The sequence below is a fragment of the Acidovorax sp. GW835-FHT14B10 genome, from assembly GCF_058793725.1.
On sequence record NZ_JBXAGC010000004.1, the window covers coordinates 1 to 112512 of the forward strand.

Genomic DNA, 112512 nt, shown 5'->3' on the forward strand with positions numbered 1-112512 from the left:
AGGAGACGTTACTCAAGGGGTCAAAGTTGGGTGAAAAAACTCAGTCCAGAGGGGTCAGATTTACGTGGAAATCAACACCCTTGGGGCGATAGCCATGGTCAGCCTCAAAGCTCTCTCTGGCTTTGTCGTTACGGTCTCTGAATTCTTCCTGTAGCTTCTTGACTTCGCGCCGCTCGTCAAGCGGTCGCGACAAATCACGCGCCATCTCGATGTGCACTGAAGATAGGTTGCCGTGCTTCTTGATGATCGCGTTCACCACCTTGCGTGCCTGGTTGAGCGCACGCAGTACCACCGGGTTACGGGGGACGTCGATGTCATCGCGGAACACCATGGAGCCGGTGCTGCTGCGCTCATCTTTGTAAAACGACGGCAGGTAACGCTTTGCGCCCGTGCCCAGCACGACGCGCTGGCTGTGGTGTCCGTAAGCTGGGATTTGCGCCACCGCTTCGTCGTAACGCAGGCCGCGCTCCATGTGCGGAACGATCTGGCGCAGGGCCTTGAGTGAGAGTGCGTGAAACTTGTCAAACCGCAAGCCCAGCAAGACTGGTATGACCGCCTGCGCTTGCGGCAGCTCCAAGGCTGCAAGCTCACGCTCCACTTCGGCATCGTCCTTGTACACGCTGAGTACCCAGCCGATGCTGTCGAGCCACTGCGGTTGCCCATCCAGGGCGGCCACGCTGATCTGCTGCCATGCAGCTTGCAAACCGGCTTTGATCAGGGCCTTGCGCAGGTCATGCCAAGCGGGCAATCTCACCAGGGGTTGGTCTTCGGGGTCCTTGGTTTTGCCTGTTTCCTTTTGGGCCTCGCTGGGGTAGGCCAGTCCACCAAAGCGGGCGCTATCGGGAATATGGCCTGCCTTCACCAGCGCGGCTTTGAGCGTTTTGTACTTTAACTGATCGGTTTGGTACGGCAGCAGCAGCGCCAATATGCGCTCGTTCTGGGTCAGAGGGCGCGATGCTCCATCTACCACTACGCGGAGATTGTTCAACCGTGTCAGCCACACATGGCGCTCCGCCGTAAAGCTGGCCTTCGGTGCGCGGAACTCGCTCTTTTCGAACGTGCATTGGCCCAACATTTTGAGCAGATCTGACCCTGCTAATGCAGGTTTTTGATTCCAGAACAGGCCACTTTTGCGATCGCCATCGCCGCGTATGCGCTGTTCAAACTCTGCATTGGCCCAGGGGTTTCCCAAACGGCGCTGCTGTTCGAACAGCAAGGAAAATTCCTGGTCGAGCAGAACCCGCGAAAGCGCCTTGTCATATTCCCCGCGTTTATTGCGCTGCGCGTGCGGAAATTCAGCCAGCACCATCTCTGCAGCAGTGCGGTAATCTTTGGCTGCCATTTTTGCGGCGGTGTCGGCTAGGCCCTTTTTCACGCGGCCGCCCTCGCCTTTGGCATCCCCTTCGGCTAGCACCTCCTCGGCTTTGCTGGCCCAGTGAAACCCTCGGTGCTTGCACAGGTGGTAGATCACACGCGCCCACTCCTGTGCCGATAGTTGGCGGTCCAGACCTTCTACTCGCAGCTGCCAAGTCGAAACAGTGGCGGGTGGTTGGTGTTTGAAAAAGGCGGCACTGTCGATCAAGCCTCGTTGTTTGAGCAGCCGCCCCAACTTGGTCAAGCGCCAGCTTCTACGATAGAGCCGTCGTCGCATGAGACGGGCTTGGCGCCGGTTCAGGTTCAGAGATTCACCCTCTTTGGCCGTTTCTGCCTTGTCGAAACACCGCACTCCTATGTCCACGATGTGTCTTTCACTCAGTACGGCCCACCCCACCGATGCAATGCCGATGTCCAGCCCCAGGGTCAAAAAATCAGGAGGCAATGGTGCGTTGTTTGTTGTTGGATTCATGGAATCTCCCTGCTACACTCGCACCGTTTGTAGTTATCCGGGGTGAGAGCCGTTGCTGCAATAAGGAGGGGTCGAAAGGCCCCGTCCGTACCCAAAAGCCTGACAGGGCAACCTGCCAGGCTTTTTCATTGTCTGGGCTTTGCGATTTTTGTCAAAAAATGTATCGCTACGGTGGGAGATACCATTGCTTGACGACCTCACACAAAAGACTGCCGGGCAATAAAAAAGCGCCGCAAGCGGCGCTTCTGAAATCCGTGCTGCCAGTTCACAGCGCAAAAATCTTCCCCGGATTCAGGATGTTCTTCGGGTCCAGCGCGCGCTTGATGGCGCGCATCATGTCCACCGCGCCCGCGCCGGTTTCGTCGACCAGAAAGCCCATCTTGTGCAGGCCCACGCCGTGCTCGCCGGTGCAGGTGCCGCCCATGCCCAGCGCCCGTGCCACGAGCTGGTGGTTCAGGGCTTCGGCGGTGATGCGTTCTGCGGGGATGTTCGGGTCGAGCAGGTAGCCGAAGTGGAAGTTGCCGTCGCCCACATGGCCGACGAGAAAATAGGGGATGCCGCTGGCTTCGGCCTCGTCCACCGATTCGAGCAGGCAGTCGGCCAGGCGGCTGATGGGCACGCAGGTGTCGGTGCTGATGGCGCGGCAGCCGGGGCGGCTTTGCACGGCGGCGAAGTAGGCGTTGTGGCGCGCGGTCCACAGGCGGGTGCGTTCTTCGGGCGTGCTGGCCCATTCAAAGGCGTTGCCGCCGAACTCGCTGGCGATGGTTTGCACGGTCTCGGCCTGTTCCTTCACGCTGGCGGGCGAGCCGTGGAATTCCATCAGCAGCATGGGCTCTTCGCGCAGGCCGAGCTTGCTGTGCGCGTTGACCATGCGCACGCTGTGGCGGTCGATCAGCTCGACCCGCGCGATGGGCACGCCGAGCTGGATGGTCTGGATGGTGGTGCGCACGGCGGCCTCGATGCTCGGGAACGAGCAGATGGCCGCGCTGACCGCCTCGGGCAGCGGGTACAGGCGCACCGTCACCTCGGTGATCACGCCCAGCGTGCCTTCGCTGCCCACCATCAGGCGCGTGAGGTCGTAGCCGGCGCTGCTCTTCTTGGCGCGCGTGCCGGTGCGGATGATGTCGCCGCTGGCCGTGACGACTTCGAGCGCCAGCACGTTCTCGCGCATGGTGCCGTAGCGCACGGCGTTGGTGCCGCTGGCGCGCGTGGCGGCCATGCCGCCGATGCTGGCGTCGGCACCGGGGTCGATGGGGAAGAACAGGCCGGTGTCCTTGATGGCCTCGTTCAATGCCTTGCGCGTGATGCCGGGCTGCACCGTCACAGTGAGGTCTTCGGCATTGATGCTGAGCACCCGGTTCATGCGGTTGACGTCGATGCTGATGCCGCCTTGCACGGCCAGCAGGTGGCCTTCGAGCGACGAGCCGGCGCCGTAGGGAATCACCGGCACTTCGTACTGGCTGGCCAGCGCCACGGCATCGGCCACGTCCTGCGTGCTCTCGGCAAACACCACGGCCGAGGGCGGCGGGGCCTGCAGCGAGCCTTCGTCGCGGCCATGCTGTTCGCGCACGGCCTGCGCTAGCGAGCACTGCGCACCAAAGCGGTTTTGCAGCGCATCGATCAGGGCCTGCGGCACCTCGCGCAGATGGATGGCGGGCAGCAGGTGGGAGGCGGTGGCAGGGGCGTTCATGGCGGTCTCCGGGCAGCGCAAAAGAATACCACCGGGCACCTGCCAATGCGCCGCGATGGGGCGGTAAGCCTCACCACGGCGCTGCGCTTTCAAGGGGCGTGGCGGCTATCGCGCGCCAGCGTTGGATGGATCAGGGCTTGGCACCCTTGTCGAATTCCGCGTGCGACAGGCTGCCGTCACGGTCGGTGTCGAGCTGTTTGAAGCGGTTGCCAATCGCCGGCAGTGCAGCGGCTTCCTCGGGGCTGAGCTTGCCGTCGGCATTGGCATCGGCGCGGTCAAAGGCAGCTGCGGCGGAAGGGCCCATTCCAGCGGGCGCGGCGGGTTTGGGAGAAGACGCGGCGGGTCCGAGCGATGGGCCCCCCTGTGCTTGGGGCGCCGTGGCCGGTGCGGTCTGGGCCTGCAGGGCAGCGGCACCGCCCAGCGAGAGTGCGGCGAACAACAGTACGCTGCGGGCGTCAAAGGCAGAGGTGCGGCGTTGAATGGCTTTCATGGGATGAAGAGCTCCGTCAAAGTTGAACAGGGTTTCATTGCACCGCAGCCCGCAGTGCAGGGCCAGCAGTTTTGCCTGCTGTTGCCCCCGCCAACATTTGCCTGCCTGGTGTAACGGACAATGTGTGCCGCAGTACAAGGAGCACACATGGGCAACCGACTCACACAGATCGCCACCCGCACGGGCGACGATGGCACCACCGGCCTGGGCGACAACACACGCGTGTCCAAGGACAGCCCGCGCCCCCACGCCATGGGCGATGTGGACGAACTCAATTCGCACCTGGGCCTGCTGCTGTGCGAGCCCCTGCCGCAGGATGTGCGCGAACTGCTGATCGACGTGCAGCACCAGCTGTTCAACCTGGGCGGCGAGCTGTCGATTCCGGGGTTCGAACTGCTCAAGGACGAGGCCGTGCTGCAGCTCGATGAGGCGCTGGCGCACTACAACGCGGCGCTGCCGCGCCTGCAGGAGTTCATCCTGCCAGCCGGCACGCGCGCTGCGGCCCAGGCCCATGTGTGCCGCACCGTGGCGCGCCGCGCCGAGCGCTCCGTGGTGGCGCTGGGCATGCTGGAAGCCGTGCGCGAAACCCCGCGCCACTACCTCAACCGGCTCTCCGACCTGCTGTTCGTGCTGTCGCGCGTGCTCAACCGCATGGACGGCGGGGACGACGTGTACTGGAAGAGCGAGCGCCTGGCGCGAGGTGCGGACAACGACAGCGACTAATGCTATTTAAAATATAGCTATTCGCGCTTTGTGGATAAGCGCAGGATCGTTTTTTCGTATAACGTTTGCGTCGTAACTGGCGCCCTGAAACTGGTGCCGCACCCCACCAGAACCACCGCGCAAGGGCCGCCCCGCCGCGCTGGTGGTGTCCCCCTTCCCGACGCGCGCAGCGGGTCGAGAGAAGGGGGAAGGCGCGCAGCGCCACAGGGGGATGAACCTTACTTCGGCGCCAGGATGGCCATGGTGATGCGGGACACGCAGGTCAGCTCGCCCGCGTCGTTGGTCATGTCGATCTGCCACACCTGCGTGGTGCGGCCAATGTGCACGGGGCGGGCCGTGCCCGTGACCCAGCCGCTGGATACGGCTCGGATGTGGTTGGCATTGATGTCCAGCCCCACGCCGCGGTGGCCTTCTGGGCAGGCGTAGAAGGCGCCGATGGAACCCAGGGTTTCGGCCAGCACCACGCTGACACCGCCGTGCAGGATACCGAAGGGCTGGCGGGTGCGCTCGTCCACCGGCACGCGTCCGCGCAGGAAATCGTCGCCTACCTCGGTGATTTCTATGCCCAAATGGGTGGCGGCGGTGCGGGCATTGGTCTCGTTGAGCAGAGACAGCGAAATGGGTTTCTTCCAGACGGACATGGGGCTCCTTAGGGCAGGCAGTGCCAGCGTGGTCGGCATTATCTGTGCGCCGCGGCGGTGGCGGGTGTCGCCACCGCGCCGCCCGGTCAGGCCGGGTGCATGTTGCCGGTTTTCACGAAACGCTCATGCCAGGACAGTGCTTCGCCCAGGATGTGCGGCGTGTGCTGTGGTCCCTGCTGGCGCGCGCGGTCGAAGTAGTCCTGCAGCTGCGGACGGAAATCGGGGTGCGCGCAGCGGTCGATGATGACCTGGGCGCGCTGGCGCGGTGCCAGGCCGCGCAGGTCGGCCAGGCCCTGTTCGGTGACGATGATTTGCGTGTCGTGCTCGGTGTGGTCCACATGCGAGACCATGGGCACGATGCAGCTGATGGCGCCGTTCTTGGCCACCGAGGGCGTGACGAAGAACGACAGGTAGCCGTTGCGCGCAAAGTCGCCCGAACCGCCGATGCCGTTCATCATGCCCGTGCCCATCAGGTGGGTGGAGTTGATGTTGCCGTAGATGTCGGCCTCGATCATCGAGTTCATGGCGATGATGCCCAGGCGGCGCACCAGCTCGGGGTGGTTCGAGATTTCCTGGGGGCGCAGGATGATGCGCTCGCGGTAGAAGTCGATGTTCCTCTCGAAATCCTCGTAGGCGCTGCGGCTCAGCGATATCGCCGTGGCGGAGGCCTTGCCCATCTTGCCTGCCCGCAGCAGGTCCAGCATGCCGTCCTGCAGCACTTCGGTGAAGCCCAGCAGGTTCTCGAAAGGCCCGTGCAGCAGGCCGGCCAGCACCGCGTTGGCCACGTTGCCCACGCCCGACTGGATGGGCAGCATTTCCTTGGGCAGGCGGCCCATCTTCATCTCGTGCGCGAGAAAGTCGATGATGTAGCTGGCAATCTTGTTGGAGTTCTCGTCCGGTGTGGCAAACACGTTGTCGCGGTCGCCCTGGTGCGTTTCCACCACCGCAATCACCTTGGCCGGGTCCACCTGCAGATACGGCTGGCCGATGCGGTCGTCCGCATGGGTCATGTTGATGGGCACGCGGCGCGGCGGAATGGCCGTGCCGTAGTAGATGTCGTGCATGCCTTCCATCCGGGCCGAAGTCTTGGTGTTGACCTCCAGGATCACCTGGTCGGCAACCTCCAGCCAGGTCTTGTTGTTGCCCACGGCTGTGGAGGGGATCAGCAGGCCGTCGGCCGTGACGCCCAGCACTTCGATCACGGCAACATGCATGGGGCCGAGAAATCCGAACCATGCGTGCTGTGCGACGTGCGACAGGTGCATGTCGATGAAGTCGATCTCGCCCGCGTTGATCTTGGCGCGGCAGATGGGATCGGTGTTGAAGGGCAGGCGCTGGCCCAGGGCATCGGCTGCGGCCAGGGCACCATCGAGTTCGGGGGCGGTCGAGGCGCCTGTCCAGACGTTGATCTTGTAGGGTTTGCCGGCGGCATGCTCGGCCTTGGCCCGGGTGGCCATGGCCTGGGGAACGGCCTTGGGGTAGCCCGCGCCGGTGAAACCGCTCATGCCGACGTTGGCGCCGCTGGGAATGAGCGCCGCCGCCGCTTCGGCCGACATGACGCGTTGAAGGAAGGCAGGGTGGCGTACCCGATCGGCCAGGGACATGGGGGAAACTCCGCAACGGTGGATGGGCGCCGGCGCACCGGGTGCGCCGGGTCAACCTGCGGATTTTAGCCGGGCCGGGTGAAGTGCTAAGGGTTTACCCGCATCAGCGACCGGCGCTCATTCGCCTTTGCGGTTGAGCAGCGCGTACAGCAAGATGGCGCCAAAGGTGGCGGTGCCGATGCCGCCCAGCGCGAACTGGCCGAACTTGAGCGTGAAGTCGCCCGTGCCCAGGATGAGCGTGATGGCGGCCACGATGAGGTTCTTGTTCTGCGAAAAATCGACCTTGTTGTCCACCCAGATCTTGGCACCCGCCACGGCGATCAGGCCGAACACCACGATGGACACGCCCCCCATCACCGGCAACGGAATCGCCTGGATCACGGCGCCGAACTTGGGGCTGAAGCCCAGCACGATGGCGATCAGCGCCGCCACCAGGAACACGGCGGTGGAATAGATCTTGGTGGCGGCCATCACGCCGATGTTTTCTGCGTAGGTGGTCACCCCGGTGCCGCCGGCCGCGCCGCTGACCATGGTGGCGATGCCGTCGCCGATGAAGGCGCGGCCCATGTACTGGTCGAGGTTCTTGCCCGTCATGGCCGTGACGGCCTTGATGTGGCCCAGGTTCTCGGCCACCAGGATGATGACCACCGGCGCGATCAGCAGCATGGCCGGCGCGCTGAACACCGGGGCCGCAAAGTTGGGCATGCCGATCCAGGGCGCGGCCAGCACGGCCGACAGATCGAGTGGCTTGCCCAGGCCCAGGCCGTTGGTCAGCGCGGCGTAGATGATGCTGGCCACGACCAGGCCCACCAGGATCAGCAGGCGCTGCACCATGCCGCGCGTGAGCACCGCCACCAGGCCGACGCTGACGAAGGTGACCACCTGCATCCAGCTGTCGAAGTTGCTGGCGGCCATGTTCTTGATGGGAATGCCGGCCAGGTTCAGGCCGATCACCGCCACCACCGAGCCTGTCACCACGGGCGGCATGAAGCGCTCGATCCAGCCCGTGCCCACGATCTGCACAATGGCCCCTATCGCGGTGTAGAGCAGGCCGCAGGCGATGATGCCGCCCAGCGCCAGGCCGATGTTGGCGTTGGGCCCCTTGCCGGCATAGGACGTGGCGGCAATCACCACGCCGATGAAGGCGAAGCTCGAACCCAGGTAGCTGGGCACCTTGCCGCCGGTGACGAGGAAGAAGATCAGCGTGCCGATGCCGCTCATCAAAATGGCCAGGTTGGGGTCGAACCCCATGAGGATGGGCGCCAGTACCGTCGCGCCGAACATCGCAATGACGTGCTGCACGCCCATGGCGCCCGTTTGCGGCCAGGGCAGGCGCTCATCGGGTGCGATCACGCCGCCTTGTTGCAGCGCGTCGGCGCTTTTCTCCCTCCAGGTCATGAAGCCCATGGATTTTTCTCCGTTGTGAACTGATGTCGCGCATCGTAGGGGATTTGGGCGTGGTGCAAGCGCTGCGGGCGCGGTTTTCCGCGTGTCGCGCCAGCGACTGGGCACGCGGTAAAACCCCGTGGCGCCGTGCGGCCCGGGCGCGCTACGCTTGCCGCCATGCATCCCCCCTGCCTGCCCCAGATACGCCTGTACCAGAACTGGCTGCGCGAACAGCGCGGCCTGCAGTTTGCCGATTACAACGCCTTGTGGCGCTGGTCCACCACCGACCTGGATGCGTTCTGGCAAAGCATCTGGGACTACTTCGATCTCCAGTCGCCGACACCGCACACCGCCGTGCTGGCCAAAAACACCATGCCGGGCGCACAGTGGTTCCCCGGCGCGCAGGTCAACTACGCCCGCCAGGTGCTGCGCCATGCCGATGCGGCCCACGCTGCCGGCCAGCCGGCCATCATCAGCCGCAACGAAAAAGGCCAGCACCGCGAACTGTCCTGGCCCGCGCTGCGCCGCCAGGTGGCGTCGCTGGCGCTGCACCTGAAGGCCCAGGGCGTGCAGCCCGGCGACCGCGTGGCCGCCTACCTGCCCAACGTGCCCGAGGCCATGGTGGCCTTTCTGGCCACGGTGAGCATTGGTGGCCTGTGGAGCATCTGCGCGCCCGACATGGGCACGCATGCCGTGCTCGACCGCTTCCGGCAGATCGAGCCCAAGGTGCTGATTGCGGTGGACGGCGTGACCTACGGCGGCCGCGACCTCGACCGCCTGGCCGTGCTGGCCGAGTTGCGCGCGGCCCTGCCCAGTGTGCGGCACACGCTGCTGCTGGGCAACCTGAATGCCACGGTTTCAGTCGCTGATTGTGCAGACTGGAGAGGTGCTACCGCCAGAAATGATGCGGAAACAGCGGATTTCGAACCACTGTGGTTGCCGTTCGACCACCCGCTGTGGGTGGTCTATTCGAGCGGTACCACGGGCTTGCCCAAGCCCATCGTGCACGGCCACGGCGGCATGCTGCTGGTGGCGCTGCAGCTCGGCGCGTTGCACAACGATGTGGGCTGCAGCTATGCACCCAACAGCCTGGGCGAACGCTACCACTGGTACAGCTCCACCGGCTGGGTGATGTGGAATGCGCAGATGGCAGGCCTGCTCTCGGGCACCACCTGCGTCATCTTTGACGGCAACCCCGGTGGCAGCAAGGAGCAACCCGACTGGGGCCGGCTCTGGCGCTTTGCGGCCGAGACCGGCATCACCTACTTTGGCGCGGGCGCGGCCTTCTATGCCAACTGCATGAAGGCGGGGCTGAACCTCAGGGATTGTGGCGACCTGACCCGCATCCGCGCGCTGGGCACCACCGGCTCGCCGCTCTCGCCCGAGGTGCAGGAATGGGGCACGGCGCAGTTCAGAGGCATCAGGCGCCTGGCGGTCGAGACGCCCGCCACCGCCGGGCTGTCCACGCCTGCGCAGCCCGACGTCTGGTGGAACAACATCTCGGGCGGCACCGATTTCTGTGGCGCCTTCATCGGCGGCAACAGAGAGATGCCCCAGGTGCCTGGCGAAATGCAGTGCCGCATGCTGGGCGCGGCGGTGGAGTCCTGGAACGCAGAAGGCGTGCCGGTGATGGACGAGGTGGGCGAGCTGGTGTGCACACAGCCGATTCCGTCGATGCCTTTGTACCTGTGGGGCGACAAGGACGGTTCGCGCTACCTGTCGAGCTACTTCGACATGTACCCCGCCGGCCACGGCCGCCAGCCCGGCGGCGGCGACGGGCCGGCCAGCATGGGCGCGGTGTGGCGCCATGGCGACTGGCTCAAGATCGGCAGCAACGGCGGCTGCGTGATCTATGGCCGCAGCGACGCCACCATCAACCGCCACGGCTTGCGCATGGGCACGAGCGAGATCTACAGCGCGGTCGAGGCCCTGCCCGAAGTGCTCGACAGCCTGGTGGTGGACCTGGAATACCTGGGCCGCGACAGCTACATGCCGCTGTTCGTGGTGCTGCGGCCGGGTAGCACGCTCGATGACGCCCTGCGCGACCGCATCAACGCTGCCATCCGCAGCAGCTTGAGCCCGCGTTTTGTGCCCGACGCCATCGTTGCCGTGGCCGAGGTGCCGCGCACCCTGAGCGGCAAGAAGCAGGAGCTGCCCATCAAGAAACTGCTGCTGGGCCAGCCCATCGAGAAGGTGGTCAACAAGGACGCCATGGCGAATCCGGGCTGCCTGGCCTGGTACGTGGACTTTGCCGCCCGCCAGGCGACCGAGAGTGCTGCATGAACAATCGCTGCAAGCGCTTTATGGATAAGCGCTACGGCCTGTTTTGATCCATGTTCTGCGCGAGGCGCGGCACGGTGGAAAAGCCCATCGCATGCTCGGTGAAGCGCTCTACCAGCCGGCTGGTCTCGCCCGCGCGCCGCGCCAGCGCAATGCCCACCCGAAAGCCTGCCGGGGTGTCGGTGAGCGCCAGGCACTTCACGCCCGGCGGCACCACCAGGCGGGCCACGCCCGCCACCAGGCCCACGCCCAGGCCCGCGGCCACCAGGCTCATGATGGTCTGCACCTGCATGGCCTCTTGTGCCACGCGCGGTGAAAAGCCCGAGAGCTGGCAGCGCAGCAGCGCCAGGGCCGAGAGGCCGGGCACCTTGTCCTGCGGGTACATGATGAAGGGCTCCCCGGCCGCGTCCGACAGCGCGATGGCGTCGCGCTGTGCCAGCCGGCCGTTCGCGGACACGGCCAGCACGAAATCGTCGCGGTCCATGGGCAAGAGCGCGAACGGCTCGGGATGCAGCACCGGGTAGCGCACAAACCCCACATCAAAGCGGCGTGCCAGCAGCCCATCGAGGATTTCGGCCGAGGTGCCCTCGGACAGCTCCAGCTCCAGCTGCGGGTAGCGCGCCCGCAACGAGGGGATCAGCTCGGGCAGCAGGGCATAGGTGGCCGAGCCGATGATGCCCAGGCGCAGCACCCCGCCCAGGCCCTCGCGCGCGTCGGCCACGGCCTGCCGGCAGCGCTCTGCGTGGAACAGCGCCAGGCGCGCGTCGGGCAGCATGGCCTGGCCTTCGGGCGTCAGGCGCACCCCCGTGCTGTGGCGCTCAAAGAGTCGGCTGCCCAGTTCTTCCTCCAGCTTGCGCACCGACACCGACAGCGGCGGCTGGGCCATGTGCAGCAGCTCCGCAGCCCGGTGGAAGTTGCCGGTTTCCGCCAGGGTGATGAATTGCCGCAGCTGACGCAGGTTCATGTGATACGTAATAAATATCGGTTTGTGAATTTTTAATATTAGACAGCATGGACGCCGGTTCCTACAGTGCCGTGCAGGGCCCGCAACAGGAACGGGCCCCCACAACATAGTCGACGAAGGAGACACCGTGACGCAATCCCGTAGAACAATCGCCAGCGCCCTGCTGGCCATCGCCGCTGCTGCCCTGGCCCCCGCCGTGCAAGCCCAGGCATTCCCCTCCAAGACCATCAAGTTCGTCGTGCCCTTTGGCCCCGGCAGCGGCACCGACACCTCGGCACGTTATTTCGCGCGCAAGCTGGGTGATCTCACGGGCCAGCCCGTGGTGGTGGAAAACAAGCCCGGCGCCAACGGCTTCATTGCCGTCAAGCAGGTGCTCTCCGCACCGGCCGATGGCTATACCGTGTTCATCGGCAGCAACTCCACCCTGGCCGTGAACGCCGCGCTGTTCAAGGAGCTGCCCTACGACCCGGTGAACGACTTCTCGCCGCTCACCATGATGATGCGCTCGCCCGCCATGATCGCCACCATGCCCAAGGCGCCCTACAGCGACCTCCGGGGCCTGATCGCCCATGCCAAGGCCAGCCCCGGCAAGGTGAACTTCGGTGCCGGCTCGGCCGGCTACCAGCTGATGGGCGAACTGCTCAACGACAAGGCCCAGATCAGCACCGTGCATGTGCCCTTCAAGGGCGCCGGCGAAACCATGACGGCCGTGGCCTCCGGTACTGTGGACTACACCTTCGCCGAAGTGACTGCCGTGCAGGAACTGGCCAAGGGCGGCCGCGTGAAGGTGCTGGCCGTGGCCTCCGACAAGCGCGTGGCCGCCGCGCCAGAGGTGCCCACCGCCGCGGAAGCGGGGCTGCCGGGCTTGGAGGCCTACACCTGGGTGGGCGCCATGGTCAGCGCCAAGACCCCTGCCGCCGAAACCGCCAAACTGGCCGAGCTGTTCACCGCCATCTCCAGGATGGACGAAACCCGGGCTTTCTATGAGCGCATCGGCGCCGCCGCCATGACCGGCGGCCCCGCGCAGATGCACGAGTTCCAGAAGAACGAGATCGCCCTGTGGAAGCGCATCGTGACCCAGGCCAAGGTGCCGCTGCAATGAACGAACGCCCCGCCGTGCAGCCGGGTGCGCTGCAGCATGTGAAGGTGCTCGATCTGTCGCGCGTGCTGGCCGGCCCCTGGGCCGCGCAGACGCTGGGCGACCTGGGCGCCGAGGTGATCAAGGTCGAGCGCCCCGGCACTGGCGACGACACGCGCGCCTGGGGCCCGCCCTATGTGACGGACCCGGCGGGCCAGCCCACGGGCGAATCGGCCTACTACATGTGCACCAACCGCAACAAGCAGTCGGTGACGGTGGACTTCACGCGGCCCGAGGGCCAGCAGATCGTGCGCCAGCTCGCCGCGCAGTGCGACGTGCTGATCGAGAATTTCAAGACCGGGGGCCTGGCGCAGTACGGGCTCGACTACGCGGCCTTGAGTGCGCTCAACCCGCGCCTGGTGTACTGCTCGGTCACCGGTTTCGGGCAGGACGGCCCGTATGCGCACCGCGCGGGCTACGACTTTCTGATCCAGGGCATGGGCGGGCTCATGAGCGTCACCGGCCAGCCCGACGGCGCGTCCGGTGGCGGCCCCATGAAGGTGGGCGTGGCGCTCACCGACATCCTCACCGGCCTGTATGCCAGCACCGCCATCCTGGCGGCGCTGCAGGCGCGCGCGCACACGGGCCGGGGCCAGCACATCGACCTGGCACTGCTGGATGTGGGCGTGGCCTGCCTGGCCAACCAGGGCATGAACTACCTGTATGGCGAGCAGGTGCCGCAGCGCATGGGCAATGCGCACCCCAACACCGTGCCCTACCAGGACTTCCCCACGGCCGACGGTCACATGATCCTGGCCATCGGCAACGATGGCCAATTTGCGCGGTTTTGCCAGGCCATCGGCCAGCCGGGCTGGGCCGAGGACGAGCGCTTCATGCGCAACGCCGCGCGCCTGGCGAACCGCACCGAGCTGGTGGAGCGCATCCGCGCCGTCACGGCCACGCGCAGCACGCGCGACTGGATCACGCTGCTGGAGCAGCATGCCGTGCCCTGCGGCCCCATCCACACCGTGCGCGATGTGTTCGACGACCCGCAAGTGAAGGCGCGCGGCCTGCAGATCGCCATGCCGCACCCGCAGGCCGGCACAGTGCCACTGGTGGCCAGCCCCATCCGCCTGTCGGACACGCCCGTCACCTACCGCCACACGCCCCCGCAACTGGGCCAGCACACCGACGCGGTGCTGACCCGCCACCTGGGCCTGTCGCCCACGCAATTGCAGACCTACAAAGACCACGGAGTTTTGGGATGAGCACTCTGGATTCACTGGCGCTCACGCGCATTCCCGCCGAAGACGAGGCGCTGCGCGTCGAGGTGCGCACTTTCCTGCAGCATGCCATTCAGGATTTGCCCGCACACATCCGCGCGCGCTCCTGGGGCGGCTACAGCAGCGAACTGAGCCGGCAGCTCGGGCAAAAGGGCTGGCTGGGCATCACGCTGCCCACGCAATATGGCGGCGGCGGGCGCAGCGCGTTCACACGCTACGTGCTGGTCGAGGAGTTCCTGGCCTGCGGCGCGCCCGTGGGCTCGCACTGGATCGCCGACCGCCAGAGCGCGCCGTTGATCCTGAAATACGGCACCGAGGCGCAAAAGCAGTTCTACATCCCGCGCGTGTGCCGCGGCGAGGCGTTTTTCTGCATCGGCATGAGTGAGCCCAACGCGGGCTCGGACCTGGCCAGCGTGAAGACGCGCGCTGTGCCGAACGAACAGGGCTTCCTGCTCAACGGCCAGAAGATCTGGACCACCAACGCCCACCACTGCCAGTACATGATTGCGCTGGTCCGCACCTCGGGCACCACCGAAGACCGCCATAAGGGCCTGTCGCAGGTCATCGTCGATCTGTCGCTGCCGGGCGTCACCGTGCGCCCGATTGAAGACCTCTCGGGCGACAGCCACTTCTGCGAGGTGTTCTTCGACAACGTGCAGCTGGGCGCCGACGCCCTCATCGGCGCCGAAGGCCAGGGCTGGGCGCAGGTCACGGCCGAGCTGGCGTTCGAGCGCAGCGGGCCCGAGCGCCTGTTTTCCTCCATCGTGCTGTTCGACCAGTGGCTCGACTATGTGCGCACGCCCCAGGGCCGCTGCGAATCGGCGCGCCAGCTGGCGGGCAAGGTGCTCACGCAGCTCGCGCCGCTGCGCGCCATGTCGGTGTCGGTGCAGGAAAAGCTCACCCAGGGCGCGAGCCCCATCGTCGAGGCCGCGCTGGTGAAAGAGCTGGGCACCACGCTGGAGCAGATGATTCCGGCGGCCATTGCCGACGACCTGTTCGCCCGCGAGGCGGAGGATGTGCCGGTGGAGCTGCTGATGACACTCAAGTACGTCACCGAGGCCTCGCCCTCGTACTCGCTGCGCGGCGGCACACGCGACATCCTGCGCGGAATGATCGCGCGCGGTCTCGGTTTGCGTTGATGGGGAGAAACACATGACCACGAACAACAACGACATGTTTGCCGACGCCGCCCGCGATGTGCTGGCGGACCAGTGCACGCCGCAGGTGGTGCGCGCCATCGAAGCCGGTGGGCGCGGCGCGGCCGCCACCACGGCCCTGTGGGAACAGCTGGAGTCCACCGGTCTGGCCGATGCGCTGCTGAGCGAAGACGACGGCGGCGCCGGCCTGGGCCTGGCCCAGGTGTTCGGTGTGCTGGAGCAGTGCGGCGCGCACGCGCTGCCCTTGCCGCTGGGCGAGACCCTGGTGGCACGCGCTCTGCTGGCGCAGGCCGGTGTGGCCCGCCCCGCAGGCAGCATCGCACTGGCGCGCGGCGAGCGCCTGAGCGACGGGGGCGTGCGCTGCGCGCTGGTGCGCACTGGCCAGGTGGCGCAATCGGTGCTGGTGCAGGCGGGTGGCGAATGGCGCCTGCTGGGCACCGAAGGGGCGCAAGCGGCGCCCCAGGCGCTGGCGCTGGACGCGGCCTTGGCATGGTCGGCCACGCAAGTGCAGGCCGCACCTGGGGTGGCGGTGGATGCCGCACTCGACGTGCGCACCCTGCAGGCCGCCGTGGTGGCCGCGCAGATGGCCGGCGCACTGAAGGCCGTGTTCGATCGCACGCTGCAGTACGCCAACGAGCGCCAGCAGTTTGGCCGCCCCATCGGCAAGTTCCAGGCCATCCAGCACCAGCTGGCGGTGATGAGCGAGCATGTGTTTGCCGCGCGCATGGCCGCGCAGCTGGGCTGCAGCGCCGGGCATGGCGGTAGGGGCGTCCTGCCCGACCGCCTGCGCGTCGCCACGGCCAAGGCGCGTTGCAGCGAGGCGGCGCTGGTGGTGTCGGAGCTGGCGCACGCCATCCACGGCGCGATCGGCTTCACCGAGGAATACGACCTGCAGCTGTTCACCCGCCGCCTGCATGCCTGGCGCCAGACAGCGGGCAGCGAGGCCTACTGGCACGGCGTGGCGGGCGAGGCCCTGCTGGCGCACCGCGGCATGACCCTGGACATCGTGCGGCGCATCACCGACGTGGAAACGGCGACTTGAAGGCGCTTTGAAAACAAGAGCTGCTAGCGCTCCACCACAAATGGATTCAAGGTCTTTTTGCATTGAAGTCACGCAATGGCCAGCGCTGGCGGCGCCTATTTTGACAACGGAGACACCATGACCTTTCTGACCATCGAACGCGACGGCGGCATCCTCACCGCCACCATGAACCAGCCCGAGACGCGCAATGCGCTCACCGGCAACACGGCGGTGGCCGAGTTCGTGCAGCTGTGCGACACCGTGCGCAAGGACGCCAGCGTGAAGGTGCTGATCCTTACCGGCGCCGGGCCCATCTTCAGCTCGGGCGGCAACGTCAAGGACATGCAGCGCTTTTTTGACGACGCGCTCACGCCCGACCTCATCCGTGAGGAATACCGCCAGGGCATCCAGCAGATTCCCAATGCGCTGGTCCAGCTCGATGTGCCGGTGATCTGCGCCGTCAATGGCCCGGCCATCGGCGCGGGGCTGGACCTGACCTGCATGTGCGACATCCGCATTGCCAGCGAAAGCGCCACCTTCGCCGAGAGCTTCGTGCGCGTGGGCATCGTGCCCGGCGACGGCGGTGCCTGGCTGCTGCCGCGCGCGGTGGGCATGGCCAAGGCCTCCGAGATGGCGTTCACCGGCGAGGCCATCAGCGCGCAAGAGGCGCTGGCCTGCGGTCTGGTGAGCCGCGTGGTGCCGGCCGACCAGCTGTTGCCCACCGCCCGCGCGCTGGCCGCCAAGATCGCGGCCAACCCCGGTGCCGTGATGCGCATGACCAAGCGCCTGCTGCGCGAAGGGCAGAGCGCCTCGCTGGCTTCGCTGCTGGAAATCTCGGCGGGCTACCAGGCCATCGCGCACAAGACGGCCGACCACCGCGAAGCGGTGACCGCCTTCATCGAAAAACGCGCGCCGAAGTTCCAGTAAGCGCCACGGAGGTCCCACGATGAAGCCGCTGCAGGGTCTGCGCATCCTGGATCTGTCCAGTGTGATTTTTGGCCCCCTGGCCAGCCAGATCCTGGCCGACTATGGGGCGGAGGTGATCAAGGTCGAGCCGCCGGAGGGCGACTCGACCCGCCACACCGGCCCCACCAATGAGCCGGGCATGGCCGCCATGTTCCTCGGCTCCAACCGCAGCAAGAAAAGCGTGGCGCTGGACCTCAAGCAGGCCGGCGCCCAGGAAGCGCTGGCCGCCCTGATCGCCACCGCCGATGTGCTGATGCACAGCATGCGGCCGCAAAAGCTGGCCGCCCTGGGCCTGGCGCCCGAAGCGCTGCGCCAGCGCTTTCCGCGCCTGGTGTACGCCAGCCTGGTCGGCTTTCTGCCCGGCCCCTACGCCGGCAAGCCGGCGTATGACGACGTGATCCAGGGCATGTCGGGGCTGGCGGACCTGATGGAACGCCAGGGTGGCGAGATGCGCTACCTGCCCACGATTGCCGCCGACAAAACCTGCGCCCATGTGGCGGCGCATGCCATCCTGGCGGCGCTGTGGCAGCGCGAGCGCACGGGCGAGGGCGCGTTGGTGGAAATCCCCATGTTCGAGTCCATGGTGGGCTTCAACCTGGTCGAGCACTACTACGGCCAGCACTTCGAGCCGCCGCTGTCGGCCCCCGGTTATCCGCGCGTGCTGGCGCCCTGGCGCAGGCCCTACCGCACGGCCGACGGGGCGGTGGCCATGATGCCGTACACCAATCTGCACTGGCAGCGCTTCTTCACGGAAGTGGGGGTCCCCGAGATGGCGCGCGATGCGCGCTTCATCGACATCGCCAGCCGCACGCGCCACATCGCCGAGCTGCTGGAAATCGCCTCGGGCTTCACCGAGCGCCACACCACGGCCCACTGGATCGCCGCCTGCGAACGGCTGGAAATCCCGGCCGCGCCCGTGGCCCGGCTGCAGGACCTGCCGCAGGACCCGCACCTGGTGGCCACCGCATTCTTTGAAACGGTGGCCGACCCGGCCCTGGGGGAATTGCGCTTTCCTGGTGTGCCGGTGCGCTTTGACGGGCAGCGCCCCGCCATCACCATGCCGCCGCGGCTGGGCGAACACACCCGGGAGCTGCTGGCCCAGGCCGGGCTCGGCGCCGCGCAGATCGAGGCCCTGCTGGGCGCGCGCGCAGCCATCGCACCCGCTAATTGACAAGGACCACCGACATGCCATCTCAGAACACGCCCGTCCCCCACCACACCCCAGCGGCGCCCGCGGGCGTGGACCGCAGCCTGCCCCGCCTCGGCCAGGGCTTCGTGTGGCAGGACCTGCGGGTGGGCCAGCGCTTTCGCACCTTCCGCCGCACGGTCACCGAGACCGACCTGGTCAGCTTCATCGGCGTGACCGGCATGCTGGAGGCGATCTTCATCGAAGACGGCTACGAAGGCGGCGCCATGGCCGGGCGGCCCGTGCCGGGGGCGCTGACCTATGCGCTCATCGAGGGCTTCATCCTGCAGACCATGATCCAGGGCACGGGCCTGGCCATGCTGGAGCTGCACCAGAAGATCCTCGCGCCCGTCTTGGTGGGCGACACCATCGAGGCGGTGGTGGAGGTGACCGACATCCGTCCCACGTCCCGAAGCGGTCGCGCCGTGGTGACCTCGCGCATCGATGTTTTCAATCACCAGGGCGTGATGGTCATGACCTACACCGCGACCCGTCTGCTGGCCGGACGCGCCTGAGAGCCGATTTCCCTTCCCACAACAACCCAGGAGACAAGCACCATGACAACCATCGATTCGACCACCCCCGTCCTGCGGCCGCAAAAGAGGCGCCGTTGGAGTCTGGCTTTGCTCGGCTGCGCCGCTGGCGTGGCGGCCCTGGCTCCCATGGGCCTCGCCCAGGCGCAAAGCTACCCCAGCAAGCCCATCACCCTGGTGGTGCCCTTCCCGCCGGGCGGCCCCACCGACCAGGTGGCGCGCGTGCTGGCGCAGAAGCTGGGCGAGCAGATGGGGCAGCCGGTGGTGGTGGACAACAAGCCCGGGGCCAACGGCAACATTGGTGGCGCCCTGGTCAGCAAGGCGGCGGCCGACGGCTACACCGTGCTCTACAACACCTCGTCCATCACCCTGAGCCCGGCCCTGTACAAGAAGCTGACCTACGACGTGCAGAAAGACCTGGCGCCCGTGGCGCTCACCGCCGTGGTGCCCCTGGCGCTGGTGGTGCACCCCAGCGTCCCCGCCAACACCGTGCGCGAATTCGTCGAGTACGCCAAGGCCAATCCGGACAAGCTCTCCTACGGCTCGGCGGGCAATGGCAACGTGACCCATCTGGCGGCTTACCAGTTCACCAAGCACCAGGGCATCAACGCGGCGCATATAGCGTACCGCGGCAGCGCCCCGGCAGACGTGGACCTGGTGGCGGGCCAGATCCAGTTCATGACCGACACCATCAACTCGGTGATGCCCTTCGTGAACGACAAGCGGCTGAAGCTGCTGGCGGTCACCACCGCCAAGCGCATGTCTTTGTACCCCGCCGTGCCCACGCTGGCGGAAACCGTCATGCCCGGCTTTGAAGCGGGGGCCTGGCAGGGTGTGATGGTGCCCGCCAAGACGCCAGACGCCGTGGTGCAGCGCCTGAGCACCGAGATCAACAAGGCGCTGCAAAGCGACGATGTGCGCACCAAGCTGGCGGTGCAGGGTGCGGAGCCGCTGGGCTCGACCCCGGAGGAGTACCGCAGTTACATCGGCAAGGAACTGCAGCGCTGGGCCGGCGTGGTGAAGTCCACGGGCATCACGCTCGACTGAGGCGGCTTTGCCCTGACGTCCGCGGCGCGGGGCATTCCGCACCGCGCCCGTGCGATATGGCTTCGGGGCTACCATGGGCGCGTTTTTTCCTGAACGCACCTCCATGCCTGGCCACTTCCTCCCCGCACCCCTGCTGTCCACAGCGGCGCGGGCGTGTGCGCCCGTGGACCAGTCGCCCACCCTGCGCGCGCTCTACGGGTTCCAGGCCCGCAGCTGATACCGCGCCGGCCCCGCGTGCAAGGGGCTGGCGCAAGCCCCTGGCGCGGCGCCGCGCGCGCACCGCCCCACGGGCCCCGGCACATCCCAACCCTCCCCTTTGTCTGTAAGGCACCGCTGCGCCGCTTGGCACAGCGGTGCCATGGCCATGGCGGCCACACCGCTGGAGTTCGTGACGATGGACCTCGTGCTGCCCACTTTCCCCTCTGTTTTGTCCGGGCCTTGGCCCGACCTGCGCGCCTGGTGGCGCCGCGCCATGGAGCTGCGCATCGACGTCGACCCGCCCGCCGAAGGCGCCCTGGAGCAGGAACTCGACACCCTGCACCGGCGCCTGTACACGCCGGGCGACCGGCTCTGCGGCCTGCCCATGGACCCGCTGCCGGACCCGCGCTTCGCCATGCACCGCCGCGAGGCCGACGGCGAGTGGTATGTCTATGTGGAAGACCGGCTGGAGCGCCGTCTGGCGGGCTACACCGTGTTCAACCGCCTGATCGAGGTGGACCGCCACACCGACCCGCATGTGCGCGCGCCCCACTCCAAGTACGCCCCGGCCTACCAGCGCCGGGGCCTGGCCACGGCGGTGTACGGCTGGGCGCTGGGTGCCGGCACCTGCCTGGTGTCGGGCGCGCGCCAGTCCAGCGGGGCGCATGCACTGTGGCGCTCGCTCATGCGCCGCCACGCCTGGGGCTACGTGGATCTGCGCAACAAGCGGCTGGTGTACCTGGGCCGCGCGGTGAGCGCGCCCCGGCGCGAGGCCTTGCCGGTGCGCATGCTGCTGCTGGGTGCCGGCTGGACGCTGCCGGCGTTTGCCGCCGCCGTGCGCATGGCGCAGGAAGGCGATGGCCAGGAGCCACGCCAGCGCGAGGTGACCGCCGCCTGAGCATGGGGAGGGGCGACGGCACCCGCAGGGCGCCTGCATAATGGACTTTCCGCGCCGTGCCGCACCCCGGAGCCCTGCCCATGCCGACCCCGCCCGCGCCCAAACGCTTCTCCATGATCCGCGAGTTCCATCTGGCGGACTGGTTCACGCTGGGCAACGCAGTCTGCGGCGTGGGGGCCCTGTTCTCGGTGATGTCGTACCTGGAGACCGGCGAGGTGGTGCACATCTACTTTGCCTGCGCCCTGGTGCTGGCCGCACTGATCTTTGATGTGCTGGACGGCCGCATCGCGCGCTGGCGCCAGAAAAGCTCGGCCATGGGCCGCGAGCTCGATTCGCTGGCCGACGTGATCTCGTTCGGCGTGGCGCCCGCCATCATTGCCTATGGCTGCGGCATGCAGGGGCTGTACGACCGCATCGTGCTGGCCTACTTCGTGGCCTGCGGGGTGTCGCGCCTGGCGCGCTACAACGTCACGGCCGAAACGCTGTCGGGCGACGACGGCAAGGTGAAATACTTCGAAGGCACGCCCATCCCCACCTCCATCGTGCTGGTGGGCCTGCTGGCCCTGGCCGCCTACCTGGGGGCGGTGCGCGCGCACCTGTGGTTCGGCCAGGTGCTGATTGGCGGCTTCACGCTGCACCCGCTGGTGCTGCTGTTTGCGCTGTCGGGCTCGTTGATGATCAGCCGCATCCGCATTCCGAAACTCTGATCACCTGCCCGGGCACTGCACTGCCTGCACCGCGGCGCCCGCCTGCCGCCATGGCCGCATGAACTCCACCATGGAGGTGGCATGCACGGGACGTTACGCTTTCGCGGGGTGCTGCACAGTACACTTTGTCCTTTTGGCCCCCCAGCGGCGCGCCTGCCCGGCGCCAGGTGGCGTGCCCTTCATCCTGCAATCCATCCATGGCCCTTGAAACGGCGGCGCAAGCCCGCAACAGCTTTGACCTCAAAAGCGCCTCGCTGCCCGTGGTGGCCGTGGTGCTCAAGACCACCGACGCCGCACAGTTTGCCGCCGACCTGGCCGAGCGCGTGGCCGATGACCCCGGTTTTTTCGACAACGATCCGGTGCTGATCGACCTGGGACCCGTGCGCGAGGCGCCCGAGCCCATCGACTTTGCCGCCATCACGGCCCAGTTGCGCCGCCACAGCACCTTGCCGGTGGCCGTGCGCGGCGGCAGCGTCGCCCAGATGGAGGCTGCGCGCGCCGTGGGCCTGGCCGCTGCACCCGATGCCCCACCGGCCCGCACCGAAGCGCCAGCGCCCGAAGTGCGCGAGGTCATTCGCGAGGTGGTGCATGAGGTCGAAGTCGTGCGCGAGGTACCCATGGCCGGCCCCGGCACCGTGGTGGTCGACAAGCCCCTGCGCTCGGGCCAGCAGGTCTATGCGCGCGGCGCCGACCTGGTGGTGATGGCCGTGGTCAGCTTTGGCGCCGAGGTCATTGCCGACGGCAACATCCATGTCTATGCCCCGCTGCGTGGCCGCGCCATTGCCGGTGCGCGCGGCAACACCGAGGCCCGCATTTTTTCGACCTGCCTGGAGCCGCAGCTTGTCTCCATCGCGGGCATCTACCGCACCACCGAGACCGCGCTGCCCGCCAATGTGGCGGGCAAGCCGGCCCAGGTGCGGCTCGACGGCGAGAAGCTCCTCATCGAGCCGCTGGCCTGAGAGCCTGAGAGTCTTTCGTCCATGCCCGCTCAACACGCCAAAACGCCCCCGCTCGTTGTTGCAAATGCTCGCCATAGCCCGAGCTATGGCTGCGCTTTGCGCCTAGATCGGGGGCGTTTTGACGCGCTGCACGGACACGGCCAAAAAACTCTCAGGCTCTGAACCCCGTTTTCATTCGTATCAACTCCCACAGAGAATCAGCACACATGGCCAAAATCGTCGTCGTGACCTCCGGCAAGGGTGGCGTGGGCAAGACCACCACCAGTGCCAGCTTTGCCACCGGCCTCGCCCTGCGCGGCCACAAGACCGCCGTGATCGACTTTGACGTCGGTCTGCGCAACCTGGACCTCATCATGGGCTGCGAGCGGCGCGTGGTGTATGACCTGATCAACGTGATCCAGGGCGAGGCCAACCTCCACCAGGCCCTCATCAAGGACAAGCAGTGCGAAAACCTGTTCGTGCTGGCTGCCAGCCAGACGCGCGACAAGGAGGCGCTCACGCAAGAGGGCGTCGGCAAGATCCTGACCGATCTGGCCGGCATGGGCTTTGAATACATCATCTGCGACTCGCCCGCCGGCATCGAAAGCGGCGCGCTGATGGCCATGCACTTTGCCGACGAGGCGCTGCTGGTGACCAACCCTGAGGTGTCTTCGGTGCGCGACTCCGACCGCATCCTCGGGATGCTGGGCAGCAAGACCAAGCGTGCCATCGAAGGCGGCGAGCCCATCAAGGAGCACCTGCTCATCACGCGCTACAACCCCAGCCGGGTCGAAGACGGCCAGATGCTGAGCCTGGAGGACATCCAGGACATCCTGCGCATCAAACTCATCGGCGTGATCCCCGAGTCCGAAGTGGTGCTGCAGTCGTCCAACCAGGGCACGCCCGCCATCCATGCGCAGGGCACCGATGTGTCCGAGGCCTACAAGGACGTGATCGACCGCTTCCTGGGTGTCACCGACAAGCCGCTGCGCTTCATCGAGGCGGAAAAGCCTGGCTTCTTCAAACGCCTGTTCGGGAGCAAATAAGCCATGGCTTCTTTCCTCTCTTTCCTGCTTGGCGAAAAGAAGAAAACCGCCAGCGTCGCCAAAGAGCGCCTGCAGATCATCCTGGCGCACGAGCGCAGCGGCCGCAATGCCGCCGAGCCCGACTACCTGCCCGCGCTGCAGCGCGAACTGGTGGCGGTGATCTCGAAATACGTGAAGATCAGCCCCGACGACCTCAGGGTGCACCTGGAACGCCAGGACAACCTGGAAGTTCTCGAAGTGAAGATCGAGCTGCCCGAGTTTGGGCGCTGAATTTTGATCAAACCGGCTTCCAAGGTGCATGGAGCGTGCGCCGGAAGCCATCGACAGAGGAGCGCTACGCGCTTCACCGCGAATGCTTCGCGAACTTTTCGGCGATCACCTGCGTGATCGCTCAGGTCGCGTTGGCCCGTCATCTACTGCGCCTACGCTGATCAAGCCAAAGGGTTACATCGACGGCAGCATCGCACGTTCTCATGTCTCGACCGCACGCGTGCTCACGGTGCGCCGAGCAAGACCTTGAAAGGGAGGGCCATCCGGGAGTATTTCAGCAGTCTGCCGATGGACCGGGCAAATGCTGGCCGATCACCTGGGCTTGTCCAGCCAGACCGTCAACCGCCTGGAGGATGGTCATGCCGAGACCGCTGTGCATATTCCTCCAACTGACCCAAGCGATCGTTGCCCCAGAACAGCTTGCCCTCACAGAAAAAACTGGGCGCACCGAAGACGCCCCTGTCTTGTGCCTCCTGTGTATTTGCCTCGATCGCGCTTTTGCAAGTCGGATCGTCAATTGACGCAAGCACCGCGCTTCCGTCGAGCCCAACGGCAGCGCCAATATCAGCGAGTTGGTGTGCATCGCTGATGTCTTTGGATTCGCTCCAGTAGGCACGCATGACGCCGAGTACGAAGCCTTCAGCCTGTCCCTGCTGTGCGGCATAGACCGTGGCACGCAATGCTCGTGCGGGACGCAGCGGAAAATCGGGATGGTAGCGAAGTTCGATACCCAACGCCTCCGCCCAGTCTTGCATATCGGATTTGAACCAGTGAACAAAAGCTGCGTTGGCTTCCAGGGGGCGGCGTCCGTCAATCCGCTCGATCAAGCGTGCCAGATGCATGGGTTTCCAAACTATTTCCCGCCCCAAACGGGCTGCAACGGCTCCCAGGCGCAAGGCTGCGAAATAGCACCACGGGCTGTGGTAGTCGAAAAAGAATTCGATGGACCCTGGGCTCGCATGTTTGGGGGGAGCGCCCGGATCGGTGGCAAGAAAATTCTCCAACCGAACAACGGCCCGTTCATGAACGCCGTGCATGATGGATCGTCCATCCTGATGGGCAGACACTGAAAACCGGAGCCGCCTTCCCTCCACGGTTTCCAGTTTGGCATGTGCGACTACTTCCCGCCCCGGAAAGGCGGGTGCCACATGGGACACATCGATGCGGGTACCGACCGAGGCTTCACCAGGTTCGTAAAAATCTCTGATTGCGCGGTGGCTGACCTCCTCCAGCAATCCAATGAGATAGGGTGACGAAACGACCATCACGTCGGTATTGCCGATAGCCGCAGCGGTCGAGTCTGGTCCCGGAACGGCGCAGTGTATGGCACTGCATCCGGATGCCGGCGACCTCATGCGAGTGCGTCCAGTTGGCTGGCCAGAGCAGCAGCCTGCAGATCGCGCTTCTTGATCTTCCCGCTGGAGGTCATGGGCCATTCGGTGACCTGAAAGTATCGGATCGGGTGCTTGAATGCGGCTACTTTTCCGGCCAAGAATGCCTTCAGATCGGCGGTCATTGCGGGCGCGCGCAAACTGATGGCTGCCGCTACCGTCTCGCCATAGTACGTATCGGGCAAACCAAAGACGGCAACCTCTGCCACGGCCGGATGTTCTCGCAACAGGTTCTCGACCTCCACTGGGTAAATATTCTCGCCTCCACGGATGATCATGTCTCGCAACCGGCCTCCAGCCACCACGACACGTCCGTCCGTGCGCAGGTAGCCCAGATCGCCTGTTTGCATCCATCCTTGATCGTCAATGGTTTTGCTGGTGGCCTCCGGCTGGTGAAGGTATTCCATCATCACCATCGGTCCCCTCACTTCGATTTGTCCCAACTCCATCGGAGCCACGCAGGCACGTGTTTCGGGGTGCGCAATCCGCAGTTCCATGCCCTCCAATGGCAAGCCACTGGTTTCCCATCGAAAAGGACTGTCCGGCTCGTCAAGGGCAATCAGGGTACTGGCCTCTGTCTGACCATAGACCTGCACCAAACCGGGTATCGGGAAATCGGCCGCGCATCGTGCGAGCACGCCCGGGTCGCAATCAGAGCCCCCACAGGTACCTGCACGCAGCGAACTGAGGTTGTAACTTGGCCGTTCTGGGTGCTGCAGCATGCTCAGATACGAGGTGGGTACGCCGGTGAGCAGAGTGCAGCGCTCGCTTTCAATAATGCGGAACATATCCTGTGCGTCGAACGCAGGCACACCCACATAAGTTGCGCCTTGGGTCAGGCAGCCCATCAGGTTCATGATGCATCCCGCGCAGTGAAACAGCGGAATGATCGATGTCCAACGGTCCTCGTGGGTGAGCTTCAGCCGACGAGCGCTTGCGGCAGCGTTGAGCATCATTCCACCAAAAGACAACGCAGCCCCTTTGGGCTGCCCCGTTGTCCCGGAGGTGTACTGCACACTGCCCATGGCGGCCGCCGATGCCTGGGTTGGAACAAAAGCATCACCGCAGTCTTCGATCAGTTGGTCATAGGCCAAGACGTCCGGGCACTCTACCGGATCAAAACAGATAACGTGTTTCAGTGCCGGCGCTTCCGGTCGCTGGCTGACAATCATGTTCAGGTAGTTGCTGGATCGAAAGCGCTGTGAGAACAGGATTGCCTTGGCTTGGCTGTGGTTCAACACAAAACACAGGTCTTTTTCTCGAAAATGCGTGTTGATCGGCACGAGGACAGCACCGATTCCCGCAAGTGCTGCCTGAGTCACCGCCCATTCGACCCGGTTCTCTGCCCACAGCGCGACGGTATCACCTTCACCAATTCCCATGCGGCGCAGCGCCTGTGCCAGCCGCTCCGCTTGATCCAGCCACTGGCTGAAGCTCAATCGCTTGTTGGCGAGGGGGAAAACGACACCATCTTGATCAGGCCACCTATGAGCGCACTGCACAAGCGCTTCGTAGGAGTTGCGGGGAGCGGGACTGATCCTCGCGCGGTCATTCAACATTGCAGCCCGGCTGGGCTTCTCAGCAATCGTATGCATCTGCGAACTCACTTTTATTTGACTGGCCCACCTGCTTCACAGCGAAGCATGGCGGGCCGTGCCAGCATCAGGCGGTTGATGAAACTTGTATGTCGAGGTCGTTCCAGATTGCATCAAAGTGGTCGTTGAAGCGGGTAGAACGCCGCAATGCAATTGGATCGTCCTCGGATACTCCGAGATCGATGTCGTAGATGGCCTTGACGGTGCTGGGTCGGTGAGATAGCACCAGAACACGATCGGCCATGGCAACTGCCTCGCCAATGTCGTGTGTCACGAGAATGGCTGCCTTGTTTCTGTCACGAATGATGCGTCTGACATCGCCTTGCAGCACCAGCCGGGTCTGGAAATCCAGAGCAGAAAATGGTTCGTCCAGCAAGATTGCCTTGGGGTCCAGCGCGAGCGTTCTCATGAAAGCGACGCGCTGACGCATGCCCCCGGACAAGGAGCTGGGTCGAGCCGCCTCAAAGCCTGCCAGGCCATAGCTCTTGATGAGACCTGCTGCGCGTTCTCTCGCCATGCCAGTTTCGACCCCCTGGACTTCCAGTCCGAGTGTGACGTTGTCCAGAACACTTCGCCAAGGCAGCAGCAAGTCCTTTTGCAGCATGTAGCCCACGTGCCCACGTGCACCGTCGATGCGCTCCCCATCAACGTAGACGGCCCCCGAGGTTGGCTCCAGCAGACCCGCGATGATGTTGAACAGTGTGGATTTTCCACAGCCAGAGGGGCCAACGATCGCAAGAATTTCGCCTTCGTGAAGCGCGAAGTTCACGCCTCGGAACACCACCACTTCGCGCTCTGAACCCGCGTTGAACGTCATCGATACATTGCGAGCTTCCAGCACGGCATCGCTATTTTTTTTCACCATTTGAACCTCGCTTCGACTTTGAGCAGAACAATGTCCAGCACCAGTGCCAGGACCATGAGACAGAAAATCCCGACGAATACCGCGTTGAGGTCGTACAGTGCGCCCGCGTTGTAGATGAAGTAGCCCAAGCCCTTTTTGGCGGAGATGTATTCCCCCACGACCGCGCCAATCATGGCAAAGCCAATGTTCAATCGCATCGTGGCCAAAATCCATGGAGTTGAACCTGGAACGATGACCTTGCGCCAGATGGTCAACCGGCGAGCGCCAAGCGAACGCATCAGCTTGACGAGATCCTGATCCACCTCTTGCGTGCCTTGATAGACCGATATCAGTGCAACGATGAAGGTCAAGCTGGCGGCGATTGCGACCTTGGCTCCCATATCCACGCCAAACCAAACAATCACCAGTGGCGCCAGTGCGATTTTGGGCACACCATTGATGGCGACGATGATGGGGCGCAAGACGCGTGCAACCGTGTCAGACAGCCACAGCATGAGACCCGCGGCGCTGCCCAGTGTGGTACCGATCGCAAACCCTATGATTGCCTCGAATGCGGTTGCACCCATATGGACAAAGAGGTCGCCTTCTCGGATCAGGACCAGGCCTTTCTCCAGGATGCCCGAGGGTTGCCCATACAGGTACACAGGCGCAACGCCGGATCGCACCAGCAACTCCCATGCCAAAAGCATGCCCAGCACCAGTGTGGCTTGATAGAAAGTAATTCGAAGTGTTGAGCTCATGGCGGTAGCGCTGCTGGAGCGATCGGATTGGCTTGCTGCGATGGAGGTAGTGGCCATGGTCAAGCTCCGGCACCAAAGGCCTCCGTGGCCTTTTGCGCAAATCGGTTGTCAACCATCTCCTCAAAAGTCAGTGCCTTGCGGATGGTTCCGGCCAAGGAGTCGTGCTCGACGCTGGCATCCCATTCGGCCTTCGAAATAATGGGATTGGTTGGCACAAAACCCTTCGTGGCCAGAAGGCGGGCACACCCTGCTGCAACAACCGATCGATCAAGGTTGCTGAATTCAGCGCCCATGGCGCTGACGTAAACCGGGTTGTTTTCGCGAATGAGTTTCATGGACGCTGCAATGGCGTTGCAAAATCGCTGGATCAGGTCTGGATTCGAGACCAAGTAGTCGTTTTTCACCATCACGGAGGTCAACAGGATTGGCCCCATCTGGTCCGCGAAGCCATAGGCGACCTCCAAGCCTTGCTGCGCAGCGATACTTGCGTCCCATTCGAAAACCACACCTACATCTGCGCGCTTGTCGCGGACCGCGCCGACGATCGATCCTGGGGGTCCCTCAACGAACTCGACGCCTGAGGACTTGGGGTCTATTCCTGCGAATTTCTTCATCGCAAACGTGGGCGAAGTGACCGTGTTGGAGGGGTACCGCAGGCTGGCCACTTTTTTGCCTTTGAAGTCGGCGAGGGATGTGAACGTAGTGCCCGGTCGAGTGATCACCCACATACCCAATGCACCACACATCTTGGCGACCACTTTCATCTGGCCACCCTCCAGGGTGGAATTCACAGCCATCCCGGTGCCAGTCACGGCCAACGGAGCACGACCAGACAGTGCGATCGATACGGGTTCAACGACCGTGCCGCCAACATTGACCGTGACCGCAAGTCCTTGCTTTGCAAACAGCCCATTGCGCGCAGCAACGTAGATCGGACCGTAGTTCGCCAGTTTCAGGCCGGTTGTCAAAGCAATGGGGATCGTTGTCTGTCCCAATACATCCTTGACGCTCAGCGTCATCAGCGCAGCGGAAGCACCAAGCGCTCCGATGCTTTTGAGCGCGCTGCGCCGGTTGCTGCTGTCTTCTGTTTTCATAAGAACTCCTGTGCGTCAGTGAGATTGAAAGGTCTTGCACGTATTGCCATGGGTTGCCGTTGTTTGCGGCGGTGACCCTGTGGCAGCAAAGAGGGAAACCAAGACGAGGCCAGAAGGCGATGCCGGACATCGTGGTCGGCCGACGCGGAGCTGGCCCGGGTCGGTGCTGATACGCGCGCGCGCTGTAGGGCGCCAGATGTGAATCTTCACTGTTGTCTCCTATATACGGAACGGACCGTTTCTTTTTTATAAATATAAAACGGTTCGTATCGTATGTCAAATCTGTGAGAATCATGATCCATGACTACATCTGCCAACACCGCCCCGCAGGCATCGGAAGCCACCCGCGGTCGCCCGCGTAACCAACAGACCCACGGGGCGATCCTGGAGGCCGCACGAGCGCTCTTGAGGAGAGAGGGGGAAACCCGCTTTTCCATAGAGCAGGTGGCAGGTGCGGCTGGCGTGTCCAAGGCGTCGATCTACCGGCGCTGGCCCACCAAGGGCGCCTTGCTGGTCGATCTCTATATGGAGGGCTTCTCCGAAGGGGTCAGGCAGGACGCCCGTTCGCTTCGAGCGGAGTTCAAGCGCTACCTGTTGGCCACCGTTGAACGATTGAAGGACCCACTCTGGCGGCGAATCTTGTGCTCGCTGATGGCGGAGGGCCAGTACGACACGGTCACCGCGGAACTGTTGCGAGAAAGAGTCGTTGGGCCGAGACGCCAAGCGGGTCTCGCCCTGCTCCAACGAGCGGTCGAGACCAAGCAGATCCCGAACAATCTGGACCATGATCTGGTCCTGGATCTGTTGTTTGGGCCCCTTTGGTACCGTGTGCTTTTTGCGCACGCACCCCTAGATGCTGATTTTGTGGACAGGTTGCTCAAGCAAATAGAGCCGATACTTTTTCCAGTGAAAGCTGCCCAGATCGGCGCGGCAAGATCCAAGGAAAGTTCTGCCAGACGAACGACTGAACTCCCACCGGCGCAGGGTGAAAACCAGCCCGCAAAACCCAGAAAACCGTGACCTGCCGGATGAAACGGGCGGCCACCCCAAAGGCCATCCCCTGTAGGTACACCTGACGACGATGGTGGACTTTGTCAACCAAGACATGCGCCAATCGGCGCAGCAGCATCTGGCACCAGGAGGCGCTGCGCGCCTCAGCGCAAATGCTTCGCGAACTTTCCGGCGAACGCCTGCGTGATGCTCAGGCCGCGTTGGCCCGGCTCCAGAACGGCTTGCTGGCCTGCCGCCAGCGTGCCCGCCTGCTCCACCGCCAGGTAGTAGCCGCAGCAGCCCGCCAACGCCATGGCCCGGCCCGCCTGGGCGAACCCCATCACCGCGTCGAACTTGTAGCAGGGCTCGCGCGGCGCCGTCACGCGCAGCACGCAATCGGGAAAGTGCAGGCGGTCGCCCACGAACACCTCGTGCTCCAGCAGGCCGTCCACCGTGAGGTTCTCGCCCAGAAAGCCCGGCGGCAATGTTCCGTCCAGCGGGCTGATGCCCCGCTCGCGCCGCTGGGTCTGCCAGAAGGCGTAGTGCAACGCCGGGTAGGCATACACGGCCTTGTCGAGGCCACCGTGCACGCTCAGGTCGGCCTGCTCGTCACCGGCCAGGCCCAGCGGGCCCACGGCGACAGGGCCGGGTGTGGCGGATTTTCCGATGGCGGTGAGAATGCGGCGCTCGCCGATGCGCACGGGCTGGGCCGTGCCCACATTCACGCTGTGCAGTTGCAGTGTCCGGTCCATGGGCTGCGCCGCTAGAGGGGATGCTCGGTGTAGAAGCGTCCACCGTGGTAGAGCAGGGGCGACAGGCCTTCCTGGTGCTGGCAGCGCTCGACCTCGCCGACAAAAATCACATGGTCGCCTTCGTCGTAGCGGCTGCGGTTGAAGCACTCGAACGTGGCCACGACGCCCGCCAGCAAAGGCGCGCCGCTGATGCCCGGGTGGTGCTCCACACCGGCAAAACGGTCGATCCCGCGGGCGGCAAAGCGCTCGGCCAGGGCTCTCTGGCCGGCTGCCAGCACATTGACGGCGTAGTGGGAGCCGTGGGCAAAGGCCGGCATCGAGGCGGCGGCGCGTGACAGGCTCCACAGCACCAGGGGCGGCTCCAGCGACACCGAATTGAACGAATTGGCGGTCAGGCCGATGAACTCGCCCGCTGCATTGCGGGCCGTCACGATGGTCACCCCGGTCGCGAACATGCCCAGCGCATCGCGAAACTCGCGCGCAGAAAAACTCGGCGGGCGGGCCAGGGCGGGTGGTTGCGGGGAACTGTTCACAAAAACGGGGGCGCGGGGCCGTGGGGATGGGGAGGACTATTATGGTGTGGCGCCCCCGGCCGCGCAGGCGTGGGGCTCTTTTTCGGAACACCGCATGGCACGCTTACCCACTTACATCACCCTGGGCGCAGGCCCCACCGTGCTCATGCTGCACGATGCCGATGGCGGCTACCTCACGTTTGCGCCCCAGGTGGAGCGGCTGGTCACCGCCGGCTACCGGGCCGTGGCGTGGGACATGCCGGGTTATGGCCACAGCGCACCCATTGAGCCGTACACCTTCAAGGGCCTGGCGCAAGGTTGCCTGGCGCTGGTGGCGGCGCTGCAGTGCGGGCCGGTCACGCTGGTGGGCCATGGGCTGGGTGCCATGGTGGCGGCCGAGGTGGCCTTGCGCCAGCCCGCGCTGGTGCGGCGGCTGGTGCTGTGTGCGGGTGGCCCCGGCCTGGATGCCGAGGCCGTGCGCCGTTGGGTGAGCCCCCGCCTGCAGGCCCTGGAGGCGGTGGACGGCGGCCAGTCGATGGAGCGGCTGGCCCAGGCCCTCGTGCCCCGGTTCATCGGCAGCGGGGCCTTGCCCGAGGGCGTGCGGCTGGCGGGCCATGCGCTGTCGCAGGTGTACCCGGCGACCTACCGGCGGGCGCTGCAGCTGCTGGCCGTATTTGAACGCGATGCCACGGCCTTCATGCGCCTGGGCATGCCCACCTTGCTGCTGGGTGGCGCCATGGACCCCTGCACGCCGCCCGCCGCGCTGCAGGCCCTGGCCCATGTGCTGCCCGATGCGCGCCACCAGAGCCTGGCGCATGTCGGCCACTGGCCGCAGCTCGAAGACCCCGACGGATTCGATGCTGCGCTGCTCGACTTTCTGGCCGAGCAGCGCCGGCTGCACTGAACTGAGGGCTTTCAGGCAGCGACGGCGGCGCGCCGGGGCGCCGCGGCTTCGGTGCCCAGAAAGCCGAAGTCCATGGCGGGCTGTGCGCCGCTGATCAGTTCTGCCAGGGCCTTGCCCGAGCCCGCGCCATGCGTCCAGCCCAGGGTGCCATGGCCGGCATTCACCCACAGCTTGCCCAGGCGCGTGCGGCCGATGAACGGGATGTTGGTGGGGGTGGCCGGGCGCAGGCCGGTCCAGTACTGCGGGTTCCCGCCCTGCTCGGGTGTGCGGGTGTCGCACACGCCGGGCAGGATCTCCTCGATGCGGCGCGACAGCATGTGGCAGCGCGCCCGGGCCACGGGGCTGTCGAGCGACAGGTCGAACCCGCCCAGCTCAATGGTGCCGGCCACGCGCAGCACATCGCCCAGGCGGCTCATGGCGAGCTTCTTGCCGTCGTCGATGGTCGAGACCATGGGCGCGCCCTCGGGCCGCAGCAGCGGGAAGGTGGCGCTGTAGCCCTTGCCGGGGTAGATCGGCAGATCCACACCCACGGTGCGCAGCAGCGGCGCACTGTAGGAGCCGCAGGCCACCACGATGGCGTCGCCCTTCAACAGATAATCTTTCTTGCCGCCAATGCCCGATTGGCGATCGATGACAGCTACTGAATCAATGGCATTGCCAATCTTGTTCAGTCGCAGCACATCGTGGCCATACAAGAACTTGGCGCCGCGCTCGGCGCAGCGGCGGGCCAGTTGCTGCGTGAACATGCGCGCGTCGCCGCTTTCGTCGGTGCTGGTGTAGGTGCCACCGGTGATGCGGTCGCCGTAGGCCTGGAAGGCCGGCTCGATCTGCAGCAGCTCGTTGCGGCTGACCAGGCGGCGCTGCACACCGAACTGGCGCATCACCTCGACGGCGTGGCCTGCTTCGTCCAAGGATTTCTGGTCGGAATAGAAATGCGCAATGCCGCGTTCGAGCCGGTGGTACTCGATGCCGGTGCCGCGCACCACGTCCTTCAGCGCCGCATGGCTGTAGGCGCCCAGGGCCACGATCTGCTGCACATTGCGTTCAAAAGCGCGGTCGTTGCACTGGGCGAGAAACTTCAGGCACCAGCGCCACTGTTCCCAGTCGAGCTGGGGCCGAAACAGCAGGGGTGCCTCCTTGTCGAACATCCACTTGAGCGCCTTCCATGGTGCTGCACGGTTGGCCCAGGGCTCGCAGTAGCTCACCGAGATCTGCGCCGCATTGGCGAAGCTGGTTTCCAGCGCGGCGTCGGGCTGGCGATCGACCACGGTCACTTCATGTCCGCGCTCCAGCAGATGCCAGGCGGTGCTGATGCCGATGATGCCGGCGCCAAGAACGATGGTTTTCATGGGGCGCAGTGTGCGCGACATTGCGTTGCTCTAAAAGCAAAATTAAACTTACTCCAAAAACATCAGCGCATCTAATAAAGTGCGCTGCGGAGTGGCCCATTTTTGCGCGAGTTGAAGACCATGAGTACCTACGATCCCGCCGCCCTGGAATGCCTTGCCGCCATCGTGGAAGAGGGCGGTTTCGAGCGTGCCGCCCAGCGGCTGAACGTGACACAGTCGGCGGTTTCGCAGCGCCTGCGCGCGCTGGAGGCGCAGGTGGGCTCAGTGCTCATCGTGCGCAGCCGGCCGCTGCGGCCGACCTCGGCGGGGCAGCTGCTGCTCAAGCACACCAAGCAGATGCGCCTGCTGCGGGCCGATCTGGAGCGCGATCTGCAGGAGCTCGCCCCCAGTGCGCCCGGTGGCACGCGCGAGGATGAGCGCATTTCGATTGCTATCAACGCCGACAGCATTGCCACCTGGGCGATGGGCGCGCTGCATGATCTGGTGCGCCAGCGCCTGCCGCTGGAAATCATCGTGGACGACCAGGATTTCACCCAGGAATGGTTGCGCTCCGGCCAGGTGCTGGGCTGTGTCACCACGCTCAAGCAGGCGCTGCGCGGCTGCAAGATGGTGCCGCTCGGGGCCATGCCCTATGTGGCGGTGGCTTCGGCGGCGTTTGCCCGGAAGTACTTGCCGCAAGGGCTGACACCGCACAATTTTCGTGAGGTGTCGTTTCTGTCGTTCAACCGCAAGGACGACATGGCCTCGGAGTTCGTGGCGCGCGCATTCGGGCTCAAGCGGGTGGCGCTCAACCACCTTTTCGTGCCCAGCGCGGAGGGCCAGATGCGGGCGGTGGCCGCAGGCTGGGCGGTGGGCGTGGTGCCAGAGTTGCTGGCACGGGATGCCTTGGCAGACGGCTCGATGGTGGAGCTGGCTCCGGGGTGCGCCTTGCCCATCCAGCTGTACTGGCATTGCTGGAACCTGGAGTCGGAATTGCTTGACGCCCTGACGGCAGCCCTGACCCACGCTGCGGCCGAGGCACTGGTGCCCTGAGAGCCTGTTTACGATCTCGCAGGGGATCGCGTTGGAGCGCAATCGGGAGGAGTGGATGCTTCGGATGCGCCGCATGGGCTGGTGCCCATGCCAGCAGCCGGGGCGTGCAATCGCCCGATTTCGCTCCAACCCTTGGGGCAGTGGTCTTTGCGGGCGGTCTGCGGCGTTGCGGCGCTTGCCAATAGCCAAGCTATTGGCTGCGCACCGCGCCTTGCATCCCCTCCCGCAAAGGCCACTGCGCGACCCCTGGGAGATCGTAAACAGGCTCTGAGACCGCACGGGTTTTCTCCAGCGAAGCGCGGCATGCGGTGCGCGCGTCTGGTTTTATTGCAAAAATAAACGATGTGGTTGCAATGCAACTGCCAAAGTCTTTTTTTGGACCGGTGCGTATAAGATGGCGGCATGCAAACGCCGAAAACCAAGGTTTCCTTCAAGGAACAGATGCACCAGGCGCGCGAAGACGCCATCTTGGAGGCCACCTGCCGCCTGCTGGGTGAAAAGTCTTTCGACGCGATGACGATGGACGATGTCGCCAATGCCGTGGGCATCGCCAAGGCCAGCCTTTACAAACACTTCGCCAGCAAGGAAGACCTGTGCTGCGCCGCCATGGTCCAGATACTGGGGCGTGTGCGTGCCTACCTGGACACCCTGCCCGCGGAGATGCCGCCGCAGGACAAGCTGCAGGATCTGGTGCGCTGGTCGCTGGAGCGGCTGATCACCAACGAAATGCCGCTGCTACCCAGCCGCAATTCCAGCCTGCGGGCGGTGCTCATGGCCAGCAAGCAGTATCTGGACGGGCTGGTGGCGGTGAGCGACCAGATTGGCCAATGGATCACCGAGGCGCAGGCGCAAGGCCTCATCAACCCTGCGTTGCCGCCGCTGGTGGTGCTGTACACCCTGTTTGCCCGCGCATGCGACCCCGTGGTGGGGTTTCTCAAGGAAGGCGGCCAGTATTCGGACGCGGAAATCGTCGACCTGGTGGTACGCACCTGTTTTGATGGACTGGCGGCGCGTCAGGGGGCCATATAACCCCTGGGTGTTCGACGGATGTCGACCCACCCCTGCCGAACGGCCCCTCGTGGGCCGTTCGGCCTGGTTTCTGAGCAGTGGCACTCGCTTCACGGGGAATATCGTCCCGTGATGTGCCACCTTCGTGGCTTCTTCGACCGCTACCCGAACCCCGCCACACCGGAAGTGGCGGCTCCACGAGCGTGCCATGTCATGCGGTGGGATGGATCGCCGAGAGCGGAGCATCCAGGCGCAAGGCCGATATGTCGCCCATGCGCGCCCACGTGAGCCGGCCGGGCCTTTTGGAACCTGGTGGTCTATGGGGCGAAAAAAAGCCCTGCCGGGGCAGGGCTGGGATGGCGGCAACGCGGCTTCAGCGCACGATCAGCAAGGGCACCTTGCTGTGGGCCAGCACCTGGGTGGTGACCGAGCCCATCACCAGCGTGGCGATGGCGCCGTGGCCATGCGAGCCCATGACCAGCAGATCGAACTTGCCGGTGTCAGCCACTTTGGCGATGGTCTCGCCCACGGAGCCCACCTTGAAGCTGCGCTTGGCATCCACGCCATGGCGGCCCAGAAACTTGCACACGGGAGCGAGGATCTTTTCGGCCTCTTCGGCGTGGTACGTGTCAACGACTTCCTTGCCCAGAGCAGCGCGTGCGCGTGCGGGCAGGGGGGCCTGCACGGTCAGCACGGTGTACTGGTGGGTACCGCCCAGCAACTCTTCATGGGTGGCCAGGTAGGCGAGCATTTTCTTGGTGTAGGCGCTGCCGTCGACAGCAAGCAGGATGTTCATGGTGTGTTCTCCGGAATGGGTGGTTCAGGCTAATCGGCGCGCGTTGTTGTTGTCTTGAGCTGTGTCAGGTTTTCTCGTGCGCACGGAAAGTTTGTCAGCCTGTGCCCATCATACGGAAATACAGCACTGCGCCTGGAACATGGCCTGTTCCCCCTTGCGTGCATAACCCAGCGGGTTGGCCACCACGCGGCATTGCCAGGCCGCTCCCTGTGCGTCGGTGCCCGTCACCGTGTAGTCGCTGGGGGCATGCAGATGCCCATGCAGCCACAGCCGGGCCAGGGGCAGCAGATCGTCCAGGGCATTGCAGAAACCGGCGGTGCCGGGCACCAGCCCATAGCGTGGGTCAGCGCTGCGCAGGCTGGGTGCGAAATGGGTGACTGCTACCGTGGGTCCGGCGTGCGGCTGGGCCAGTGCGGCGCGCAACCACTGCTGGCAGTGCAGCGCCTGGGCGCGCACCGGCTCTGCCAGAAAGGGCTCGCCGTGGCGTGTCCCGTCGGTCTTGCGCAGATAAAAGTTGGCGGCGCGAAAGGCCTTGTCGCGCTGCTTCAGGCGCCGCGCGAGGTCGGTGCTGCCTTCGTGGTCGGCCAGGGCATCGAAGTCGCTCCAGAGCGTGGTGCCGACAAAGCGCACACCGTCCAGCACCAGGGTCTCGCGTTCCAGCCAGGCGATGCCCAGCCGGTCGCAGACCGCGCGCAGCCGGGCATGGGCCGCGTCGAAGTCCTGCGCGTCGTACTCATGGTTTCCGGGCACAAACAGCACGGGAGTGGGCCAGCCGGCAAACTGCGGCAACGGAGAAAAACGCTCCAGACCGAAGGCCTGGTCGGTGAGCTGTCCGCCCTGCTGGTACGAGCCGATGTCGCCGGCCAACACCAGCACATCCGCTGCCGCGGCGGGCTCGGGTGCGAAATGGGGATGCGCCTCCAGGTGCAGGTCGGACAACAGCTGTATCTTCATGGAGCGTCAGTTGATGGCGGGGCTGCCCGCCGGTTGGGGAAAGGTGCGCCGGGCGGCGCGTGCCAGTGCCTGCAGCAACCAGTTGATGGCCGTCTGTTGCGGACCGCGCCGGCGCCACAGCGCATCCACATGCACCGCCGGCAATTCCAGCGGCAGGGGGCGCAGCACCAGCGCCTCGGCGATGCCGGTCACCGGCACAAAGTGGCGTGGCAGCACGGTGAGCAGGTCGGAACTGGCCACCACCCGCCCCGCAGTGAAGAACTGGTTGACGGTGAGCACCACGCGCCGCTCGCGACCCAGCGACGCCAGGGCTTCATCGATGAAACCAAACGGGCGCCCGGAAAAGCTCACCAGCATGTGGCGCGCGGCGCAAAACTGGTCCAGCGTCAGCGGTGCAACGGCCAGCGGATGGCCCTGGCGCATCACGCACACATATTCGCCGTCGTAGATGCGGCGGCTGTCAAAGGCCACCACGCCCCCCGACTGTGCCCGCGCCGTCAGGTCGGCCAGCACGGCTGGAAAGTAGCCCACGGCCATGTCGGCGGATTCTTCTTCGAGGAGGCGGCGGGGGTCGCGCGTGGTGAGCGGCACCACCCGCACCGAAATGCCGGGGGCCTCGCGCTCCATGATCTCCACCAGGCCTGGCACCAGCGTGGCGGCTGTGGCGTCGGACAGGGCCAGCACAAAGGTGGAGGTGGCCGTGGCGGGCTCGAACAGGCCGGGCGCCAGGGATTCCTGCAACTGCGCAAGGGCCTCGCGCACCGTGGGCCACAGCGCCAGCGCGCGGGGTGTGGGCTCCACCCCGTGGCCGCTGCGCACCACGAGATCGTCGCCAAGCACATCGCGCAGGCGGCGCATGGCATTGCTGACGGCCGGTTGCGTGAGCGACAGCTTGTGCGCGGCCCGGGTCAGGCTGCGCTCGGCCATCACCTCGTCGAAAACGCGCAGCAGGTTCAGATCGAGGGAGCGAAAGTTGACGGGCGGGAGACGGTCCATATATCAATCATATGAATGAATTGAATTCATAATATAAAGTTGAATAAACAAAGGGTAAACCCTAATATTCTTCCATCGCCCGGCAATCTCGCCAAAAGCGTTTGAAAGGGATCTTGAAATGACCAGTTTTGCACACGTGGATTACTCCACACAGCACCTCGGTGTGGCCCGGGCAGAGAATGCCATCGTGGCGTTGAAAAATGTGGCTGCAGGTTTTGACGGCGCACGGGGCGCCGCCTCCATGCTGCTGGCTGCGGTGGTTGCAGCGCTGCTCGTGGTGGCCAATCAGGTGATCGACACCTGGGGCGACGGCCATCTGCTGGCCGCCTGGATCGTGTTGTGGGTGGTGGCATTTGCCGCCATCGCCCTGCTGGCCACGCCGGCCCGCCGCGCTTCGGTGGGGCTGCGCACTGGCTACAAGGCCTGGGTGGAAAGCCGTCGCCAGTCTGCCGAAGACCAGCGTACCTGGAGTGCCGCCCTGCAGGATGCCCGCATGATGGCGGACCTGAGCCGTGCCATGAGCGCTGCCGCCACCAGCCAGCAGCACTTGCGCAAGCACTGCTGAGCACTGCTCGAACTCCCTGCGCCCCCGGCATGGGCGGTGGGCGCAACATCCAAGCCGTGGCACAGCCCACGGCTTTTTTGCTGGGCACCTGCAGCCGGTCCGGCAGCCCACGAATGAAAAAGCCGCCGCGCCCTGGTAAGGGACGGGCGGCTTCAGCGCATGGCATTCGCGCCACAGGGGGAGCGATGCTCCCTGCGCAGCGCGGCGCGCGCGTCAGACTTCCGCGAGGCGCTTTGCGATGGCGGCGCGCGTTTCCAGCAGTTCCTTGGGCAGGTGATAGGCCAGTTGCTCGAAATGCGCATCATGCAGCTGGAGTTCGTCCACCCAGGCGGCCTTGTCGATGTGGGTCACGGTCTGGAACTGCTGGGCACTGAAGTCCAGGCCGGTCCAGTTGATCTCGGCGTACTGCGGCGCAATGCCGAACATCGTGTCCTGGCCCTTGGCCTGGCCCTCGATGCGGTCAATCATCCACTTGAGCACGCGCATGTTCTCGCCGTAGCCGGGCCAGACGAACTTGCCATCTTCGCCCTTGCGGAACCAGTTGACGCAGAAGATCTTGGGCAGCGTGTGGCCCGTGGCTTCGAGCTTGTGTTCCATGTCCAGCCAGTGCTGGAAGTAGTCGCTCATGTTGTAGCCGCAGAACGGCAGCATGGCGAACGGGTCGCGCCGCACCACGCCCTGTGCGCCGAAGGCGGCGGCGGTGGTCTCGGAGCCCATGGTGGCGGCCATGTACACGCCTTCCATCCAGGTGCGGGCCTCGGTCACCAGCGGCACGGTGGTCGAGCGGCGGCCACCGAAGATGAAGGCATCGATGGCCACGCCATTGGCGTCGTCCCATTGGGGGTCGAGCGCCGGGTTGTTGGTGGCGGCCACGGTGAAGCGCGAATTGGGGTGGGCGGCCTTGGCGCCGGTCTGCTTGCCGATTTCGGGCGTCCAGTCCTTGCCCTGCCAGTCAATCAGGTGGGCCGGGATGCCGCCACCGTCCTTTTCCATGCCTTCCCACCACACGTCGCCATCGTCGGTCAGGGCCACGTTGGTGAAGATCACGTCCTTGTCCAGCGAGCGCATGCAGTTCGGGTTGGTGTGCATGTTGGTGCCGGGGGCCACGCCGAAGTAACCGGCTTCGGGGTTGATGGCGTACATCTTGCCGTCGGCATGGGGCTTGATCCAGGCGATGTCGTCACCGATGGTGGTGACCTTCCAGCCCGCAAAACCGGCCTCTGGGGGTACCAGCATGGAGAAGTTGGTCTTGCCGCAGGCACTGGGGAAGGCGGCGGCCACGTGGTACTTCTTGCCCTGGGGGTTGGTCACGCCCAGGATCAGCATGTGCTCGGCCAGCCAGCCCTGGTCGCGGCCCATGGTGGAGGCGATGCGCAGTGCCAGGCACTTCTTGCCCAGCAGCGCGTTGCCGCCGTAGCCCGAACCGTAAGACCAGATCTCGCGCGTTTCGGGGTAGTGGACGATGTACTTGACCTTGGGGTTGCAGGGCCAGGAGGTGGTGTCCTTCTCGCCAGCCGCCAGTGGTGCGCCCACGGTGTGCATGCAGGGCACATACTCGCCGTCCACGCCCAGCACGTCGTACACGGCCTTGCCCATGCGGGTCATCAGGCGCTGGTTCACGGCCACGTAGGCGCTGTCGGTCAGCTCCACGCCGATATGGGCGATGTGGCTGCCCAGGGGGCCCATGCTGAAGGGCACCACGTACATGGTGCGGCCCTTCATGCAGCCGTCGAACAGCGGCTGCAGCGTGGCGCGCATTTCGACCGGGGCCATCCAGTTGTTGGTCGGGCCGGCGTCTTCCTTCTTTTCGGAGCAGATGTAGGTGCGGTCTTCCACGCGGGCCACGTCCGACGGGTCGGAGCAGGCCAGGAAGCTGCCGGGGCGCTTGGCCGGGTTGAGCTTCTTGAAGGTGCCGGCATCGACCAGCTGCTGGCACAGGCGGTCGTACTCTTCCTTGGAACCGTCGCACCAGTAGATGGAATCGGGCTTGCACAGGACGGCCATGTCGGCCACCCAGGCCAGCAGGCGGGCGTTCTTGACGTAAGCGGGGGCGTTGAGATTCAGGCCCTGCATCGTGGGTGCGTTCATCGGGGAGCTTCCTAAGTTGAAAAACAGTTTTTTCAAAGGAAGCGGACCTGGTGGATCGCGGCGAGGCCTGGCGCAGTTGCGGATGCTGAGCGCTGCCTTTGAAAAAACGGCTGAGGTGCTCAGTCGGCGGGCGGGTGCATGGTGAATCCCCACGGGGTGGAGGCTATGCCACGGAATCCGCGGGTCGGCTGGGATGACGATTCTATGAATCTGCAGCCGATTTGTCTGTCAGCCACGGGCCAAAATCATGCAAAAAAAGCATGAGGTTATGCGTGAATGTGGCTCGGATGGCCGCGAGTTCACGTCTGCGAGGCCTGCCAGCGCTCATACCCGGCCTTGCGCAGGGCGCAGGCCGGGCAGGCGCCGCAGCCGTAGCCCCAGGCGTGGCGCGTGTCGCGCACACCGTGGTAGCAGGTGTGGGATTGCTCCAGAATGATGTCCACCAGTGCCTGCCCGCCCAGGGTGCGGGCCAGTTGCCAGGTGTCGGCCTTGTCCAGCCACATCAGCGGCGTCTCGAAGGTGAAGCGCTGTCCCATGCCCAGCGACACGGCCACCTGCAGGGCCTTCAGGGTGTCGTCGCGGCAATCCGGGTAGCCCGAGAAATCGGTCTCGCACATGCCGCCCACCAGCGTGTGCAGTCCGCGCCGGTAGCCCACGGCGGCGGCGAGCTGGAAGAACAGCAGGTTGCGCCCCGGCACGAAGGTGTTGGGCAGGCCAGCGGCATCCATCACGATTTCCGTCTCGCGCGTCAGTGCCGTGTCGCTGATCTGGCCCAGCACGGACAGATCGATCATGTGGTCTTCGCCCAGCCGTTCGCGCCACTGCGGAAAACCTGTGCGCAGGGCGGCCAGCACCGCGTGGCGCGCCTGCAGTTCCACCTGGTGGCGCTGGCCGTAGTCGAAGCCGATGGTTTCGACATGGGCGAAATGCTCCAGCGCCCAGGCCAGGCAGGTGGTGGAGTCCTGTCCGCCAGAGAAAAGTACGAGGGCGTGTCCGGATCGCATGGGCGGCATCTTTCGGCAAGGGGGCGTAAAAAAACCCCGCGCTGCGGGGTTCGTGGCGGATGCGGCGTGTGCCTCAGGCCATGTTCACGGCAATGAAGGCCAGCAGAAAAATCATGATGGCGCCTACCACGGGCAACACCACGGGAATCAGCGGGACAACATTTTCCACGGCGTCGGCCGAGTGCGCTTCGGGGGCGTGCGAGGTGTTGTGGTCAGACATGGCAAGAACTCCAAAGGGCGTAGAACTGCTGCGATTCTAGCTGCAGCGCCGAAGATCGCGGTGTCCACGGCGTCGCGTCACATCAGCGCGGCTTCCATGCCGGCCGCGCGCAACGCCTCCAGCACCTGGGCCACATGGGGCTGGCCGCGGGTCTGCAGCACCAGCTCGATCTCCACGTTCTGCGCGGCCAGCATGGTGAAGGCCCGCTGGTGGTGCACCTCCTCGATGTTGGCGCCTGCGTCCGCCACGGTGGCGGTGATGCGCGCCAGCACGCCTGGAATGTCGCGCGCACTGACCTTGATGCGCGCCAGCCTTCCAGAGCGCACCATGCCACGCTCGATGATGGCGGCCAGCAGCAGCGGGTCGATGTTGCCGCCGCACAGCACCAGCCCCACCTTCTTGCCGGCAAAGCGCTCGGGGTGGCGCAGCAGCGCGGCCAGGCCGGCTGCGCCCGCACCTTCCACCAGGGTCTTCTCGATTTCCAGCAGCATCAGCACGGCCTGCTCGATGTCGCCCTCGTCCACCAGCACCAGGTCGTCCACCAGGCGCTTGACGACTTCCTGGGTGAGGGTGCCGGGTGTGCCCACGGCAATGCCCTCGGCGATGGTGGAGGTGCCCTGCGGGTGGTGCGTGCCCTTGATGGCATTGACCATGGCCGGAAAGCGCGCGGTCTGCACGCCGATGATCTCGATGTCCGGGCGCAGCGCCTTGGCGGCGGTGGCCACGCCGGCGATCAGCCCGCCGCCGCCCACGGCAATGACCAGGGTGTCGAGATCGGGCACGGCCTGCAGCATTTCCAGCGCGAGCGTGCCCTGGCCGGCGGCCACGGCTTCGTCATCGTAGGGGTGCACGAACACCAGCCCCTCGGTGTCGGCAAGATGGTAGGCATGGGCGCGCGCCTCTTCCAGCGTGTCGCCGTGCAGCACCACCTCGGCGCCAAAGCCGCGCGTGCGCTCCACCTTCACGCCGGGCGTGAAGCGCGGCATGACGATCACGGCGCGCAAGCCCATGCGCTGCGCGTGGTAGGCCACGCCCTGCGCATGGTTGCCCGCGCTCATGGCCACGACGCCGCGCGCGCGCTCGGCCGGGGTGAGCAGCGTGAGCTTGTTGCAGGCGCCGCGCTCCTTGAAGGAAGCGGTGAACTGCAGGTTCTCGAACTTCAGGAAAACCTGGGCGCCGACGATGTCCGACAGCGTGCGCGATTCAACGCACGGTGTGTCGAGCACCTGGCCCTGCAGCCGGGTGGCCGCATCGCGAATGTCTTGAATGGAAAGCATGGCCGCCATTGTGGGGGCAGCAGCACGCGCCGGGAAAGCGCTCCATGTGGTGCAGTGATGAAATTTCATCCATAGCTGCCAGCGCTGATGCATAAAACGGTTGCCGCCGATTGTTCCCACGCGCATCCCGGAGCACTTGCGCTGGCGTCGCTGCAAGCGCCTGCGGAGAATGGGGCCTCAGGCCGGAAAAGCGCGCGCCAGTACCGCGGCCACGTCCACCGCCCGGGTGTCGATGGCCCCCACCACCCGGCCCGCGCCTGCGCTGCCCAGCCGTGTGGCCATGAAACCATCGGCCACCGCTGCCGGCGCATGGCGGCGCAGCAGGCAGGCCTGGGCCACCAGCACCAGGCGCTGCACCAGCACGCGGCCCAGGGCTTCGCGCTGTTCGGGCGGCGTGGCCAGCAGGCTGCGCAGCGCCTGCAGCTCGGCCTGCAAAAGCGGCTCGCCCGCAGCGGCTGCCGCCAGTTCGGCCAGCAAGGCCATGGCGGCCTCGGGCGCGCGGCCGATGGCGCGCAGCACATCCAGGCACATCACGTTGCCCGAGCCCTCCCAGATGGAGTTGACCGGCGCCTCGCGGAACAGGCGGGCCATCACGCTGCTGTCCACATAGCCGTTGCCGCCAAACACTTCCATGGCTTCGCCGGTCAGCTCCACCGCGCGCTTGCAGACCCAGAACTTGGCGGCGGGCGTCATCACGCGCTTCCAGGCGCGCTGCACGGGGCTGTCGTCACGCTCGAAGGCCTCGGCCAGCCGCATGGCCAGCACCAGCGCGGCCTCGCTTTCCAGCGCCAGGTCGGCCAGCACAGCGCGCATCAGTGGCTGCTCGGCCAGGCGCCTGCCAAAGGCCTGGCGCTGGCGGGCGTAGGCCAGGGCCTGCACGGTGGCCTGGCGCAGGATGGCGGCGCTGCCCAGAACGCAGTTCAGCCGGGTGGTGGTGGCCATCTCGATGATGGTGGGGATGCCGCGTCCTTCCTCGCCCATCAGGATGCCCCAGGCATCCTCGAACTCGACCTCGCTGCTTGCATTGCTGCGGTTGCCAACCTTGTCCTTGAGGCGCTGCACGATCACCGCGTTCTTGCTGCCGTCAGGCCGCCAGCGCGGCACGAAGAAGCAGGCATGGCCGCCCTCGGCCGTGCGTGCCACCACCAGGTGCGCATCGCACATGGGCGCCGAGAAAAACCATTTGTGGCCGCGCAGCAGGTATTCGCCACCGCGCCCGCCTGCGCCGGTACCCGAACGCAACGGCGTGGCCAGCGTGGTGTTGGCGCGCACATCCGAGCCGCCCTGCTTTTCGGTCATGCCCATGCCCAGCCAGATCGCGCGTTTCTGCGCCAGCGGCACATCGCGCGCGTCGTAGTCGTTGCTGAACAGCGGGGCCTGCAGCTGCGCCCACAGCGCAGGCTCTTTCTGCAGCACCGGAATGCTCGCCGTGGTCATGGTGGCCGGGCACAGCGTGCCCTGCTCCACCTGGCCATGCAGATAAAAACCCGCCGCCCAGGCGGCCCAGCGGCCGGGCTGTGCGTCGCGGAACGGCAGGGCGACCAGGCCTTGCCCGCGGTACAAGGCCATGAGTGCGTGCCAGCTCGGGTGGAACTCCACGCTGTCGATGCGCCGCCCGCGCGGGTCAAAGCCGTGCAGCGCGGGTGTGTGGCGGTTCGCCGCCTCGGCCAGGCGCCAGGTTTCCTGCGCGCCCAGCTGCTGGCCGTAGGCCAACAGCTGCGGCCGCGCCCAGAGCGCGCCCGCACGCTCCAGCGCTTCGCCCAGGGCCGCGTCAGTGCCGAGCAGGTTGAAATCGGCCAGTTCGTCGAACTGGTTGAAAACCTCGTGCGTGCTCCTGGCGGTCATGTGTGGGCCTCTTTCGTCTCCCTTCGGGCGGCCACCATGATGTCCGGAAAAAAATGGCCAGGCAAGGTGCACGGGGGCGTGCGGGGCGTGTGCGGAATATGGTGATGGTTCTTGGGTTGCACACCACGCACTTCAGCGCAACACCCTGCAATGGCCGAACTCGCAGCGGATCGCCAGCGCATCGCCGTTGGCGCAGGCCACGCTGTAGGTCTCGAACCCCGGGCCCTTGGCCGCCAGCGCGGCCAGCGGCTGTTCACTGCACGATTGGCTGCGCGCCAGGCGCTCGGCGCTGAAGGCGTCGGTGCCGACCCGGCGGGGCGGTGCCTGTGCGGGCGTGGGCGCGGGGCGCCATGGCCCCGGTCGGGGTGCGGCCACCATCGATCCGTGCCCCCGGGCCGCCATGCAGGCGGCCTCGGTGCGCTGGCGCCGCTCCAGCGCCTGCAGCCCCTGCGTTGCGCCCAGCACGCCGCCCACGGCGGCCCAGTCGCGCACCGTGTCGTGCCCGTAGCCCAGGCCCCACACCAGCGCAGCCGTCACCAGCGCGCCCTGCACCAGGCCGTCCAGCGTTTCGGCCACTACGCCCACCTGGGCGGCGTGCTGCCTGCAATCGTCCAGGTCGGTGCCGTAGCGGGCGCTGGCACTGTCGTCGGGCGCCAGCCGGGCCGTCCGGTCTGAACCCTGTGTGGCGCAGCCCGCGAGCACCAGGGCCACGAGGCCGGCGCACAGTCCTGGCCGCAGCGCTGGCAGGTGGTTTCTGCCGCGCCTTGGTCGTGGACCCCGGTCCGTTGGAGCGGTGATGGCGGCCGGGGTGCCGGGGCGGTGCGAGGTGGTCATGTCGTAGGTCAACGCCAGGGCTGAGTGGCAGTGGTTGCATCCAGAGGTCGTGCCAAGGAGCCAGTATGTACCAGCGCCCGCGCGACTCCATCGCGCAGCCGACCGGCCATGGCCACGGGCTGCAGACGGTCTTGCTCCAGGCGCAGCACGCGACGGTTCCGCGGCGGTGGAACGCGCTTTTTTATGGTTCTGACCACCCCCACTGTTTGTGCTTCATCAAACTATAGGTAGTGTTTGATGGGTATCGTACACACCATAGGTAGTGTTTTAACCCCCCTTGACGGATTGTGAGAACCCATGGCCTCCACCCTTGTCACCTTGCCCCGTGAAGTCGTTTTGCGCAGCGGGCAGCGCGTTCCTTTTGACGCGGAACGCATCCGTGCCGCACTCGCCAGCGCCGGGCAGGCTGCGGGCGAATATGGCGCCGAAGAGGCTGCACTGCTCACCGCGCAGGTCACCAAGGTGCTGATCCACCGATTCCATGGCGAGGCGCCCACGGTGGAGCAGATCCAGGACGTGGCCGAGCAGACCCTCATCGCCGCCAACCACTTGGCCACGGCGCGCGCCTACATCGTCTACCGCGAGCAGCACGCCACCTTGCGCGCTGACAGGCAGACGCTGGTGGATGTGGAAAGCTCCATCAACGAATACCTCACCCGCGCCGACTGGCGCGTGAACGCCAACGCCAACCAGGGCTATTCGCTCGGCGGCCTGATCCTCAACGTGGCGGGCAAGGTCACGGCCAACTACTGGCTCTCGCATGTCTACACGCCCGAGATTGGCGCGGCGCATCGTGAGGGCGATCTCCACATCCACGACCTCGACATGCTCAGCGGCTACTGCGCGGGCTGGTCGCTGCGCACGCTGCTCCATGAAGGGCTCAACGGCGTGCCGGGCAAGGTCGAAGCCGGGCCGCCCAGGCACATGTCGTCCGCCGTAGGGCAGATCGTCAACTTTCTGGGCACGCTGCAGAACGAATGGGCGGGTGCGCAGGCGTTCTCGTCCTTCGATACCTACATGGCGCCCTATGTGCGCGCCGATGCCATGGACTACGCTGCTGTGCGCCAGTGCATCCAGGAGCTGGTCTACAACCTCAACGTGCCTTCGCGCTGGGGCACGCAGACGCCGTTCACCAACCTCACCTTCGACTGGATCTGCCCCGACGATCTGCGCGAGCAGGTGCCGGTGATTGCGGGCAAGGAGATGCCGTTCAGCTATGGCGAGCTGCAGGCGGAGATGGACCTCATCAACCGCGCTTACATCGACGTCATGACCACGGGCGACGCCAAGGGCCGCGTGTTCACCTTTCCCATCCCCACGTACAACATCACCAAGGACTTTCCGTGGGAGAGCGAGAACGCGCAGCTGCTGTTCGAGATGACGGCCAAGTACGGCCTGCCGTACTTCCAGAACTTCATCAATTCCGAGCTGGAGCCGAACATGGTGCGCTCCATGTGCTGCCGCCTGCAGCTCGACCTGCGCGAATTGCTCAAGCGCGGCAACGGCCTGTTCGGCAGCGCCGAGCAGACGGGCAGCCTGGGCGTGGTCACCATCAACTGCGCGCGTCTCGGCTACCTGCACGCAGGCGACGAGACGGCATTGTTCGCCGCGCTCGACCGCCTTCTGGACCTGGGCAAGCAAAGCCTGGAGACCAAGCGCAAGCTCATCCAGCGCCTCATGGACCAGGGCCTGTTCCCCTACACCAAACGCTACCTGGGCACGCTGCGCAACCACTTCTCCACCCTGGGCGTGAACGGCATCAACGAGATGGTGCGCAACTTCACGGGTGACGCGCACGACATCACCAGCGAGCGCGGCCACGCGCTGGCGGTGCGCCTGCTCGACCATGTGCGCGCGCGCATGACCGCCTTCCAGGAAGAAACCGGACACCTCTACAACCTGGAAGCCACGCCGGCCGAAGGCACCACCTACCGCTTCGCCAAGGAAGACAAGAAACGCTGGCCCGCCATCGTGCAGGCCGGCACCGAAGATCGGCCTTATTACACGAACTCATCGCAGTTGCCCGTGGGCTGGACGGACGACCCGTTCGAGGCCCTGGCACGCCAGGAAGTGCTGCAGTCCAAATACACCGGCGGCACCGTGCTGCACCTGTACATGGGCGAGCGCTTGTCGAGCGGCGCTGCCTGCCGCGACCTGGTCAAGCGCTCGCTCACGCGCTTTCGCCTGCCCTACATCACCATCACGCCCACGTTTTCGATCTGCCCCACGCACGGTTACCTGGCGGGCGAGCACCCGTTCTGCCCGACGTGCGACGAAGAGCGGCTGGCAGCCAAGCGCGCGGCACTGGCTGCTTGAGCCGCATGTTTGTTGGCCAATATTGGAGTCAGATAGGTCGCTCGCGCTCTTCCATCCAGCGCAAGAAGCTACCTGTTTGATCGTGAATCAGCAGGGCGGGGTAGACCCAGGTCCCTCCCTTGCCCTGTTGCCCCAGGGCGGCGCAGCACCCGCTGCGGCACGCTCTTTTTCAACCCCCAGGAGCACATACCCATGAGCCACTTTTCTGCCACCGAACACGCCGCCATCGCTGACATCCAGCTCACCGACGCCGAGCGCCAGCCCTGCGAGGTCTGGACCCGCGTCATGGGCTACCACCGCCCCGTGTCCAGCTTCAACGTGGGCAAACAGGGCGAGCACCAGGAGCGCCAGTTTTTCGCTGAATCGGCCTGTGGCCGCTGACCAGGCCACTCCCGGCACCATCGCGCCCATGCCGATCCCTGTCGGGCTGCCCACGCGGGCAGACGCAACGGCGGCACAGCCTTTGCGCGTGGGCGGCCTCACTCCGCTCACCACCATCGACTTCCCCGGCCGGCTCGCAGCGGTGGTGTATTGCCAGGGCTGCCCCTGGCGCTGCAGCTATTGCCACAACCCCGGACTGCTCGACGCCACGGTGCCCGCGGCCGTGCCGTGGCCGCAGGTGCTGGCGTTTCTCGAAACCCGCCGGGGCTTGCTCGATGGGGTCGTCTTTTCGGGGGGCGAACCGACCCTGCAGGCCGCATTGCCCGCTGCGCTGGCCGAGGTCCGGGCCATGGGCTTTCAAACCGCGCTGCACACGGGCGGCATGTACCCCGAGCGCCTCGCCGCCGTGCTGCCGCTGCTCGACTGGGTGGGGCTGGATATCAAGGGGCCCCTGAACGCCAGCGGTGCCTTCGACGCCATCACCCGCACCCCTGGCAGTGGTGCCAGAACGTTCGATGCCTTGCGCCGCCTGCTGGCCAGCGGCGTGGCCTGCGAATGCCGCACAACGTGGCACGCGGGGCTGTTTGGCGTGGAGGCCTTGCTTGAGCTGGCCGACACGCTGGCCGGGGAGGGCGTGGCGCATTGGGTGCTGCAGGAGTGCCGCGCGCCGGGGGCAGCGGCCTGGGGGTTGACGGCGCAGCAGGCCGCACGGCTGGGCGAGCGGTTTGCATCGTTTGCTGTGCGACGGGGGTGACGGTTGCAGGCGTTCCGTTCATGCCGCTGGGCATCGATCTGCGCGCAGTGCATGGCGCCCGCCGCGTCCCGATCCTCACTGCCCGCAAATCCTCAGCACCTCGGTCCCATACGCCTCCAGCTTCTTCGCACCCATGCCACTGATGCCTTGCAGGTCTTCGAGCGTGGCCGGGTTGCGTTCGGCAATGGCCGCCAGCGTGGCGTCGTGGAAGATCACATAGGCCGGCAGGTTGTGCTCGCGCGCCACCTCGGCGCGCCAGGCCTTGAGGTTGATGAAGCGCACCTGTGCATCCGGCCCCAGGTTGGCGGCTGCGGCGGGCGGGGCGCTGCCTTTGCGGCTGCGTTTGGCAGGGGGCGATGACACGGATTCGCGCAGCTGCACCGGCACCTCGCCCTTGAGCACGGCGCGCGAGCCTGCGGTAAGGCCCAGGGTGTCGAAGCTGTGGCCGCTCTCCAGCATGACTTTGTGCAGGCCCACGGCACCGGTGGCCAGCAGCTGGCGCAGCACGCCGCGCAGCTGTGCTTCGGAATAGTCCTTGCCCACGCCAAAGGTCGAGAGCTTGTCGTGGCCGAACTGCTGGACCTTCTCCGTGTCCTTGCCACGCACGATGTCCATGATGTGGCCGGTGCCGAAGGTCAGGCCGCTGGCCTGTTGCACGCGGTAGATGGTGGACAGCAGCTTGCGTGCCGCGTCCGTGCCGTCCCACACGGCGGGGGGGCTGATGCAGTTGTCGCAGTTGCCGCAGGGCGTGGAAGCTTCGCCAAAGTACGCCAGCAGCCGGACGCGCCGGCAGTCGGTGGCCTCGGCCAGCGCGAGCAGCGCATCGAGCTTGCCGCGCAGCGCCTGCTTGAACTCCTCGCCCGCCGGGCTTTCGTCGATCATGCGGCGCTGGTTGACCACGTCGTTCAGGCCATAGGCCATCCAGGCGTCGGCGTTCAGGCCATCGCGGCCCGCGCGGCCGGTCTCCTGGTAGTAGCCCTCGATGTTCTTGGGCATGTCCACATGGGCCACAAAGCGCACGTCGGGCTTGTCGATGCCCATGCCGAACGCAATGGTGGCCACCATCACGATGCCTTCCTCGCGCAAAAACCGGTCCTGGTTCTTCTGGCGCACCTTGGTATCGAGGCCCGCGTGGTAGGGCAGGGCGGTGTGGCCCGCGTCGCTCAGCGTGGCGGCCAGTTCTTCCACGCGCTTGCGCGACTGGCAGTACACCACGCCGGCCTCGCCCGCGTGCTCGCGTTCGATGAAGCGCAGCAGCTGCGTGGTCGCGTCCTTCTTCTCTTCTATGCGATAGCGGATGTTGGGCCGGTCAAAGCTGCTGATGAAGAGGCGCGCGTCTTCCAGCTGCAGCCGCTCGATGATGTCGGCGCGCGTCAGGTCGTCGGCCGTGGCCGTGAGCGCAATGCGCGGCACGCCCGCATAGCGCTCGTGCAGCACGCTGAGCGCGCGGTACTCGGGGCGGAAGTCGTGGCCCCATTGGCTGACGCAATGCGCCTCGTCAATCGCAAACAGCGAGAGGTGCCCGCCCTGGTACAGGCTGTCGAGCAGGCCCAGGAAACGCGGCGTGTTCAGCCGCTCGGGTGCGGCATACAGCAGCGTGATGTCGCCGGTCTGCAGGCGCAGCTCCACGTCCTGCGCCTCGTCAAAACTCAGTGTGGAGTTGAGAAATGCGGCAGAAACCCCCGCCTCGTGCAGCGCGCCCACCTGGTCGTGCATCAGCGCGATCAGCGGCGAGACCACGATGGTCACCCCGCGCCCCTGCTGCTGGCGCACGATGGCCGGCACCTGGTAGCACAGGCTCTTGCCGCCCCCCGTGGGCATCAGCACCAGCGCGTCGCTGCCGGCGATCACATGCTCGACGATGGCCTGCTGGGGACCGCGGAATTGTTCGTAGCCAAAGACGTCGTTGAGGACGGTGTGGGCGGGCGAGGCGGGAAGGGACGGACGGAGGGACAACGGAAACTCTGAATTTGATAGCTGGTAGCGCTTTTCCATCAAGCGCTGGAGGCCAATTTTTGCCTGAAACTGCGGGGCAAAACCTGCGCGCAGGCAAAGCGGCTATTGTGCGCCGAGCACCATCTCCCAGGGATTGATCAGCACCACGGGCGCGCTGACGAAGTCGCTCACGTTGCGCGTGACCACGGCCAGGCCATGTTCCAGTGCTGTCGCGGCGATCAGCGAATCAAAGGCTGCCATGGGCTTGCCCGCCGCCTCGGTCTGCGCGCAAAGGCGCGCCCAGTACCCCGCTGTGTCGCGCGTGAAAGCCAGAGCCCGTTGACCAAACCCCGCCTGCACCCCTGTCAGCCAATGGGCCAGCTCGCTTTGCCGGCGCGAAGGCGGCAGGCGAACGATGCCCCGCTCCAGTTCGGCCAAGGTCAGGGCCGAGACAAACAGGTCGGCAGATGCGCGCGCGCCCATCCAGTCCAGCACTGCGGGATGGGGAGCGGGCCGTACCAGTTCTGACAGCAGGCAAGTGTCCAGCAGGTATTTCACGCCAGGTCACTCCAGGGCCAACATGCGGAGGGGTTCGGCTGACCGCGTCGTGTCCAGCGGCTCGCCGCGTGGCGCCTTCAACAGCAGGGAAACCAGCGCATCTTCGCCTGCCAGCCGCCGGTACTCGGGCGCTGCCAATAGCACTACGGCGTCGCTGCCGCGCCGGGTGACCAACTGGGGACCTTGGTTCAGTGCGCACTCCACCAGTTCACTGAAGCGGCTTTTGGCGTCTTGTAGCTGCCAAGCATGCATGATGGGTCCTTTTTTATCAGACTAGTCTGTCTAGTATGGTGGAGCGGCATGATCATGTCAATCGCATAGACGGTGCCAATCACCGGCTTACAATTCCGTCCGGTGCCCACCCTGCTTGCACACGAGCAAAAAAAGGCCGTTTTCTTGCTCTCCATTCATTTCATGCGGCCTCTATTCATAGAGTGCGCAGCCGGTGTTAAACGTGTGCACTTTCCCGGCGTTGCGCGCTCGCTGAAGAAAGGTTTCACATGGACAACATCTCTTCGTTTGCGCGCCAGGCGCAAACCCACCTCCAAGCGATTGCGGGCGCCGGCAATGCCGTCGTCAAGCGGTCTCACGTCTACGAACTGATGGCCGCTGCGCTGGGGCTTGGCTCCCATGCCACCTTGAAGGCCCATGGCCTGCTGTGCCCTCTGCCGTCACAGCCGCTACTGGCGCACTACGGCGCCTTGCATCCTGGGCCTTGCGCTGCGCGGGCCGAGACCCTCGGCGTGGCCCGTGAGCGCTGCGGGCCCCTGGCGCAGGCCTTGTGCGCGGATATGGCAGCGAAGGCGCTGGGCCTGGTGCCATGGGAAGACATCCTTGGGGCCCTGCTTTCGGGCAGCCGAGAGCTTTACCGTGAAACACCGCGCGACGATGCGTACTACGAGTCACTTTACGCAGCGTTGGACGACGATCCCGACGCCTGGCCAGAAGATCCGGAACCCTTACGCCTGGACAGCCCCTTCGTGTGCCAAGCCTTGCAAAAGGCAGCCGAACAGGGCGAGGGGCGCGCCCACCTGGCGCTGGGTCTTCTGGTCGAGCGTGGAGCCCGCGTGGATGCTGGGCACCAGGGCGGAGACGACGCTGAGGAAGACGAAGACATGGACGACCTGCCCGATTCGCGGGCTGGCTTGTATTGGTACGAACGCCAGCAAAAGGGCGAGGTGCTGACGGGCGTCGAACTGGAATGGGCCGAGGGCTATGCAGAGCGCGTCCAGCGGCGCGCAGCGGCATCGCGTGACCTGGCCACGCGCAGCAGTACCGCCCGCGACCACTTCAACGCCGCCGCCGCATTGGGCCAGCACGATGCGTTGCTGCTGCTGGCAGACCGGTATGGCGATGATCGCTTCTTTGACCTTCAGGCGCCGCAGGTTCGTGCCGACCCTTTGTGGATTGCCGACCTCGCGCAACGCGTCGGCCGCTATGAATGGGCGCCCGCCTGGTTGGCATTGGCGGCCGAGCGTGGCGACATGCGGGCCATGCGAGAGCTCATGGAGTCGTGGCAGGCAGACGATTCTGTCAAGGTATGGACCTGGTTTCACTACGCCAGGTTGCTGGGTAAGGACCTCACTCAAGGTGACTACCGGGCCATTCACGAGGATGGCTCCAGCTACGACGACGATGTGGGTGGCCCCATGTTTGTGGACGGGATGGATAGCGTCGAGCTCCCGACAGTGGATGAATCCGTGCGCCAGGAAGCGCTGCGGGCGGCGCAATCCTTGTTTGCACGTATGAAGGTCGATTAATCCTGGCCGGGAAGCCGCGCAGCCCGGCTTTCTACAATAGAGGGCTATGCGAGCCCTTCACTACCCGGGCACCGATACGCGGGTGAGCGCTTCAAGGGTTTTCCGCGCGGCGTGAAGGGCAACAACGAGCTGCTGCCGAGCGTCCAGCGAAGCCCTGAAGCCGGGTCAGTCCAGCACGGTGCGCGCAATGATGTTGCGCTGGATTTCTGAGGAGCCTTCGTAGATGCGCAGAATGCGCGCATCGCGCACATAGCGCTCCAGCGGCATGTCCCGCGTAAAGCCGTAGCCACCGTGGATCTGCAGGGCTGCATCGGTCACGAAAGCCACCATTTCCGAGGCGTAGAGCTTGCACATGGCCGATTGCAGCGTGAACGGCTGCCCCGCCTCGCGCAGCGCCAGGGCCTGCAGGGTCAGGCCCCAGGCGGCTTCCAGGCGCAGCTTCATGTCGGCCAGCATCCATTGGATGCCTTGTTTGCCCGACAGCGGCTCGCCGCCGATCTGGCGTGTCTTGGCCCATTGCACGGCCGCGTCCAGCGCCGCCTCGGCAATGCCCAGGGAGGTGGCCGCCACGTCGAGCCGGCTGTTGTCCAGCACCTTCATGGCGGTCTTGAAGCCGGTGCCCTCGGCGCCCAGGCGGTGGTCCAGCGGCACATCCACCGCGTCGAACGACACCTCAAAGGCGTGGCCACCACGGATACCCATGAGTTTTTCGGGCGACGAGACGTGCACGCCCGGCGTGCTGGTGGGCACGATGAAGGCGCTCACGCCACGCGCCCCGGCTGCCGGGTCGGTCTTGGCAAACACCACCAGAAATTGCGCCTTGCCCGCGTTGGAGATGAAGTGCTTGACGCCATCGATGCGGTACACCTCGCCCTGGGCGGTGGTGGTGCGCACGGCGCGCGTGCTCAATTCGGCCGGGTGGGAGCCGCCGCGTGGCTCGGTCAGTGCAAAACCGGCCAGCCATTCGCCGCTGGCGCAGCGCGGCAGCCAGCGCGCACGCTGTGCGTCGTCGCCACCGATCAGCACCGCGTCGGTGCCCAGGTAGTGCGCGCCGATCATCGATGACGTGGCGGCGCAGGCGCGGGATATTTCGACCAGCGACAGCAGCATGGCCGTGGGGGTCACCCCGGGGCCGCCAAATTGCTCTGGAATGTTCATTCCCATCACGCCCAGCGCGGACAGGCCCGGGACATGGCAGGTGGCGCACAGCCCCTCCTCGTCCAGCGCCTGCGCCTGGGGCGCCAGTGCTTCGGCAGCGTAGCGGGCCACGGCGTCGGCCAGTGCGCGGTCTTCTGTGGTGATGCCCATGCGTTCGGTCATGTGATGTCTCCTGGAGGGTTTTCAGTGGGTGGGGCCGAACACGCCTGCAGCGCGCAGTTCGGCCAGTTTTTCCATGCTGCAGCCGGCCAGTGCCATGAGCAGCGCGTCCGTGTGTTCGCCCAGGGCAGGCGCACGCTCGGCCCGGTTGGGTGCGGCGCTGCCAAAGTGCACCGGCTGGGTGGGCAGGCGCAGGCCGGGCAGGCGCTCGTCGTGCACCGGGCGCAGCAGTTCGCGCGCCACGGCCTGCGGCGACTCCAGCGCCTGCGCAATGTTCCAGATGGGGGCCGCGGGCACACCGGCGCTGTCCAGCAGGGCCACCACCTGCGCCACGGGCAGGGTGCCCGCCCAGGCTTCAATCGCTTGCCGTAGTGCCGGCTCCGCCGCCGAGCGCGACTCGTCGGTGGCAAAGCGCGGGTCGCTGGCCAGCGCGGGCTGCGCCATGGCGGCGGCCAGCGCGTCAAACAGTTTCTTGTTGAGCACGGCCAGGGCAAAGTGGCCGTCCTGCGCGCGGTACACGCCAAACGGCGCGGACAGCGGGTGGCGGTTGCCCACGCGCCGCGCCGGTTTGCCGGTGAACAGGTAGCGTGCCATCGAGGTGGCCAGAAAGCTCAGCGTGGTGTCGAACATGGCCACATCCACATGCTGGCCCTGGCCGGTGCGCTGTGCTTGCAGCAGTGCCGCCAGCGTGGCCCAGGAGGCAAACAGCCCGGCCACCACGTCGGACACGGCCTCGCCCACCAGTGTGGGGGCGCCATCGGGCTCGCCTGTGGCCTCCATCAGGCCGCTCATGGCCTGCACGATGATGTCGTAGGCGGGCCGGTGCGCCAGTGGCCCGGTCTGGCCAAAGCCCGAGACGCTGACCACCACCAGCTTGGGGTTCAGTGCTTGCAGGCTGGCCGCGCCAATGCCCAGCCGCTCAGCCACGCCGGGGCGAAAGTTCTCCACCACCACATCAGCCTGCGCCGCCATGGAATGCACCAGCGCCACTGCTTCGGGGGACTTGAGGTCCAGCACCACGCTCTTCTTGTTGCGGTTCATGACAGTGAACAGCGCGCTTTCCCCGTTTTGCATGGGGCCAATGGCGCGGTAGTCGTCGCCCTGGGGCGGCTCGATCTTGATGACTTCGGCGCCCAAATCCGCGAGCAGGGCGGTCGAAAGCGGGCCAGCGAGCACCCGGGTGAAATCAAGAATGCGAATGCCGTCGAGCGGCAGTGTTGCGGGGGTCATGTTTGGGCTCCGACACATGTCAAAAATGCATCGTGGCGCACAATTGAATTAAAAGAAAGAATTGTTTTTTGATAAATTGGATCAATAAAAATGATGCAAATAAATCTGCGCCAGCTCGAATACTTTGCGGCCGCAGCCCACCACGGCGGTGCGGCGCGGGCCGCGCAGGCGCTGGGTGTGTCCCAGCCTTCGGTCTCCAAGGCCATTGCCGACCTGGAGGTGCTCTGGGGCGAAGCGCTGTTTGTGCGCCTGCATGCGCGGGGCATGGAGCTCACGGCCGCCGGCGTGGCGCGCCACCGCGCAGCCCAGGCCCTGCTGGAGCAGGCGCGCACCCTGGCCGGGCCGCGCTCGGGGGCGCTTGCGGGGTTGTTGCGTGTGGGGTGCCTGAGCACATTGGCCCCGCGCTGGCTGCCTGCCATCCTGGCGCATATGCGGGCAGCGCACCCGGCCATCGAGGTGCAATTCCACGAAGACGACACCGAGAACCTGATGCGCATGCTGGCGCGCGGGGCGCTGGATGTTGCCCTGCTGTACGACCTGGGCCTGGCACGCAGCGGTGTGCGACTCGAGCCGGTGGTGGACCTGGTGCCCTACGCCCTGCTGCCCTGGGGGCACCCGCTGGCGGCAGCCAGCAGCCTGCGTCTGAGCGAGCTGGCGCGCGAGCCCCTGGTGCTGATCAACCTGCCGCACAGCCGGGAGTATTTTTTGTCGCTGTTTCGCAGTGCGGGTGTCACGCCCCGCATCGTCTGCGAGTCCACTTCGCTGGAGACAGTGCGCGGCCTGGTCGCCAATGGGCTGGGCGTGTCCCTGCTGACCACGCGCCCGGTGAGCGACCGCAGCCATGACGGCAAGCGCGTTGCCTGCCGCAGGCTGCGGGGGCGTCTGGCAGCGCAGTCGGTGGTGCTGGCCTATCCGGACAGCGGTGCGACACCGGCGGCTCTGGCACAACCCTTTGCACGGGCCGTGCAGGCGGCGTTTGCCCCGCAGGCCGATGATCTGACGCGCAGGGCCAGCGTGCCGAACTGACCCTGCACAGGGGCGGGGTTTCGTATTAGGGTTTTACCTGTATATACAGGTACGGGCAGGGCTGCACAATGCGATGGCGTAGGGCGGCTGGGTGGATGCCGCCAACCCCACTTTGACGCTTCACACTGCAAAGGATTACCGTATGGTCCAGTCACTCATCAAGAATGCCGCACTGTTCGCAGTCGGCGCCGTCATCGCAGCCACGGCTGTTCCGGCCAGCGCACAGACCCGGATCACGCTGGGCATGTCGGGCTGGACCGGTTTTGCGCCGCTGACACTGGCCGACAAGGCCGGCATCTTCAAGAAAAACGGGCTGGAAGTGGATCTGCGCATGATTCCGCAGAAAGACCGCCACCTGGCCTTGGCGTCCGAAGCCATCCAGTGCGCCGCCACCACGATCGAAACGCACGTCGCCTGGAACGCCAATGGCGTACCCATCGTGCAGATTTTCCAGATGGACAAGTCCTACGGCGCCGATGGCCTTGCGGTGCGCAACGACGTCAAGACCTTTGCCGACCTCAAGGGCAAGACCATTGGTGTCTCTGCCCCCGGCACCGCACCGTACTTTGGCCTGGCCTGGATGCTCAACAAGAACGGCATGACCCTCAAGGACGTGAAGCTGGTGTCGCTGGAGCCGCAACCCGCAGCCCAGGCCTTCATTTCGGGTCAGAACGATGGTGCCATGACCTACGAGCCCTACCTGTCCACTGTGCGCGCCAATCCGCAGGCCGGCAAGATTCTGGCCACCACGCTCGACTACCCCATGGTGATGGACACCGTGGGCTGCGCACCCACCTGGCTCAAGGCCAATCCGCAGGCCGCGCAGGCACTGGCCAACTCGTATTTCGAGGCGGTGGAGCTGATCAAGGCGGACCCGGCCAAAGCGCATGAAATCATGGGCGCCGCCGTCAAGCAAAGCGGCGAGCAGTTTGCCAAGTCGGCGGGCTTCCTGCGCTGGCAGGACAAGGCGGCCAACCAGAAATTCTTTGCGGGAGACCTCATGCAGTTCATGAAGGACTCGGTGCCCATCCTGCTGGAGGCCGGTGTGATCCGCAAGGCGCCGGCTGACCTCAACGCCACCTTCGACGCCAGTTTCATCAAGTAAGCCGGAGCCATTCCGCCATGCAAACCAATTCTGTTTCCACGCCGGTGCGCGGTATGGCGTCGGTGCCGGTCGTCCGGCGCAAGCGTTCCATCAAGCCGCTGGACCCCATCAGTCCGCGCCTGCAATCCCTGCTGGGCATGGGCTTCTTTGTCCTGTTCGTGCTGGTGTGGGCAGGGTTCACGCTGGGTGGTTTGGTCTCGCCCACCTTCCTCGCCAGCCCGGTCACCATGGTGCAGGAAGGGTGGTTGCTGTTCACCGAGTACAACTTCCTGCACGACATCGGCATGACGGTGTGGCGCGTGATGGGGGGCTTTGTGCTGGCCACGGCCATCGCGGTGCCGCTGGGCATTGCCATGGGCGCCTACAAGCCGGTGGAGGCGTTCTTCGAGCCCTTCATTTCGTTTTGCCGCTACTTGCCTGCGTCGGCTTTCATCCCGCTCCTGATCCTGTGGGCCGGCATTGGTGAGACGCAAAAACTCCTGGTCATCTTCATTGGCTCGGTGTTCCAGATCGTGCTGATGGTGGCGGTCACCGTGGGGGGCGCCCGGCGTGACCTGGTCGAGGCGGCCTACACCCTGGGTGCCGGCAGCAGCGGCATCGTGCGCCGCGTGCTCATTCCCGGCGCCGCGCCGGGAATAGCCGAAACACTGCGCCTGGTGCTGGGCTGGGCCTGGACCTACGTCATCGTGGCAGAGCTGATCGGCTCTGCCTCGGGCATCGGCCACATGATCATGGACAGCCAGGCCCTGCTCAATACCGGGCAGATCATCTTCGGCATCATCATCATCGGCATCATCGGTTTGATCTCGGATCTGGCGTTCAAGACGCTCAACCGCCGCCTGTTCGCCTGGAGCAACCTGTAATGAGCGCACTGAACCAACTGTCCATCCGCGGCGTCTCGCGCACCTTCACTTCGGCGCGCGGCCAGGCCACGCAGGCTTTGCTGCCCGTGGATTTTGAGGTGCGCGAAAACGATTTCGTCACCATTCTGGGCCCCTCGGGCTGCGGCAAATCGACGATGCTGCGCATCGTGGCCGGCCTGGACTTTCCGACCACCGGGCAGGTGGTGCTCGACGGACGGCCGGTCGAGGGCCCCGGCGCCGACCGCGGCATGGTGTTCCAGAGCTACACGCTGTTCCCCTGGCTGACCATCGAGCAGAACATTCGCTTCGGCTTGCGCGAGCGTGGCATGGGTGTTGCGCAGCAAAAAGAGCGCAGCGACTACTTCATCAGCAAGGTAGGCCTGCGCGGCTTCGAGCAGCATTTTCCCAAGCAGCTCTCGGGTGGCATGCAGCAGCGCACGGCGATTGCCCGCGCGCTGGCCAACGACCCCAAGATTCTGCTCATGGACGAGCCCTTTGGTGCGCTCGACAACCAGACCCGCGTACTCATGCAGGAGTTGCTGCTGGGCATCTGGGAGGCTGAGCGCAAGACGGTGATGTTCGTCACGCACGACATCGATGAAGCCATCTTCATGGCCAACCGCGTGGCGGTGTTCAGTGCCCGGCCCGGCCGCATCAAGACCGAGCTGGCGGTAGACTTGCCGCACCCGCGCCATTACACGATCAAGACCAGCCCCGAGTTCATGGACCTCAAAGCCCGTTTGACGGAAGAGATCCGGGCCGAGTCGCTGGCCGCCGATCTGCATTGAACCGCCTGCAACGTTGCCCGCCATGACCCACCCCACCGTTCGCCGTTCTCGCCATGCCGCGCATCCGGCCCGCAGTGCGCCTGCGCCCGCACAGGCCATGGCGCTGTACGAGCAGATCAAAGACCACATCTCGCGCAAGATCCAGGAAGGTGTCTGGCGCGCCGGTGACCGGCTGCCTTCCGAAAACGATCTGGTGATCCAGTTCGGCGTCTCCCGCATGACGGTGAACCGCGCCCTGCGCGAACTGGTCGAGCAGGGTCGCATCGTGCGGGTGGCCGGGGTGGGCAGCTTTGTGGCCGAAGACAAGCCCCAGTCCACCCTGCTGCAGATCGCCAACCTGGCGACCGAGATCCGCCAGCGCGGGCACGACTACCGTTGCGACCTGCTTTCGGTCGAGCGCATTTCGGCCAGCCTGGAGGTGGCCGCTGCGCTGGACCTGCGCACGGGCGAGTCGGTCTTCCATTCGCTGTGCATCCACCGCGAGGACGGCGTGCCGGTCCAGCTGGAAGACCGCTATGTCCATCCCGGCCAGGTGCCGCAATTCACCCAGCAGGATTTCTCGCAGCAGCAGCCCTCCGAATACCTGGTACGCAATGTCCCCTTCGACCAGATCGAGCATGTGGTCGATGCCGTCATGCCCACGCCAGAGCAGGCGGCGCTGCTGGAGATGAACGTGGCCGAGCCCTGTCTGCTGCTCACGCGGCGCACCTGGTCGCGCGGCGTCCCCATCACCGTGGTTCGTTGCCTGCACCCCGCCTCGCGTTACCGGCTGGGCAGCCGGTTCCGGACCGACGGCAACCCGCTCCAGGGCTGAAGCCCTCTCTTCACCCTCTTCGCATTGCGCTCACGGCTACTTGTCTATACAGGATCATCCCATGTCTACCACCACCCCGTCCCCACTGACCCTGCGTCCTGGCCATGTCACGCTGGCCGAGCTGCGCCGTATCCATGCCGCACCCCTGCCGTTGATCCTCGATCCGGCGGCAGGCGCAGGCATGCAGGCATCGCAAGCCACGGTGCAGCGCATCGTCGATGAAGACCAGGTGGTCTATGGCATCAACACCGGTTTTGGCAAGCTCGCCAGCACCAAGATCGCCCACGAGCGCCTGGCCGAGCTGCAGCGCAACCTGGTGCTGTCGCACAGCGTAGGCACGGGCGATGCATTGCCCGACGACGTGGTGCGGCTCATCCTCGCGACCAAGGCCATCAGCCTGGCGCGCGGGCACTCGGGCATCCGGCCCGAGATCGTGGACGCGCTCCTGGCCATGGCCAATGCCAACGTGTTGCCCGTGATTCCGGCCAAGGGCTCGGTGGGGGCGTCGGGCGACCTGGCGCCGCTGGCCCACCTGGCCTGCGTGCTGATCGGGGAAGGGCAGGCCAAGGTCAACGGCAGCGTGGTGCCGGGCGCGGAGGCCATGCGCTCCATCGGTTTGCAGCCCTTTGTGCTGGGCCCCAAGGAGGGGCTGGCGCTGCTCAACGGCACGCAGGTGTCCACCTCGCTCGCGCTGGCCGGGCTGTTCGGCGCCGAGAGCGTGTTCGCTGCCGCGCTGGTAGCAGGCTGCCTGTCGCTCGAAGCCATCAAGGGCTCGGTCAAGCCGTTTGACGCGCGCATCCACGAAGCGCGCGGCCAGGCCGGTCAGATCGCCGTGGCGGCTGCCGTGCGCGCGCTGCTCGACGGCAGCGCCATCGACACCTCGCACCCCCACTGCGGCCGCGTGCAGGACCCATATTCGATCCGCTGCGTGCCGCAGGTGATGGGGGCGTGCCTCGATAACCTGCACCACGCTGCGCGCGTGCTTACCACCGAGGCGAATGCGGCGTCGGACAACCCGCTGGTGTTCAGCAATGGCGATGTGATCTCCGGCGGCAACTTCCATGCCGAACCCGTGGCCTTTGCGGCGGACATCCTTGCGCTGGCCGTGGCCGAGATCGGCGCCATCTCCGAGCGCCGCCTGTCGCTGCTGCTGGACCCCGGCCTCTCGGGCCTGCCCGCCTTCCTGATCCGCGACAGCGGCGTGAACTCGGGCTTCATGATTGCGCAGGTCACCGCCGCCGCCCTGGCCGCCGAAAACCAGTGCCTGGCCAACCCCAGCAGCGTGACCAGCCTGCCGACGTCGGCCAACCAGGAAGACCATGTCTCCATGGCCACCTACGGCGCACGCCGCCTGGCCGACATGGTGCGCAATGCGGCGGTGATGGTCGGCATCGAGGCCATGGCCGCTGCGCAGGGCATGGAGTTTGACCGGAGGCCGGTGGCCCCCACGCTCGGCACTGACGTGTCCTCGCTGCTCCCCGAGGGGGCGCAGCCAGCCTTGGGGCGGCCCGGCGGTTGGCTGAAATCCTCACCCCTCATCGAAGCCCAGTTCGCTGCCATCCGCCAGCGCGTGGCCTATCTGGAGCAAGACCGCTACCTCGCGCCCGACATCGAGTCCATGCGCGAATGGGCGCAGCAGTCCGCATGGCCTGCAGCGCTGGCGCAATGCCTGCCCAGCCACGCCTGAGCCCTTCATCTTCCCGCCTACGTACTTTCAGGAGCTCGTCATGAATACCATGAGCATCCCGCCCCACGCACCAGTGAGTGGCGTCGAAACCCGAACCATCGACATGGTTCCCGAGCGCGAGCGCCACGGCTCCCCGCGCAGCCAGTTCACCTTGTGGTTCGGCGCCAATCTGCAGATTACCGCCGTGGTGGATGGCGCGCTGGCCATCATCTTCGGTGTGGACGCGATGACGGCCATCATGGGCCTGTTGATCGGCAACATCCTCGGTGGCGCAGTGATGGCTCTGCACTCGGCCCAGGGCCCGCGCATGGGGTTGCCGCAGATGATTTCGAGCCGGGTGCAGTTCGGCGTCAAGGGCGCGGCGCTGCCGCTGATCCTGGTCATCGTGATGTACCTCGGGTTCGCCGCCACCGGCACGGTGCTGTCGGGCCAGGCGATCAACAGCATGTTCGGCGTGACTGCACCGGCATTCGGCATCGTTGTCTTCGGCAGTCTGACGGCCATCGTTGCGACGGCTGGCTATCGCTTGATCCACCAGCTGGGCAAGATCGCCAGCATCGTGGGCATCTTCGGCTGGCTGTTTCTGGCGTACCAGCTGTTTCGCCAGTACGACGTGAGCGCTGCGTTCGGACACACGGCATTCAGCGTGCCGACGCTCTTGCTGGCGATCTCGCTTTCGGCAGGCTGGCAACTGACATTTGCGCCCTATGTCGCCGACTATTCGCGCTACCTGCCGTCCCACACCCCCGCCGCCTCGACGTTCTGGACGACCTTCCTCGGCACAGCCCTGGGCGCGCAGATCGCGATGACTTTCGGCGTGCTGGTGGCGGCGGTGTCGGGCGCCGCCTTCCTGAAGAACCAGGTAGGTTTCATGGGCGGTCTGGCCGGCCCGGGTGCCGCGGTGGTGATCTACCTGGTGATTGTGATGGGCAAGCTGACGGTCAACTGCCTGAACGCCTATGGCGGCTTTATGTCGATGCTGACCACCGTCAGCGCTTTCAACCACAAGACACGGGTTTCGCCGCTGGCGCGCATGCTGTTCATCGTTGGCTTCGTCGCCGTGTCGATGGTGATCGCGCTGGCGGCCAGTGCCGACTTTCTGAACAATTTCAAGAACTTCGTGCTGCTGCTGCTGGCCGTGTTCGTGCCTTGGAGCGCAGTCAACCTGGTGGACTACTACCTGGTCTCCAAGGAACGGGTGGACATCCCGGCGCTGTACGACAGCCAAGGCCGCTACGGCAGCTACAACTGGATCGCCCTGGGCTGCTACGTGCTCGGTATCGTCGTTCAGATTCCGTTCCTGGCCCAGAAGATGTACACCGGTCCTTTCACCAAGATGCTGGGCGGTGCCGATATTTCCTGGATCGTGAGCTTGATCGTTACCGCGCTGGTGTACTACCCGCTGGCGAAAAAGACGATGAAAGTCCCGGCCGGGATGATCTTTCCCGCCGCCGATGTGCCGGGCGTCAAGACATCCACGACACCGGCGGATACGACCTTGCGCGGTGCCCGGTGCACCGGTTGATTCGACGCCGTTTCTCTCACCGAAATTTTCACTCTACCCACCCCCACCTCTAATGGAGATCGCCATGAACGCCCCCGAAAAATTTGTTTCCACCGACCCCCGCTTCGATGCCAGCCGCGTGATTCGCGCGCCGCGCGGAACCGAACTCAGCTGCAAGAACTGGCTGACCGAAGCGGCCTACCGCATGATCCAGAACAACCTGGACGCCGAAGTGGCGGAAGATCCGAAAAACCTGGTCGTCTACGGCGGCATTGGCCGCGCCGCCCGCAACTGGGAATGCTTCGACCAGATCCTGGCCTCGCTCAAGGACCTGAACAGCGACGAAACCCTGCTGGTGCAGTCGGGCAAGCCGGTGGGCGTTTTCAAGACGCATGAGAACGCGCCGCGCGTGCTGATTGCCAACTCCAACCTGGTGCCCAAGTGGGCCAGCTGGGAACACTTCAACGAACTGGACCGCAAGGGCCTGTTCATGTACGGCCAGATGACGGCCGGCAGCTGGATCTACATCGGCAGCCAGGGCATCGTGCAGGGCACCTTTGAAACGTTCGTCGAGGCCGGCCGCCAGCACTACAACAACAGCCTGGCAGGCAAGTGGATTCTCACCGCCGGTCTGGGCGGCATGGGGGGGGCGCAGCCGCTGGCCGCCACGCTGGCGGGCGCCTGCTCGCTCAACATCGAGTGCCAGCAGTCCAGCATCGACTTTCGTCTGCGCACCCGCTATGTGGACAAGCAGGCCCGCGACATCGACCACGCGCTCGAACTCATCGCGCAGCACACGGCGGCCAAGGAAGCCATTTCCATCGCGCTGCTGGGCAATGCGGCCGACATCGTTCCCGAGCTGGTGCGCCGCGCCAAGGCGGGCGCCATCCGCCCCGATCTGGTGACCGACCAGACCTCCGCGCACGATCTCATCAACGGCTACCTGCCCTCGGGCTGGAGCGTGGCGCAGTGGAAGGCCGCGCAAAAAGATCCCGCGCAGCACGCCGCGCTGACCGATGCCGCGGCCAAATCCTGCGCCGTGCACGTGCAGGCCATGCTGGACTTCCAGGCCATGGGCATCCCGACCGTGGACTACGGCAACAACATCCGCCAGGTGGCCTTCGACCAGGGCGTGGCAAATGCCTTCGACTTTCCCGGTTTCGTGCCCGCCTACATCCGCCCGTTGTTCTGCGAAGGCAAGGGGCCGTTCCGCTGGGTGGCGCTCTCGGGCGACCCGGAAGATATCTACAAGACCGACGCCAAGCTCAAGGAGCTGTTCCCCAACGACAAGCCGCTGCACCGCTGGCTCGACATGGCACGTGAACGCATCGCTTTTCAGGGTCTGCCAGCGCGCATCTGCTGGCTGGGCCTGGGCGAACGCGACAAGGCCGGCCTGGCCTTCAACGAAATGGTGAAAAACGGTGAGCTGAAGGCCCCTATCGTCATTGGCCGCGACCACCTCGACACTGGCTCGGTCGCCAGCCCCAACCGCGAGACGGAAGCCATGAAGGACGGCACCGACGCCGTGAGCGACTGGCCGCTGCTCAACGCGCTGCTCAACACCGCCGGCGGCGCCACCTGGGTCAGCCTGCACCACGGCGGCGGCGTGGGCATGGGTTATTCGCAGCACTCGGGCATGGTCATCGTGGCCGACGGCACCGATGCTGCGAGGGAGCGCCTGGCGCGCGTGCTGGTCAACGACTGCGGCAGCGGCGTGATGCGCCATGCGGACGCGGGTTATGAGCTGGCCATCGCCACGGCGAAGAAGCAGGGGCTCAAGCTCCCCATGGTCAAGTAAGCACCCGCCATGCAGCGTTTTGACCTGGCCACCACGCCCTGCACCCCGTGGAAGAACGGTGGCGGGGCCACGCGCGAACTGGCCTGCTGGCCACCCGGCGCCGATATGGAACATTTCGACTGGCGGGTCAGCGTGGCCACGATTGCGCAGAGCGGCCCGTTCTCGCGCTTTGCCGGGGTGGACCGGGTCATCACCTTGCTGACGGGCGATGGCGTGCACCTGCGCCAGCCAGACGCCGGCATCGACCACCGTCTGGAACGACCGCTGCAGCCCTTTGCCTTTGCGGGCGACGGTGGCATGGACTGCGATCTGCTGGGCGGTGTGTCGCAGGACTTCAACCTGATGACGCGCCGGGGCCGCTGGCAGGGCGCAGTGCAGGTGCTGAGAAGCCCAGCGGTTCTGCCGGCCCGGCCTGCCGGTCTGCTGTTGGCGGTGCAGGGCGGCTGGACCATCGCGCCCCTGGCTGCCGTGGGTGGGCAGGCCGTGGTGCTGGCGCCGGATACCGGCGTGTGCTGGACCCATGAGGACTGCGGCTGGAGCGCGGTGCCCGAGTCCAGCGCAGGCGACAGCGTGCTCCTGCACGTGCTGCTGGAGCCGGTAGGAAGTGCTTGCCAAGGCAGCAGAAATCTTCATGAAAATGACCTGTCACGCTTATTCAACAAGCGCTAACAGCTATCCACACCATAGTTTTTCGGAGTGCGCATGATGTCTCCCACTTCTTCCGCCGATGGCGTGTGGCGCAACCTGCGCCTGGCGCCCGGGCTCGCCGTGCCCGATGTGGCTTTGCCGGCAGGGGAGCTTGCCGCCGTCGTGGTGCAAGACGGCATGCTGCGCTGGGTTGGCCCCACGGGCGCCGTGCCCGCCGCCCATGCCGCGCTGCCGCAGCGCGATGGCGGCGGCGCGCTTGCCACGCCGGGCCTGGTGGACTGCCACACCCATCTGGTCTATGGCGGCCAGCGTGCGAATGAATTTGCCATGCGCCTGGCCGGTGCCAGCTACGAAGAGATCGCCCAGGCGGGCGGCGGCATTGTCTCCAGCGTGAACGCCACGCGCACGGCGAGTGAAGACGCCTTGTTTGCCCTGGCCGCCCCGCGCCTGCAGGCGCTGCTCGACGAAGGCGTGTGTGCCATCGAAATCAAGTCCGGCTACGGCCTGGCGCTGGAGCACGAGCGCAAGCAGCTGCGCGTGGCCCGCCGCCTGGGCAAAACCTTTGGCGTGACGGTGCGCACCACCTTCCTGGGCGCGCATGCGCTGCCACCGGAATACGCGGGCCGCAGCCAGGACTACATCGACCTGGTGTGCCAGGAGATGCTGCCCGCGCTGGCCGCCGAGGGCCTGGTGGATGCGGTCGATGTGTTCTGCGAGCGCATCGCCTTCACGCTGGCCGAGACCGAGCAGGTCTTCCGCGCCGCGCAGCAACTCGGTCTCCCCGTCAAGCTGCACGCCGAGCAGATCTCGGACATGGGTGGCTCGGCGCTGGCCGCACGCTATGGCGCCTTGTCGTGCGACCACATCGAGCATTTGTCGCAGGCCGGTATCGACGCCATGCAGGCCGCTGGCACCGTCGCCGTGCTGCTGCCCGGTGCCTACTACACGCTGCGCGACACGCAGCTGCCGCCCATTGCGCAACTTCGCGCTGCGGGTGTGCCCATGGCCGTGTCCACCGACCACAACCCTGGCACTTCGCCGTGCTTAAGCCTGCTGCTCATGGCCAACATGGCCTGCACGCTGTTCCGTCTGACGGTGCCCGAGGCGCTGGCGGGCATCACCACCCACGCCGCCCGCGCGCTGGGCTTGCAGGATTCGCTCGGCCTCATCGCCTCGGGCCGGCCTGCCAATTTCGTGCTGTGGCCCGTGGCTGAAGCGGCTGAACTGGCCTACTGGTTTGGGCACAAGCCTGCGGCCACCATCGTGCGCCAGGGCCGCGTGGCGAACGATGGCATGGGAATCTGCGCCGCACAAGGAGCCCGCCATGGCGCTTGATCACGAATTGACGGGCCGCAGCCTCTTCGCGGCCCACGCCTTGCTGCCCACCGGATGGGCGCGCAACGTGCTGGTGCAATGGGACGGCGACGGTTGCATCATGGGTGTGGCGGCCGACTCGGTGGCGCCAGCGGGGGTGCCCGTGGCGAAAGGGCCGCTGCTGCCCGGCGTGCCCAACCTGCATTCGCACGCGTTCCAGCGCGCTTTTGCGGGCTTGACCGAATACCGTGCAGAAAGCCAGGACAGCTTCTGGAGCTGGCGCAACCTGATGTACCGCTTTGCCGCACGCATCACGCCGGAATCGCTGGAAGCCATCGCCACCTGGTTGTATGTGGAGATGCTGGAGGCGGGTTACACCGCGGTGTGCGAGTTCCACTACGTGCACCACGACCAGGGTGGCACGCCCTACGCCGACGACGCCACGCTGTCGCTGGCCTTGCTGCGCGCCGCACGCAATGCGGGCATGGGCATCACCTTGCTGCCCGTGCTCTACCAGACCAGCGGGTTTGGTGGCAGGCCGCCCCGCCAAGACCAGGCCCGGTTCATTCGCAGCACGGACAATATGCTCTCATTATTGGAGCGTTTGGCGCCCGCCACGCAGGCGCAAAAGGCTGCTCTGGGTCTGGCGCCGCATTCCCTGCGCGCCGTGCCACCCGACAGCCTGGCGGCTGCCGTGCGCGGCCTCACCGCGCTGAATCCGCAGGCCCCCATCCACATTCACATAGCGGAGCAGACGCAGGAAGTCGAGGACTGCATCGCCTGGAGTGGCCAGCGCCCCGTGCAATGGCTGCTTCAGCACGCCCCCGTGGATGCGCGCTGGTGCCTGGTGCACGCCACGCACATGACGCCTGCCGAATACGCGGGCGCTGCCCGCAGTGGCGCCGTGGCGGGCATCTGCCCTACCACCGAGGCCAACCTGGGCGACGGCATCTTCGACATGCCGCTGTGGCTGCAGCACGGCGGCCGCTGGGGTGTGGGCTCGGACAGCCACGCCTGCGTGAATGCGGCCGAAGAATTGCTGATGCTCGAATACAGCCAGCGCCTGCAACGCCGCCAGCGCAACGTGCTGGCCAGCACCGCACAGGCCGAGGTGGCCGCCGCCATGACCTTGCAGGCCGTGCAGGGAGGGGCGCAGGCCGCCGGGCGCGCCATCGCCGGTCTGGCGGTGGGCCAGCAGGCCGACATGGTGGTGCTCGATGCGCACCATGTGGCGCTGCGCGACCTGCCGCCGCACAGCATGCTCTCGGCCCATGTGTTTGGCAGCCACCGCACCTCGGCCATCGACAGCCTGTGGGTGGCGGGCGTGTGCCGCGTATCCCAAGGCCGCCATGCACTGCACGAGACGGCCGCGCAGGCCTTTGTGGCGGCGCGTTCTGCCACCATTGCGCCGGATTGATGCAGGCCCCAACCCACTCCTACCCCTTGACGGAATCCACCATGACCGATACCACCCACCCACCATTCGTCTTTCACCAGGGCACACAGCCGCTGCTCATCTCCATGCCCCATGCGGGCACCTATGTGCCGCCCGCCCTGGCCGACCGCTTCACCGACGAGGCCCGCCAGGTGCCCGACACCGACTGGCACATGGACCGCCTGTATGCCTTTGCCCGCGACATGGGGGCCTCGATCCTGGTGGCCACCCATTCGCGCTATGTGGTGGACCTGAACCGCCCGCCCGACGGGGCAAGCCTGTACCCGGGCCAGAGCGTGACGGGGCTGTGCCCTGTGGACACGTTTGACGACACGCCCATCTATGCGCGCGGCGATGTGCCGGACGAGGCCGAGACGGCGGCACGGCGCGAGGCGATCTGGGCGCCTTACCACGCCCAGCTGCGCGCCGAACTCGACCGCATCCGCGCCCGGCACGGCGTGGCCATGCTGTGGGATGCGCACTCGATCCGCTCGGTGCTTCCGCGCTTCTTCGAGGGCAAGTTGCCGGACCTGAACCTGGGCACCGCCAACGGCGCGAGCTGTGACACCGCACTGGCGCAGGAAATCCTGGCCATCGCCAAGGCCGCCACGGGATACACCGCCGTGCTCAATGGCCGATTCCAGGGCGGATACATCACGCGCCACTATGGCCAGCCTGGGCAGGGGGTGCATGCCATCCAGCTGGAGATGTCCCAATGCAGCTACATGCAGGAGGCGTTGCCGTTTGACTACCTGCCCGCGCTGGCCGAGCAGGTGCAGCCGCACCTGCGGCGCATGCTGGAGGCGGTGCTGGGATTTGCGCGCAAGGCGGCGTAAAGCCGGGCCACAACCCTTGCGTGCGAGCGTGCAGGGCGTCTTTCCTACAATCGCCCCATGCAAGCCCTTCACTACACCCGCGCCGCGCCACTGCCCGACATCCTCGCCCAACGCATCGTCATCCTCGACGGTGCCATGGGCACCATGATCCAGCGCTTCAGGCTGGGCGAGGCGCAGTACCGGGGCGAGGGCTACACGGCCCCCGATGGCGCGGGCGACCGGTTCAAGGACTTTCCGCGCGACGTGAAGGGCAACAACGAGCTGCTCAGCATCACGCGGCCCGACGTGATCCGCGACATCCACGAACGGTATCTTGCCGCCGGGGCCGACCTGATCGAGACCAACACCTTCGGCGCCACATCAATCGCGCAGGAGGACTACAAGATGGCCCACCTGGCGCGCGAGATGAACCTGCGCTCGGCCCAGCTGGCCCGCGCCGCCTGCGACAAATACAGCACGCCCGACAAGCCCCGCTTCGTGGTCGGCGCCCTGGGCCCCACGCCCAAGACGGCCAGCATCAGCCCCGACGTGAACGACCCCGGCGCGCGCAACATCGATTTCGAGCAGCTGCGTGCCGCCTACTACGAACAGGTCGAGGCACTGGTCGAGGGCGGCGCCGACGTGCTGCTGGTCGAGACGATTTTTGACACCCTCAACGCCAAGGCGGCGCTGTTTGCCATCGACGAGTATTTCGAGAAGAGCGGCGAGCGCCTGCCCCTGATCATCAGCGGAACCGTCACCGATGCCTCCGGCCGCATCCTGTCGGGCCAGACCGTGACGGCCTTCTGGCACAGCGTGCGCCACGCCCGCCCGCTGGCCATCGGCCTCAATTGCGCCCTGGGCGCCACGCTGATGCGCCCCTATATCCAGGAGCTGAACCGCGTGGCGGAAGACACCTTCATCAGCTGCTACCCCAACGCCGGCCTGCCCAACCCCATGAGTGACACCGGCTTTGACGAGACGCCCGAGGTGACGAGCCGGCTGGTGCACGAGTTTGCGGCCGAGGGGCTGGTGAACATCGTGGGCGGCTGCTGCGGCACCACGCCCGACCACATTGGTGCCATTGCCCGGGCGGTGGCGCCGGTGAAGACGCGGCAACTGTTCTACCGGGAACCCGCCTGAGTGGCTGGAGCAGCGTGCCAAGCTGGTGCGCGCCGATTTCACCCAGGCCGTCGAAGAGCCCTGGCGCAGCCGTGCGCGGGAGTGGAACCGGGTCGCGTGGTGCCGCGGCCCTGCCGGTGGGGTGGCTGCGGTTTTACACCACCCCCTTGGCGCGCAGGGCGGCGATGCGCTGGTCGTCCACGCCCAGGCGTTCGCGCAAGACCTGCTCGGTGTGCTGGCCCAGGGCCGGTGGTGCATGGCGCAGGGTGGGCGGCGTGTCTGACAGGCGCATCGGGCTGGCCGTGGTCACCACGCGGTTGATGTGCTCGCCCGCTGGCGGCTGGGCGCCGGGGTAGCGCTCCTGCTCCACGCGCAGGCCCCGGTATTGCACCTGGGGGTCGTCAAAGGCCTGGCCGATATGGTTGATGGGGCCGCAGGGCACGGCCTTGTCTTCCAGCAGACGGACCCATTCGGCCATGGGCCGCGTGCGCGTGAGTGCGCTCATCATGGGGATGAGGGTGTCGCGGTGCCTGACGCGGCCGGCGTTGGTGGTGAAGCGCGCATCCTGCGCCCAGTCCACGCCGGCGGCGGCGCAAAAGCGCGCGAACTGCCCGTCGTTGCCGATGGCCAGCAGCACGTTGCCGTCCTGCGTGGGGAAATCCTGGTAGGGCACGACGCTGGGGTGGGTGTTGCCCTGGCGCTGGGGCACGCTGCCGGAGTTGAGGTATCCCGTGCCCTGGTTGGCCAGGATGGCCATGGCCACGTCCAGCAGGGCCATGTCGATGTGCTGGCCGCGGCCCGTGTGGTGGCGTGCTTCCACGGCGCTGAGAATGGCGCTGGTGGCGTACATGCCGGTGAACAGGTCGATCACGGCCACCCCCACGCGCAAGGGGCCGCCGCCGGGCTCGGCGTCGGCGTGGCCGGTGATGCTCATGAGCCCGCTCATGGCCTGCACCAGCATGTCGTAGCCAGCGCGCGATGCATAGGGCCCGGTCTGGCCAAAGCCCGTGACCGAGCAGTAGATCAGGCGCGGGTTGAGGCGGCTCAGGCTGGCGTAGTCCAGGCCGTAGCGCGCCAGGCCGCCAGTCTTGAAGTTTTCCACCAGCACGTCGCTCTGGCAGGCCAGTTCGCGGATGAGTTCCTGGCCCTCGGGCGTGGCCATGTCCACGGTGACCGAGCGCTTGTTGCGGTTGCAGGCGGCGAAGTAGCAGGCGTTGTCGGTGGGTGCGCCGGCCGCGTCGGCAAAAAAGGGCGGGCCCCAGTGGCGCGTGTCGTCGCCCTCGCCGGGCTTTTCGATCTTGATCACGTCGGCGCCCATGTCGGCCAGGTTCTGGGTGCACCAGGGGCCGGCGAGCACGCGCGAGAGGTCGAGCACGCGCAGGTGGCCCAAAGCCCCCACGCGTTGCGCCGCCGCACTGTGCGGGGCAGGGGAGGCAGGGGTGGTGGCGGAGGGGGTGGTGGCCATGGCGTCTTTCGGTGGTGCCTGTAGTGTGGCCTGCATCTGGCAGGCAAGGTCGCCATCCTAGAGCGGTGGCGCGCGCGGCGGCTTTGCTTTTGCTGAAGGCGGCGTTTGTGTCTGTGCAGGGCAGGGCCGAAGCACCGGGGCGCGGCCCCCGCCTCTCTACAATGCGCGCATGGCCATGCATTTCGATCTTGTAGACCTGCGCCTGATGGTGCACATCGCCGACGCCAACAGCATGACGCGTGGCGCGGAACTCTCTTTCATCTCCCTGCCCGCGGCCAGTACGCGCATCAAGAACCTGGAAGAAAGCATCGGCACCAAGCTGCTGTACCGCACCAGCCAGGGCGTGACGCTGACCCCGCCGGGCCAGGCCTTCGTGACCCATGCGCGCATGGTGCTGGGCCAGATCGAGCACCTGCGCGGCGACATGCAGGAGTATGTGCGCGGCATCAAGGGCCATGTGCGCGTGTTTGCCAACACCACCTCGCTGGGCGAGTTCCTGCCGCCCGTGCTGCGCCACTACCTGCGCCGCAATCCGGACGTGAACATCGACCTGCGCGAGCGCCTGTCGCACGACATCGTGCGCGCCGTGACCGAGGGGCAGACCGACATCGGCATCGTTGCCGGGCTGGTGCGCACCGAAAACCTGGAAACCCTGCCCTACCGCTGCGACCGGCTGGTGCTGGTGGTTCCCAAGGGCCATGCGCTGGACGGCGAGATGCAGATCGACTTTGCCGACACGCTGGATCTGGACTATGTGGGGCTGCACGAATCCAGCGCCATCCACGCCTTCTTGCGCCAGGCCAGCGACCAGCTGCACCGCCCGATCAAGCTGCGCATCCAGGTAAGCAACTTCGAGACATCGTGCCGCATGATCGAGGCCGGCGTGGGCGTGGGCGTGCTGCCCGAGTCGGCCGCCAGCCGCCACGCGCAAAGCATGGACATCGCCATCGTGCCGCTGTCGGACGCCTGGTCGGTGCGCGAGATGCAGATCTGCGTGCGCAGCCTGGAGGCCCTGCCCTCATTTGCCCAGGAGCTGGTGGAGCTGCTGGTGGCCGACGCGCAGGGGCGGCTGGAACTGAAGTGATGCGATTGAAAAAATAGCTGCTGGCACTTGCTGCACAAGCGCCAGAGCCACTTTTACCCGAAACTCACTCGATAGACTTCCAGGTCACCGGTGCCAGCCAGTACTTGAAGGTGCCGCTGGCCGTGGCCACCACCTGGCCCTGTTCGTCGATCAGCTGGCCCGCGCAGCTGCACAGGCTGCGCGTGGCATGCACCACCCACCCTTCGGCCAGCAGCGGGCCGCGGGCCGGGCGGTGAAAGCGGCTGGACATCTCCACCGTCACGGCGGTGGGCGATGGCGCATCCGGCAGCTGGCCCGCTGCGCGCGACATGACCGAGTCCAGCAAGGTCATGACCACGCCGCCATGCGCGGCCGGCAGCTGGTTGAGCAGCTCCTCGCGCAGGTGCGGCAGCCTCACATGCACCTTGCCCGGCGGTGCTGGCACCTGCGCGGCGCCGATCAGGCGCATGAAGGCGCTGCGGTCGGGCGGCGGCACTGCCCCGCCCTCTGCCTTGTCCGACACATCGGCGGCTGACTCGCCTGGCGCCTGGTTCATGCGTCGCGTGCCTCGCGCACCATGTTGCGCGCGATGATGATCTGCTGGATCTGCGTCGTGCCCTCGTACAGGCGGAACAGGCGCACGTCGCGGTAAAAGCGCTCGATGCCGTACTCGGCCATGTAGCCCGCACCGCCCAGGATCTGCACCGCACGGTCGGCCACGCGCCCGCACATCTCGGTGGCGAACATCTTGGCGCACGACGCCTCGGTGGAGACGTTGTGCCCGTCGTCACGGCGGCGCGCGGCGTCGATGGTCATGCACTCGGCCGCGTACAGCTCGGCCTGGCTGTCGGCCAGCATGGCCTGCACCAGCTGAAAGTCGCAGATCGCCTGGCCAAACTGCTTGCGCTCCAGCGCGTAAGCCAGCGCATCGCGCAGCATGCGCTTGGCCACGCCCACGGCCACCGCGGCGATGTGGATGCGGCCTTTCTCCAGCACCTTCATGGCGGTCTTGAAGCCGCGGCCCTCCTGCAGGCCGATCAGGTTGGCGGCCGGCACCCGGACGTTGTCGAAGATCACGTCGCAGGTGTGCGCGCCGCGCTGGCCCATCTTCTTGTCGTATTTGCCGAAGCTGATGCCGGGCGTCTTGGCGTCCACGATGAAGGAGGACACGCCGCCCGCGCCCTTGTTGTCGGGGTTGGTGCGGGCCATCAGCGTGAACATGCCGGCGTGCGGCGCGTTGGTGATGTAGCGCTTGGTGCCGTTGACGATGTAGAAGTCGCCGTCCTTGGTGGCGGTGGTGCGCAGCGATGCGGCGTCCGACCCCGCCTCGGGCTCGGTCAGCGCAAACGAGGCAATCACCTCGCCGGTGGCCAGCTTGGGCAGCCACTCGGCCTGCTGCTCGGGCGTGCCGTCCATCAGGATGCCTTGCGAACCGATGCCCACCGTGGTGCCGATGATGGAGCGGAAGGCTGGCGCGGTCTGGCACAGCTCCAGCAGCACGCGGCATTCCTCTTCCATGGTCAGCTCCAGTCCGCCGAACTTTTCGGGGATGGTCATGCCGAACAGGCCCAGGTTGCGCATCTCCTGCACGATGGATTCGGGAATTTCATCGGTCTCGGCCACTTCGTTCTCGGCCGGCACCAGGCGTTCGCGCACAAAGCGGCGCACGCTGTCGAGCAGGGCTTCCAAAATTTCTGGATCGCGGATCATGGTCAGGGTTCTTTCAATGTTCAGAGGGTTTCGGCCGTGCCCAGCACGGCGGTGGACTGGCTCGACAGCGTGCCGCCATTGCCGTGTACCACGGCCGTGCGGTGCTGCGGGAGCTGGCGCGCGCCAGCCTCGCCGCGCAGCTGGCGCACGGCCTCGATCAGCGCAAAGATGCCGTACATGCCCGGGTGCACGCACGACAGGCCACCGCCATTGGTGTTGACGGCCAGGCGCCCGCCGGGCGCAATGGCGCCGCCCTGCACGAAGGCGCCGCCCTCGCCCTTGGCGCAAAAGCCCAGGTCTTCCAGGAACAGCAGGGTGTTGATGGTGAAGGCGTCGTACACCTGGGCCATGTCCATGTCGGCCGCCGTCAGGCCCGCCATCGCAAAGGCCTGCGCGCCCGACTGCGCCGCACTGGTCGTCGTCAGGTCGGGCATGCAGGAGATCTGGCGGTTCCAGATGGCCGTGGCATTGCCCAGCACATAGACGGGAGGATTGGGCAGGTCGCGCGCACGCTCGGCACGCGTGAGCACGATGGCACCGCCGCCATCCGTCACCAGGCAGCAGTCGCGCACGGTGAGTGGGCTGGCCATCGGCCGGGCCGAGAGCACGTCCTCGATGGTGAGCGGGTCGCGCATGAAGGCCTCGGGGTTGCGCTGCGCCCAGGCGCGCGCGGCCACGGCCACCTCGGCCAGCTGTTCGCGCGTGGTGCCGAATTCGTGCATGTGGCGTGCGGCGGCCAGTGCGTAGGCCGCGACGGGCAGCACCGGCTCATAGGGATGCTCGTAGGGCTGCGGGTCCAGAAAGCGCCGCGCGGCCACGCCTTCCTTGCGCCCGAACGTGGCCGAGCGCTGCGCACTGCCGTAGCACACGAGCACGGCCTTGCACTGCCCGGCCTCCAGCGCGCGGATCGCGGGCAGCAGGTGGGCGATGAAGCTGCTGCCCCCGATCATCGTGCCGTCCACGTAGGTCGGGTTGATGCCCAGATGCTCGATGACCGGCATGGTCCACATGCTGGCGTTCACGCTGCACGTGGCCAGGCCGTCGATATCCTGCATGGTCAGACCCGCATCGGCCACGGCCGCGTGCGCGGCACGCACCAGCAGCGTCATGTCGTCCATGCCGGCCGCCTCGCCACAGCCATAGGTGGCGGCGCCGACAATGGCCACGCGGCCGCGCAACGGGCGGTTCACGGCGGCGGCATCCAGATGGGATTGCGGAATGCGGCTCATGCGGCACCCCCTTGCACGGCGGGCTGGAACAGCACCAGGCCGCGTCCGTCCTTTTGCGCCACCTGGGCCTGCACGCGCAGGCCAATGCGCACCGCTTCGGGCGCCACGCCTTCCACGCGGCTCATCATGCGCACGCCCTCGTCGAGGTCGATCAAGGCCACGTTGTAGTTGCCGCCCGCATCCGCCTTGCGCGCGATGGTGGTGGTGGAATAGACGGTGCCCAGGCCGCTCGCGCGCACCCAGCGCAGCGGGCTGGCGCCGCAGTGCGGGCACAGCTCACGCGGTGTGAACACATGGTGGTGGCACTGCGGGCAGTGCTGCAGGCAAAAACGGCCGGCATTCAGCTCGGCCTGGTAGTGGGTTTGTGCGCTCAGGTGCATGGTGGCGTTCTCGCGGGAGCTGTCATAGTGGTCGCCAGCATGCCCGCATCGCCACAGCACTTCAATTCGGCAATCTGAAAGGGCGTCTTCAGTGGGGGGGGCGGCCGCGTGCCTGTAGGCTATGCCATTGCATGGCTGCCGGTGGTAGCAAAGCGCTCCAGGATGAGGTCCCGGATCCGGCTAGCGGCCGGCGTGAGTGCAAACTGGCGCGGCCACACCATGTTCAAGTGCGTGCGTAACTCGGGGCCGTCGAGGGGAACCAGGCGCGGCAACTCCGCCCCCCTCAGTTGCCCAAAACTCCGCGGCGCAAACGCTACCCCCAGGCCGCGCTGCGCCATCAGCAGCATGGGCAGGGTCTCGCCGCCCCAGTACACCACGTTGGGCACGAACCCGGCTTGCTGGCAGGCACGCAGCACCATATCGGAGATGCCGGTGCCCAGCGGCGATCGGTGCAGCAGAAAGCGGTCATGGCGCAGGTCTGCCAAGCGCACCCTGTCGCGTCCCGCCTGCGGGTGGCCCGGCGGCAGCGCCAGCCACAGCGGCTCGTCCATGATGACCCGCGTCTCCAGCTCGGGCGCAACGTACTCGCTGCGCGAGATGATCAGATCCAGGCCACGCTCGCGCAGGCGCTGCAGCATGTAGCCCGCCTCGCCCTCCTGCACATGAACCGTGATGTCCAGCCCGCTGGCGCGCAGATCCTCCATCACGCCGGGTATGACGAACAGGCTGGCCGCCGTGGCGCAGCCGATGTGCACGCTACCGCGCGCACCCTGTTCGGCCTCGCGTAACTCGCGGCGTATGGTCTGCAAGCTGGCCAGCAGCGCCTTGGCGCGCAGGTAGAACAGCTCGCCCGTCGCCGTGGGTGCCAGCCTGTGCCCGCTGCGATCGAACAGCGTGACGCCCAGCTCGTCCTCCAGCTTGCGCAGCAGGATGCTCAGCGGTGGCTGTGTCATGTGCAGGCGCGTGGCTGCGGCCGACACGCTGCCTTGCTCGTAGACGGCGACAAAGCATTTCAGGCGGTGCTCATCCATATATTTTCTGAATAAAAAAACACTTTATATATATTAGACATTTATAAGATGCTTTCCTAGACTCCTGTCCATACAACAACCCGCGGCCCATTGCGCCGCCACAGGAGACATGGATATGCGCCCCATTCGTCGCCAGGTCATGGGCCTGGCAGCCACTCTTTGCCTTATCCCCTTGCTGGGCCTGCAAGCAGCCCACGCCCAGGCCGAATGGCCGAAACGCACCATCAAGGTCATCGTGCCCTACCCCGCGGGCGGTTCGGCCGATGCCATGGGGCGCATGGTGGCCAACAAGCTGGGCAAGGCGCTCAAGGCCAGCGTGGTGGTGGAGAACATTCCCGGTGGCGCCACCGTGCCCGGTGCGCTGACCACCCTGCGCGATCCAGCGGATGGCCATACGCTGTTCATGGCCAGTGACAACACGCTGAACGTCAACCGCTGGCTGCTCAAGGATGTGCGCTACGACGGGGATCGAGATTTCACCCCCGTCACCGTGCTCAACACCTACCCGCACTGGCTGATCGTCAACCCCCAGGGGCCATACAAAAGCCTAGACGACCTGGTGAAGGCGATTCGGGCCAGCCCGGGCAAGGTGTCCATCAGCGTCAACACCATCGGCGGCGCGGCGCATCTGGCGCTGGACAACTGGCGCCGGCAGAACGGACTGCATTTTGAAATCGTGCCCTACCGTGGTTCGCCCCCAGCCATCACCGACCTGATCGGCGGCCACACGGATGCGCATGTCGACGTGGTGGGCTCTTCCATCGCTCACGCACGCGGTGGACGCGTACTGCCCGTGGCCGTGCTGCAGGGCACGCCGGTCAGGGAGTTTCCAAATGCTGTCGTGCAAGACCCCAAAGATCCCAAGGCCCTGCTCGTGCAGTCCAACCTGTCGGTGGTGATGCGCACCGGCACGCCACAGGCGGTGCTGGACAAGATTTATGCCGTATTGCAGACGAGTGTCAAGGACGAGGACTTCGCCAACACCCTGACCATGCTGAGCCTGGCCCCCGTGCTGCTGGAGCCTGCCAAGGCCAAGGTCTTTCTGCACCAGGAGACCCAGCGTTACGGCGTGCTGGTCGAGAAGTCGGGCCTGGAAAAGCAGTAAGAGAGCAACGTCATGAAATTTGTCATCGCCCTGATGCGCCACGAGACGAATACCTTCTCCCCCCTCCCCACCGTGCTTGGCGACTTCCGCCGCGGCACCGGCGCAGGGCCGGCCTACGGCGACGCGGCACGCCAAGCCTGCGAGGGTACGAAGAATGCCGCCACCGCCTATCTGGACATGGCGCGCGAGCTGGGGGCCGAAGTGGACTTCGCGGTCTATGCCAATGCCGTGCCCAGCGGCGTGGTGACGCGCGAGGCCTTTGAGGGTCTGTGCGACACCATCGTGCGCAGCGCCTCCCAGGGCTGCGACGCCGTGCTGCTGGACCTGCATGGCGCCATGGTGGCCGAGGGCTACCCAGATGCCGAGGGCGAACTGCTGCGCCGCCTGCGCGCCTGCACCCCGCCGGGGCTGCCGATCGGCGTGGCGCTGGACTTCCACGCCAACTTCAGCAGCGAATTAATCCGCAATGCCACGGTGATTGCCGGCTACTGCACTTATCCGCATGTGGACATCTATGAGACCGGCGCCCGCGTAGCGCGCAGCATACGCGCGCAGCTGGAGGGCCACAGCCAACCCGTACTGCTGTGGCGGCGCCTCCCCATGCTGACGCACATGCTGCGCCAGACGCCGGCCATGCAGCCCATGAAGGACATCATGGACCGGTCCCTGCAGGCCGAGCGCGATGGCGAGGTATGCAATGCCTCCATCTTCGGCGGCTTTCCGCTGTCCGACATCCCCTATGCGGGCCTGTCCGTGGTCATTGCTACCGAACGCGGCAAGCTCGAGGACGGCGAACGCCTGCTCAATGAGCTGTGCGACCTGGCCTGGTCGCGCCGCGCGGACTTTGTGTTCCCGAGCGAGCCCGTGCCCGCATCCATCGCCCATGCCAAGACCTTGCGTGAAGGCCCGGTGCTGCTCATCGACCATGGCGACAACTGCGGCGCCGGCGGTGTCACCGACATCATGGACGTGCTCGAAGAAGTGCTCAGGCAAGGCCTGGAAGACGTGGTCGCCGGCCCGTTTTGGGACCCCGCCACGGTGGCCACGCTGTTCGAGCGCGGCGTGGGCGCCGAGGTCACGGTGGACGTGGGCGGCAAGACCGACATGCCGGCCCTGGGGCTGAAGGGACGCCCCATGCGCCTGACCGGTGTGGTCGAGCGCCTGACGGATGGCGAATACACCGTCACCGGCCCCATGTTTACGGGCGTGCGCCAGAGCCTGGGCCGTACCGCCGTGCTGCGCGTGGGTTCGGTGCTGGTCTTCATCTGCGAGCGGCCGCAGGAGCCGTACGACACGGGCGTGTTCACCCATGCCGGCGTGGACCCGGCCCAGTGCAAGTATGTGCTGCTCAAGTCGCGCCAGCATTTCCGCGCCGGCTTTGGGCCCTTTGCCAAGCATGTCGTGCTCGTCAGCGGGCCCGGCGTGTGCAGCTCGGACTACGATCTGTTTCCGTTCCAGCACCTGAGCCGCCCCATGTACCCGCTGGATGCCGACGCCACCCCCGCCGAGGGCGACAGCTGGGTACCGGCCGTCGCCTGAGCGCCTGAACCCTAGCAACCACTATGCAGGAGCTGTTGTACCCCGCCGCGGTTGTGCTGCTGGGCTATGTCGTACTCGGCATCACGGGCTTCGGCTCGGCTCTCGTCATCGTGCCCCTGCTGGCCTGGCGCTGGCCCCTGCCCGAGGTGGTGCCCCTGGTGCTGCTGCTCGATGTGCCGGCATCGCTGCTGCTGGGCGGGCTGAACCTGCGCCACGTGAACTTTGCCGAGTTGCGGCGCCTGCTGCCGGGCATGGTGGCCGGCGCCCTGGCCGGACTGTGGCTGTCCAGCCAGCTGGCCAGCCGCTGGCCCCTGCTGGCCCTGGGCCTGTATGTGGCGGTGGTGGGCGCACAGGCGCTGCGCACCGCACCGCCACGGCGCCAGCACCTGGCCGCCCCCTGGGGCTATGCCGCGGGCGGCGCGATGGGCCTCGTGGAAATGCTGTTCGGCACCGCCGGTCCGCTGGTAGTGGCGTGGCTCGCCCGGCGCCTGCCCGACGTGCATGTACTGCGTGCCAGCACGCCCATAGTGATCACCGTCAGCGCCGGCGCGGCATTGCTGACCATGGGCTGGGCGGGCCGCCTGTCCCAGGCTGATCTGTGGTGGCGCTGGCTGGGCCTGGTGGGCGTTGCGGCCTGCGGCGTGGTGATCGGCAACCGCTGGGCGTGCCGCGTATCACCCGAGTTTTTGCGCAGGGCGATCTGCTGCCTGCTGGTGATCAGCGGGCTGGCACTGGTGGCGCATGCCCTCAAGATGAACTAGCTCCAAGGAGCCGCTTTGAGACGTATATCCACCCATTTCGCGCCATAAAACCATCAATTTCACCATCCGAAGGAGTCAGGAGACATGCTTTATTCATCGATTGCCAAAATCACGGCCATTGCGCTGGGTTCCGTATTGCTGACCCACGCTGCCATCGCGCAAGACCCATCCAATACGAATACGCCGATCAAGATCATCATCGGTTTTCCCGCCGGCGGGGCGCTGGACAACATGTCGCGCGCCCTGGCGGAAAAGCTGCGCACCGATTGGGGGAGAACGGTCGTCGTGGACAACAAACCCGGCGCCAGCACCCATATTGCCCTGATGGCGGTGAAACGTTCGCCCGCGGATGGCAATACCATTTTGATCAGCCCCGCTCCGCCGTTTGTCACGCACCCCCTGACCTACGACAAACTGCCGTTCGACCCCGACAAGGATCTGATCCCTGTGGCGCATCTGGCCGACACGCCCCTGGTAGCCACCACCTCCGCCAGCAGCCCCTATTCGTCGATGCGTGAATACCTGGACTGGGTGAAAAAGAACCCCAAGGAAACCGGGGTGGGCATGGTGACGCTGGGTGGGGTGTTTCATTTCGGCCTGCTGCAGTTGAATCAGCAAACGGGACTGAATTTGACGCCCGTCGCCTACAAAGGCGCGCCCCCCATGCTGACCGATGAAATCGGCGGCGTGCTTCCCGTCGGCATGGATACGGTGGCTTCTGCTGGTGAACTGGTGAAGGCCGGGAAAATCAAATACTTGGGTGTTCCTGGCATGGAGCGCTCCAAACTCATTCCCAACGTCCCCACTTTTCTCGAGCAGGGAGTGCCGGGGTTTGAACACGCAACCGGCTGGTATGCGGCCTTTGTTCCCGCTGGCACGCCCCCATCCGTGGTGGGCAAGCTGGAAAAGACGATGATCAAAATCATGCAAGACCCCGAGATTTCCGCCAGAATGACCCAGATCGGCCTCGTCACCACCGGCAGGCCGGGTGCCGAGGTCGCAAAGCTGGCCAAGACGCAGCGCGAGGCATCGCGGCCCATGGTCGAACAGTCGGGCTTCCGGGCAACGCAATAGTTTGTCGGGCATGACCCGTTCCATCCCGCAGCTTTCACCTCTGCCGGGGTGGGGCTTGGCGGACTGCCAGGCCTGTTCTCTTCGAATCGCATTGGGCTGACATCGCCAGTGTCGAGGGGTGGTCCATCATGCGCACGTCCTCGCCCAGGTCGATCAGGGCCACGTTGTAGTTGCCGCCCGCATCGGGCTTGCGCGCCATCGTGCTCGTGGAATAGACCGTGCCCAGGCCGCTCGCGTGCACCCAGCGCAGCGGGCTGGCGTCGCAGTGCGGGCACTGCTCGCGCGGCGTGAACACATGGTGCTGGCACTGCGGGCAGTGCTGCAGGCAAAAACGGCCGGCATTCAGCTCGGCCTGGTAGTGGGTTTGTGCGCTCAGGTGCATGGGTGGCTGGTGTCAGTCTTGTCACTTGCCAGCATTCCTGCAGCGGCGGCGGGCTTCAATTCGGTAATTTGAAAGGGCGTCTTTACACCCCGCCCTTTACGTGGCTGGCGTCTCCTTCGAGAGGGGGCTTGAATCTACGGATATCGGTACGCCGCGATGTCTGCACGCCTCAGCTCGTCATCCATGACCTGTAGTATTTCATCCTTGTGCGCGGCAGTCATGGTGGCGTCATGTGCCGCCACGCTGATGGCCGCCACGTGGTTGGTTTGAAAGCTGATCGCAACACCGACCCCGGCAGCGCCGGAAGTGAGCAGATTGAGGCTGTCGGAATGTTGCATCCTGCGCGTACGGCTCACCATGTCCTGCAGGCGTTCCTGACTGATGCCAACCGCCTCGTAGTCCAGGCTGCGCCGCTGATAGATCTGGCCCAATTCCCTGTCGCGCAGGGTTGCCGCCAGTGCCAGGCTGGCCGTGCCCTGGCCCAAGAGACGGGCTTGCCCCGCCATAAGGCTATGGGCATACAAGGGATTGCGCCCCACCTCCACGTGCAGGCAATGCGCGGAATCGCCAATGCGGACGATGAGAAAAACGGTATCACCCGTACGCCTTGCGATGTTCACCATGGCCGGATGGCAGGTCTCGAAGATGGGCGGTTTGGTCATGGCCGCCATCCCGGTCAGCATGGCCTCCACTCCCAGCCGATAACGCCCGGTCAGTTCGTCCTTGGCAGCGTAGCCTGTCTGCACCAGCACCATCAACAGCCGCCGGGCGGTGGAACGGTCAAGCTCCGATAGATCCGTCAGCTCCCTGATGGACAGGCCTTGCACATGGTTGCGCGCAATCCACCCCAGGACAGTCACCAGGCGCGCCGGACTTTGCGCTCCGGGAAAACCTGAGTTCATATGGTGAACATTGTCGTTCTCCGCTTTTGTCATTTGCTGTCCCTCGACCCATAGTGCGTCGCAAGCCTTCGCCGCTCTTCATTGCCAACGTTACGGCATATCAATGCGGCGGACTGTCGCACACGCTATCTGGAGATTGAGATGAACGCATATCGACCCATACATGCGCCACATGTTCCACCCGTGGTTGGGCAAGGCAATGTTCCACGCTGGATCAAGCGACCGCCGCAATCCAACTGGGGAGATTTCGGCCCGGATGATCAGCTGGGCCGATTGAACTACCTGACGGCCGAGAAGGTGCGGGAAGCTGCGCGGGAGATCCAGACCGGCCAGCGCTTTTGCCTGAGTCTGCCCCTGGACTTGCCTGGCGGCAATGCCCTCAACCCCAGGCGCCACCCTCCGGTCATCAAGCCGTCCAGACGCCCGTTGGGTCCCGGCATGAACTTCGCCCTGTCGCAGGAAAACCCGAACTACACCGATGTGGTGTGCGACGACTACGCTCAGATCTACCTGCAGTATTCCACGCAATGGGACGCGTTATCCCATGTCGGCAGCCATTTCGATGTGAATGGCGACGGCATCGACGAACTTGTCTATTACAACGGTTTTCAGGCCGGCATCGACATTCTGGCCCCCAAGGATTTGCCGGACATGGATGGTCAGTCGCGCGCCAAGGCCCTGGGGGTGGAGCGCCTGGCCGAGCAAGCCATCCAGGGCCGGGGTGTGCTGATCAATCTGCGCAAGCATTTCGGCGACGGCCATACGCTGGTATCCGGCCGAATGCTCAAACAGGTCATGGCGCAAGACGGTATCGAGGTCGGCAAGGGTGACATTGTGGCGCTGTACACCGGCTTCACGGACCTGCTGATTGCCTGCAACGGACAGCCCCAGGCCGACATGCCGGAAACCGTGGGCGCCGTGCTGGACGGTCGCGACCCGGAATTGCATCAATGGATCATCGACAGCGAGATCACCACCCTCGTGGCCGATAACTATGGGGTAGAAGCCGTACCCGGTCGTCCGGCCAATGGGGCCTGTGCCTTCCTGCCTCTGCATGAGCTGTGCCTGTTCAAGCTGGGCATGCCCTTTGGTGAGATGTGGTACTTGCACGAGTTGGCGCAATGGCTGCAAGAAGCTGGCCGTCATCGCTTCATGCTCACCGCTCCGGCATTGCGCCTGCCCGGCGCTGTGGGTTCACCCGTCACGCCCGTGGCCACGGTGTAAGGAGCGGTCGGATGAATGCAGTTACCACCCTGCGGTCCACCACTGCCAGTCAACGCCCTGTCACCCTGGCGGGCATGTTGGCGCTGGCGCCGGCAAGTTCCGTCGCCCTGACCTTTGGAAATGAAGAGCTGACTTATGCCCAGTTGCGTGAGCAAGTGGCGCGCGTAGCCAACGGGCTGCAATGCCAAGGCCTTCAAGCAGGAGATGTACTGGGCATCTGGCTGCCCAGCACGCCTCGCTGGCTGATCCTGCACTTGGCCTGCGCCTCTCTCGGCATTGCAAGTCTCAGCCTGAACCTGAAGCTGGGCGTGAAGGAGCTGGTCAGCTTCATCGACCGTTCTCACTGCAAGGCATTGGCGTTTGATCGGTCGGTGGTCAACGCCCAGGCGGTGACCCGCGGTGCCAGTGCATCGGAGACTACCGCCTTCCTGGAAGACAACAGTTTGATGCAGATTTGGCAGCAGCATGCCGGATCGCTGCGGTTCCTGATCGACGCCACGGCCGGCGTTCTCTGCGCCGAGTCCCCGCGTGGATTGGCGTTTGCACCCCATCCCGCCCCTTGTTGGAATGGTTGGCATGCCTTGCAGGTGGCACCAGGGAGAACGATGCAAGACGCCGCCACGCTGGCTCACAACCCTTGCATCATCCTGTCGTCGTCTGGCACGACCAGCATGCCCAAGCTCATCGTGCACAGCCAGGCAAAGATCGCGCTGCATGTCCAGGATGTCGCACCCAGTTTTGCGGTGGATGGCCAAAGCCGCACCTTGCTGGCCCTGCCCATGTGCGGCGCCTTCGGCTACACCGCCGCCATGATGACACTGGCCGCCGGCGCCCGGCTGGTACTTCATGAGATGTTTGATCCAGTGCGTGCGGCAAACACCCTGCAGCAACAGCCTATCACGCACATGTTCGGCACCAACGACATGGTGGAGAAGATGATTGCGCCGCTGCCCGCCGATTGGCGCCCCAGAGCGCTGCGCATTTTCGGTCACGCCAACTTCGTTCCCGGACTGGACGAGTTGCCACTACGCGCCCAGCAGCTTGGCATCCCCATGGTGGGTTGCTTCGGCATGAGCGAAATCTTGGCATTGTTCGCCCACCAGGATCTGGCAACACCACTGCCCCGCCGTGCCCAGTCTGGCGGCATCCCTGTCACTCCCGGAGCCGAAGTGCGTGTGCGCCTGCTGGAGACCGGTGAGCTAGCCCGCCCCATGGAGCCTGGAGAGCTGGAGTTTCGCGGCCCCCACATGCTGCAGGAGTACCTGGGCAATCCCGAGGCCACCGCCCAAGCGTTCACACCGGACGGTTTCCTGCGCTCTGGCGATCTGGGCTATGTCAGCGGCGATGGTGGTTTCACCCATATTTCCAGGTTGGGTGATGTGCTGCGCATTGGGGGATTCTTGGTCAACCCCGCTGAGATTGAAGAGGCCGTGCTTGACCACAGCGGCGCCAGTGCCTGCCAGGTCGTCGCGGTGAATGCCGCGGGCAGCGCCCGACCGGTGGCTTTTGTCATCCCAGCCCCGGACCGACCGGTGGACGAGGCCGCCATCAAGGCCGACTTACAGCAGCAAATCGCGCGCTACAAGGTCCCCATTCGCATCTTCAGTGTGGAGAGCTTTCCCTACACCATGGGTCCCAACGGCATGAAGGTGAAGCGTAATGAGTTGAGAGACCTCGCCCAATCCTGGCTAGCACTGGAGAATTCAAAATGAAGACCCACTGGGCACTGCCCGATACCCCGTTTTTTGACGCCACGCACGCCGAAGTGGTGGACGCGCTCAATCGCTGGATCGATCACAACCGTCCCGTGCTGGAGGGCGAGCACCACGGCAGCCTGACCGAGCAATGCGCCTACTGGCTGCACTCCCTGGCGGTGAATGGCATTTTGCAGTACGCCGTTCCCCGCCACGACCCTGGCGCGGCCGGCGAACTGGGGCTCTCCGTGGACTTGCGCTCCATCTGTTTGGTTCGGGAATGCCTGGGCTACTACGCGCCGTTGGCTGATTTCGTCTTCAGCATGCAGGGCATCGGTGCCGCAGCGCTGTGGCAAAAAGGCCAGCCCGCGCTGTGCGCGCCTTATGTCCAGGCCTGCGCGGCGGGACAGAAGGTCGCGGCCTTCGCGCTGACTGAGCCGGAAGGCGGATCGGATGTGGCCTCCACCCGCACCACCGCAACGCTGGAGAACAACGAATACATCATCGAGGGCGCCAAGTCCTACATCTCCAACGGCGGGATTGCGGATTTCTATGTGGTCGTGGCGCGCACCGAACCGGGCAAAGGCGCGGGGGGTCTCTCGGCTTTCTTGGTGGACGCACAGACCCCTGGCCTGCGGATTCATCGGCAAATTGACATCCTGGCTCCCCACCCTCTGGCGGAAATCCATTTCGACCAGTGCCGCATTCCAGCCAACCGATTGATCGGCGAGCTGGGCGAAGGCTTCAAGGTGGCGATGTCCGTGCTGGATATTTTTCGCAGCTCTGTGGGAGCCGCTGCCATCGGCATGGGACAGCGGGCACTGGACGAAACCGTGGGCCGCGTCACCACTCGGCAGCTGTATGGCCGCGCCATGTCGGAGATGGAAACGGTACGCCACAAGGTGGCGGACATGGCCACTTCACTGGAAGCTGCGCGCCTGCTGGTCCACAAGGCCGCATGGACACGCGACGTGCGCCAGGTGCGCATCACCACGCAAGCCGCCATGGCCAAGCTGCAGGGCACCGAGGCCGCGTTCCAGGTGGTCGATGCCGCCGTTCAGCTCTGGGGAGGCCTGGGCATCACCTGCGGCACGGTGGTCGAGCGCCTGTATCGCGAAGTCCGCCCCATGCGCATCTACGAAGGCGCTACCGAAGTACAGAAAACCATCATCGGACGACAGCTGCTGCGAGGCGCTGCATGACTACTTCAGTTTCTACCCCCCGACGGGTGCTGGTCACCGGCGCCAGCCGCGGCATCGGCCGCGCCACCATGCGCTACCTGGCCGATGCCGGCTACCAGGTGACTGGTCTGGCGCGCCATATTCCCGCCGATGCGCGCCCTGATGAACAGTTCGTACCATGCGATTTGATGGATCTGGATGCGACCCGCCGAATACTGAACGATCTGCTGCGCGCCGGTCCCTTCTATGGACTGGTCAACAACGCGGCCATCGCCCACACCACCAGCGTTTCTGAAACCAGCGTCGCCGACATGAACGAAGCCATGACCTTGAACGTGAATGCGGCCCTGGTTTGCCTGCAGGCGCTGATTCCCGGCATGAAGGAGACGGGCGCAGGTCGGGTGGTCAATATCTCTTCAAGGGCGGCCCTGGGGAAAATCAACCGCACCGCCTACAGCGCGTCCAAAGCTGCGCTCATTGGCGTAAGCCGCACCTGGGCGCTGGAGCTGGCGCCCCACAACATCACGGTCAATGTGATCGCCCCGGGCCCCGTGGCCACCGAGATGTTCAAAAAGGCCAGTCCACCCGACGCGGCGCAGACCAGGGCTTTGTTAGCTGCGGTGCCGTTGCAGCGCGTTTCTGATCCTGAAGAGATGGCTTTTGCCATCGGCTTTTTCTTGGCCCCTCTGGCGGGCTACATCACCGGCCAGACCCTGCACATTGATGGCGGACTCACCATCAGCGCCACCCGACTATGAGTCCATGTGTCAGTCAAAACATCCATTGAGGAGACATTCGTCATGCACCGTAAAACCAATGAAGAATTGCAGGTTAGGTTTCCAACACATTCCGGGATGTCGCCCGATATCTTGCGACGCCAGTGGCTTCAGCATGCAGCGGGCGTGAGCGCCATCACGCTGGCAGGGGGGCTGCTCGCCAGCAAAGCACTAGCCGAGCCAGCTTTCCCCTCCCGACCGGTGCGGCTCGTGGTGCCTTTTGCGGCAGGCGGTGCCACCGATGTGCTGGGGCGGTTGCTGGCAAAAGCGTTGGAAGCATCGCTCGGACAATCCGTGGTAGTGGACAACAAGGTTGGCGCCGCCGGTGCCATAGGCGCTGCCAATGTCGCCAAAGGCGATGCCGATGGCTACAGCATTTTGATGGGCGGGGTAGGCACCAACATCGTGCTGGAACACACCATGCCCGATCTGCCCTACAAACCGCAGCGCGATTTTGCTGCGGTGGCCTCGATCTGCAATGTGGACTATGTGCTGGCGGTGGCCAAGGACAGCCCCTACCAAACCCTGAACGATCTGCTGGACGACGCCAGGAAGCGCCCCGGACGAGTGCGCTACATGTCCACCGGCCCATTGGGACCAATGAACGTGGCCATGGAATACCTCAGCAAGCTCAGCGGTGTGCAGATGATCCATGCACCTTACAAGGGCGAGGCTCCGGCGTTGCCCGATCTGATGCAGCAGCGCGTCGATGTAGGCACCATGACAGCTCTCTTCGTCCGGCCGCAGGTCCAGGCAGGCAAGCTGCGTGTGCTGGCCACCATCGGCCCCAATCGCATGGTCTCCTGGCCTGATGTACCCACCGTTGCAGAGCTGGGTTATCCGGGCTATGCCGCGCCTATTTGGAATGGTCTTTTCGTTCCGAAAAAGACACCGTTGGCGGTGGTGGAGAAGCTGGGCCAAGCAACGGTGACGGCGTTGAGATCCTCGGGCCTGCGCGAACAGTTGGAAAAGCAAGGCGTCACCGTGACGGGCCAAGCCCCCGCCGAGTACGAACGTTTCCTGCAGGATGAACGTCAGCGGTGGCACAAGATGATTCAAGAATCCCAAGTGCTCAACAGTTAAACAAGGAGACAAAAATATGCGATTCATTTTGCGCAACCCCCTCACGCGCCATGCTGAATACCCTCACCGCGTGGGGGCGCAACCATGGCGGCTTATAGCGTTGACCGCCACCGCACTGGCCTGCGCAGCTGCCCACGCGCAGACCGACCAGCCCGTTCGCATCGGCCTCATCGTGGACCAGTCGGGTGTGTACTCTGCCATCACTGGCAAGGGCAGCATCACCGCAGCCCAAATGGCTGTGGAAGAGTACGGCGGCAAGGTGCTGGGCAGAAAAATCGAACTGCTCACCTTCGATCACCAGAGCAAGGCCGACACGGCAGCTGCCAAGGCCCGCGAGTGGTATGACAACGGCGTCGATGCCATCCAGGATGTGGGGGGGTCCGCCGCTGCATTGGCAGTGCTCAGTATCGCCAAGGAGAAAAACAAGATCTTGGTCATGAGCGGCCCCGCCAGCGACCGCATCACAGGTGACCTGTGCGGCTCCACCGTGGCGCACTGGGCCTATAACTCCTACTCCCTGGCCACCACCGTAGGCAGGGCTGCAGCCGAGCGTATTGGCAAGAACTGGTTCTTCATCACTGCGGACTATTCAGGCGGTCATGACATTGTCAAAGCGACCGTACGGGCCATATCCACCGAGGGTGGGAGAGTCATTGGCGAAGCCCGGCATCCACTCAATGCGCTAGATTTTTCCTCTGCAGTGATTCAAGCGCAGTCCAGCAAGGCCGATGTCATTGGCTTGGCCAACTTCGGCAACGACTTGGTCAACTCCATCAAGGCTTCCCGGGAATTCGGTATCAACCCCGAAAGCAAGCAAAAGCTCGCCAGCCTGCTCATGTACATCAACGACGTGCACTCTGTTGGCCTGAAAACCGCTCAGGGCATGCTCTTGTCAGAGGCCTTTTACTGGGACATGAGTGACGAGGCACGGGCATTTTCAAAGAAATACTTTGCCAAAGTAAATGCCATGCCGAACATGAGCCAGATGGGTGCTTACTCGTCCATCAGGCACTACCTCAAGGCTGCTGAGGCGGCGGGCACCACGGATGCCAAAACTGTGATGGCAAAGATGCGCGAATTGCCAATTAACGATGTCTTTACCCGCAACGGCAAGCTGCGCGAGGACGGGATGATGGTGCATGACATGCACCTCTTCCAAGTCAAGGCACCCACCGAATCCAAGTATCCGTGGGACTACTACAAATTGGTCGGCACCGTACCCGCAGACAAGGCCTTTGTGCCGCTGAGCGAATCCGCTTGTCCGCTGGTGGCAAAACGCTGACCGCACGTTCGGCCCCAAGGCGGGGTCGCGCCCAACGGCGCGCCGTACCACGTACAACTCCTACGGCGCGTTCCACTCACCCCGGCGTGATCCCCGCCGTCTTGATGACCTTGGCCCATTTGTCCAGCTCGCCACGCAGGCGCTGGCGCATCTGCTCCTGCGTGCCGGGGTCGGCCTCGGCGCCGGCGTCCAGCAAGCGCTGGCGCACGGCGGGGTCTTTCATGGCGGTGTTGAAGTCGGCGTTGATCTTGTCCAGCACGGCCTGGGGCGTCTTGGCGGGGGCGAACAGTGCCGCCCACGAATACGCCTCGTAGCCGGGCAGGCCGGATTCCACGCCGGTGGGCACGTTGGGCAGCATGGCCGAGCGCTGGCGGCTGGCCACGCCCAGCACCTTCACGCGGCCGCTCTTGATGTGCGGCAGCGCGGTGGGCGCGTCGCTGAACATCAGCTGCACCTGCCCGCCCAGCAGGTCGTTCATGGCCGGGGCGCTGCCCTTGTAGGGCACATGCTGCAGCTTGGTACCGGCTTCCATGTTGAACAGCTCGCCCGCCAGGTGCGTGCCGCCGCCGTTGCCCGACGAGCCATAGGCCAGCGGCGTGCCCTTCTTGGCCAGCGCGATCAGCTCCTGGATGGTGTTGGCCGGCACCGAGGGGTGCGCCACGATGAACACCGGAAACATGGCCGCGAAGCTGATGGGCGCGAAGTCCTTTTCGATGTCGTAGGGCAGTTTGCCCATCAGCGAGGGGTTGACCGAGTGGTGGATGGCGCCCACAAACAGCCCGTAGCCGTCGGGAGCCTCCTTGGCCGCGGCCGTGGCGCCCACCACGCCGCCTGCGCCCGAGCGGTTGTCGATGACGGTAGGGGTTTTCCAGATTTCGGACAGCTTCTGGCTGAAAACGCGGGCCGTGGTGTCCACCGGGCCGCCCGGCGGGAACGGCACGATGAAGCGCACGGGCCGGCTGGGCCAGGGCTCGGACGCGAGCACCGCCAGCGGATGGGCTGCGGCAAGCAGGCTGCCGGCGATGAAGCTGCGGCGCGAGGTCGAAGAATGCATGGTATGTCTCCTGTCGTTCAGGTGGTAAGGCTCAGCGCCTGGTCTTTCAAGGTGCGCTTGAGCACCTTGCCGTTGGTATTGGTGGGCAGCTCGGCCAGCGCCACGATGTGCGACGGGCGCTTGTAGGGCGCGAGCCGTTCGCGCAGGTACGCCTGCATGGCATCGGCATCCAGCACTGCGCCGGGGCGCAGCTCGACGAAGGCCACGATCTCCTCGTTGCCGTCTTCCACGGTGCGGCCCACCACCGCGGAGCGCTGCACGCTGGGGTGGGTGTTGAGCGCCGTCTCCACCTCGGCCGGGTAGACGTTGAAGCCCGAGCGGATGATCATTTCCTTCAGACGCCCCACGACGAACAGCGCGCCGTCGGCATGCATCTCGCCCAGGTCGCCGCTGGTGTACCAGCCGCCCTCGCGCATCACTGCGGCGGTGGCCTCGGGGTCACGAAAGTAGCCGGGCATCAGCCCCCGGCCACGGATCCACAGCTCGCCGCGCTCGCCCAGCGGCAGCGGCTGGCCGGTGGCCGGATCGGTCACGCGCACCTCGGCCTCGGCCACGGCGTAGCCGGCGCTGGTGTCGGGGCGCTGCTCGGAGAGGCGCGTGAGGTGCACCGAGCCCGCGTATTCCGACAGTCCGTAGCCGTGGTGCAGCGCCTGGCCGAAAGCCGCCTCCACGCGCTGCTTCAAGGCCAGGTCCAGCGGACCCGCGCCGGTGTAGAGGTAGCGCAGCGCCGGCGCCTCGGGCCGTGCAATGCCGCGCTCCTGCAGATGGGCCAGCAGGCGCGAGAACAGCGCGGGCGGCCCCTGCAGCTGCGACACGCCATGGTGGGCCAGCGCATCCAGCAGGTCGTCGGGATCGAACTGCGGGCGCATGACGAGCTGGGCGCCGGCCAGCAGCGAGCTGATTAGCACCGTGCCCAGCCCGAAGATGTGGGTCATGGGAACGAAGGCGTAGCTGCGGTCCTGCGGGCCCAGTGCACGCGATGCGCCCGAGACGCGGGCGAAATGGACCAGCGCGTCGTGCGTGAGCATCACGCCCTTGGGCTGGCCCGTGGTGCCCGAGGTGAAGATCAGCGCCGCCACCGTATCGCGCAGTGCGCCCGCCTCGGGCTGCGCATCCGTGCGCACGGCGCTGTGCTGCATGCCGGGCAGGGCCGAATCGACGGCCGCAAAGCGCCGTGCGTGCGCGGCGGCGCTGCGGGATGCTGCGGCCGTGAAGAACACCACGCGCGCATCGGCCTTGGCAACGAAGCTGTCGATCTCGGCGGGCGCCATGCGCGCATTCACGCCGCAGGACCAGGCGCCCACGCGGCTGCAGGCCAGGATCAGTGCGGCGTGCTCGGGGCAGTTCTCGGCCACCACCAGCACGCGGTCGCCGGGGCGCACGTTCAGTGTGCGCAGCTCGGCCTCGGCGGTGTCGGTGAGCGCACCCAGGTCGGCAAAGCGCAGGCTGCGGCCGTCCGGCAGGTGGATGAAGGGCTGCTGCGGCGCCTCGGCCAGCCAGCGGTCCAGCAGGTGGTGGATGCGCTCCGCCATGTCAGTCGACAGTGATTCCCTGGGTCACCGTGGCCCACATGGCGCGTTCCTGGGTGGCGCGCTCGGCCAGCTTTTGCGGGGCACCGGTCCACTCGTCGTAGCCCAGTTCCTTGTAGCGCTTCTTCAGGTCCGGCTGCGCCAGCGCGGCGTTGACGGCCTTGTTGAGCTTGGCCACCAGTTCAGGGCCCATGCCCTTGGGGCCATAGACACCGTACCAGCCGCCCACGTCAAAGCCCTTGAGGCCCTCGATGCCCGACTCGGCGAACGTGGGCACGTCGGGCAGCGAGGCATTGCGTTGCGGCGAGGTGACGGCAATTGCGCGCACCTTGCCGCTGTGGATGTAGGTGCTGGCGGTGCTGATGATGTCCAGCATCATGTTGAGCTGGCCGCCGATCACGTCGGTCATCGCCGGGGCGTTGCCCTTGTACGGGATGTGGTTCATCTCGATGCCGCTGCGCCTGGAGAACAGCAGCGCGCCCAGATGGTTGGAGCCGCCCACGCCGGCCGAGCCGTAGGCCAGCTTGCCGGGGTTGGCCTTGGCGTTCGCCACCAGCTCGCGCACATTCTTGTAGGGCTCGCTGTTGTTGACCACCAGCACGTTGTAGTAGCTCAGGATGGGGGCCACCGGCGTCAGGTCCCTGGCCGGGTCGAACGGCATCTTGGTCATCACGTTGGGGCTGATGGTGATGGTGGGGCTGGCGGCAAACCACAGCGTCATGCCATCGGGCTTGGCGCGCACCACTTCGTTGCCGGCAATGGTGGCATTGGCACCGGTCTTGTTTTCCACCATGACCGGCTGGCCCAGTTCCTTGGACAAGGCCTGGCTGAACAGGCGCGCGCCCTGGTCCACGGGGCCGCCTGCGGCATAGCCGACGATGAGGCGCACGGGTTGGCCGTCCTGCGCGGCGGCGGGGGACATGGCGAGGGCGAGGGGGGCGAGGGCCAGGGCGGCCAGGGCCAATCGACGGATGGGCATATACATGGGTGTGTCTCCTGCAAGGCGTTGGACAATGGGGGCGCTGCTATGCAAGCGGCGGCACCTGCATGGCCCGCAATGGTGCGGCTTTGCCTGCGCCCTGGGAATCTGCTTTTGCCAAAGCGGGGGTTTCGGCATCCTTATCAAGGGTTTACCCTTCCGTGCTGCCCAACAGGCCGTTTCATGGCGCGATATGCGCATCCGCCGGGAAGCTGGAGTCGCGCGCATGACTGCATGCCACCCGGGCTCTACGCCCGGACATGCCCGGTTCAGTCACTGCCGGCGAGGATCGTTGCGCTGTCCTGCAGCCATTGAGCATTGTGCTCACCCAGGTGCGGTGCGGGCCCCAGCATCTGCGCACCGACCACGGCTCCAGGCAACCCGGCAAGTGGCACAGTACCCAGTCCAGGGACGACATGGTTAGCAAAGACTTTCAGGTGCCGCACCTGAGGATCCTGCGGGAGCTCATCGGGCCGGCGAGCCGGGGCAAACAAGATGTCATGACGCGCCAACAGTTCCGTCCAGTGAGCAAGCGTGCCTTGCACAATGCACGCGCCCAGCGCCTGGTTGAGCTCTGCGGCGCGATGGCGCCGGCCAATGCTCGCATGCAGGCTGGTATCGGTGGTCCAGTCCGCCATGCCCAACGCCAACGCCAAGCGCTGGAACATCGCATCGTTGAGCATGCTGACATAAAGCTGGTGACCGTCTCGGGTATCGAACAGTCCGGTGGGAGCATTGAATGCCACGCCGTCCTGTCCCGGAAACATTGCGGCATCGATGGTCAGATAGTTCTGCAGAGCAGCTGCGGCCTGCAGCATTGCCACCTCCACATGCTTCCCCTTGCCTGTGCGCGCCTGGCGCAGCACCGCTGCCAGCGTTGCCTGGGCAGCGTAGAGTCCCGTGGCATAGTCAACCACATACAGTCCAACGCGGCGCGGCTTGCCGTCGGCGCCGCAATTGGCATGCATCATCCCGGTGGCGGCCTGCATGGTGGTATCGAGCGCGGGCCTATGGACCATGGGCCCACTGCCACCCCAACCGCTGATAGAGACATATACGAGCGATGGCTTGCGCTCCGACAATGCTTCCCAGCCCACGCCCATGCGGTCTGCCACCCCTGGACGATAGTTCTGCACGATCACGTCGGCATGGATCGCCAAGCGCTGCAATTGCGCTCGCCCTTCGGGTGTGCTTGCATCGATGCATACACCCTGCTTGCCCGCATTGCACGCCAGAAAGATGGCAGACAAGCCGTCTCGACTACGCCCCATATGGCGACTCCAGTCTCCTTGAGGGGGCTCCACCTTGATGACCTGCGCACCTTGTTGGCGCAGCACCAGGCCGCAATAGGGGCCTGCAATGCCTTGGCTGAGATCAAGCACCCGCAGGCCGGCAAGCGGCAGATCGTCGCGGTGTGCCAAGTCGGAGGCCCGGGGCTGCTCAGGGGTGGAAAACTGCATGAGGCTCATACCATGTCCAGAATCACTTTGCCAACGGAACGACGGCTCATGGTGGTATCGATCGCCACCTTCCAGTCATCGAACGGAAAATGCTCCGTCATCGGCGCAGGCATATGTCCGCTGGCGACGGAATCGAACAACCTGGCGATCAATGCCTGGACGGCCGGGGCATGACGCCGACGCTCGTCTTGCAAGCCCCAGCCTATGTACAGACCGTAATTGAACCCAATCACGGCGATGTTCTTGACCAGCAGTAAGTTCGCAGGAATCTGCGCAATACGCCCTCCAGCAAAGCCGATGCACAGGATGCGCCCTTCCGCAGCGGTGGATCGCAGCGATGCATCAAACAAGTCGCCGCCAACCGGATCAAACACCACATCAGCGCCTCTCCCTCCGGTCAGAGCCTTGACCGAAGCTGCCAAGGTCTGAGGATCGGGCGGCAAGACATGGTGTGCTCCGTTGGCTAGGGCTGCGTTGCGCTTGACCTCCGTGCTGGCTGTGGCAATCACGGTGGCGCCCATGCTCCTGCCGATCTGCACGGCTGCCATGCCCAGAGCACCGCTTGCGCCATGCACCAGTAGAACCTCCCCGGGCTGCAGCCGTCCGCGCCACTCCAGCGCAGCCCCAGTCGTTCCATAGGTAATCGGCAACGCGGCTGCCTGTCCTAGCGGCAAGGCATCAGGCACTGGGTACACTGTGTCGGCAGATACCACCGCTTCTTGGGCAAATGCCCCCCAGTCGAGCGCTGCAGCCACACGCTGTCCTGGCACCAGATGCACAACGCCTTCCGCCACTTCCAGCACGACGCCCGACGCCTCCGTCCCCGGCGTGAACGGCAGCGGTGGCTTGCGCTGGTATTGCCCTGCAACAATCAGTTTGAGCGCAAAGCCTACTCCGGCGTAGTGAACAGCCAGCCGTACCTGCCCCGGCTGCAGAGGCTGGCGTTCCAGCTGCTGCTTTTTCAATTCCCGCCAATCACCCCATTGCTCGCACACGAGGCCGTCATAGGCTGGCCGGTGGTCCAGCGCAGGGCGTTGCGCCACGCCAGGCAGCACAATAGGCGAATGATGAGTCAAGACCTGCACGACGCATCTCCTCCGGCTATTCGACGGTAATGCCCAGTTCACGGATCATGCGCGACCACGCCTGCAGATCGGTCTCCATCCGGGTCTGGAACTGTCCGGAGGTGCTCCCCACAGGCACCAGATTCATGTCATGCATGCGCTTTACCATTTCGGGTCTTTTCACAATGCGCGCGACCTGGGTCGACAAAGCGTTGACCCGGTCGGCAGGCACCCCCGCAGGCGCCAGCAGTCCCATCCAGGTGTCGGGTTCGAAGCCCCGGTAGCCAAGCTCCTGCATGGTCGGCACCTCGGGCATCAGATCGGAGCGCTGTACGCCCGCGAAAGCCATCGGGCGCAGTCTGCCAGCTTTGATCAATGGCATGGCGGTTCCCGCGGCTATCCAGCCAAACTTGATATGCCCGGCTGCCAAGTCATTGGCGAGGGGCGCCCCACCTTTGTAGGCCACATGCGTTAGCTGCAGTCCTGCCTCACGCTTGAAAAGCTCACCCAGGATGTGTCCCGTGGTCCCCACACCATAGGAGCCGTAAGTCATCTCACCAGGCCGGGCTTTGGCTAGCTTGACGATGTCGGCCACTGTCTTCGCCTCGAAATCAGGTGCGGCGGCCAATATGACGGCCGACAGTGCCACCTCGCTGACTGCGGTGAAATCCTTGATCGGGTCGTAGCCCGTGGATTTGAACAGCGACGGGTTCTGCACGTGAGCCGTGAAGGTCAGTAGCAGCGTATGCCCGTCCTTGGGTGCACCCGCAACATACTTGGTACCAGTCAGCGTACCTGCACCGGGACGGTTTTCCACCACTACGGGCTGTCCCCACGCTGCCTGTAGCTCCTGCCCGATCAGTCGTGCAACGGCGTCATTGACATTGCCTGCCGCTGAGGGCACAACAATGGTGATGGGGCGAGTGGGGAAGTCGGGCAATCGGGGATTTCCACTGGCCGATGCCGTCGCCAGGCCAAAACCGCCACATGCCAGCGCCATGGCAGCCAGGCTGCCCCTGCGTGAAATCAATGCGCAAGAGCGGCCGTTATCAGACCGCACCCTTCCGATATGAATTGCCATTGCATGTCTCCTCTTTCTATACATGTTGTTCCGTCACCAATTCAATTTAGACCGATCGATCCAGATAATCCATTCCTGCCAGGCACAAATACATTCCCTGACGGGCACACTTCATATGCGCTTTGAAGACTTGCAATCCTTTGTGGTCATTTGCGAATCCGGCCAACTCTCACGCGCGGCCAGCCGGCTGAGCACTACGCAGTCGGCGCTGTCCAAAACAGTAGCTCGGCTGGAGGCCGAATTCGGCATTCCGCTGCTGGAGCGCACCACGCGCGGCATGGCTGCCACTGCTGCCGGGGCACAATTGCTGATTCATGCACGCCAACTATCGAACGTCTGTCAAGATCTTCAGGCCAATATGGTCCAGCAGCGCGCAGCCAATACAGGGCTGCTGCGCATTGGCGTGCTGCCGGCGCTGACCCACGGGCTGCTATCGCCGTTGATTGCGCATTTTTTACCAACTCGTCCAATGGCTCGCTTCCGGTTTGAAAGCGAACTCAGTACACGCTTGATGGAGCGCCTCGAAGACGGGCATATCGACCTGGCCTTGGTCGCCTTGCCCGACAGCTTGCCCAGGGGCCTCGCCCATATTGCACTGGGTCAGCTACGCATCAGCGTGGTGGCGCGGAAGGGCCACCCCCGCGTCCACCAGTTCCACCAACTGGCGGATCTGGCGGGCGAACAATGGGCCCTACCGAGCCAAGACATGCTGCTACGCCGCTGGCTTGATGCACGGCTGGCTGCACACCACTTGCCCGCACCCACGGTGATTGTGGAGAGCACCACAACACCAGCGAGCTTTGCGACCTTGCTGTGCCACAGTGATCTGCTGGGAATCGCCAACGCCGCCATATTGACGCAATCTGCCGGACATGGCCTATGCGCATTGAATGGAGCCGACTTCCATTGGCGACATCAATTGGGGATCATGTGGCGGCATCAGGCAGCCTTGCCTCCTCTGGCGCAAGAGTTCAGGGACATAGCGGTTGCTTGGTGCCGAGCGCGGGACTTTTGACGATCATCGGCAACACAGACCGCCGCGATGAGAGCCTGAGAACGCAGGCTCAGCATCGCGGTCGTGCACGCTCAGTCAGCTTTGGCGCCGGATAGCCGCACGATTTCGGTCCATTTCTTCTCTTCGGATTTCATGTAAGCCTCGAACTCTTGAGGACTGGAACCCACAGGTTCTGCACCCATGCGCTGGTACTGCGCCGCGATCTCGGGTTTCCTCAACGCTTCCTGCGCCGCCCTTGCCAGTATTCCCACCACGTCTGCAGGCGTGTTCCTCGGCGCCCACAGCCCATACCAAGTGCTGGTTTCAAAGCCAGCGACCCCTGCCTCCTGCATGGTCGGTATCTGTGGCAGCGATCTGGAACGCTTTCTGGTCGTGACGGCAAGCGCCTTAAGTTTTCCCGATGTGATGAATGGCATGGCCGAGGGCATGGAGTCGAACATCAGCTGCACCTGCCCGCCCATCAGGTCGGTGAGCGCGGGCGAGCTTCCCTTGTAGGGCACGTGTTGCATGGCGACGCCCGTCCGTATCTTGAACAGCTCGCCCGAGAGATGCTGCGACGACGCGTTTCCCGCCGAGGCGAAGTTCACCGCGCCCTTGCTTTGCTTCAGGTAGGCGATCAGCTCCTGCACATTGGCGACTGGTAGATCGCTCCTGACGACCAGCACCAGGGGCACGTCAACGATCTGGGTGATGGGCGCAAAGTCATTGAACGCGTCGTACGGCACCTTTTCGTACACGGAGGGATTGATGACGTGCAGCGAGGCGTTGCTTAACAGGGTGTACCCGTCTGCTGGAGCCTTGGCCACCATGGTCCCGCCCACCATGCCGCTGGCCCCCGGCTTGTTGTCGACGAAAAAGCTTTGTTTGAGTATGTCGCCCATCGCGGCCGCGACCACGCGCCCGACCAGGTCCGTAGGGCCGCCGGGGGGATAGGGCACCACCAGCCTGATCGGTCCCTTGGGGTAGTCCGTCGCCGACCGCGCCACCGTCGGCACCAGTGTCGTGGCGCCAAGAGCTGCCATGCAGGCTGCGGATGCCAGGGTCCGCAGGGTTGTGCGTCTGCCGCCATGCGGCGCGGCGCCGGAGTTGGGAAAGGGCTGCTTCATGGTATGTCTCCTTATATGTCTCAGATCATTCAAACTTCAGTCGTCAAGGTGATGAGGTTTTGATTGCGAGTGCGACTTTTCCGACCACGTCACGGCTATGCAGGGCATGCAATGCCTGGCAGAGTTGGTCCATGGGGAAAATCTGGGTGACGGCCGGATGAATGGCCCCGCGCCGGGCAAGTGCAAACAGCTCTGCCATCATGGCCTGCACCTGCATCGCATGTTGCACGCGCTCGTTGGCGGGCGTCCAGCCGATGTATTGGCCATAGAAAAAACCGAACACGGTGAGGTTCTTGACCAGCAGGATGTTCATGGGAATCTGGGGAATGGTTCCACTGGCAAAGCCTATGCTGACGATCTTTCCATTCTGTGCGGTACAGCGCAGTGCCTGCAGCAGCAGATCGCCGCCGACGGGGTCGAACACCAGGTCCGCGCCTCGCCCCTGTGTGAGCTGCTTGACCTGCCCGATCAGGCCGTCCGGTTCGACCGCATGGTGCGCGCCGCCTTGCAGCGCGGCCTGGCGTTTCTGCGGGCTGCTGGCGCAGGCGATGACCGTGACACCCGGGACCAGCCGCGCCAGCTCGACCGCCGCGGCGCCGACGCCCGAGCCCGCGCCAAGCACCAGCACGGTGTCGCCTTCCTGCAGCCGTGCCCGCCAGTGCAGCGCGGCGTAGGCCGTTCCGTAGGAGATCGGCACGGCGAGCGCCTGCAGTGGATCGAGGTCGTCCGCAATCGGGTACACGGTGGCGCCATGTACCGTCAACTGCTCGGCGTAAGCCCCCCAGTCGCAGATGAAGGCCACCGCATCCCCGACCTTGACATGGCCGACGCGGCTGCCGCAGGCAAGCACCCGGCCCACGCCTTCCGTGCCGGGCACGAAGGGCAGCGGCGGCGTCTTCTGGTAGCGGCCCTCGATCAGCAGCCCCGTGGCGTGGCTCACCGTCGCATGGTGCACCTCGACCAGCACTTCATCGATGTCGATCTGCGCGACGGGCGCGACCTCCTGCAGCGCGATCACATCCTCGGGCTGGCCGAACTCCCGGCAGACGAGCGCTTTCATCGCGTATCTCCCCGGGCGTCGGAGTCCGTCGCGACGACCTGCCGCGCGACGAGCGCGGCAATCTCCAGCGGGTCCAGGCCGAGTTCGCGCAGGAGGGCCTCGCTGTGCTCGCCTATGCGCGGCGCCGGCTGCACGGCGTCCGCGTGGCATGCCCAGGGTGCCGCGGCCCAGACCAGCGGCCCGAAATCCGGCTGCTCGATGGTCTGGAACGTGCGCAGGTGTTGCGCCTGGGGGTGTCCGACCACGTCCCGGCCCGCGCGCACGCGTGCATGCAGAACCTGGTGGCACCCCAGCAGCGCCTCCAGCTGCGCCAGCGATTGCTGCGCCACCTTCCGGGACAGTTCGGCGTGCAGCTGTGCCTTGTGCTCCAGGCGCAGCTCGTTGCTGGCAAAACGCGGGTCGGTTTCCCAGTGCGCAAGCTCGAAGGCCCGGCAGATGCGCACGAACTGCTCATTGTTCAAGGCCAATATGGTCAGTTTTCCATCCGCCGCATCGAAGACCCCGTTCGGTGCGCTGATGGCCTGCCGGGCGGCCTGGGCACCGGTCACTTCTTCGGAAAAGACCGTGGACTGCAGCGCACAGCAGACATTGAACAGGTTGATCTGCACATGGCTGCCCTCGGCGGTGCGCAACTTGTGCAGCAGTGCCGCGGTACATGCCTGCGCTGCGTACACGCCGGCGGCGATGTCGGCCAGCAGCACGCCGATGCGCTGCGGCGTTCCCGCAGCGTCGCGGTTGCTGAACATCAGGCCGGAATCCGCCTGCATGACGGAATCGGTGGCCGGGTAGTCGGCGAACGGTCCGTCTGGCCCATAGCCGCTGATGGACACGTACACCGGCTTGAGGCCGCGCTCCCGCAGGCTCTCGTAGTCCAGGCCCAGGCGCTGCACGACCTGCGGGCGGAAGTTTTGCACGATGATGTCGGCCTGCTGCGCCAATTGCAGGATGAGCGCCTTGCCGTCCGGGTGCCTGGCATCGATGGCCAGGCTCTGCTTGCCGCCGTTGTATGTGCTGGAGATGGTGCTGTGCCCATTCCTCGCGACACCGACATGGCGCCCCCAGTCGCCCTGCGGTGGCTCGACCTTGATCACCCTTGCACCCTGGCCGGCCAGCAGCTGCGCGCAATAGGGGCCTGCGACACCCTGGCTCAGGTCCAACACGGTAAATCCCTGCAGCGGCATAGGCCCCTGCGATGGCGTTGTAGTCACCCTTTGTCTCCTCTGTAGGGAAGGCTGCGGCGCCACGCCACAGTGTCCTTCCAGGTCATGTGTGGGGGCATGGTAGGCGGAGCGGGCGGCGCTGGGAATGCACAGAAAATAGCCAGCGATGTTGATTTGTGCTCAACAATCGGCGCATTGAACGCATGGGCCACGCAAGGCCCCGAAAGGCTCTGTATGGATCTGAACCTGGTGCGCATGTTTGTTGCGATCGCGGAGTCCAGGAATCTCACCGACGCCGCCGAGCGCTCGGGTATGACGCGCTCCAACGTCTCGCGCCGCCTCAAGGCGCTGGAAGGGGAATACGGCGCGCAGCTGCTGCGCCGAACGACGAAACACGTGGAGCTGACGCAGGCCGGGCGCATCCTCTACGGTCACTGCCAGCAGGCCATGAACGAACTGCAGGATGCGCGGTGCAAGATCGAGCAGATGCACCACACCGTGAGCGGCGAAATACGGGTGCGCATCCCCACCGGACTCGGGCATTTCCATCTCAAGCCCCTGATCCTGCAGTTCTGCAGGAACCACCCGGAGCTGCAGTTGCGCCTGCTCATCAACGACCAGATCCACGACCTGGTGGCATCCAAGGTCGATCTGGCGATCCACATCACTTCCGCCCCCTTGAACGACCATGTAGCGACCAAGGTGTGCGACATCCGCTGGTGCCTGGTATGCACCCCGGAGCACCTGCAGCAGCACGCACTGCACGTGCACCAGCCGGCGGACCTGAAGCATGCCCGGCTGATCACGCCATTGGCGCTGGGGCAGAGGCTTGAGTTCACGGGCCCGGACGGCCCAGGCACGGTGCTGGTGCAGCACAGCGCCGCCATTCAGTCGGGTGACTACCAGTTCCTGTTCAACGCCGTATCGCAGGGCCTGGGCATCGCATTGCTGCCCAGCTATGCCGTATGCGAAGCGCTCGGGCGCGGCAGCTTGGTGCGCGTGCTGCCGCGGCATGCGGTCAAGGGGGTGGGCAATGCGCTGTACATCGTGCGGGCCTCGAATCGCCAGCCCTCGGCCGCCACCATGGCGTTCATCGACCTGCTCACCACCTCCATCCGAGCCATGGCGCCGCAGTGGGACCTGCATGATGCGCCGTGATGCGGCGGCGCATGTCGTGCAACGGCGTTACGCCCGTTCAAAAACGGCGGCAATGCCCTGTCCGCCGCCGATGCACATGGTTTCCAGCCCATAGCGGCCCTTGCGGCGCTGCAGCTCGTGCAGCAGCGTGGCCAGGATGCGCACGCCCGTGGCGCCGATGGGGTGGCCCAGCGAGATGCCCGAGCCGTTGACGTTGAGCTTGTGGGCGATGGCGTCCTGGTCCTGCCAGTTCCAGCCCTTGAGCACGGACAGCACCTGGCAGGCGAAGGCCTCGTTCAGTTCCACCAGGTCCATGTCGTCGATCTTCAGCCCCAGCCGCGCCAGCAGCTTCTGCGTGGCGGGCACCGGGCCGATGCCCATGTGCGAGGGTTCGCAGCCCGCAGCGGCCCAGCCCACCAGCGTGGCCATGGGCGTCAGGCCCAGCTCGGCCAGCTTGTCCTCGGCCACGATCAGGCAGGCGGCTGACGCGTCGTTCTGCTGGCTGGCGTTGCCGGCCGTGACGGTGCCGTTGGGCATCAGCACGCGCAGCTTGCCCATGCTGTCGGCCGTGGCGTCGGCGCGAAAGCCTTCGTCGCGCGAGAACAGCAGGGGGTCGCCCTTGCGCTGGGGCACCTGGACGGGCACGATTTCGTCGGCGAAGCGGCCGGCTTCCCAGGCCGCGGCCGCCCGCTGGTGGCTGCGCACGGCGAAGGCGTCGGCCTCGTCGCGCGTGATGCCGTAGTCGCGCGCCAGGTTCTCGGCCGTTTCGATCATTCCGCTGATCTTGCCGAAGCGCTCCACCGGCTGCGAGCGTTCGCGGCCGCGGTCCAGGCGGTCGAAAAAGCGCACGTTGCCCGAGCGCGCGCCCCAGCGCATGTCGGTGCTGTAGTACTCGATGTTGCTCATGCTCTCCACGCCACCGGCGATCACCACGTCGGCGGCGCCGCTTTGCACCATCATCGAAGCGGTGACGATGGCCTGCAGGCCGCCACCGCAACGGCGGTCCAGCTGCATGCCGGGCACCGACACCGGCAGCCCCGCCTGCAGCGCGGCCCAGCGGCCCACGCAGGGCACCTCGCTGTTGGCGTACGACTGGGCCATGACCACGTCGTCGATGCGTGCGGGGTCGATGCCGCTGCGCTCGACCACGGCGCGCACCGTGGTGGCGGCCAGCTCTTCAACGGGCACGGGGCGCAAGCTGCCGCCAAAGGTGCCGACAGGGGTGCGAACGGGGGTGACGATGGCGGCTCTGCGCATGGTTTTCTCCTGATGAATGGACGCGAAAATTGGAATGAAAGTGGCTCTGGCGCTTATCCATAAAGCGCCAGGAGCTATTGTTTTTGATGAAAAACCGCGCCACAGCGGCGCAGCAGTGCATGGGCCTGGCGCTCCAGGTCCTCGCGGTGTTCGGGCGCGGCAATATCGATCAGCCGGCGCACGCGGCGCGACAGCGTCTGGCCGCGCAGGTCGGCCACGCCATGCTCGGTGACGATCAGGCCCGCGTCGCTGCGCGGCGTGCTGACCGGGCCGGCCAGCTGCGCCACGATGCGCGTCCTGCCCTTGGCGGTGGCCGGCAGCGCCACGATGGGCAGGCCACCACGGCTGCGGGCCGCGCCGCACAAGAAATCGACCGCGCCGCCCACGGCGCCCACATACACGCCCGCTGCCACCTCGGCGTTGATCTGGCCGGTCAGGTCCACCTCGATGGCCGCGTTGATGGCGGCCAGCTGGTGGCTGGCGGCCAGCACCTCGGGGTCGTGCGTGTAGTCGGTGCCGCGCAGTTGCAGCGCCGGGTTGCGGTGCGCCCAGCGGCGCACCTTCTCGCTGCCCATCAGGATGCCGCCAATGCCCACGCCGGTGTCCAGGCTCTTCTTGGCATGGGTCAGTACACCGGCCTCGGCCAGGGCGGCAATGCCGTCGCCGACCGCGCCGCTGTGCAGGCCCAGGTCGCGGTGGCCGTGCAGCGCGGCCAGCACGGCCTCGGGCAGGTTGCCGATGCCCAGCTGTAGCGTGGCGCCGTCCTGGATCAGCCCGGCGATGTGGCGCGCAATGGCCTGCTCGGCCGGGCCGGGCGCGGCGCGGCTTTGCTCCAGTGGCGGGTGCTGCGCGTCAATCAGCAACGCAAAGTCGCTGGCCTGCAGGTGCACGCTGCCATGCGTCCAGGGAATGGCGGGGTTGACCTCGGCGATCACCACGCGCGCCTGCTCCAGCGCGGCGGGCAGGTATTCGTGCACCAGGCCCAGGCTGTAGCGGCCCTGTTCATCGGGCGGCGAGACCTGCAGCAGCACCACATCGGCCCGCAGCACGCCCGCGCGGATCAGACCCGGCAGGTGCGAGTAGTGGCTGGGCAGGATGTCGAGCACGCCCGCATCGGCCAGGTGGCGGTGCGGACCGCCCGCGGCGTAGCCAAAGAAATCGATGGTGTCGGCCTGTTCCGGCCGCAGCGTGTCCGACGCACCAATGCCCACGAACACGCGCAGCCGACCGCCCTGCGCCAGCGCGTGGCGGTGCGCGGTCACGGCGCGCGTGAGCGTGAGCGGCTCGGCCGTGGCCTGGCCCCACCACAGGGTGTCGCCCGGGCGGATCAAGTCCTGCAATTGCCCGACCAACAGGCTCATGTCATTTCTCCGCGATGTTGCGTCGCGTCCGCGTCGCGTGAAGCTGGCGCGACCCAGGCGAGGGCCGCCGTGCAAGGGCCGCCCCGCCGCACGGGCGGCGTCCCCCCGGGGGGATGTCGCCACAGGCGACTCAGGCGGGCCGTCATTTTTTGTCCCAGTCGAAGCGCAGCGGCTGCTTGTCTTTAAAGCGCCGCACCGCGTCCTGGTGGTAATCGGAGCTGCGGCACATGGACTGGGCGTAGGACTCCAGCTCGGCCATGGCGTGGGCATCGAGCTCGAAGGACTGGTTCATCACGGTCTTGGCGATGCCGATGGCGGCGGTGGACGCCTCGCCAAAGCGGCGCGCCAGCGCCTGCGCGGCCTCGGTCAGCGCGGCGGCATCTTCCACAATGTCGAACACCATGCCCAGCTGCCTGGCCTCCTGCGCATCGACGGTGCGGGCGGTGAAGACCAGCTCCTTGGCCCGCTGCTGGCCCACGATGCGCGGCAGCAGGCGCATCACGCCCAGGTCGGGCACCAGGCCGATGCGCCCGAACACGGCGCAGAACTTGGCGCGGCGCGTGGCCAGCACGAAGTCGGCCGCCAGCGCCAGGCCCAGCCCCGCGCCAAAAGCCGGGCCATCGACCGCGGCGATGACGGGCTTTTCCAGGTCCACCAGTTCAGGGAACCACTGGTGCAGCTCGCGCATGCCTTTGCGAAAAGTGAGGCCCGTGCGGCTGGTGTCCTGCATGGCCGAGATGTCGCCGCCCGAGCAGAAGGCGCCGCCTGCGCCGGTGAGGATGACGGCATGCACCGTCGGGTCGTCGCGCATCTGCGCAATGGCAGCGGCCAGGGCGGGGCGCATGGCCTGGCTCAGGGCGTTGCGCGCCTCGGGGCGGTTGAGGGTGATGGTGCCGATGCCGTCCTGCACGGAGGTCAACACGGGGGATGCGCTCATGGCGTGCTCCAGAAGATATTGAGGATCAAGATGGGCCATGGCGCTTTTCTCGAAAGCGCCAGCAGCGCACTTTGGGATGGTTCAGGCCAGCTCGGCGTAGCCGTGGCTCAGGACCACGATGTCGCGCTCGGCCACGCGGGCGCGCAGCTGGAAATGCCCTGGCTGGCCGGGCAGACGCCAGATCTCGGTGACCAGCGTTTCGCCTGGATAGACCGGCGAGGCAAAGCGGATGTCCAGGGCCTTGAGGCGCGCCGGGTCGCCGCCCGCGCACTGGCGCAGCAGCGCACGGGCCACCAGGCCGTAGCTGGCCAGACCGTGCAGGATGGGGCGCGCAAAGCCCGCCTTGGCGGCCACGGCCGGGTCGGCGTGCAGCGGGTTGTAGTCGCCCATCAGGCGGTAGAGCAGCGCCGCCTCGGGGCGGATGGCCTGGGTGTCGCTGAAGTCGGGCGCGCGGTCCTGCGGCGTGGGCTGCAGCGCGGGCAGCGGTGCGTCGCTGGGCTGGCCGCCCTCCCGCTGGCTGTAGCCACCGTCGCCGCGCAGAAAGGTCACCTGCTGCTGCGTGGCCAGTAGCTCGCCAGCCTGGGTTTCCAGGCGCCGCTCGGTGATCAGGATGGCGCCCTTGCCCTCGCCCTTGTCGATCAGGTGCGTGATGCGGCTCTTGCCCACCACCGCGCAGCTGGCGGGCAATGGCTGGTGCCAGCGCACGCGCTGCTCGCCGTGCAGCAGCTTGACCCAGTCGATGCCCGTGTCCGGCTCGCGCGCCCAGAAGCCGGGGTAGCCCAGCACCACGGCTTGCGTTGGCAGGGCGCGCAGGCCGCCGGCCAGACCCTCATAGACGAAGGGCAGGGCCGCAGCGTCGAGCGGGTCATTGCCCAGGCCCAGGCTGAGCGCATACAGCATGGTGTCGCGCTCGGTGTAGTGCTGGTGCACGGGCGCGAAGGCCCGGTTCTTCAGGTGGTGGTAGTCAATAGCCATTTCGTTCATCCGTAACGCGTTGCCTCTCTGCGCAGCCCCGGCAACCGGCGCCGCCCCAAGCCAGGGCAGCCAAGCAAGGGCCGCCCCGCAGCGAGGGCTGCGTCCCCCTTCCCGGCGCAGCCGAGAGAAGGGGGAAGGCGCGAAGCGCCTCAGGGGGTTGTCCCTGTTTACACCGGGTCCCAGCTGAACACGTCGGCCGAGCGGTCCATCGGCACGAACGAGGCCTTGAGCGCCGGCATGCCATGCTCGGCAATGAACTCGGGCGTCCAGCCTTCGCTGCGGTGCACCGAGCGCAGGGGGCGCGGCTGGCTCATCAGGAAGATCTCGTTGTTGCGCACGGCAAACACCTGGGCGTTCACGTCCTTGGCCTGGTCGGACAGCAGGTACACGGCCAGCGGCGCGATCTTGTTGGGCGTCATCTGCTGGATCTTGGCCACGCGCGCCTGCTGCTCGGGTGTGTCGGTGGGGATGGAGCCGATCATGCGGCTCCAGGCAAACGGCGCGATGCAGTTGGAGCGCACGTTGAATTTCTGCATGTCGAGCGCGATGGACTTGGACAGCGCCGTCAGCCCCAGCTTGGCGGCGCTGTAGTTGGCCTGGCCCAGGTTGCCGATCAGGCCCGAGGTGGAGGTCATGTGCACGAAGGCGCCGCTTTCCTGCTCCTTGAAGTGGTTGGCGGCCGCGCGTGCCATGTAGTAGCTGCCATACAGGTGCACCTTGATCACGGCGTCCCATTCGTCCAGGCTCATCTTGTGGAAGAAGCGGTCGCGCAGGATGCCCGCATTGTTGACCACGCCGTCGATGCGGCCGAAGTGGTCCAACGCACATTGCACGATGCGGCCGGCAGCTGCCGCCTCGGCCACGCTGTCCATGTTGGCCACGGCCTGGCCGCCAGCGGCCTTGATTTCGTCCACTACTTTCTGCGCCGGGCCGGCATCCGTGCCCTCGCCGGTGGTGGAAGTGCCGATGTCGTTGACCACCACCTTGGCGCCAGCCGCCGCCAGGGCCAGCGCCATGTCGCGCCCGATGCCGCCGCCAGCGCCCGTTACCACCACCACCTTGTCCTGCACCATCTTCTGCGCCATGTTCGTTGTCCTTCGGTTTGTGTTGTCGATCAGCGCTGGAGCATGAACCCAAAGCCGCGGCAGCGCCATTTGGCAATTGCTAGGCGGGGCTTTGGCTGCATGAAAGCAGTGGGCGAAGGCGCGGGGCTTCATGGGCGCAGAAGACACGCTTTCACAAACGTGGATTGCGCCGGTGCCTGCCAGACCGCACGATGGCGACCATGACAGAAACCACCATCAACGCCACCCTGCTCGCGCACCTGCAGACCTGGCAGGGCAAGAGCGACACCTTGAGCGATACCCTCACGGCTATGCCCGTGGCGGCGCTGTCGGCCACGCTGGATCGCGACGACCCAGCGCCGACTGCCGCCACTACCCTGCCGCCGCTGTGGCACTGGTTGTACTTTCTGCCGCATGCGCGCCAGAGCGAAATCGGTCCCGACGGGCACCCCCAGCGCGGCGGCTTTCTGCCACCCGTGCCGCTGCCGCGCCGCATGTGGGCCGGCGGGCGGCTGCGCTGGGAGCAGGCCAACCCGTTGCGCGTGGGCCAGGAGGTGCAGCGCCACTCGACCATCCAGTCCGTCAAGCACAAGGCCGGCCGCTCGGGCGAGTTGCTGTTCGTGCTGGTCGAACACCAGTACCGCAATGCCCAGGGCCTGGCGCTGACCGAGGAGCACGACATCGTCTACCGCTCGGCCGCTCAGCCCGGCGACCCGGCGCCACAGCCGCAGCAGCCTCCGCTGAATGGCCAGGCGGTCTGGTCGCGCACCGTCACGCCCGATGACGTGCTGCTGTTCCGCTACTCGGCGCTCACCTTCAACGGCCACCGCATCCACTACGACCGCAAGTACGTGACCGAGGTGGAGGGCTACCCCGGCCTGATCGTGCACGGCCCCTTGATTGCCACGCTGCTGCTGGACCTGCTGCGCCGCAGCCTGCCCGGCGCGCAGGTGGCCACGTTCGACTTTCGCGCCGTGCGACCCACCTTCGACCTGCACCCGTTCAGCGTGCACGGCAAGGCATCAAACGATGGCAAGACTGTGGAGCTGTGGGCCCAGGACCACGAGGGCTGGCTGACCATGCAAGGCACAGCCACGTTGTTTTGAACCGCTGAACCAGCCGATTCCTTCTTTTTTATAGATACCCCACCGCCATGATCCACCAGCCCGACCAGTACCAAGAAATCCGCGACGCCGTGCGCGCCCTCTGTGCCCAGTTCCCCGACGAATACTTTCGCAAGGTCGATGAGGTCCGCGGCTACCCCGAGGAGTTTGTCGATGCCCTGACCAAGGCCGGCTGGATGGCCGCGCTGATCCCGCAGGAATACGGCGGCTCGGGCCTGACCATGGCCGAGGCCTCGGTGATCATGGAAGAGATCAACCGCAGCGGCGGCAACTCTGGCGCCTGCCACGGCCAGATGTACGTGATGAACGCCATCGTGCGCAGCGGCTCGCAGGCGCAAAAAGAAAAGTACCTGCCCCAGATTGCCTCGGGCGCGCTGCGCATCCAGTCCATGGGCGTGACCGAGCCCACCACCGGCAGCGACACCACCAAACTCAAGACCAGCGCCGTCAGGAAGGATGGCCGCTGGGTCATCAATGGCCAGAAGGTCTGGATCTCGCGCATCCAGCACAGCGATCTGATGATTCTGCTGGCGCGCACCACGCCCGCCGATCAGGTGAAAAAGCGCTCCGATGGCCTGTCGTGCTTCCTGATCGACCTGCACCAGGCGATTGGCAACGGCCTCACCGTGCGCCCCATCCTGAACATGGTCAACCACGAGACCAACGAGCTGTTTTTCGACAACCTCGAAATCCCCGAGGACGCGCTGCTGGGCGAAGAAGGCAAGGGCTTCAAGACCCTGCTGGACGGTCTGAACGCCGAGCGCACCCTGATTGCCGCCGAATGCATTGGCGATGGCTACTGGTTCATCGACCGCGCCACCAAATACGCCAAGGAACGCGTGGTGTTCAACCGCCCCATCGGCCAGAACCAGGGCGTGCAGTTCCCGATTGCCGATGCCTTCATCGAGCTGGAAGCCGCCAACCTGATGCGCTGGAAGGCCTGCGAGAAGATTGACGCCCACCAGAACGCGGGTGCCGAGGCCAACATGGCCAAGCACCTGGCCGCCAAGGCCAGCTGGGAAGCGGCCAACGTCTGCCTGCAGACCCACGGCGGCTTTGGTTTTGCCTGCGAATACGACATCGAGCGCAAATTCCGCGAGACACGCCTGTACCAGGTGGCGCCGATTTCGACCAACATGATCTACAGCTACGTGGCCGAGCACATCCTGGGCCTGCCCCGTTCGTTTTGAAATGAATCACCCCCTGAGTCGCTGCGCGCCTTCCCCCTCTCTCGCTGCGCGGGAGGGGGACGACACCCTCGGTGCGGGGCGGCCCTTCCTCGGTGTCCCTGGCGTGGGAGCGCGCCAGTTGCAAGCGCCGCTCACCGAGCTTTTG

General features: G+C 65.6%; 103 protein-coding genes. 52 read left to right on the top strand and 51 right to left on the bottom strand.

The genetic code is table 11. The annotated features are described in order from the left end of the window. Positions 1–40 precede the first annotated feature (40 nt). The 3 genes from cas9 to AC1Q5S_RS04675 all read right to left on the bottom strand — a co-directional run bounded on the left by cas9 (position 41) and on the right by AC1Q5S_RS04675 (position 4026). Entirely contained in the window at positions 41–1846 is a 1806-nt protein-coding gene (gene cas9, locus AC1Q5S_RS04665; protein ID WP_492238410.1) for a type II CRISPR RNA-guided endonuclease Cas9, read from the bottom strand. Between the two features lie 265 nt (positions 1847–2111). Then, on the bottom strand, positions 2112–3536 hold the full coding sequence (locus AC1Q5S_RS04670) for an FAD-binding oxidoreductase (RefSeq protein ID WP_303834172.1): 1425 nt from the start codon (positions 3534–3536) through the stop codon (positions 2112–2114). Between the two features lie 130 nt (positions 3537–3666). Continuing rightward, positions 3667–4026, bottom strand: coding sequence for an EF-hand domain-containing protein (locus tag AC1Q5S_RS04675; protein ID WP_303834174.1), 360 nt, complete (start codon positions 4024–4026; stop codon positions 3667–3669). Positions 4027–4173: 147 nt separating this feature from the next. Here AC1Q5S_RS04675 and AC1Q5S_RS04680 point away from each other — a divergent pair, with 147 nt between their 5' ends. Next, a complete protein-coding gene (locus AC1Q5S_RS04680) occupies positions 4174–4749 on the top strand; it encodes a cob(I)yrinic acid a,c-diamide adenosyltransferase (protein ID WP_303834176.1) in 576 nt (191 codons plus the stop codon). A 218-nt stretch (positions 4750–4967) separates the two neighbouring features. On the opposite strand, the gene AC1Q5S_RS04685 is transcribed toward AC1Q5S_RS04680, so the two are convergent. The 3 genes from AC1Q5S_RS04685 to AC1Q5S_RS04695 all read right to left on the bottom strand — a co-directional run bounded on the left by AC1Q5S_RS04685 (position 4968) and on the right by AC1Q5S_RS04695 (position 8401). Beyond that, positions 4968–5390 (bottom strand): hotdog fold thioesterase, encoded by a 423-nt coding sequence (locus AC1Q5S_RS04685; protein ID WP_422205919.1) that lies wholly within the window; start codon positions 5388–5390, stop codon positions 4968–4970. A gap of 86 nt (positions 5391–5476) precedes the next feature. Then, a complete protein-coding gene (gene scpC, locus AC1Q5S_RS04690) occupies positions 5477–6994 on the bottom strand; it encodes a succinyl-CoA:acetate CoA-transferase ScpC (RefSeq protein WP_303834180.1) in 1518 nt (505 codons plus the stop codon). Between the two features lie 117 nt (positions 6995–7111). Continuing rightward, on the bottom strand, positions 7112–8401 hold the full coding sequence (locus AC1Q5S_RS04695) for a solute carrier family 23 protein (RefSeq protein WP_303834182.1): 1290 nt from the start codon (positions 8399–8401) through the stop codon (positions 7112–7114). A 156-nt stretch (positions 8402–8557) separates the two neighbouring features. Here AC1Q5S_RS04695 and AC1Q5S_RS04700 point away from each other — a divergent pair, with 156 nt between their 5' ends. Then, positions 8558–10663: an acetoacetate--CoA ligase gene (locus tag AC1Q5S_RS04700; protein WP_422205922.1), complete on the top strand. Its 2106-nt coding sequence runs from the start codon at positions 8558–8560 to the stop codon at positions 10661–10663. Positions 10664–10694: 31 nt separating this feature from the next. Here AC1Q5S_RS04700 and AC1Q5S_RS04705 read toward each other — a convergent pair whose 3' ends face one another. Continuing rightward, a complete protein-coding gene (locus AC1Q5S_RS04705; RefSeq protein ID WP_303834185.1) occupies positions 10695–11624 on the bottom strand; it encodes a LysR family transcriptional regulator in 930 nt (309 codons plus the stop codon). 127 nt (positions 11625–11751) lie between these two features. Between AC1Q5S_RS04705 and AC1Q5S_RS04710 the strand changes: the two genes are divergently transcribed. The 13 genes from AC1Q5S_RS04710 (at position 11752) to minE (ending at position 23952) form a co-directional block, all read left to right on the top strand. Next, positions 11752–12726, top strand: a complete 975-nt coding sequence (locus AC1Q5S_RS04710; protein ID WP_303834186.1) for a Bug family tripartite tricarboxylate transporter substrate binding protein — start codon at positions 11752–11754, stop codon at positions 12724–12726. Next, positions 12723–13970 carry a CaiB/BaiF CoA transferase family protein gene (locus AC1Q5S_RS04715; RefSeq protein ID WP_303834187.1) on the top strand — a complete coding sequence of 416 codons (1248 nt, stop codon included), beginning with the start codon at positions 12723–12725 and terminating at the stop codon, positions 13968–13970. Before AC1Q5S_RS04710 ends, AC1Q5S_RS04715 begins: the two co-directional genes overlap by 4 nt. Next, positions 13967–15124 (top strand): acyl-CoA dehydrogenase family protein, encoded by a 1158-nt coding sequence (locus AC1Q5S_RS04720; protein ID WP_492238411.1) that lies wholly within the window; start codon positions 13967–13969, stop codon positions 15122–15124. The genes AC1Q5S_RS04715 and AC1Q5S_RS04720 overlap by 4 nt, the downstream gene beginning before the upstream one ends. Positions 15125–15137: 13 nt before the next feature. After that, entirely contained in the window at positions 15138–16184 is a 1047-nt protein-coding gene (locus AC1Q5S_RS04725) for an acyl-CoA dehydrogenase family protein (RefSeq protein ID WP_303834191.1), read from the top strand. 117 nt (positions 16185–16301) lie between these two features. Beyond that, entirely contained in the window at positions 16302–17090 is a 789-nt protein-coding gene (locus AC1Q5S_RS04730) for a crotonase/enoyl-CoA hydratase family protein (RefSeq protein ID WP_303834194.1), read from the top strand. Between the two features lie 19 nt (positions 17091–17109). Continuing rightward, positions 17110–18300, top strand: coding sequence for a CaiB/BaiF CoA transferase family protein (locus tag AC1Q5S_RS04735; RefSeq protein WP_422205926.1), 1191 nt, complete (start codon positions 17110–17112; stop codon positions 18298–18300). Positions 18301–18314: 14 nt separating this feature from the next. Beyond that, a complete protein-coding gene (locus AC1Q5S_RS04740) occupies positions 18315–18830 on the top strand; it encodes a MaoC family dehydratase (protein ID WP_303834198.1) in 516 nt (171 codons plus the stop codon). A 42-nt stretch (positions 18831–18872) separates the two neighbouring features. Continuing rightward, positions 18873–19895: a Bug family tripartite tricarboxylate transporter substrate binding protein gene (locus AC1Q5S_RS04745; RefSeq protein ID WP_422205928.1), complete on the top strand. Its 1023-nt coding sequence runs from the start codon at positions 18873–18875 to the stop codon at positions 19893–19895. Positions 19896–20259: 364 nt separating this feature from the next. After that, positions 20260–20991, top strand: coding sequence for an N-acetyltransferase (locus tag AC1Q5S_RS04750; protein WP_492238412.1), 732 nt, complete (start codon positions 20260–20262; stop codon positions 20989–20991). An 80-nt stretch (positions 20992–21071) separates the two neighbouring features. Next, positions 21072–21698 (top strand): CDP-diacylglycerol--serine O-phosphatidyltransferase, encoded by a 627-nt coding sequence (pssA, locus tag AC1Q5S_RS04755; protein ID WP_303834200.1) that lies wholly within the window; start codon positions 21072–21074, stop codon positions 21696–21698. A 197-nt stretch (positions 21699–21895) separates the two neighbouring features. Next, positions 21896–22657, top strand: a complete 762-nt coding sequence (minC, locus tag AC1Q5S_RS04760) for a septum site-determining protein MinC (protein WP_303834202.1) — start codon at positions 21896–21898, stop codon at positions 22655–22657. 206 nt (positions 22658–22863) lie between these two features. Then, on the top strand, positions 22864–23682 hold the full coding sequence (minD, locus tag AC1Q5S_RS04765; RefSeq protein ID WP_303834205.1) for a septum site-determining protein MinD: 819 nt from the start codon (positions 22864–22866) through the stop codon (positions 23680–23682). A 3-nt stretch (positions 23683–23685) separates the two neighbouring features. Next, a complete protein-coding gene (gene minE, locus AC1Q5S_RS04770) occupies positions 23686–23952 on the top strand; it encodes a cell division topological specificity factor MinE (RefSeq protein WP_026434817.1) in 267 nt (88 codons plus the stop codon). A gap of 338 nt (positions 23953–24290) precedes the next feature. Here the strand turns inward: minE and AC1Q5S_RS04775 are convergent, their stop codons facing one another. The 5 genes from AC1Q5S_RS04775 to AC1Q5S_RS04795 form a co-directional block, all read right to left on the bottom strand. Further along, on the bottom strand, positions 24291–25388 hold the full coding sequence (locus AC1Q5S_RS04775; protein WP_492238413.1) for a thioesterase, FlK family: 1098 nt from the start codon (positions 25386–25388) through the stop codon (positions 24291–24293). Next, positions 25304–26938, bottom strand: a complete 1635-nt coding sequence (locus AC1Q5S_RS04780; RefSeq protein WP_422204016.1) for a class I adenylate-forming enzyme family protein — start codon at positions 26936–26938, stop codon at positions 25304–25306. The genes AC1Q5S_RS04775 and AC1Q5S_RS04780 overlap by 85 nt, the downstream gene beginning before the upstream one ends. A 67-nt stretch (positions 26939–27005) precedes the next feature. Further along, complete coding sequence (locus AC1Q5S_RS04785) at positions 27006–27803, bottom strand: ABC transporter ATP-binding protein (protein WP_492238414.1); 798 nt, start codon at positions 27801–27803, stop codon at positions 27006–27008. Then, positions 27797–28600 carry an ABC transporter permease gene (locus AC1Q5S_RS04790; protein WP_303834210.1) on the bottom strand — a complete coding sequence of 268 codons (804 nt, stop codon included), beginning with the start codon at positions 28598–28600 and terminating at the stop codon, positions 27797–27799. Before AC1Q5S_RS04790 ends, AC1Q5S_RS04785 begins: the two co-directional genes overlap by 7 nt. 2 nt (positions 28601–28602) lie before the next feature. Further along, positions 28603–29637 carry an ABC transporter substrate-binding protein gene (locus AC1Q5S_RS04795; protein ID WP_303834212.1) on the bottom strand — a complete coding sequence of 345 codons (1035 nt, stop codon included), beginning with the start codon at positions 29635–29637 and terminating at the stop codon, positions 28603–28605. Positions 29638–29937: 300 nt separating this feature from the next. On the opposite strand from AC1Q5S_RS04795, the gene AC1Q5S_RS04800 reads away from it, so the two are divergent. After that, positions 29938–30657, top strand: a complete 720-nt coding sequence (locus AC1Q5S_RS04800) for a TetR/AcrR family transcriptional regulator (protein WP_492238415.1) — start codon at positions 29938–29940, stop codon at positions 30655–30657. Between the two features lie 134 nt (positions 30658–30791). Here AC1Q5S_RS04800 and AC1Q5S_RS04805 read toward each other — a convergent pair whose 3' ends face one another. Further along, on the bottom strand, positions 30792–31379 hold the full coding sequence (locus tag AC1Q5S_RS04805; RefSeq protein ID WP_492238416.1) for an MOSC domain-containing protein: 588 nt from the start codon (positions 31377–31379) through the stop codon (positions 30792–30794). An 11-nt stretch (positions 31380–31390) separates the two neighbouring features. Then, entirely contained in the window at positions 31391–31834 is a 444-nt protein-coding gene (locus AC1Q5S_RS04810; RefSeq protein WP_303834244.1) for a flavin reductase family protein, read from the bottom strand. A 172-nt stretch (positions 31835–32006) separates the two neighbouring features. On the opposite strand from AC1Q5S_RS04810, the gene AC1Q5S_RS04815 reads away from it, so the two are divergent. Continuing rightward, positions 32007–32795 (top strand): alpha/beta fold hydrolase, encoded by a 789-nt coding sequence (locus AC1Q5S_RS04815; protein ID WP_492238417.1) that lies wholly within the window; start codon positions 32007–32009, stop codon positions 32793–32795. Between the two features lie 11 nt (positions 32796–32806). On the opposite strand, the gene AC1Q5S_RS04820 is transcribed toward AC1Q5S_RS04815, so the two are convergent. Then, on the bottom strand, positions 32807–34144 hold the full coding sequence (locus tag AC1Q5S_RS04820) for a D-amino acid dehydrogenase (RefSeq protein WP_303834218.1): 1338 nt from the start codon (positions 34142–34144) through the stop codon (positions 32807–32809). 120 nt (positions 34145–34264) lie between these two features. Between AC1Q5S_RS04820 and AC1Q5S_RS04825 the strand changes: the two genes are divergently transcribed. Together AC1Q5S_RS04825 and AC1Q5S_RS04830 are read left to right on the top strand one after the other, a co-directional pair. After that, positions 34265–35176: a LysR family transcriptional regulator ArgP gene (locus AC1Q5S_RS04825; protein WP_303834220.1), complete on the top strand. Its 912-nt coding sequence runs from the start codon at positions 34265–34267 to the stop codon at positions 35174–35176. Between the two features lie 402 nt (positions 35177–35578). Continuing rightward, on the top strand, positions 35579–36205 hold the full coding sequence (locus AC1Q5S_RS04830) for a TetR/AcrR family transcriptional regulator (protein WP_303832809.1): 627 nt from the start codon (positions 35579–35581) through the stop codon (positions 36203–36205). 352 nt (positions 36206–36557) lie between these two features. On the opposite strand, the gene AC1Q5S_RS04835 is transcribed toward AC1Q5S_RS04830, so the two are convergent. From AC1Q5S_RS04835 to AC1Q5S_RS04845, 3 genes are all read right to left on the bottom strand, one after another. Then, positions 36558–36980, bottom strand: coding sequence for a universal stress protein (locus tag AC1Q5S_RS04835; protein ID WP_492238418.1), 423 nt, complete (start codon positions 36978–36980; stop codon positions 36558–36560). 108 nt (positions 36981–37088) lie between these two features. After that, positions 37089–37934 carry a metallophosphoesterase gene (locus tag AC1Q5S_RS04840; RefSeq protein ID WP_303832807.1) on the bottom strand — a complete coding sequence of 282 codons (846 nt, stop codon included), beginning with the start codon at positions 37932–37934 and terminating at the stop codon, positions 37089–37091. A gap of 6 nt (positions 37935–37940) precedes the next feature. Then, complete coding sequence (locus AC1Q5S_RS04845; RefSeq protein WP_303832806.1) at positions 37941–38930, bottom strand: LysR family transcriptional regulator; 990 nt, start codon at positions 38928–38930, stop codon at positions 37941–37943. 118 nt (positions 38931–39048) lie between these two features. On the opposite strand from AC1Q5S_RS04845, the gene AC1Q5S_RS04850 reads away from it, so the two are divergent. Continuing rightward, positions 39049–39495, top strand: a complete 447-nt coding sequence (locus tag AC1Q5S_RS04850; protein ID WP_303832805.1) for a hypothetical protein — start codon at positions 39049–39051, stop codon at positions 39493–39495. A 213-nt stretch (positions 39496–39708) separates the two neighbouring features. Here AC1Q5S_RS04850 and AC1Q5S_RS04855 read toward each other — a convergent pair whose 3' ends face one another. From AC1Q5S_RS04855 to AC1Q5S_RS04880, 6 genes are all read right to left on the bottom strand, one after another. After that, on the bottom strand, positions 39709–41583 hold the full coding sequence (locus AC1Q5S_RS04855; RefSeq protein ID WP_492238419.1) for a phosphoenolpyruvate carboxykinase (GTP): 1875 nt from the start codon (positions 41581–41583) through the stop codon (positions 39709–39711). A 299-nt stretch (positions 41584–41882) separates the two neighbouring features. Beyond that, complete coding sequence (gene queC, locus AC1Q5S_RS04860) at positions 41883–42587, bottom strand: 7-cyano-7-deazaguanine synthase QueC (RefSeq protein ID WP_303832803.1); 705 nt, start codon at positions 42585–42587, stop codon at positions 41883–41885. A gap of 73 nt (positions 42588–42660) precedes the next feature. Beyond that, positions 42661–42807: a hypothetical protein gene (locus AC1Q5S_RS04865; protein ID WP_167544060.1), complete on the bottom strand. Its 147-nt coding sequence runs from the start codon at positions 42805–42807 to the stop codon at positions 42661–42663. Positions 42808–42884: 77 nt separating this feature from the next. After that, complete coding sequence (locus AC1Q5S_RS04870) at positions 42885–44084, bottom strand: threonine ammonia-lyase (protein WP_303832801.1); 1200 nt, start codon at positions 44082–44084, stop codon at positions 42885–42887. A 177-nt stretch (positions 44085–44261) separates the two neighbouring features. Further along, positions 44262–45929: an acyl-CoA dehydrogenase family protein gene (locus AC1Q5S_RS04875; protein ID WP_492238420.1), complete on the bottom strand. Its 1668-nt coding sequence runs from the start codon at positions 45927–45929 to the stop codon at positions 44262–44264. Positions 45930–46061: 132 nt separating this feature from the next. Further along, complete coding sequence (locus tag AC1Q5S_RS04880) at positions 46062–46763, bottom strand: glycine zipper family protein (RefSeq protein WP_492238421.1); 702 nt, start codon at positions 46761–46763, stop codon at positions 46062–46064. Positions 46764–47060: 297 nt separating this feature from the next. On the opposite strand from AC1Q5S_RS04880, the gene AC1Q5S_RS04885 reads away from it, so the two are divergent. The 3 genes from AC1Q5S_RS04885 (at position 47061) to AC1Q5S_RS04895 (ending at position 50214) form a co-directional block, all read left to right on the top strand. Further along, entirely contained in the window at positions 47061–49079 is a 2019-nt protein-coding gene (locus AC1Q5S_RS04885) for a ribonucleoside triphosphate reductase (RefSeq protein ID WP_303832798.1), read from the top strand. A gap of 192 nt (positions 49080–49271) precedes the next feature. Continuing rightward, entirely contained in the window at positions 49272–49460 is a 189-nt protein-coding gene (gene nrdD, locus AC1Q5S_RS04890; RefSeq protein ID WP_422203470.1) for an anaerobic ribonucleoside-triphosphate reductase, read from the top strand. 28 nt (positions 49461–49488) lie between these two features. Further along, complete coding sequence (locus AC1Q5S_RS04895; protein WP_422203468.1) at positions 49489–50214, top strand: anaerobic ribonucleoside-triphosphate reductase activating protein; 726 nt, start codon at positions 49489–49491, stop codon at positions 50212–50214. A gap of 75 nt (positions 50215–50289) precedes the next feature. On the opposite strand, the gene recQ is transcribed toward AC1Q5S_RS04895, so the two are convergent. The 3 genes from recQ to AC1Q5S_RS04910 all read right to left on the bottom strand — a co-directional run bounded on the left by recQ (position 50290) and on the right by AC1Q5S_RS04910 (position 52959). Next, complete coding sequence (gene recQ / locus AC1Q5S_RS04900; protein ID WP_303832796.1) at positions 50290–52170, bottom strand: DNA helicase RecQ; 1881 nt, start codon at positions 52168–52170, stop codon at positions 50290–50292. 102 nt (positions 52171–52272) lie between these two features. Then, a complete protein-coding gene (locus AC1Q5S_RS04905) occupies positions 52273–52707 on the bottom strand; it encodes a type II toxin-antitoxin system VapC family toxin (protein WP_303832795.1) in 435 nt (144 codons plus the stop codon). 6 nt (positions 52708–52713) lie between these two features. After that, positions 52714–52959, bottom strand: coding sequence for a type II toxin-antitoxin system Phd/YefM family antitoxin (locus tag AC1Q5S_RS04910; protein ID WP_492238422.1), 246 nt, complete (start codon positions 52957–52959; stop codon positions 52714–52716). A gap of 248 nt (positions 52960–53207) precedes the next feature. On the opposite strand from AC1Q5S_RS04910, the gene AC1Q5S_RS04915 reads away from it, so the two are divergent. Then, entirely contained in the window at positions 53208–54467 is a 1260-nt protein-coding gene (locus AC1Q5S_RS04915; protein ID WP_303832793.1) for a hypothetical protein, read from the top strand. A gap of 165 nt (positions 54468–54632) precedes the next feature. Here the strand turns inward: AC1Q5S_RS04915 and AC1Q5S_RS04920 are convergent, their stop codons facing one another. Then, a complete protein-coding gene (locus AC1Q5S_RS04920) occupies positions 54633–55787 on the bottom strand; it encodes an acyl-CoA dehydrogenase family protein (RefSeq protein WP_303832791.1) in 1155 nt (384 codons plus the stop codon). A 21-nt stretch (positions 55788–55808) separates the two neighbouring features. Further along, the gene (locus tag AC1Q5S_RS04925) at positions 55809–57014 is read right to left on the bottom strand and encodes a CaiB/BaiF CoA transferase family protein (protein WP_303832790.1); all 1206 of its coding nucleotides are present in this window, start codon (positions 57012–57014) and stop codon (positions 55809–55811) included. A gap of 90 nt (positions 57015–57104) precedes the next feature. On the opposite strand from AC1Q5S_RS04925, the gene AC1Q5S_RS04930 reads away from it, so the two are divergent. The 13 genes from AC1Q5S_RS04930 to AC1Q5S_RS04990 all read left to right on the top strand — a co-directional run bounded on the left by AC1Q5S_RS04930 (position 57105) and on the right by AC1Q5S_RS04990 (position 71954). Continuing rightward, positions 57105–58040 carry a LysR family transcriptional regulator gene (locus AC1Q5S_RS04930; protein WP_303832789.1) on the top strand — a complete coding sequence of 312 codons (936 nt, stop codon included), beginning with the start codon at positions 57105–57107 and terminating at the stop codon, positions 58038–58040. 142 nt (positions 58041–58182) lie between these two features. Further along, the gene (locus AC1Q5S_RS04935; protein WP_303832788.1) at positions 58183–59145 is read left to right on the top strand and encodes an ABC transporter substrate-binding protein; all 963 of its coding nucleotides are present in this window, start codon (positions 58183–58185) and stop codon (positions 59143–59145) included. Positions 59146–59198: 53 nt separating this feature from the next. Further along, positions 59199–60008: an ABC transporter permease gene (locus AC1Q5S_RS04940; protein WP_303832824.1), complete on the top strand. Its 810-nt coding sequence runs from the start codon at positions 59199–59201 to the stop codon at positions 60006–60008. Positions 60009–60016: 8 nt separating this feature from the next. Next, complete coding sequence (locus tag AC1Q5S_RS04945) at positions 60017–60796, top strand: ABC transporter ATP-binding protein (protein ID WP_303832823.1); 780 nt, start codon at positions 60017–60019, stop codon at positions 60794–60796. A gap of 22 nt (positions 60797–60818) precedes the next feature. Continuing rightward, on the top strand, positions 60819–61610 hold the full coding sequence (gene hutC / locus AC1Q5S_RS04950) for a histidine utilization transcriptional repressor HutC (RefSeq protein ID WP_303832787.1): 792 nt from the start codon (positions 60819–60821) through the stop codon (positions 61608–61610). Between the two features lie 61 nt (positions 61611–61671). Beyond that, positions 61672–63297 (top strand): histidine ammonia-lyase, encoded by a 1626-nt coding sequence (gene hutH / locus AC1Q5S_RS04955; protein WP_492238423.1) that lies wholly within the window; start codon positions 61672–61674, stop codon positions 63295–63297. Between the two features lie 49 nt (positions 63298–63346). Further along, entirely contained in the window at positions 63347–64822 is a 1476-nt protein-coding gene (locus AC1Q5S_RS04960; RefSeq protein ID WP_492238456.1) for a purine-cytosine permease family protein, read from the top strand. Positions 64823–64886: 64 nt separating this feature from the next. Beyond that, a complete protein-coding gene (hutU, locus tag AC1Q5S_RS04965) occupies positions 64887–66599 on the top strand; it encodes a urocanate hydratase (protein WP_492238424.1) in 1713 nt (570 codons plus the stop codon). A gap of 9 nt (positions 66600–66608) precedes the next feature. Then, the gene (locus AC1Q5S_RS04970; RefSeq protein ID WP_492238425.1) at positions 66609–67268 is read left to right on the top strand and encodes a HutD/Ves family protein; all 660 of its coding nucleotides are present in this window, start codon (positions 66609–66611) and stop codon (positions 67266–67268) included. A gap of 36 nt (positions 67269–67304) precedes the next feature. After that, positions 67305–68582: an imidazolonepropionase gene (gene hutI, locus AC1Q5S_RS04975; protein ID WP_422203452.1), complete on the top strand. Its 1278-nt coding sequence runs from the start codon at positions 67305–67307 to the stop codon at positions 68580–68582. Beyond that, positions 68572–69978: a formimidoylglutamate deiminase gene (locus AC1Q5S_RS04980; protein ID WP_492238426.1), complete on the top strand. Its 1407-nt coding sequence runs from the start codon at positions 68572–68574 to the stop codon at positions 69976–69978. Before hutI ends, AC1Q5S_RS04980 begins: the two co-directional genes overlap by 11 nt. A gap of 41 nt (positions 69979–70019) precedes the next feature. Beyond that, complete coding sequence (gene hutG / locus AC1Q5S_RS04985; protein WP_492238427.1) at positions 70020–70832, top strand: N-formylglutamate deformylase; 813 nt, start codon at positions 70020–70022, stop codon at positions 70830–70832. Between the two features lie 57 nt (positions 70833–70889). After that, on the top strand, positions 70890–71954 hold the full coding sequence (locus AC1Q5S_RS04990) for a homocysteine S-methyltransferase family protein (RefSeq protein ID WP_492238428.1): 1065 nt from the start codon (positions 70890–70892) through the stop codon (positions 71952–71954). A gap of 133 nt (positions 71955–72087) precedes the next feature. On the opposite strand, the gene AC1Q5S_RS04995 is transcribed toward AC1Q5S_RS04990, so the two are convergent. Further along, positions 72088–73398 carry a CaiB/BaiF CoA transferase family protein gene (locus AC1Q5S_RS04995; RefSeq protein ID WP_492238429.1) on the bottom strand — a complete coding sequence of 437 codons (1311 nt, stop codon included), beginning with the start codon at positions 73396–73398 and terminating at the stop codon, positions 72088–72090. Between the two features lie 169 nt (positions 73399–73567). Here AC1Q5S_RS04995 and AC1Q5S_RS05000 point away from each other — a divergent pair, with 169 nt between their 5' ends. After that, on the top strand, positions 73568–74482 hold the full coding sequence (locus tag AC1Q5S_RS05000; protein WP_303832772.1) for a LysR substrate-binding domain-containing protein: 915 nt from the start codon (positions 73568–73570) through the stop codon (positions 74480–74482). A 64-nt stretch (positions 74483–74546) separates the two neighbouring features. Here the strand turns inward: AC1Q5S_RS05000 and AC1Q5S_RS05005 are convergent, their stop codons facing one another. From AC1Q5S_RS05005 to AC1Q5S_RS05025, 5 genes are all read right to left on the bottom strand, one after another. After that, complete coding sequence (locus AC1Q5S_RS05005) at positions 74547–74930, bottom strand: PaaI family thioesterase (RefSeq protein ID WP_303832821.1); 384 nt, start codon at positions 74928–74930, stop codon at positions 74547–74549. Between the two features lie 83 nt (positions 74931–75013). Further along, positions 75014–76171: an acyl-CoA dehydrogenase family protein gene (locus AC1Q5S_RS05010; RefSeq protein WP_303832770.1), complete on the bottom strand. Its 1158-nt coding sequence runs from the start codon at positions 76169–76171 to the stop codon at positions 75014–75016. A 20-nt stretch (positions 76172–76191) separates the two neighbouring features. Further along, a complete protein-coding gene (locus AC1Q5S_RS05015; protein WP_303832769.1) occupies positions 76192–77400 on the bottom strand; it encodes a thiolase family protein in 1209 nt (402 codons plus the stop codon). Further along, positions 77397–77780, bottom strand: a complete 384-nt coding sequence (locus AC1Q5S_RS05020; protein WP_303832768.1) for a Zn-ribbon domain-containing OB-fold protein — start codon at positions 77778–77780, stop codon at positions 77397–77399. Before AC1Q5S_RS05020 ends, AC1Q5S_RS05015 begins: the two co-directional genes overlap by 4 nt. Before the next feature lie 119 nt (positions 77781–77899). Beyond that, positions 77900–78811 (bottom strand): LysR family transcriptional regulator, encoded by a 912-nt coding sequence (locus AC1Q5S_RS05025; RefSeq protein ID WP_303832767.1) that lies wholly within the window; start codon positions 78809–78811, stop codon positions 77900–77902. Between the two features lie 109 nt (positions 78812–78920). Between AC1Q5S_RS05025 and AC1Q5S_RS05030 the strand changes: the two genes are divergently transcribed. The 4 genes from AC1Q5S_RS05030 (at position 78921) to AC1Q5S_RS05045 (ending at position 83290) form a co-directional block, all read left to right on the top strand. After that, entirely contained in the window at positions 78921–79916 is a 996-nt protein-coding gene (locus AC1Q5S_RS05030; protein ID WP_492238430.1) for a Bug family tripartite tricarboxylate transporter substrate binding protein, read from the top strand. A 12-nt stretch (positions 79917–79928) separates the two neighbouring features. Then, positions 79929–81455: a M81 family metallopeptidase gene (locus AC1Q5S_RS05035; RefSeq protein WP_303832765.1), complete on the top strand. Its 1527-nt coding sequence runs from the start codon at positions 79929–79931 to the stop codon at positions 81453–81455. Between the two features lie 23 nt (positions 81456–81478). Beyond that, the gene (locus AC1Q5S_RS05040) at positions 81479–82216 is read left to right on the top strand and encodes a sulfite exporter TauE/SafE family protein (RefSeq protein WP_492238431.1); all 738 of its coding nucleotides are present in this window, start codon (positions 81479–81481) and stop codon (positions 82214–82216) included. Positions 82217–82300: 84 nt separating this feature from the next. Continuing rightward, positions 82301–83290, top strand: a complete 990-nt coding sequence (locus tag AC1Q5S_RS05045) for a Bug family tripartite tricarboxylate transporter substrate binding protein (RefSeq protein WP_303832761.1) — start codon at positions 82301–82303, stop codon at positions 83288–83290. A 34-nt stretch (positions 83291–83324) separates the two neighbouring features. Here the strand turns inward: AC1Q5S_RS05045 and AC1Q5S_RS05050 are convergent, their stop codons facing one another. Then, positions 83325–83672 (bottom strand): Zn-ribbon domain-containing OB-fold protein, encoded by a 348-nt coding sequence (locus tag AC1Q5S_RS05050; RefSeq protein ID WP_492238432.1) that lies wholly within the window; start codon positions 83670–83672, stop codon positions 83325–83327. Between the two features lie 134 nt (positions 83673–83806). Further along, positions 83807–84607: an IclR family transcriptional regulator gene (locus AC1Q5S_RS05055; RefSeq protein ID WP_492238433.1), complete on the bottom strand. Its 801-nt coding sequence runs from the start codon at positions 84605–84607 to the stop codon at positions 83807–83809. Positions 84608–84715: 108 nt separating this feature from the next. Here AC1Q5S_RS05055 and AC1Q5S_RS05060 point away from each other — a divergent pair, with 108 nt between their 5' ends. The 6 genes from AC1Q5S_RS05060 to AC1Q5S_RS05085 all read left to right on the top strand — a co-directional run bounded on the left by AC1Q5S_RS05060 (position 84716) and on the right by AC1Q5S_RS05085 (position 91814). Then, on the top strand, positions 84716–85798 hold the full coding sequence (locus AC1Q5S_RS05060) for a cyclase family protein (RefSeq protein WP_492238434.1): 1083 nt from the start codon (positions 84716–84718) through the stop codon (positions 85796–85798). An 11-nt stretch (positions 85799–85809) separates the two neighbouring features. Beyond that, positions 85810–87510, top strand: a complete 1701-nt coding sequence (locus AC1Q5S_RS05065) for an AMP-binding protein (protein WP_492238435.1) — start codon at positions 85810–85812, stop codon at positions 87508–87510. After that, entirely contained in the window at positions 87507–88694 is a 1188-nt protein-coding gene (locus AC1Q5S_RS05070) for an acyl-CoA dehydrogenase family protein (RefSeq protein ID WP_492238436.1), read from the top strand. The genes AC1Q5S_RS05065 and AC1Q5S_RS05070 overlap by 4 nt, the downstream gene beginning before the upstream one ends. Further along, positions 88691–89431: an SDR family oxidoreductase gene (locus AC1Q5S_RS05075; protein ID WP_492238437.1), complete on the top strand. Its 741-nt coding sequence runs from the start codon at positions 88691–88693 to the stop codon at positions 89429–89431. The genes AC1Q5S_RS05070 and AC1Q5S_RS05075 overlap by 4 nt, the downstream gene beginning before the upstream one ends. A gap of 42 nt (positions 89432–89473) precedes the next feature. After that, on the top strand, positions 89474–90532 hold the full coding sequence (locus AC1Q5S_RS05080) for a Bug family tripartite tricarboxylate transporter substrate binding protein (protein WP_492238438.1): 1059 nt from the start codon (positions 89474–89476) through the stop codon (positions 90530–90532). A 100-nt stretch (positions 90533–90632) separates the two neighbouring features. Beyond that, positions 90633–91814, top strand: a complete 1182-nt coding sequence (locus AC1Q5S_RS05085) for an ABC transporter substrate-binding protein (RefSeq protein WP_492238439.1) — start codon at positions 90633–90635, stop codon at positions 91812–91814. Between the two features lie 76 nt (positions 91815–91890). Here the strand turns inward: AC1Q5S_RS05085 and AC1Q5S_RS05090 are convergent, their stop codons facing one another. From AC1Q5S_RS05090 to AC1Q5S_RS05115, 6 genes are all read right to left on the bottom strand, one after another. Beyond that, positions 91891–92868, bottom strand: a complete 978-nt coding sequence (locus AC1Q5S_RS05090) for a tripartite tricarboxylate transporter substrate binding protein (protein ID WP_492238440.1) — start codon at positions 92866–92868, stop codon at positions 91891–91893. 17 nt (positions 92869–92885) lie between these two features. Beyond that, the gene (locus tag AC1Q5S_RS05095) at positions 92886–94400 is read right to left on the bottom strand and encodes a class I adenylate-forming enzyme family protein (RefSeq protein WP_492238441.1); all 1515 of its coding nucleotides are present in this window, start codon (positions 94398–94400) and stop codon (positions 92886–92888) included. A 1-nt stretch (position 94401) separates the two neighbouring features. Then, positions 94402–95382 (bottom strand): Bug family tripartite tricarboxylate transporter substrate binding protein, encoded by a 981-nt coding sequence (locus AC1Q5S_RS05100; protein WP_422203436.1) that lies wholly within the window; start codon positions 95380–95382, stop codon positions 94402–94404. A 263-nt stretch (positions 95383–95645) separates the two neighbouring features. Beyond that, positions 95646–96845 (bottom strand): CaiB/BaiF CoA transferase family protein, encoded by a 1200-nt coding sequence (locus AC1Q5S_RS05105; RefSeq protein ID WP_492238442.1) that lies wholly within the window; start codon positions 96843–96845, stop codon positions 95646–95648. After that, positions 96842–97861 carry an NADPH:quinone oxidoreductase family protein gene (locus tag AC1Q5S_RS05110; protein ID WP_492238457.1) on the bottom strand — a complete coding sequence of 340 codons (1020 nt, stop codon included), beginning with the start codon at positions 97859–97861 and terminating at the stop codon, positions 96842–96844. The genes AC1Q5S_RS05105 and AC1Q5S_RS05110 overlap by 4 nt, the downstream gene beginning before the upstream one ends. 76 nt (positions 97862–97937) lie before the next feature. Further along, positions 97938–98981, bottom strand: coding sequence for a Bug family tripartite tricarboxylate transporter substrate binding protein (locus AC1Q5S_RS05115; RefSeq protein ID WP_303832752.1), 1044 nt, complete (start codon positions 98979–98981; stop codon positions 97938–97940). A gap of 115 nt (positions 98982–99096) precedes the next feature. On the opposite strand from AC1Q5S_RS05115, the gene AC1Q5S_RS05120 reads away from it, so the two are divergent. Further along, entirely contained in the window at positions 99097–99996 is a 900-nt protein-coding gene (locus tag AC1Q5S_RS05120; RefSeq protein ID WP_303832751.1) for a LysR family transcriptional regulator, read from the top strand. Between the two features lie 71 nt (positions 99997–100067). On the opposite strand, the gene AC1Q5S_RS05125 is transcribed toward AC1Q5S_RS05120, so the two are convergent. Genes AC1Q5S_RS05125 through AC1Q5S_RS05135 form a run of 3 tightly spaced genes read right to left on the bottom strand, consistent with a single transcriptional unit; the run spans position 100068 to position 103370 of the window. Continuing rightward, a complete protein-coding gene (locus AC1Q5S_RS05125) occupies positions 100068–101102 on the bottom strand; it encodes a Bug family tripartite tricarboxylate transporter substrate binding protein (protein ID WP_492238443.1) in 1035 nt (344 codons plus the stop codon). A gap of 43 nt (positions 101103–101145) precedes the next feature. Then, positions 101146–102162 (bottom strand): NADPH:quinone oxidoreductase family protein, encoded by a 1017-nt coding sequence (locus tag AC1Q5S_RS05130; protein ID WP_492238444.1) that lies wholly within the window; start codon positions 102160–102162, stop codon positions 101146–101148. Then, positions 102159–103370: a CaiB/BaiF CoA transferase family protein gene (locus AC1Q5S_RS05135; RefSeq protein WP_303832747.1), complete on the bottom strand. Its 1212-nt coding sequence runs from the start codon at positions 103368–103370 to the stop codon at positions 102159–102161. Before AC1Q5S_RS05135 ends, AC1Q5S_RS05130 begins: the two co-directional genes overlap by 4 nt. A gap of 186 nt (positions 103371–103556) precedes the next feature. Here AC1Q5S_RS05135 and AC1Q5S_RS05140 point away from each other — a divergent pair, with 186 nt between their 5' ends. Next, positions 103557–104480 carry a LysR family transcriptional regulator gene (locus AC1Q5S_RS05140; protein ID WP_303832746.1) on the top strand — a complete coding sequence of 308 codons (924 nt, stop codon included), beginning with the start codon at positions 103557–103559 and terminating at the stop codon, positions 104478–104480. Positions 104481–104507: 27 nt separating this feature from the next. Here the strand turns inward: AC1Q5S_RS05140 and AC1Q5S_RS05145 are convergent, their stop codons facing one another. The 5 genes from AC1Q5S_RS05145 to AC1Q5S_RS05165 all read right to left on the bottom strand — a co-directional run bounded on the left by AC1Q5S_RS05145 (position 104508) and on the right by AC1Q5S_RS05165 (position 110074). Beyond that, on the bottom strand, positions 104508–105716 hold the full coding sequence (locus AC1Q5S_RS05145) for an acetyl-CoA C-acetyltransferase (protein WP_303832745.1): 1209 nt from the start codon (positions 105714–105716) through the stop codon (positions 104508–104510). A 74-nt stretch (positions 105717–105790) separates the two neighbouring features. Next, positions 105791–107077 (bottom strand): acetyl-CoA hydrolase/transferase family protein, encoded by a 1287-nt coding sequence (locus tag AC1Q5S_RS05150; RefSeq protein WP_303832743.1) that lies wholly within the window; start codon positions 107075–107077, stop codon positions 105791–105793. A gap of 142 nt (positions 107078–107219) precedes the next feature. Further along, on the bottom strand, positions 107220–108014 hold the full coding sequence (locus AC1Q5S_RS05155; protein WP_303832742.1) for an enoyl-CoA hydratase/isomerase family protein: 795 nt from the start codon (positions 108012–108014) through the stop codon (positions 107220–107222). Positions 108015–108095: 81 nt separating this feature from the next. Continuing rightward, on the bottom strand, positions 108096–108989 hold the full coding sequence (locus AC1Q5S_RS05160) for a MaoC/PaaZ C-terminal domain-containing protein (RefSeq protein WP_303832741.1): 894 nt from the start codon (positions 108987–108989) through the stop codon (positions 108096–108098). Positions 108990–109156: 167 nt separating this feature from the next. Next, positions 109157–110074 carry an SDR family NAD(P)-dependent oxidoreductase gene (locus tag AC1Q5S_RS05165; RefSeq protein WP_092697360.1) on the bottom strand — a complete coding sequence of 306 codons (918 nt, stop codon included), beginning with the start codon at positions 110072–110074 and terminating at the stop codon, positions 109157–109159. Positions 110075–110265: 191 nt separating this feature from the next. Here AC1Q5S_RS05165 and AC1Q5S_RS05170 point away from each other — a divergent pair, with 191 nt between their 5' ends. Continuing rightward, positions 110266–111159, top strand: a complete 894-nt coding sequence (locus AC1Q5S_RS05170) for an HTD2 family dehydratase (RefSeq protein ID WP_303832737.1) — start codon at positions 110266–110268, stop codon at positions 111157–111159. 47 nt (positions 111160–111206) lie between these two features. Continuing rightward, the gene (locus tag AC1Q5S_RS05175) at positions 111207–112367 is read left to right on the top strand and encodes an acyl-CoA dehydrogenase family protein (RefSeq protein ID WP_026434877.1); all 1161 of its coding nucleotides are present in this window, start codon (positions 111207–111209) and stop codon (positions 112365–112367) included. The last annotated feature ends 145 nt before the right edge of the window (positions 112368–112512 follow it).

Bases quoted from the DNA above. Each gene is read 5' to 3' on its own strand.
- hutC (WP_303832787.1), top strand. From the start codon at position 60,819: ATGACCCACCCCACCGTTCGCCGTTCTCGCCATGCCGCGCATCCGGCC.
- AC1Q5S_RS04980 (WP_492238426.1), top strand. From the start codon at position 68,572: ATGGCGCTTGATCACGAATTGACGGGCCGCAGCCTCTTCGCGGCCCAC.
- AC1Q5S_RS05165 (WP_092697360.1), bottom strand. From the start codon at position 110,074: ATGGCGCAGAAGATGGTGCAGGACAAGGTGGTGGTGGTAACGGGCGCT.
- AC1Q5S_RS04810 (WP_303834244.1), bottom strand. From the start codon at position 31,834: ATGTTCGCGACCGGGGTGACCATCGTGACGGCCCGCAATGCAGCGGGC.
- AC1Q5S_RS05030 (WP_492238430.1), top strand. From the start codon at position 78,921: ATGGATATGCGCCCCATTCGTCGCCAGGTCATGGGCCTGGCAGCCACT.
- AC1Q5S_RS04840 (WP_303832807.1), bottom strand. From the start codon at position 37,934: ATGAAGATACAGCTGTTGTCCGACCTGCACCTGGAGGCGCATCCCCAT.
- AC1Q5S_RS04705 (WP_303834185.1), bottom strand. From the start codon at position 11,624: ATGAACCTGCGTCAGCTGCGGCAATTCATCACCCTGGCGGAAACCGGC.
- minD (WP_303834205.1), top strand. From the start codon at position 22,864: ATGGCCAAAATCGTCGTCGTGACCTCCGGCAAGGGTGGCGTGGGCAAG.
- AC1Q5S_RS04995 (WP_492238429.1), bottom strand. From the start codon at position 73,398: ATGGCCACCACCCCCTCCGCCACCACCCCTGCCTCCCCTGCCCCGCAC.
- nrdD (WP_422203470.1), top strand. From the start codon at position 49,272: ATGAGCCACTTTTCTGCCACCGAACACGCCGCCATCGCTGACATCCAG.
- AC1Q5S_RS04775 (WP_492238413.1), bottom strand. From the start codon at position 25,388: ATGGCCCATGACCTCCAGCGGGAAGATCAAGAAGCGCGATCTGCAGGC.
- AC1Q5S_RS04870 (WP_303832801.1), bottom strand. From the start codon at position 44,084: ATGCTTTCCATTCAAGACATTCGCGATGCGGCCACCCGGCTGCAGGGC.
- AC1Q5S_RS04715 (WP_303834187.1), top strand. From the start codon at position 12,723: ATGAACGAACGCCCCGCCGTGCAGCCGGGTGCGCTGCAGCATGTGAAG.
- AC1Q5S_RS05015 (WP_303832769.1), bottom strand. From the start codon at position 77,400: ATGAGCCGCATTCCGCAATCCCATCTGGATGCCGCCGCCGTGAACCGC.
- AC1Q5S_RS05175 (WP_026434877.1), top strand. From the start codon at position 111,207: ATGATCCACCAGCCCGACCAGTACCAAGAAATCCGCGACGCCGTGCGC.
- AC1Q5S_RS05020 (WP_303832768.1), bottom strand. From the start codon at position 77,780: ATGCACCTGAGCGCACAAACCCACTACCAGGCCGAGCTGAATGCCGGC.
- AC1Q5S_RS04885 (WP_303832798.1), top strand. From the start codon at position 47,061: ATGGCCTCCACCCTTGTCACCTTGCCCCGTGAAGTCGTTTTGCGCAGC.
- AC1Q5S_RS04875 (WP_492238420.1), bottom strand. From the start codon at position 45,929: ATGACCGCCAGGAGCACGCACGAGGTTTTCAACCAGTTCGACGAACTG.
- AC1Q5S_RS05150 (WP_303832743.1), bottom strand. From the start codon at position 107,077: ATGAGCCTGTTGGTCGGGCAATTGCAGGACTTGATCCGCCCGGGCGAC.
- pssA (WP_303834200.1), top strand. From the start codon at position 21,072: ATGCCGACCCCGCCCGCGCCCAAACGCTTCTCCATGATCCGCGAGTTC.
- queC (WP_303832803.1), bottom strand. From the start codon at position 42,587: ATGCGATCCGGACACGCCCTCGTACTTTTCTCTGGCGGACAGGACTCC.
- AC1Q5S_RS05095 (WP_492238441.1), bottom strand. From the start codon at position 94,400: ATGGCGGAGCGCATCCACCACCTGCTGGACCGCTGGCTGGCCGAGGCG.
- AC1Q5S_RS04845 (WP_303832806.1), bottom strand. From the start codon at position 38,930: ATGGACCGTCTCCCGCCCGTCAACTTTCGCTCCCTCGATCTGAACCTG.
- AC1Q5S_RS04745 (WP_422205928.1), top strand. From the start codon at position 18,873: ATGACAACCATCGATTCGACCACCCCCGTCCTGCGGCCGCAAAAGAGG.
- AC1Q5S_RS05005 (WP_303832821.1), bottom strand. From the start codon at position 74,930: ATGCGCCTGATCGGCGCCGCGCAGGTGCCAGCACCGCCGGGCAAGGTG.
- AC1Q5S_RS04920 (WP_303832791.1), bottom strand. From the start codon at position 55,787: ATGACCGAACGCATGGGCATCACCACAGAAGACCGCGCACTGGCCGAC.
- AC1Q5S_RS04695 (WP_303834182.1), bottom strand. From the start codon at position 8,401: ATGGGCTTCATGACCTGGAGGGAGAAAAGCGCCGACGCGCTGCAACAA.
- AC1Q5S_RS05060 (WP_492238434.1), top strand. From the start codon at position 84,716: ATGAACGCATATCGACCCATACATGCGCCACATGTTCCACCCGTGGTT.
- AC1Q5S_RS04820 (WP_303834218.1), bottom strand. From the start codon at position 34,144: ATGAAAACCATCGTTCTTGGCGCCGGCATCATCGGCATCAGCACCGCC.
- AC1Q5S_RS04785 (WP_492238414.1), bottom strand. From the start codon at position 27,803: ATGGTGAAAAAAAATAGCGATGCCGTGCTGGAAGCTCGCAATGTATCG.
- AC1Q5S_RS04835 (WP_492238418.1), bottom strand. From the start codon at position 36,980: ATGAACATCCTGCTTGCTGTCGACGGCAGCGCCTACACCAAGAAAATG.
- AC1Q5S_RS04815 (WP_492238417.1), top strand. From the start codon at position 32,007: ATGGCACGCTTACCCACTTACATCACCCTGGGCGCAGGCCCCACCGTG.
- AC1Q5S_RS04795 (WP_303834212.1), bottom strand. From the start codon at position 29,637: ATGAAAACAGAAGACAGCAGCAACCGGCGCAGCGCGCTCAAAAGCATC.
- AC1Q5S_RS05100 (WP_422203436.1), bottom strand. From the start codon at position 95,382: ATGTATATGCCCATCCGTCGATTGGCCCTGGCCGCCCTGGCCCTCGCC.
- AC1Q5S_RS04960 (WP_492238456.1), top strand. From the start codon at position 63,347: ATGAGCATCCCGCCCCACGCACCAGTGAGTGGCGTCGAAACCCGAACC.
- AC1Q5S_RS04915 (WP_303832793.1), top strand. From the start codon at position 53,208: ATGGACAACATCTCTTCGTTTGCGCGCCAGGCGCAAACCCACCTCCAA.
- scpC (WP_303834180.1), bottom strand. From the start codon at position 6,994: ATGTCCCTGGCCGATCGGGTACGCCACCCTGCCTTCCTTCAACGCGTC.
- AC1Q5S_RS04675 (WP_303834174.1), bottom strand. From the start codon at position 4,026: ATGAAAGCCATTCAACGCCGCACCTCTGCCTTTGACGCCCGCAGCGTA.
- AC1Q5S_RS04735 (WP_422205926.1), top strand. From the start codon at position 17,110: ATGAAGCCGCTGCAGGGTCTGCGCATCCTGGATCTGTCCAGTGTGATT.
- AC1Q5S_RS04990 (WP_492238428.1), top strand. From the start codon at position 70,890: ATGCAAGCCCTTCACTACACCCGCGCCGCGCCACTGCCCGACATCCTC.
- AC1Q5S_RS05040 (WP_492238431.1), top strand. From the start codon at position 81,479: ATGCAGGAGCTGTTGTACCCCGCCGCGGTTGTGCTGCTGGGCTATGTC.
- AC1Q5S_RS04680 (WP_303834176.1), top strand. From the start codon at position 4,174: ATGGGCAACCGACTCACACAGATCGCCACCCGCACGGGCGACGATGGC.
- AC1Q5S_RS04780 (WP_422204016.1), bottom strand. From the start codon at position 26,938: ATGCATACGATTGCTGAGAAGCCCAGCCGGGCTGCAATGTTGAATGAC.
- AC1Q5S_RS05070 (WP_492238436.1), top strand. From the start codon at position 87,507: ATGAAGACCCACTGGGCACTGCCCGATACCCCGTTTTTTGACGCCACG.
- AC1Q5S_RS05000 (WP_303832772.1), top strand. From the start codon at position 73,568: ATGGCCATGCATTTCGATCTTGTAGACCTGCGCCTGATGGTGCACATC.
- AC1Q5S_RS04670 (WP_303834172.1), bottom strand. From the start codon at position 3,536: ATGAACGCCCCTGCCACCGCCTCCCACCTGCTGCCCGCCATCCATCTG.
- AC1Q5S_RS05105 (WP_492238442.1), bottom strand. From the start codon at position 96,845: ATGAGCCTCATGCAGTTTTCCACCCCTGAGCAGCCCCGGGCCTCCGAC.
- AC1Q5S_RS05145 (WP_303832745.1), bottom strand. From the start codon at position 105,716: ATGCGCAGAGCCGCCATCGTCACCCCCGTTCGCACCCCTGTCGGCACC.
- AC1Q5S_RS05080 (WP_492238438.1), top strand. From the start codon at position 89,474: ATGCACCGTAAAACCAATGAAGAATTGCAGGTTAGGTTTCCAACACAT.
- AC1Q5S_RS04740 (WP_303834198.1), top strand. From the start codon at position 18,315: ATGCCATCTCAGAACACGCCCGTCCCCCACCACACCCCAGCGGCGCCC.
- AC1Q5S_RS04935 (WP_303832788.1), top strand. From the start codon at position 58,183: ATGGTCCAGTCACTCATCAAGAATGCCGCACTGTTCGCAGTCGGCGCC.
- AC1Q5S_RS04700 (WP_422205922.1), top strand. From the start codon at position 8,558: ATGCATCCCCCCTGCCTGCCCCAGATACGCCTGTACCAGAACTGGCTG.
- AC1Q5S_RS04865 (WP_167544060.1), bottom strand. From the start codon at position 42,807: ATGTCTGACCACAACACCTCGCACGCCCCCGAAGCGCACTCGGCCGAC.
- hutG (WP_492238427.1), top strand. From the start codon at position 70,020: ATGACCGATACCACCCACCCACCATTCGTCTTTCACCAGGGCACACAG.
- AC1Q5S_RS05160 (WP_303832741.1), bottom strand. From the start codon at position 108,989: ATGGCTATTGACTACCACCACCTGAAGAACCGGGCCTTCGCGCCCGTG.
- AC1Q5S_RS04720 (WP_492238411.1), top strand. From the start codon at position 13,967: ATGAGCACTCTGGATTCACTGGCGCTCACGCGCATTCCCGCCGAAGAC.
- AC1Q5S_RS05170 (WP_303832737.1), top strand. From the start codon at position 110,266: ATGGCGACCATGACAGAAACCACCATCAACGCCACCCTGCTCGCGCAC.
- AC1Q5S_RS05075 (WP_492238437.1), top strand. From the start codon at position 88,691: ATGACTACTTCAGTTTCTACCCCCCGACGGGTGCTGGTCACCGGCGCC.
- AC1Q5S_RS04825 (WP_303834220.1), top strand. From the start codon at position 34,265: ATGAGTACCTACGATCCCGCCGCCCTGGAATGCCTTGCCGCCATCGTG.
- AC1Q5S_RS04930 (WP_303832789.1), top strand. From the start codon at position 57,105: ATGATGCAAATAAATCTGCGCCAGCTCGAATACTTTGCGGCCGCAGCC.
- minC (WP_303834202.1), top strand. From the start codon at position 21,896: ATGGCCCTTGAAACGGCGGCGCAAGCCCGCAACAGCTTTGACCTCAAA.
- AC1Q5S_RS04855 (WP_492238419.1), bottom strand. From the start codon at position 41,583: ATGAACGCACCCACGATGCAGGGCCTGAATCTCAACGCCCCCGCTTAC.
- hutH (WP_492238423.1), top strand. From the start codon at position 61,672: ATGTCTACCACCACCCCGTCCCCACTGACCCTGCGTCCTGGCCATGTC.
- hutI (WP_422203452.1), top strand. From the start codon at position 67,305: ATGTCTCCCACTTCTTCCGCCGATGGCGTGTGGCGCAACCTGCGCCTG.
- AC1Q5S_RS05010 (WP_303832770.1), bottom strand. From the start codon at position 76,171: ATGATCCGCGATCCAGAAATTTTGGAAGCCCTGCTCGACAGCGTGCGC.
- AC1Q5S_RS04970 (WP_492238425.1), top strand. From the start codon at position 66,609: ATGCAGCGTTTTGACCTGGCCACCACGCCCTGCACCCCGTGGAAGAAC.
- minE (WP_026434817.1), top strand. From the start codon at position 23,686: ATGGCTTCTTTCCTCTCTTTCCTGCTTGGCGAAAAGAAGAAAACCGCC.
- AC1Q5S_RS04910 (WP_492238422.1), bottom strand. From the start codon at position 52,959: ATGCATGCTTGGCAGCTACAAGACGCCAAAAGCCGCTTCAGTGAACTG.
- AC1Q5S_RS05140 (WP_303832746.1), top strand. From the start codon at position 103,557: ATGGATCTGAACCTGGTGCGCATGTTTGTTGCGATCGCGGAGTCCAGG.
- AC1Q5S_RS04880 (WP_492238421.1), bottom strand. From the start codon at position 46,763: ATGACCACCTCGCACCGCCCCGGCACCCCGGCCGCCATCACCGCTCCA.
- AC1Q5S_RS04805 (WP_492238416.1), bottom strand. From the start codon at position 31,379: ATGGACCGGACACTGCAACTGCACAGCGTGAATGTGGGCACGGCCCAG.
- AC1Q5S_RS05045 (WP_303832761.1), top strand. From the start codon at position 82,301: ATGCTTTATTCATCGATTGCCAAAATCACGGCCATTGCGCTGGGTTCC.
- AC1Q5S_RS05025 (WP_303832767.1), bottom strand. From the start codon at position 78,811: ATGGATGAGCACCGCCTGAAATGCTTTGTCGCCGTCTACGAGCAAGGC.
- AC1Q5S_RS04730 (WP_303834194.1), top strand. From the start codon at position 16,302: ATGACCTTTCTGACCATCGAACGCGACGGCGGCATCCTCACCGCCACC.
- AC1Q5S_RS05035 (WP_303832765.1), top strand. From the start codon at position 79,929: ATGAAATTTGTCATCGCCCTGATGCGCCACGAGACGAATACCTTCTCC.
- AC1Q5S_RS05090 (WP_492238440.1), bottom strand. From the start codon at position 92,868: ATGCATTCTTCGACCTCGCGCCGCAGCTTCATCGCCGGCAGCCTGCTT.
- AC1Q5S_RS05155 (WP_303832742.1), bottom strand. From the start codon at position 108,014: ATGAGCGCATCCCCCGTGTTGACCTCCGTGCAGGACGGCATCGGCACC.
- AC1Q5S_RS05115 (WP_303832752.1), bottom strand. From the start codon at position 98,981: ATGGCAATTCATATCGGAAGGGTGCGGTCTGATAACGGCCGCTCTTGC.
- hutU (WP_492238424.1), top strand. From the start codon at position 64,887: ATGAACGCCCCCGAAAAATTTGTTTCCACCGACCCCCGCTTCGATGCC.
- AC1Q5S_RS04895 (WP_422203468.1), top strand. From the start codon at position 49,489: ATGCCGATCCCTGTCGGGCTGCCCACGCGGGCAGACGCAACGGCGGCA.
- AC1Q5S_RS04685 (WP_422205919.1), bottom strand. From the start codon at position 5,390: ATGTCCGTCTGGAAGAAACCCATTTCGCTGTCTCTGCTCAACGAGACC.
- AC1Q5S_RS04830 (WP_303832809.1), top strand. From the start codon at position 35,579: ATGCAAACGCCGAAAACCAAGGTTTCCTTCAAGGAACAGATGCACCAG.
- AC1Q5S_RS05120 (WP_303832751.1), top strand. From the start codon at position 99,097: ATGCGCTTTGAAGACTTGCAATCCTTTGTGGTCATTTGCGAATCCGGC.
- AC1Q5S_RS05065 (WP_492238435.1), top strand. From the start codon at position 85,810: ATGAATGCAGTTACCACCCTGCGGTCCACCACTGCCAGTCAACGCCCT.
- cas9 (WP_492238410.1), bottom strand. From the start codon at position 1,846: ATGAATCCAACAACAAACAACGCACCATTGCCTCCTGATTTTTTGACC.
- AC1Q5S_RS04750 (WP_492238412.1), top strand. From the start codon at position 20,260: ATGGCGGCCACACCGCTGGAGTTCGTGACGATGGACCTCGTGCTGCCC.
- AC1Q5S_RS05130 (WP_492238444.1), bottom strand. From the start codon at position 102,162: ATGAAAGCGCTCGTCTGCCGGGAGTTCGGCCAGCCCGAGGATGTGATC.
- AC1Q5S_RS04925 (WP_303832790.1), bottom strand. From the start codon at position 57,014: ATGACCCCCGCAACACTGCCGCTCGACGGCATTCGCATTCTTGATTTC.
- AC1Q5S_RS04725 (WP_303834191.1), top strand. From the start codon at position 15,138: ATGACCACGAACAACAACGACATGTTTGCCGACGCCGCCCGCGATGTG.
- AC1Q5S_RS04940 (WP_303832824.1), top strand. From the start codon at position 59,199: ATGGCGTCGGTGCCGGTCGTCCGGCGCAAGCGTTCCATCAAGCCGCTG.
- AC1Q5S_RS04800 (WP_492238415.1), top strand. From the start codon at position 29,938: ATGACTACATCTGCCAACACCGCCCCGCAGGCATCGGAAGCCACCCGC.
- AC1Q5S_RS05125 (WP_492238443.1), bottom strand. From the start codon at position 101,102: ATGAAGCAGCCCTTTCCCAACTCCGGCGCCGCGCCGCATGGCGGCAGA.
- AC1Q5S_RS05055 (WP_492238433.1), bottom strand. From the start codon at position 84,607: ATGACAAAAGCGGAGAACGACAATGTTCACCATATGAACTCAGGTTTT.
- AC1Q5S_RS04850 (WP_303832805.1), top strand. From the start codon at position 39,049: ATGACCAGTTTTGCACACGTGGATTACTCCACACAGCACCTCGGTGTG.
- AC1Q5S_RS05050 (WP_492238432.1), bottom strand. From the start codon at position 83,672: ATGCACCTGAGCGCACAAACCCACTACCAGGCCGAGCTGAATGCCGGC.
- AC1Q5S_RS04790 (WP_303834210.1), bottom strand. From the start codon at position 28,600: ATGGCCACTACCTCCATCGCAGCAAGCCAATCCGATCGCTCCAGCAGC.